This window comes from Ramlibacter paludis (assembly GCF_022012305.1).
Lineage (GTDB): Bacteria > Pseudomonadota > Gammaproteobacteria > Burkholderiales > Burkholderiaceae_C > Ramlibacter > Ramlibacter paludis.
The window spans coordinates 56,053-167,043 of record NZ_JAKLTM010000001.1; the positions used below are offsets into that span (position 1 = coordinate 56,053).

111 protein-coding genes and 1 tRNA gene (2 of these 112 cut by a window edge) are annotated in these 110,991 nt (G+C 67.2%); 23 read left to right on the plus strand and 89 right to left on the minus strand.

Going from position 1 to position 110,991, the window contains the following annotated elements:
• The 7 genes from LZ009_RS00280 to LZ009_RS00310 form a co-directional block, all read right to left on the minus strand.
• Positions 1-1,692, minus strand: the 5' portion of a protein-coding gene (locus tag LZ009_RS00280; RefSeq protein WP_275695879.1) for a 3-hydroxyacyl-CoA dehydrogenase/enoyl-CoA hydratase family protein. 708 nt of this gene lie to the left of the window's left edge; the window shows 1,692 of its 2,400 coding nt (coding positions 1-1,692); its start codon is at positions 1,690-1,692; its stop codon lies beyond the left edge, outside the window.
• A gap of 24 nt (positions 1,693-1,716) precedes the next feature.
• Positions 1,717-2,148, minus strand: coding sequence for a DUF2147 domain-containing protein (locus LZ009_RS00285; RefSeq protein WP_275695880.1), 432 nt, complete (start codon positions 2,146-2,148; stop codon positions 1,717-1,719).
• The gene (locus LZ009_RS00290) at positions 2,145-3,941 is read right to left on the minus strand and encodes an acyl-CoA dehydrogenase C-terminal domain-containing protein (protein WP_275695881.1); all 1,797 of its coding nucleotides are present in this window, start codon (positions 3,939-3,941) and stop codon (positions 2,145-2,147) included. Before LZ009_RS00290 ends, LZ009_RS00285 begins: the two co-directional genes overlap by 4 nt.
• A 2-nt stretch (positions 3,942-3,943) precedes the next feature.
• Positions 3,944-4,636 carry a TetR/AcrR family transcriptional regulator gene (locus LZ009_RS00295; protein WP_275695882.1) on the minus strand — a complete coding sequence of 231 codons (693 nt, stop codon included), beginning with the start codon at positions 4,634-4,636 and terminating at the stop codon, positions 3,944-3,946.
• Between the two features lie 186 nt (positions 4,637-4,822).
• On the minus strand, positions 4,823-5,671 hold the full coding sequence (locus tag LZ009_RS00300; RefSeq protein ID WP_275695883.1) for a fumarylacetoacetate hydrolase family protein: 849 nt from the start codon (positions 5,669-5,671) through the stop codon (positions 4,823-4,825).
• A gap of 22 nt (positions 5,672-5,693) precedes the next feature.
• On the minus strand, positions 5,694-6,440 hold the full coding sequence (locus tag LZ009_RS00305) for an SDR family NAD(P)-dependent oxidoreductase (protein WP_275695884.1): 747 nt from the start codon (positions 6,438-6,440) through the stop codon (positions 5,694-5,696).
• Positions 6,437-7,183: an SDR family oxidoreductase gene (locus LZ009_RS00310; RefSeq protein WP_275695885.1), complete on the minus strand. Its 747-nt coding sequence runs from the start codon at positions 7,181-7,183 to the stop codon at positions 6,437-6,439. Before LZ009_RS00310 ends, LZ009_RS00305 begins: the two co-directional genes overlap by 4 nt.
• Before the next feature lie 157 nt (positions 7,184-7,340).
• Here LZ009_RS00310 and LZ009_RS00315 point away from each other — a divergent pair, with 157 nt between their 5' ends.
• The 3 genes from LZ009_RS00315 to LZ009_RS00325 all read left to right on the plus strand — a co-directional run bounded on the left by LZ009_RS00315 (position 7,341) and on the right by LZ009_RS00325 (position 10,791).
• Positions 7,341-8,069, plus strand: coding sequence for a FadR/GntR family transcriptional regulator (locus LZ009_RS00315; protein ID WP_275695886.1), 729 nt, complete (start codon positions 7,341-7,343; stop codon positions 8,067-8,069).
• Between the two features lie 17 nt (positions 8,070-8,086).
• Entirely contained in the window at positions 8,087-9,613 is a 1,527-nt protein-coding gene (locus tag LZ009_RS00320; protein ID WP_275695887.1) for a UxaA family hydrolase, read from the plus strand.
• 119 nt (positions 9,614-9,732) lie between these two features.
• Positions 9,733-10,791 (plus strand): malate/lactate/ureidoglycolate dehydrogenase, encoded by a 1,059-nt coding sequence (locus tag LZ009_RS00325; protein ID WP_275695888.1) that lies wholly within the window; start codon positions 9,733-9,735, stop codon positions 10,789-10,791.
• Position 10,792: 1 nt separating this feature from the next.
• On the opposite strand, the gene LZ009_RS00330 is transcribed toward LZ009_RS00325, so the two are convergent.
• The 12 genes from LZ009_RS00330 to LZ009_RS00385 all read right to left on the minus strand — a co-directional run bounded on the left by LZ009_RS00330 (position 10,793) and on the right by LZ009_RS00385 (position 22,202).
• Positions 10,793-11,110, minus strand: a complete 318-nt coding sequence (locus LZ009_RS00330; RefSeq protein ID WP_275695889.1) for a hypothetical protein — start codon at positions 11,108-11,110, stop codon at positions 10,793-10,795.
• A 106-nt stretch (positions 11,111-11,216) separates the two neighbouring features.
• Positions 11,217-11,879: a ligase-associated DNA damage response endonuclease PdeM gene (gene pdeM / locus LZ009_RS00335; RefSeq protein ID WP_275695890.1), complete on the minus strand. Its 663-nt coding sequence runs from the start codon at positions 11,877-11,879 to the stop codon at positions 11,217-11,219.
• A gap of 1 nt (position 11,880) precedes the next feature.
• A complete protein-coding gene (slmA, locus tag LZ009_RS00340) occupies positions 11,881-12,522 on the minus strand; it encodes a nucleoid occlusion factor SlmA (protein WP_275695891.1) in 642 nt (213 codons plus the stop codon).
• Positions 12,523-12,636: 114 nt separating this feature from the next.
• Complete coding sequence (locus LZ009_RS00345; RefSeq protein ID WP_275697084.1) at positions 12,637-13,992, minus strand: sensor histidine kinase; 1,356 nt, start codon at positions 13,990-13,992, stop codon at positions 12,637-12,639.
• 35 nt (positions 13,993-14,027) lie between these two features.
• Positions 14,028-14,729 (minus strand): response regulator, encoded by a 702-nt coding sequence (locus LZ009_RS00350; protein WP_275695892.1) that lies wholly within the window; start codon positions 14,727-14,729, stop codon positions 14,028-14,030.
• 2 nt (positions 14,730-14,731) lie between these two features.
• A complete protein-coding gene (argB, locus tag LZ009_RS00355) occupies positions 14,732-15,622 on the minus strand; it encodes an acetylglutamate kinase (protein WP_275695893.1) in 891 nt (296 codons plus the stop codon).
• A 52-nt stretch (positions 15,623-15,674) separates the two neighbouring features.
• Positions 15,675-16,895 (minus strand): glycosyltransferase family 4 protein, encoded by a 1,221-nt coding sequence (locus LZ009_RS00360; RefSeq protein WP_275695894.1) that lies wholly within the window; start codon positions 16,893-16,895, stop codon positions 15,675-15,677.
• Positions 16,892-18,019, minus strand: coding sequence for a non-hydrolyzing UDP-N-acetylglucosamine 2-epimerase (wecB, locus tag LZ009_RS00365; RefSeq protein ID WP_275695895.1), 1,128 nt, complete (start codon positions 18,017-18,019; stop codon positions 16,892-16,894). The genes LZ009_RS00360 and wecB overlap by 4 nt, the downstream gene beginning before the upstream one ends.
• Entirely contained in the window at positions 18,012-19,025 is a 1,014-nt protein-coding gene (locus tag LZ009_RS00370; protein ID WP_275695896.1) for a polysaccharide biosynthesis protein, read from the minus strand. The genes wecB and LZ009_RS00370 overlap by 8 nt, the downstream gene beginning before the upstream one ends.
• Before the next feature lie 16 nt (positions 19,026-19,041).
• Positions 19,042-19,914 (minus strand): dTDP-4-dehydrorhamnose reductase family protein, encoded by an 873-nt coding sequence (locus tag LZ009_RS00375; RefSeq protein ID WP_275695897.1) that lies wholly within the window; start codon positions 19,912-19,914, stop codon positions 19,042-19,044.
• A gap of 33 nt (positions 19,915-19,947) precedes the next feature.
• Positions 19,948-21,159 carry a glycosyltransferase family 4 protein gene (locus LZ009_RS00380; RefSeq protein ID WP_275695898.1) on the minus strand — a complete coding sequence of 404 codons (1,212 nt, stop codon included), beginning with the start codon at positions 21,157-21,159 and terminating at the stop codon, positions 19,948-19,950.
• On the minus strand, positions 21,156-22,202 hold the full coding sequence (locus LZ009_RS00385) for a glycosyltransferase (RefSeq protein ID WP_275695899.1): 1,047 nt from the start codon (positions 22,200-22,202) through the stop codon (positions 21,156-21,158). Before LZ009_RS00385 ends, LZ009_RS00380 begins: the two co-directional genes overlap by 4 nt.
• A 254-nt stretch (positions 22,203-22,456) precedes the next feature.
• Here LZ009_RS00385 and LZ009_RS00390 point away from each other — a divergent pair, with 254 nt between their 5' ends.
• Positions 22,457-23,632, plus strand: coding sequence for a glycosyltransferase family protein (locus tag LZ009_RS00390; protein ID WP_275695900.1), 1,176 nt, complete (start codon positions 22,457-22,459; stop codon positions 23,630-23,632).
• 4 nt (positions 23,633-23,636) lie between these two features.
• On the plus strand, positions 23,637-24,989 hold the full coding sequence (locus tag LZ009_RS00395; protein ID WP_275695901.1) for a glycosyltransferase: 1,353 nt from the start codon (positions 23,637-23,639) through the stop codon (positions 24,987-24,989).
• Here the strand turns inward: LZ009_RS00395 and LZ009_RS00400 are convergent.
• The 8 genes from LZ009_RS00400 to LZ009_RS00435 all read right to left on the minus strand — a co-directional run bounded on the left by LZ009_RS00400 (position 24,932) and on the right by LZ009_RS00435 (position 35,527).
• Positions 24,932-26,377, minus strand: coding sequence for an ABC transporter ATP-binding protein (locus tag LZ009_RS00400; protein WP_275695902.1), 1,446 nt, complete (start codon positions 26,375-26,377; stop codon positions 24,932-24,934). The genes LZ009_RS00395 and LZ009_RS00400 overlap by 58 nt on opposite strands.
• Positions 26,355-27,125 carry an ABC transporter permease gene (locus LZ009_RS00405; RefSeq protein ID WP_275695903.1) on the minus strand — a complete coding sequence of 257 codons (771 nt, stop codon included), beginning with the start codon at positions 27,123-27,125 and terminating at the stop codon, positions 26,355-26,357. Before LZ009_RS00405 ends, LZ009_RS00400 begins: the two co-directional genes overlap by 23 nt.
• Positions 27,126-27,143: 18 nt before the next feature.
• Positions 27,144-29,798 carry an FkbM family methyltransferase gene (locus LZ009_RS00410; RefSeq protein ID WP_275695904.1) on the minus strand — a complete coding sequence of 885 codons (2,655 nt, stop codon included), beginning with the start codon at positions 29,796-29,798 and terminating at the stop codon, positions 27,144-27,146.
• A gap of 249 nt (positions 29,799-30,047) precedes the next feature.
• Positions 30,048-30,596: a dTDP-4-dehydrorhamnose 3,5-epimerase gene (gene rfbC, locus LZ009_RS00415; RefSeq protein WP_275695905.1), complete on the minus strand. Its 549-nt coding sequence runs from the start codon at positions 30,594-30,596 to the stop codon at positions 30,048-30,050.
• A gap of 1 nt (position 30,597) precedes the next feature.
• A complete protein-coding gene (gene rfbA, locus LZ009_RS00420) occupies positions 30,598-31,482 on the minus strand; it encodes a glucose-1-phosphate thymidylyltransferase RfbA (RefSeq protein WP_275695906.1) in 885 nt (294 codons plus the stop codon).
• A 5-nt stretch (positions 31,483-31,487) separates the two neighbouring features.
• Complete coding sequence (gene rfbD, locus LZ009_RS00425) at positions 31,488-32,381, minus strand: dTDP-4-dehydrorhamnose reductase (protein WP_275695907.1); 894 nt, start codon at positions 32,379-32,381, stop codon at positions 31,488-31,490.
• A gap of 7 nt (positions 32,382-32,388) precedes the next feature.
• A complete protein-coding gene (rfbB, locus tag LZ009_RS00430; RefSeq protein ID WP_275695908.1) occupies positions 32,389-33,453 on the minus strand; it encodes a dTDP-glucose 4,6-dehydratase in 1,065 nt (354 codons plus the stop codon).
• Between the two features lie 88 nt (positions 33,454-33,541).
• Positions 33,542-35,527 carry an SDR family oxidoreductase gene (locus LZ009_RS00435; protein ID WP_275695909.1) on the minus strand — a complete coding sequence of 662 codons (1,986 nt, stop codon included), beginning with the start codon at positions 35,525-35,527 and terminating at the stop codon, positions 33,542-33,544.
• A 94-nt stretch (positions 35,528-35,621) separates the two neighbouring features.
• Between LZ009_RS00435 and LZ009_RS00440 the strand changes: the two genes are divergently transcribed.
• The 5 genes from LZ009_RS00440 to LZ009_RS00460 all read left to right on the plus strand — a co-directional run bounded on the left by LZ009_RS00440 (position 35,622) and on the right by LZ009_RS00460 (position 39,362).
• Complete coding sequence (locus tag LZ009_RS00440; RefSeq protein ID WP_275695910.1) at positions 35,622-36,146, plus strand: phasin family protein; 525 nt, start codon at positions 35,622-35,624, stop codon at positions 36,144-36,146.
• Between the two features lie 51 nt (positions 36,147-36,197).
• Entirely contained in the window at positions 36,198-37,358 is a 1,161-nt protein-coding gene (locus LZ009_RS00445; RefSeq protein WP_275695911.1) for a patatin-like phospholipase family protein, read from the plus strand.
• Positions 37,359-37,360: 2 nt separating this feature from the next.
• Positions 37,361-38,020, plus strand: a complete 660-nt coding sequence (locus LZ009_RS00450) for a TetR/AcrR family transcriptional regulator (protein ID WP_275695912.1) — start codon at positions 37,361-37,363, stop codon at positions 38,018-38,020.
• Positions 38,021-38,057: 37 nt separating this feature from the next.
• Positions 38,058-38,831 (plus strand): tetratricopeptide repeat protein, encoded by a 774-nt coding sequence (locus tag LZ009_RS00455; RefSeq protein ID WP_275695913.1) that lies wholly within the window; start codon positions 38,058-38,060, stop codon positions 38,829-38,831.
• Between the two features lie 63 nt (positions 38,832-38,894).
• Positions 38,895-39,362 carry a hemerythrin domain-containing protein gene (locus tag LZ009_RS00460; protein WP_275695914.1) on the plus strand — a complete coding sequence of 156 codons (468 nt, stop codon included), beginning with the start codon at positions 38,895-38,897 and terminating at the stop codon, positions 39,360-39,362.
• Between the two features lies 1 nt (position 39,363).
• Here LZ009_RS00460 and LZ009_RS00465 read toward each other — a convergent pair whose 3' ends face one another.
• Positions 39,364-40,797, minus strand: coding sequence for a wax ester/triacylglycerol synthase family O-acyltransferase (locus tag LZ009_RS00465; protein WP_275695915.1), 1,434 nt, complete (start codon positions 40,795-40,797; stop codon positions 39,364-39,366).
• A 75-nt stretch (positions 40,798-40,872) separates the two neighbouring features.
• Here LZ009_RS00465 and LZ009_RS00470 point away from each other — a divergent pair, with 75 nt between their 5' ends.
• Positions 40,873-41,127: an acyl-CoA-binding protein gene (locus LZ009_RS00470; protein WP_275695916.1), complete on the plus strand. Its 255-nt coding sequence runs from the start codon at positions 40,873-40,875 to the stop codon at positions 41,125-41,127.
• Here the strand turns inward: LZ009_RS00470 and LZ009_RS00475 are convergent, their stop codons facing one another.
• From LZ009_RS00475 to argE, 4 genes are read right to left on the minus strand one after another with little or no spacing between them, the layout of a single operon-like run.
• Positions 41,128-41,475, minus strand: a complete 348-nt coding sequence (locus LZ009_RS00475; protein WP_275695917.1) for a polyhydroxyalkanoic acid system family protein — start codon at positions 41,473-41,475, stop codon at positions 41,128-41,130.
• Positions 41,468-42,544: an aminopeptidase gene (locus tag LZ009_RS00480; RefSeq protein ID WP_275695918.1), complete on the minus strand. Its 1,077-nt coding sequence runs from the start codon at positions 42,542-42,544 to the stop codon at positions 41,468-41,470. Before LZ009_RS00480 ends, LZ009_RS00475 begins: the two co-directional genes overlap by 8 nt.
• Positions 42,545-42,561: 17 nt before the next feature.
• A complete protein-coding gene (locus LZ009_RS00485; protein WP_275695919.1) occupies positions 42,562-44,607 on the minus strand; it encodes a molybdopterin-containing oxidoreductase family protein in 2,046 nt (681 codons plus the stop codon).
• Positions 44,600-45,781, minus strand: coding sequence for an acetylornithine deacetylase (gene argE / locus LZ009_RS00490; protein WP_275695920.1), 1,182 nt, complete (start codon positions 45,779-45,781; stop codon positions 44,600-44,602). Before argE ends, LZ009_RS00485 begins: the two co-directional genes overlap by 8 nt.
• Positions 45,782-45,869: 88 nt before the next feature.
• Here argE and LZ009_RS00495 point away from each other — a divergent pair, with 88 nt between their 5' ends.
• Both LZ009_RS00495 and LZ009_RS00500 read left to right on the plus strand, forming a co-directional pair.
• Positions 45,870-47,066 carry a M20 aminoacylase family protein gene (locus LZ009_RS00495; protein ID WP_275695921.1) on the plus strand — a complete coding sequence of 399 codons (1,197 nt, stop codon included), beginning with the start codon at positions 45,870-45,872 and terminating at the stop codon, positions 47,064-47,066.
• On the plus strand, positions 47,063-48,160 hold the full coding sequence (locus LZ009_RS00500) for a M14 family metallopeptidase (RefSeq protein ID WP_275695922.1): 1,098 nt from the start codon (positions 47,063-47,065) through the stop codon (positions 48,158-48,160). The genes LZ009_RS00495 and LZ009_RS00500 overlap by 4 nt, the downstream gene beginning before the upstream one ends.
• A 100-nt stretch (positions 48,161-48,260) precedes the next feature.
• Here LZ009_RS00500 and LZ009_RS00505 read toward each other — a convergent pair whose 3' ends face one another.
• Genes LZ009_RS00505 through LZ009_RS00515 form a run of 3 tightly spaced genes read right to left on the minus strand, consistent with a single transcriptional unit; the run spans position 48,261 to position 50,682 of the window.
• Positions 48,261-49,031 carry a type III pantothenate kinase gene (locus tag LZ009_RS00505; RefSeq protein WP_275695923.1) on the minus strand — a complete coding sequence of 257 codons (771 nt, stop codon included), beginning with the start codon at positions 49,029-49,031 and terminating at the stop codon, positions 48,261-48,263.
• Between the two features lie 13 nt (positions 49,032-49,044).
• Positions 49,045-49,980, minus strand: a complete 936-nt coding sequence (locus LZ009_RS00510) for a hypothetical protein (protein WP_275695924.1) — start codon at positions 49,978-49,980, stop codon at positions 49,045-49,047.
• A gap of 33 nt (positions 49,981-50,013) precedes the next feature.
• On the minus strand, positions 50,014-50,682 hold the full coding sequence (locus LZ009_RS00515; RefSeq protein WP_275695925.1) for a helix-turn-helix transcriptional regulator: 669 nt from the start codon (positions 50,680-50,682) through the stop codon (positions 50,014-50,016).
• 53 nt (positions 50,683-50,735) lie between these two features.
• On the opposite strand from LZ009_RS00515, the gene LZ009_RS00520 reads away from it, so the two are divergent.
• Entirely contained in the window at positions 50,736-52,064 is a 1,329-nt protein-coding gene (locus LZ009_RS00520; RefSeq protein WP_275695926.1) for a sensor histidine kinase, read from the plus strand.
• Positions 52,065-52,094: 30 nt separating this feature from the next.
• Positions 52,095-53,075, plus strand: coding sequence for a response regulator (locus tag LZ009_RS00525; RefSeq protein ID WP_275695927.1), 981 nt, complete (start codon positions 52,095-52,097; stop codon positions 53,073-53,075).
• 2 nt (positions 53,076-53,077) lie between these two features.
• Here LZ009_RS00525 and cqsA read toward each other — a convergent pair whose 3' ends face one another.
• The 3 genes from cqsA to LZ009_RS00540 form a co-directional block, all read right to left on the minus strand.
• Positions 53,078-54,298, minus strand: a complete 1,221-nt coding sequence (cqsA, locus tag LZ009_RS00530) for an alpha-hydroxyketone-type quorum-sensing autoinducer synthase (protein ID WP_275695928.1) — start codon at positions 54,296-54,298, stop codon at positions 53,078-53,080.
• A 141-nt stretch (positions 54,299-54,439) separates the two neighbouring features.
• Positions 54,440-57,193, minus strand: coding sequence for a preprotein translocase subunit SecA (secA, locus tag LZ009_RS00535; RefSeq protein ID WP_275695929.1), 2,754 nt, complete (start codon positions 57,191-57,193; stop codon positions 54,440-54,442).
• A gap of 155 nt (positions 57,194-57,348) precedes the next feature.
• On the minus strand, positions 57,349-58,311 hold the full coding sequence (locus tag LZ009_RS00540) for a M23 family metallopeptidase (protein ID WP_275695930.1): 963 nt from the start codon (positions 58,309-58,311) through the stop codon (positions 57,349-57,351).
• Positions 58,312-58,338: 27 nt separating this feature from the next.
• Here LZ009_RS00540 and LZ009_RS00545 point away from each other — a divergent pair, with 27 nt between their 5' ends.
• A complete protein-coding gene (locus tag LZ009_RS00545) occupies positions 58,339-58,647 on the plus strand; it encodes a DciA family protein (protein WP_275697085.1) in 309 nt (102 codons plus the stop codon).
• 25 nt (positions 58,648-58,672) lie between these two features.
• Here the strand turns inward: LZ009_RS00545 and LZ009_RS00550 are convergent.
• The 6 genes from LZ009_RS00550 to petA form a co-directional block, all read right to left on the minus strand.
• Positions 58,673-58,748, minus strand: a tRNA-Thr gene (locus LZ009_RS00550).
• 67 nt (positions 58,749-58,815) lie between these two features.
• Positions 58,816-59,328 (minus strand): ClpXP protease specificity-enhancing factor, encoded by a 513-nt coding sequence (locus LZ009_RS00555; protein ID WP_275695931.1) that lies wholly within the window; start codon positions 59,326-59,328, stop codon positions 58,816-58,818.
• Between the two features lie 21 nt (positions 59,329-59,349).
• Positions 59,350-59,961 (minus strand): glutathione S-transferase N-terminal domain-containing protein, encoded by a 612-nt coding sequence (locus tag LZ009_RS00560; protein WP_061500777.1) that lies wholly within the window; start codon positions 59,959-59,961, stop codon positions 59,350-59,352.
• 91 nt (positions 59,962-60,052) lie between these two features.
• The gene (locus LZ009_RS00565) at positions 60,053-60,811 is read right to left on the minus strand and encodes a cytochrome c1 (protein ID WP_275695932.1); all 759 of its coding nucleotides are present in this window, start codon (positions 60,809-60,811) and stop codon (positions 60,053-60,055) included.
• A 20-nt stretch (positions 60,812-60,831) separates the two neighbouring features.
• The gene (locus tag LZ009_RS00570) at positions 60,832-62,244 is read right to left on the minus strand and encodes a cytochrome b (protein WP_275695933.1); all 1,413 of its coding nucleotides are present in this window, start codon (positions 62,242-62,244) and stop codon (positions 60,832-60,834) included.
• Between the two features lie 6 nt (positions 62,245-62,250).
• Positions 62,251-62,847 (minus strand): ubiquinol-cytochrome c reductase iron-sulfur subunit, encoded by a 597-nt coding sequence (petA, locus tag LZ009_RS00575; protein ID WP_275695934.1) that lies wholly within the window; start codon positions 62,845-62,847, stop codon positions 62,251-62,253.
• A 140-nt stretch (positions 62,848-62,987) separates the two neighbouring features.
• On the opposite strand from petA, the gene mscL reads away from it, so the two are divergent.
• Entirely contained in the window at positions 62,988-63,416 is a 429-nt protein-coding gene (gene mscL / locus LZ009_RS00580) for a large conductance mechanosensitive channel protein MscL (protein ID WP_275697086.1), read from the plus strand.
• On the opposite strand, the gene pdxA is transcribed toward mscL, so the two are convergent.
• Both pdxA and LZ009_RS00590 read right to left on the minus strand, forming a co-directional pair.
• Positions 63,413-64,408 (minus strand): 4-hydroxythreonine-4-phosphate dehydrogenase PdxA, encoded by a 996-nt coding sequence (pdxA, locus tag LZ009_RS00585; RefSeq protein ID WP_275695935.1) that lies wholly within the window; start codon positions 64,406-64,408, stop codon positions 63,413-63,415. The genes mscL and pdxA overlap by 4 nt on opposite strands.
• On the minus strand, positions 64,405-65,151 hold the full coding sequence (locus LZ009_RS00590) for a Nif3-like dinuclear metal center hexameric protein (RefSeq protein WP_275695936.1): 747 nt from the start codon (positions 65,149-65,151) through the stop codon (positions 64,405-64,407). Before LZ009_RS00590 ends, pdxA begins: the two co-directional genes overlap by 4 nt.
• A gap of 88 nt (positions 65,152-65,239) precedes the next feature.
• Here LZ009_RS00590 and LZ009_RS00595 point away from each other — a divergent pair, with 88 nt between their 5' ends.
• Both LZ009_RS00595 and LZ009_RS00600 read left to right on the plus strand, forming a co-directional pair.
• Entirely contained in the window at positions 65,240-66,484 is a 1,245-nt protein-coding gene (locus tag LZ009_RS00595; RefSeq protein WP_275695937.1) for a hypothetical protein, read from the plus strand.
• A gap of 59 nt (positions 66,485-66,543) precedes the next feature.
• Positions 66,544-67,710 (plus strand): S1C family serine protease, encoded by a 1,167-nt coding sequence (locus tag LZ009_RS00600; RefSeq protein ID WP_275695938.1) that lies wholly within the window; start codon positions 66,544-66,546, stop codon positions 67,708-67,710.
• 9 nt (positions 67,711-67,719) lie between these two features.
• On the opposite strand, the gene tatC is transcribed toward LZ009_RS00600, so the two are convergent.
• From tatC to LZ009_RS00800, 40 genes are all read right to left on the minus strand, one after another.
• The gene (tatC, locus tag LZ009_RS00605; protein ID WP_275695939.1) at positions 67,720-68,514 is read right to left on the minus strand and encodes a twin-arginine translocase subunit TatC; all 795 of its coding nucleotides are present in this window, start codon (positions 68,512-68,514) and stop codon (positions 67,720-67,722) included.
• 37 nt (positions 68,515-68,551) lie between these two features.
• On the minus strand, positions 68,552-69,013 hold the full coding sequence (gene tatB / locus LZ009_RS00610) for a Sec-independent protein translocase protein TatB (RefSeq protein WP_275695940.1): 462 nt from the start codon (positions 69,011-69,013) through the stop codon (positions 68,552-68,554).
• A 14-nt stretch (positions 69,014-69,027) separates the two neighbouring features.
• Positions 69,028-69,270: a Sec-independent protein translocase subunit TatA gene (gene tatA, locus LZ009_RS00615; protein ID WP_275695941.1), complete on the minus strand. Its 243-nt coding sequence runs from the start codon at positions 69,268-69,270 to the stop codon at positions 69,028-69,030.
• A gap of 44 nt (positions 69,271-69,314) precedes the next feature.
• Positions 69,315-69,680, minus strand: coding sequence for a histidine triad nucleotide-binding protein (locus tag LZ009_RS00620; RefSeq protein ID WP_275695942.1), 366 nt, complete (start codon positions 69,678-69,680; stop codon positions 69,315-69,317).
• Positions 69,677-70,030 carry a DUF4870 family protein gene (locus tag LZ009_RS00625; protein ID WP_275695943.1) on the minus strand — a complete coding sequence of 118 codons (354 nt, stop codon included), beginning with the start codon at positions 70,028-70,030 and terminating at the stop codon, positions 69,677-69,679. Before LZ009_RS00625 ends, LZ009_RS00620 begins: the two co-directional genes overlap by 4 nt.
• 16 nt (positions 70,031-70,046) lie before the next feature.
• The gene (locus tag LZ009_RS00630; RefSeq protein WP_275695944.1) at positions 70,047-70,415 is read right to left on the minus strand and encodes a phosphoribosyl-ATP diphosphatase; all 369 of its coding nucleotides are present in this window, start codon (positions 70,413-70,415) and stop codon (positions 70,047-70,049) included.
• A gap of 5 nt (positions 70,416-70,420) precedes the next feature.
• A complete protein-coding gene (gene hisI, locus LZ009_RS00635; RefSeq protein WP_275695945.1) occupies positions 70,421-70,810 on the minus strand; it encodes a phosphoribosyl-AMP cyclohydrolase in 390 nt (129 codons plus the stop codon).
• Between the two features lie 68 nt (positions 70,811-70,878).
• Entirely contained in the window at positions 70,879-71,658 is a 780-nt protein-coding gene (gene hisF / locus LZ009_RS00640; protein ID WP_275695946.1) for an imidazole glycerol phosphate synthase subunit HisF, read from the minus strand.
• Positions 71,659-72,405, minus strand: coding sequence for a 1-(5-phosphoribosyl)-5-[(5-phosphoribosylamino)methylideneamino]imidazole-4-carboxamide isomerase (hisA, locus tag LZ009_RS00645; RefSeq protein WP_275695947.1), 747 nt, complete (start codon positions 72,403-72,405; stop codon positions 71,659-71,661).
• A 48-nt stretch (positions 72,406-72,453) separates the two neighbouring features.
• Positions 72,454-73,104 carry an imidazole glycerol phosphate synthase subunit HisH gene (gene hisH, locus LZ009_RS00650; protein WP_275695948.1) on the minus strand — a complete coding sequence of 217 codons (651 nt, stop codon included), beginning with the start codon at positions 73,102-73,104 and terminating at the stop codon, positions 72,454-72,456.
• Entirely contained in the window at positions 73,101-73,697 is a 597-nt protein-coding gene (gene hisB / locus LZ009_RS00655; RefSeq protein WP_275695949.1) for an imidazoleglycerol-phosphate dehydratase HisB, read from the minus strand. The genes hisH and hisB overlap by 4 nt, the downstream gene beginning before the upstream one ends.
• Complete coding sequence (hisC, locus tag LZ009_RS00660; RefSeq protein WP_275695950.1) at positions 73,694-74,773, minus strand: histidinol-phosphate transaminase; 1,080 nt, start codon at positions 74,771-74,773, stop codon at positions 73,694-73,696. The genes hisB and hisC overlap by 4 nt, the downstream gene beginning before the upstream one ends.
• Before the next feature lie 61 nt (positions 74,774-74,834).
• On the minus strand, positions 74,835-76,154 hold the full coding sequence (gene hisD / locus LZ009_RS00665) for a histidinol dehydrogenase (RefSeq protein ID WP_275695951.1): 1,320 nt from the start codon (positions 76,152-76,154) through the stop codon (positions 74,835-74,837).
• A gap of 1 nt (position 76,155) precedes the next feature.
• On the minus strand, positions 76,156-76,806 hold the full coding sequence (hisG, locus tag LZ009_RS00670; RefSeq protein WP_275695952.1) for an ATP phosphoribosyltransferase: 651 nt from the start codon (positions 76,804-76,806) through the stop codon (positions 76,156-76,158).
• 7 nt (positions 76,807-76,813) lie between these two features.
• Positions 76,814-78,079, minus strand: coding sequence for a UDP-N-acetylglucosamine 1-carboxyvinyltransferase (gene murA, locus LZ009_RS00675; protein WP_275695953.1), 1,266 nt, complete (start codon positions 78,077-78,079; stop codon positions 76,814-76,816).
• A gap of 7 nt (positions 78,080-78,086) precedes the next feature.
• Positions 78,087-78,329, minus strand: a complete 243-nt coding sequence (locus tag LZ009_RS00680) for a BolA family protein (RefSeq protein ID WP_275695954.1) — start codon at positions 78,327-78,329, stop codon at positions 78,087-78,089.
• A 2-nt stretch (positions 78,330-78,331) separates the two neighbouring features.
• Entirely contained in the window at positions 78,332-79,087 is a 756-nt protein-coding gene (locus LZ009_RS00685; protein WP_275697087.1) for an ABC transporter permease, read from the minus strand.
• An 8-nt stretch (positions 79,088-79,095) separates the two neighbouring features.
• Positions 79,096-80,013, minus strand: a complete 918-nt coding sequence (locus LZ009_RS00690) for an ABC transporter ATP-binding protein (protein ID WP_275695955.1) — start codon at positions 80,011-80,013, stop codon at positions 79,096-79,098.
• An 84-nt stretch (positions 80,014-80,097) separates the two neighbouring features.
• Entirely contained in the window at positions 80,098-80,370 is a 273-nt protein-coding gene (locus LZ009_RS00695) for an STAS domain-containing protein (protein ID WP_275695956.1), read from the minus strand.
• Between the two features lie 4 nt (positions 80,371-80,374).
• Positions 80,375-81,016: an MlaC/ttg2D family ABC transporter substrate-binding protein gene (locus tag LZ009_RS00700; protein ID WP_275695957.1), complete on the minus strand. Its 642-nt coding sequence runs from the start codon at positions 81,014-81,016 to the stop codon at positions 80,375-80,377.
• Between the two features lie 106 nt (positions 81,017-81,122).
• Positions 81,123-81,938: an MlaA family lipoprotein gene (locus LZ009_RS00705; RefSeq protein ID WP_275695958.1), complete on the minus strand. Its 816-nt coding sequence runs from the start codon at positions 81,936-81,938 to the stop codon at positions 81,123-81,125.
• Complete coding sequence (gene mlaD / locus LZ009_RS00710) at positions 81,935-82,417, minus strand: outer membrane lipid asymmetry maintenance protein MlaD (RefSeq protein WP_275695959.1); 483 nt, start codon at positions 82,415-82,417, stop codon at positions 81,935-81,937. The genes LZ009_RS00705 and mlaD overlap by 4 nt, the downstream gene beginning before the upstream one ends.
• A gap of 10 nt (positions 82,418-82,427) precedes the next feature.
• Positions 82,428-83,210, minus strand: a complete 783-nt coding sequence (gene mlaE / locus LZ009_RS00715) for a lipid asymmetry maintenance ABC transporter permease subunit MlaE (RefSeq protein WP_275695960.1) — start codon at positions 83,208-83,210, stop codon at positions 82,428-82,430.
• Entirely contained in the window at positions 83,207-84,025 is an 819-nt protein-coding gene (locus tag LZ009_RS00720) for an ABC transporter ATP-binding protein (protein WP_275695961.1), read from the minus strand. The genes mlaE and LZ009_RS00720 overlap by 4 nt, the downstream gene beginning before the upstream one ends.
• A 112-nt stretch (positions 84,026-84,137) precedes the next feature.
• The gene (locus tag LZ009_RS00725) at positions 84,138-85,604 is read right to left on the minus strand and encodes a glutamate synthase subunit beta (protein ID WP_275695962.1); all 1,467 of its coding nucleotides are present in this window, start codon (positions 85,602-85,604) and stop codon (positions 84,138-84,140) included.
• A 14-nt stretch (positions 85,605-85,618) separates the two neighbouring features.
• On the minus strand, positions 85,619-90,349 hold the full coding sequence (locus tag LZ009_RS00730; protein WP_275695963.1) for a glutamate synthase-related protein: 4,731 nt from the start codon (positions 90,347-90,349) through the stop codon (positions 85,619-85,621).
• Between the two features lie 113 nt (positions 90,350-90,462).
• A complete protein-coding gene (locus tag LZ009_RS00735; protein ID WP_275695964.1) occupies positions 90,463-91,170 on the minus strand; it encodes an REP-associated tyrosine transposase in 708 nt (235 codons plus the stop codon).
• 33 nt (positions 91,171-91,203) lie between these two features.
• A complete protein-coding gene (locus LZ009_RS00740; protein WP_275695965.1) occupies positions 91,204-92,031 on the minus strand; it encodes a class I SAM-dependent methyltransferase in 828 nt (275 codons plus the stop codon).
• Positions 92,028-92,579 carry a DUF1415 domain-containing protein gene (locus LZ009_RS00745; RefSeq protein WP_275695966.1) on the minus strand — a complete coding sequence of 184 codons (552 nt, stop codon included), beginning with the start codon at positions 92,577-92,579 and terminating at the stop codon, positions 92,028-92,030. The genes LZ009_RS00740 and LZ009_RS00745 overlap by 4 nt, the downstream gene beginning before the upstream one ends.
• Before the next feature lie 5 nt (positions 92,580-92,584).
• The gene (locus tag LZ009_RS00750; RefSeq protein ID WP_275695967.1) at positions 92,585-93,232 is read right to left on the minus strand and encodes a hypothetical protein; all 648 of its coding nucleotides are present in this window, start codon (positions 93,230-93,232) and stop codon (positions 92,585-92,587) included.
• 27 nt (positions 93,233-93,259) lie between these two features.
• The gene (locus LZ009_RS00755; protein ID WP_275695968.1) at positions 93,260-94,474 is read right to left on the minus strand and encodes an MFS transporter; all 1,215 of its coding nucleotides are present in this window, start codon (positions 94,472-94,474) and stop codon (positions 93,260-93,262) included.
• Entirely contained in the window at positions 94,471-95,610 is a 1,140-nt protein-coding gene (locus LZ009_RS00760; protein WP_275695969.1) for a deoxyguanosinetriphosphate triphosphohydrolase, read from the minus strand. Before LZ009_RS00760 ends, LZ009_RS00755 begins: the two co-directional genes overlap by 4 nt.
• Before the next feature lie 5 nt (positions 95,611-95,615).
• On the minus strand, positions 95,616-96,704 hold the full coding sequence (gene aroB, locus LZ009_RS00765) for a 3-dehydroquinate synthase (RefSeq protein WP_275695970.1): 1,089 nt from the start codon (positions 96,702-96,704) through the stop codon (positions 95,616-95,618).
• A gap of 9 nt (positions 96,705-96,713) precedes the next feature.
• The gene (locus LZ009_RS00770; protein WP_275697088.1) at positions 96,714-97,241 is read right to left on the minus strand and encodes a shikimate kinase; all 528 of its coding nucleotides are present in this window, start codon (positions 97,239-97,241) and stop codon (positions 96,714-96,716) included.
• Between the two features lie 16 nt (positions 97,242-97,257).
• Positions 97,258-99,222 carry a hypothetical protein gene (locus LZ009_RS00775; RefSeq protein WP_275695971.1) on the minus strand — a complete coding sequence of 655 codons (1,965 nt, stop codon included), beginning with the start codon at positions 99,220-99,222 and terminating at the stop codon, positions 97,258-97,260.
• 60 nt (positions 99,223-99,282) lie between these two features.
• Positions 99,283-101,403 (minus strand): type IV pilus secretin PilQ, encoded by a 2,121-nt coding sequence (locus tag LZ009_RS00780; protein ID WP_275695972.1) that lies wholly within the window; start codon positions 101,401-101,403, stop codon positions 99,283-99,285.
• Complete coding sequence (locus LZ009_RS00785; protein ID WP_275695973.1) at positions 101,400-101,942, minus strand: pilus assembly protein PilP; 543 nt, start codon at positions 101,940-101,942, stop codon at positions 101,400-101,402. The genes LZ009_RS00780 and LZ009_RS00785 overlap by 4 nt, the downstream gene beginning before the upstream one ends.
• Positions 101,939-102,604 carry a type IV pilus inner membrane component PilO gene (locus LZ009_RS00790; RefSeq protein WP_275695974.1) on the minus strand — a complete coding sequence of 222 codons (666 nt, stop codon included), beginning with the start codon at positions 102,602-102,604 and terminating at the stop codon, positions 101,939-101,941. The genes LZ009_RS00785 and LZ009_RS00790 overlap by 4 nt, the downstream gene beginning before the upstream one ends.
• Positions 102,605-102,617: 13 nt before the next feature.
• Positions 102,618-103,358 carry a PilN domain-containing protein gene (locus LZ009_RS00795; RefSeq protein WP_275695975.1) on the minus strand — a complete coding sequence of 247 codons (741 nt, stop codon included), beginning with the start codon at positions 103,356-103,358 and terminating at the stop codon, positions 102,618-102,620.
• Positions 103,355-104,434: a pilus assembly protein PilM gene (locus LZ009_RS00800; RefSeq protein WP_275695976.1), complete on the minus strand. Its 1,080-nt coding sequence runs from the start codon at positions 104,432-104,434 to the stop codon at positions 103,355-103,357. Before LZ009_RS00800 ends, LZ009_RS00795 begins: the two co-directional genes overlap by 4 nt.
• Positions 104,435-104,684: 250 nt before the next feature.
• Here LZ009_RS00800 and LZ009_RS00805 point away from each other — a divergent pair, with 250 nt between their 5' ends.
• Positions 104,685-107,174, plus strand: a complete 2,490-nt coding sequence (locus tag LZ009_RS00805) for a penicillin-binding protein 1A (protein WP_275695977.1) — start codon at positions 104,685-104,687, stop codon at positions 107,172-107,174.
• On the opposite strand, the gene cyaY is transcribed toward LZ009_RS00805, so the two are convergent.
• On the minus strand, positions 107,171-107,497 hold the full coding sequence (gene cyaY, locus LZ009_RS00810) for an iron donor protein CyaY (RefSeq protein WP_275695978.1): 327 nt from the start codon (positions 107,495-107,497) through the stop codon (positions 107,171-107,173). The two genes, LZ009_RS00805 and cyaY, sit on opposite strands and share 4 nt — an antisense overlap.
• Before the next feature lie 107 nt (positions 107,498-107,604).
• On the opposite strand from cyaY, the gene LZ009_RS00815 reads away from it, so the two are divergent.
• From LZ009_RS00815 to lysA, 3 genes are read left to right on the plus strand one after another with little or no spacing between them, the layout of a single operon-like run.
• A complete protein-coding gene (locus LZ009_RS00815; RefSeq protein ID WP_275695979.1) occupies positions 107,605-108,576 on the plus strand; it encodes a glycosyltransferase family 9 protein in 972 nt (323 codons plus the stop codon).
• Between the two features lie 37 nt (positions 108,577-108,613).
• Positions 108,614-108,859: an LPS translocon maturation chaperone LptM gene (gene lptM / locus LZ009_RS00820; protein ID WP_275695980.1), complete on the plus strand. Its 246-nt coding sequence runs from the start codon at positions 108,614-108,616 to the stop codon at positions 108,857-108,859.
• The gene (gene lysA / locus LZ009_RS00825; protein WP_275695981.1) at positions 108,856-110,133 is read left to right on the plus strand and encodes a diaminopimelate decarboxylase; all 1,278 of its coding nucleotides are present in this window, start codon (positions 108,856-108,858) and stop codon (positions 110,131-110,133) included. The genes lptM and lysA overlap by 4 nt, the downstream gene beginning before the upstream one ends.
• Here the strand turns inward: lysA and LZ009_RS00830 are convergent.
• Entirely contained in the window at positions 110,125-110,796 is a 672-nt protein-coding gene (locus LZ009_RS00830; RefSeq protein WP_275695982.1) for a protein-methionine-sulfoxide reductase heme-binding subunit MsrQ, read from the minus strand. The two genes, lysA and LZ009_RS00830, sit on opposite strands and share 9 nt — an antisense overlap.
• Before the next feature lies 1 nt (position 110,797).
• Positions 110,798-110,991 carry the 3' portion of a protein-methionine-sulfoxide reductase catalytic subunit MsrP gene (gene msrP, locus LZ009_RS00835; RefSeq protein WP_275695983.1) on the minus strand. 802 nt of this gene lie beyond the right edge of the window, so the window shows 194 of its 996 coding nt (coding positions 803-996); the start codon falls outside the window, past its right edge; it ends in the stop codon at positions 110,798-110,800.

The following is a 110,991-nucleotide window of genomic DNA, read 5'->3' on the forward strand; positions in this document are numbered from 1 at the left end:
GCCTTCGGCATCCTCGATCGCCGCCACGCCGACGGCGATGAAGGCGGGCAGCATGGACTCGAGGTCGGCGCCGGCGCTGAAAGGCTCGTCGCCCGACCAGATCACCAGGCCACGGAAGTCCTGCTCCGCCATCTCCACGGCCTGCTGCAGCCCTTCGCACACCTCGGGGCTGATGACGTGCATCTTGGTCTTCAGGCTGGCGATGAGCACCTCATCGTCCAGCGTCCACAGGCGGATGTTCTTGTCCTCGTGCAGCGTCTTGCCCGCGGTTTCGAAGCGCGCACCGGCCTCGCCGCGCAGCAGTTCGGGGAACAGCTGGCGCGAGTACACCGGCAGCACGCGGCGCGGCTCGAACTTGCCCGAGGTCGGGTTCCAGGACCCCTGCTCGGTGTGCACGCCGCCCGCATCGGCGACCGGACCCTTGAAGACCCAGGCCGGCAGCGGCGCCTTCGACAGGGCCTTGCCCGCATCGATGTCTTCCTGCACCCACTGCGCGACCTGCGCCCAACCGGCTTCCTGCCACAGCTCGAAGGGGCCTTGCTTCATGCCGAAGCCCCAGCGCATGGCCTGGTCGACGTCGCGCGCGGTCTGGGCGATGTCGCCCAGGTGCACGGCGGCGTAGTGGAAGCCGTTTCTGAGGATGGACCACAGGAACTGGCCCTGCGGTCCGGTGCTGTGGCGCAGCAGCTTCAGCCGTTCGCCCGCCGGTTTCTTCAGCATGCGGCCATAGACCTCGTCGGCCTTCTGCCCGCCCGGCACGTATTCCCTGCTCTCCGCATCGAAGCGCAGCACGTCGCGGCCGACCTTCTTGTAGAAGCCGGCCTTGCTCTTTTGCCCCAGGTTGCCCAGTTCCAGCAGCGTCTTGAGCACCTCGGGGGTGCCGAAGCTCGCGTAGAACGGGTCCGTGTCGGCGTTCAATGTGTCCTGCAGCGTCTTGATGACGTGCGCCATGGTGTCCAGGCCCACCACGTCCGCGGTGCGGAAGGTGCCGCTGGAGGCGCGGCCGAGCTTCTTGCCCGTGAGGTCGTCCACCACGTCGTAGCTCAGGCCGAACTTCTCCACCTCGCGCATCGTCGCCAGCATGCCGGCGATGCCGACGCGGTTGGCGATGAAGTTGGGCGTGTCCTTGGCGCGCACCACGCCCTTGCCGAGGCCCGAGGTCACGAAAGCCTCGAGGTCGTCCAGCACCTGCGGCTGCGTGGTCGGCGTCGCGATCAGCTCCACCAGGTACATGTACCGCGGCGGGTTGAAGAAGTGGATGCCGCAGAAGCGCGGCTTCAGGCTTTCCGGCAGCGCCTCGGACAGCTTGGTGATCGACAGGCCGGACGTGTTGGACGCGACGATCGCGTGCTTGGCCACGTGCGGCGCGATCTTCTTGTACAGGTCCAGCTTCCAGTCCATGCGCTCGGCGATCGCCTCGATCACCAGGTCGCATTCGGCCAGCAGCCCCATGTGCTCTTCGTAGTTCGCCTGCTGGATCAGCGCGGCGTCTTCGGCCACGCCCAGCGGCGACGGCTTGAGCTTCTTCAGCCCTTCGACCGCCTTGGTCACGACGCCGTTCTTCGGGCCTTCCTTTGCCGGAAGGTCGAACAGCACGACGGGCACCTGCACGTTGACGAGGTGGGCCGCGATCTGCGCGCCCATCACGCCGGCGCCGAGCACGGCCACCTTCTTCACCTGGAATCGGCTCATCGTTTCTTGTTTCTTCAAAAGGGTTTACTGCACGCGGACCCAGGTCTGGGTGCGCCAGAACGGCCCGAAGGAGCCGCGCACGTCCAGCTTCTGGCCGCCGTCCACCGGCGTCAGGCGCAGGCCGTATTCGCGGCCGTTCTCGGGATCGAGGATCTTGCCGCCTTCCCACTGTTCCTTGCCTTCGGCCTTGCGCGCGCCGCGGATGATCTCCAGGCCCACGATCGGCTTGCCCTTGCGCTCGTCCTTGCATTCCTCGCAGACGGCATCGGGCTTGGCGTCCTTGATCAGGCGCTTCTCGATGCGGCCGCTCAGGGCGCCGCCGTTGTCGACGATGCGGATCTCCGCCTTGGCTTCGCCGGTCTTGTCGTCGATGTTGCGCCACAGGCCCACGGGCGTGGACTGGGCGAAGGCGGCGCCGGCCGCCAGCGTCGCGAGGGCGAGGACGAGGCGCTTCATGCCAGCGCCGCGTCCGTGTCGAGCAGGTTGGAAACGCCGGCGCGCGCCGTGCGCATCAGCGTGGCCGTCTCGGGGAACAGGCGCGCGAAGTAGAAGCGCGCCGTCTGCAGCTTGGCCTGGTAGAAGGGGTCGGTGTTGCCGGCCTCGACTTCGCGCAGCGCCACCTGCGCCATGCGGGCCCAGAAGTAGCCGAACACCAGGTGGCCCAGCACGCGCAGGTAGTCGACGGCGGCGGCGCCCACTTCATCGGGGTTCTGGAAGCCCTTGAAGCCCAGCTCGGTGGTGAACTTGGTCATCTGGTCGCCCAGGAAGGCGATCGGGTTGATGAACTCGGCCATCTTCTCGTTGACGCCCTCCTCCTCCACCAGCTGCGCCACCAGCTTGCCGAACTTCTTCAGGGTCGCGCCATTGTTGCCCAGGATCTTGCGGCCCAGCAGGTCCAGCGACTGCACGGTGTTCGTGCCTTCGTAGATCATGTTGATGCGGTTGTCCCGCACGTACTGCTCCATGCCCCATTCCTTGATGTAGCCGTGGCCGCCGAAGACCTGCATGCAGGCGTTGGTGGCGACGTGGCCGTTGTCGGTGAGGAAGGCCTTGACGATGGGCGTGAGCAGCGCGACCAGTTCGGCGCTTTCGGCCTTGACCTTCTCGTCGGTGTGGAAGAGCTCGCGGTCGATCAGGTGCGCGCAGAACAGCGTGAGCGCGCGGCCGCCTTCGGCGTAGGCCTTGGCGGTCAGCAGCATCTTGCGCACGTCGGGGTGCACGATGATGGGGTCGGCCGGCTTGTCCTTGGCCTTCACGCCGGACAGCGAGCGCATCTGGATGCGGTCCTTGGCGTAAACCAGCGCGTTCTGGAAGGCCACTTCGGTCAGGCCCAGCGACTGGGTGCCGACGCCGAGGCGCGCCGCGTTCATCATCACGAACATCGCCTGCAGGCCCTTGTTGGGCTCGCCCACCAGCGTGCCGACGGCGCCGTCGAGCACGATCTGCGCGGTGGCGTTGCCGTGGATGCCCATCTTGTGCTCCAGGCCGGCGCAGAAGATCGGGTTGCGCTTGCCCAGGGACCCGTCGGCGTTGACCAGGAACTTGGGCACGATGAACAGGCTGATGCCCTTGCTGCCCTGCGGCGCGTCCGGCAGGCGCGCCAGCACCAGGTGCACGATGTTCTCGGTCATGTCGTGCTCGCCGGCCGAGATGAAGATCTTGTTGCCGGTGAGCTTGTAGGTGCCGTCGGCCTGCGGTTCGGCCTTGGTGCGCAGCAGGCCCAGGTCGGTGCCGCAGTGCGGTTCGGTCAGGCACATGGTGCCGGTCCACTCGCCGCTGGTCAGCTTGGGGAGGAAGGTCTTCTGCTGCTCGGGCGTGCCGTGCGCATGCAACGCTTCATAGGCGCCGTGCGACAGGCCGGGGTACATGGTCCAGGCCTGGTTGGCGCTGTTCAGCATCTCGTACAGGCACTGGTTCAGCGTGAACGGCAGGCCCTGGCCGCCGAACTCCGGGTCGCACGAGAGCGCCGTCCAGCCGCCCGCGATGAACTTGGCGTAGGCATCCTTGAAGCCGGGCGGCGTGGTGACCTCGTGGGTCTCCTTGTTCAACTTGCAGCCGACCGTGTCGCCTTCGATGTTGAGCGGGAAGGTCACCTCGGCGGCGAACTTGCCGGCTTCCTCGATCACCGCGTTCATGGTGTCGGCATCCGTTTCCGCGTGGCGCGGGATGGCGGCGTAGTCGTCGGTGACCTTCAGCACTTCGTGCAGCACGAACTGCATGTCGCGCACGGGCGGGTTGTACGTGGGCATCTCTACTCCTTGGTGTTCTTGGCGGTCTTCATCAACCGGGCTGGCTTGGGGGCGGCGGCGCCGTAGCGCGCCAGGATGTGCTCGAAGCCGGTGTTGGCGCGGGCAATGGAACCGGGATTCTTGAGGAAGCGCGCTTCGTAGTGCAGCGCGAGGATCAGGCCGTGGATCTCGAACAGCATCTGCTCCTCGTCGACGTCGGCGCGCAGGTGGCCCTCTTCCTTGGCCATCACGATGGTGCGCTTCATGGCGGCATGCCAGGTCTGCACCGACGAGGCCAGGGCATCGCGCACCGGGCCGGGCCGGTCGTCGAATTCGACCGCGCCGCTGATGTAGATGCAGCCCGAGTCGATCTCGACCGAGGTGCGCTTCATCCAGTTGGCGAACATGGCCTGCAGGCGCGGCAGGCCGCGCGGCGCGGCCAGCGAGGGATAGAACACGTCCTGCTCGAAGCGGTCGTGGTATTCGCGGATCACCGAGATCTGCAGTTCCTCGCGCGAGCCGAAGTGCGCGAAGACGCCCGACTTGCTCATCTGCGTGACCTCGGCCAGCGCGCCGATGGACAGGCCTTCCAGGCCGATCTGCGTCGCCAGGCCGAGTGCGGCCTCGACGATGGCGGCCTTGGTCTGCTGGCCCTTCTGCAGGGCCCGGCCGTCGCGGCTGCGGGCGGGTTTCAGCGGCAGGTCTGTGACCGACATGGCGGGAAGATGCTTGGGCGGAATAAAAACGAACGGTCGTTCTATTCTGCAGCATTTTCGCGGCATGTGGGAAGGACGCCGGGATTTAGAGCGGCGGACCTAGGAAGAAAGCCGGGGTTCCCACCCCGGCCTACGAGCGATGCGTAGGCCGGGGTGGAAACCCCGGCTTCATGCCACCGCAGCGCGTCAGGCCTTGAACGGAACCACCAGCTGCCGCTGCTCGCCGAGACCCTGGATGCCCAGCGTCATCACGTCGCCCTTTTTCAGGTACGTCGGCGGCTTCATGCCCAGGCCCACGCCGGGCGGGGTGCCCGTGGTGATGACGTCGCCGGGCATCAGCGTCATGAAGTGGCTCACGTAGCTCACCAGCTTGGCCACGTTGAAGATCATGGTGCGGGTGTTGCCGGTCTGCATGCGCTTGCCGTTCACGTCCAGCCACATGTCCAGCTTCTGCACGTTCTCGATCTCGTCGGTGGTCACCAGCCAGGGACCGAGCGGGCCGAAGGTGTCGCAGCCCTTGCCCTTGTCCCACTGCGGGCCGCGCTCCAGCTGGAACTCGCGCTCGCTCACGTCGTTGCAGATCGCATAGCCGGCCACGTGGGTGAGCGCCTTGTTCATGGGGACGTAGCGCGCCAGCGTGCCGATCACCACGGCCAGCTCCACTTCCCAGTCGGTCTTGACCGAGCCGCGCGGCAGCATCACGTCGTCGTTGGGGCCCTGGATGCAGGTGGTGGCCTTCATGAACACCACCGGCTCCTTCGGGATCGGCACGCCCGATTCGGCGGCGTGGTCGGCGTAGTTCAGGCCGATGGCGACGAACTTGCCGACGTTGTTCACCGGCGAGCCGAAGCGCGGCGTGCCGCGCACCAGCGGCAGCTTGGCCGGGTTGGCCTTGCGGATGCGGGTCAGGCCCACTTGCCCGAGTTGCGCGGGGCCGATGTCCGGCACCACGCTGCTCAGGTCGCGCACGCGACCCTCGTCGTCGATGAGGCCGGGCTTTTCCTTGCCGGGATTGCCGTAGCGAACCAGTTTCATTTCTTCTTTCCTCGTTGTTGGTCTAGTACGTGGCGCGGCCGCCCGAAAGGTCGAAGGTCGCGCCGGTGGAAAAGGAGCAATCCTCGGTGCACAGCCAGCCGACCATGGCCGCGATTTCCTCCGGCAGGCCGAAGCGCCCCATGGGAATCTTCGACAGCATGAAGTCGATGTGCTGCTGCGACATCTGGTCGAAGATCGCCGTCTTCACCGCCGCCGGCGTCACGCAGTTCACGCGCACGCCGGTGTCGGCGAGTTCCTTGCCGAGCGACTTGGTCAGCGCGATCACGGCGGCCTTGCTGGCGCTGTAGGCACTGGCATTGGGGTTGCCGTCCTTGCCGGCCACCGAGGCGATGTTGACGATGCGGCCATAGTTGGCGGCGCGCATCACGCCCACCACTTCGCGGCAGCAGAGGAACAGACCATTCAGGTTGACGGCCATGACTTCCTGCCAGGCGTCCAGCGGGTAGTCCCACAGCTTGACGTTGGGGCCGGTGATGCCGGCGCTGTTGACCAGCGCATCGATGCGCTGCGCGCGCCGCACCGTGGATTGCACCGCCTCGCGCACCGAGCTCTCGCTGGCCACGTCGACCTGCACGAAGGCATTGCCGCTGCCCAGGCGCTCGGCGGCCGCGCGGCCGGCGGCCAGGTCGCGGTCCCAGAGCGAGACCGTGCCGCCCGAAGCGACCAGCCGCTGCGCGATGGCGAAGCCGAGTCCGGTGGCGCCGCCGGTCACGACCGCGTGGCGGCCGTCGAAGTCGAGGCGGTTCATATCGTGATGCCGCCGTCGGCGGCGTAGGCCTGGCCGGTCACGAACTGCGCCTCGTCGCTGGCCAGGAACACGACCAGCGGCGCGATTTCCTCGGCGCGCGCCAGCCGGCCCATGGGCTGGCGGGCGATGAAGGCCGCGCGCGCGGCCACCGGATCGGCATTGGCGTTGATGCGGTCCTGCAGCGAAGGCGTGTCGACGGTGCCGGGACAGATCGCATTGCAGCGGATGCCGTTGGCCACGTAGTCGGCCGCGACGCTCTTGGTCAGGCCGATCACGGCCGCCTTGGTGGTGCCGTAGATGAAGCGATTCGGCAGGCCCTTGATGCTGCTGCAGACGCTGGCCATGTTGATGATGCTGCCGCGGCCCTTGCCCTCGTCGTTCTGCAGCATGCGCGGCAGCGCCGCCTGGATCGCCCAGAACTGCGCCCGCACGTTCAGGTTGAGCGCGAAGTTCCACTCCTCGTCGGTCGCCTGCAGCACCGTGCCGTTGTGGACGAAGCCGGCGCAGTTGAACAGCACGTCGAGCGCCGGCATGCCCTGGATGACGCGCTCGATCGACGGCTTGTCCAGCACGTCGAGCTGCACGCTGCGGATGCCATCGACGCCTTCGAAGGCGTCCAGCAGGCGCGGATTGAGGTCGGTCGCCCAGACCTGCGCGCCCTCCGCCGCCAGCGCCAGCGCGCTCGCGCGGCCTATGCCTTGCCCGGCCGCGGTGACCAGGGCTGTCTTGTTCTTCAGTCGCACGGTGTGCTCCTTCGTAGGGGCTAGGGGCTGGAGGCTAGGGGCTAGGGAAAACCGTGTTGGCACCCAGTGGTTTTCCGGATCATAATTGGTCTGACCACTTGGCCACTTAGTGCCAACCCGCCCCTCCCTAGTCCCCAGCCTCCAGCCTCTAACCCCTGTGCCTTTGCAAGCCGTCGAATCCAGCCGCCTGTACCGCCAGATCGCGGAACAGCTGCGCGGGCTGATCACCGGCGGCGAGTTCGACGCCGGCACGCGGCTGCCGGCGGAGCGCGATCTCGCGCGCCAGCTCGGCGTGAGCCGGCCCTCGGTGCGCGAGGCGCTGATCGCGCTGGAGGTGGAAGGCTGGGTCGAGGTGCGCACCGGCTCCGGCATCTACGTGCAGCCGCAGGCGCAGCGGGCGTCGGTGGCGCGCGCGCCCGCCGCCAACGGCAGCGCCGAATGGGGCCCCTTGCAGGTGATGCAGGCGCGCGAACTGGTCGAAGGCGAAGTGGCGGCGCTGGCCGCGCGGCACGCGAAGAAACCGCAGTTGGCCGCGATGGCCTCGGCCCTGGCGCGCATGCGCGAGGAAGCCGAGTCCGGCGACGGCCCGCAAGGCGGCGACGAAGCCTTCCACCAGGCCATTGCCCAGGCTTGCGGCAACGAGGTGCTGGTCGACACCGTGCGCGGCTACTGGAACGCGCGCCAGGAGCCGATCTTCTCGCGCCTGGGCGACCACTTTGAGAACGCCGCGTCCTGGCAGGCCGCGCTCACCGAACATGCCGCCGTGCTGGCGGCGATCCGCGCGCGCGACGCCGAAGGCGCGCGCGCGGCCATGCAGCAACACCTGAAGAAGGCCACCGGCCGCTACAGCGCCAGCTGGAAGCGCGCCAACAAGCCTGGAACCTGAATCTCCACGAGGACCCCATGACCCCCTTCATCCGCCTGCATCCGAACGACGACGTGCTCATCGCCCGCTCCCAGCTGGTGGGCGGCAGCAGCGTCGAAGGCATTGCCGTCCGCGGCCTGATTCCCGCCGGCCACAAGGTCGCCGTGCGCGACCTGCCGGCCGGCGCGCCGGTGCGGCGCTACAACCAGATCATCGGCTTCACCAGCAAGCCCGTGGCCGCCGGCGAGCACGTGCACACGCACAACCTGGGCATGGGTGCGGAGGGCGGCGCCTTCGCCCGCGACTACGCCTTCGGCGCCGACGTCAAGCCGGCCGCGCCCCTGCGCGAAGCGACCTTCATGGGCATCCAGCGCGCCGACGGCCGGGTCGCCACCCGCAACTACATCGGCATCCTTTCCAGCGTGAACTGCTCGGCGACCGCCGCCCGGGCGATCGCCGACCACTTCTCGCGCCAGACCAACCCGCGCGCCCTGGCGGACTACCCCAACGTCGACGGCGTGGTGGCGCTCACCCACGGCACCGGCTGCGGCATGGACACCGAAGGCGCGGGCATGCAGATCCTGGAGCGCACGCTGGCCGGCTACGCAACGCACGCCAACTTCGCGGCCGTGATCGTCGTCGGCCTCGGCTGCGAGGCCAACCAGATCAACGCCTGGCTCGCGCACAGCAGCCTGCGCGAAGGCGAAACGCTGCAGGTGTTCAACATCCAGGACACCGGCGGCACGCGCAAGACGGTGGAGAAAGGCATCTCGCTGATCAAGCAGATGCTGCCGGCGGCCAACCGCGTGAAGCGCGAGCCTTGCAGCGCCGCGCACATCACCATCGGCCTGCAGTGCGGCGGCTCCGACGGCTATTCGGGTATCAGCGCCAACCCGGCGCTCGGCGCGGCGGTCGACCTGCTGGTGGCGCACGGCGGCACCGCCATCCTGTCGGAGACGCCGGAGATCTACGGCGCCGAACACCTGCTGACGCGGCGCGCGGTGAAGCGCGAAGTGGGCGAGAAGCTGATCGAGCGCATCCACTGGTGGGAGAACTACACGCGCGTCAACGAAGGCGAGATGAACAACAATCCCTCGCCCGGCAACAAGGCGGGCGGCCTCACCACCATCCTGGAAAAGTCGCTCGGCGCGGTGGCCAAGGGCGGCACCTCGAACCTGCAGGCCGTGTACGAATACGCGCAGCCGGTCGACGCGCACGGCTTCGTCTACATGGACACGCCCGGCTACGACCCCGTCAGCGCCACGGGCCAGGTGGCCGGCGGCGCCAACATGATCTGCTTCACCACCGGCCGCGGCTCCGCCTACGGCTGCGCGCCCTCCCCTTCGCTGAAGATCGCCACCAACACGGCGCTGTGGCAGCGGCAGGAGGAGGACATGGACATCAACTGCGGCGAGATCATCGACGGCCAGGCCTCGATCCAGGAGATGGGCGAGCGGATCTTCCGCCTCGTCCTCGCCACCGCGTCCGGCGAAGCGAGCAAGAGCGAGCAGCACGGCTACGGCCAGAACGAATTCGTGCCGTGGCAAGTCGGCGCGGTGATGTGATCCCTCCCCCGTCATCCCGGGCTTGACCCGGGATCCAGTCCCGCGTTCGGATCGGGCGCAGTTGCTGGATTGCGGGTCGAGCCCGCAATGACAAGGCACAAGAATCAAAGGAGACCCGAGTGAGCAAGACCCTCCCCGCCGCGCAACTGCGCAAGACCGTCGCCGACATCATCGTCGCCGGTGGCAGTTCGAAGGAAGAAGCGCAGACCGTCGCCGACAACCTGGTGCTGGCCAACCTGAGCGGCCACGACTCGCATGGCGTGGGCATGGTTCCGCGCTACATCGACGCCGTCCTGGAAGGCGGCCTCAAGCCCAACACCGACATCGCCGTGAAGCTCGATGGCGGCAGCCTGCTGGCGCTGGACGGCCAGCGCGGCTACGGCCAGGTCGTCGGCGCGCAGGCGATGGCGCTCGCGATGGAGCGCGCGCAAGCCACCGGCAGCTGCGTGATGGCGCTGGCCAACGCGCACCACCTGGGCCGCATCGGCCACTTCGCCGAGATGGCGGTGGCGCGCGGACTGGTCAGCATTCATTTCGTCAACGTGCAGTCGCGCCCCGTGGTGGCGCCTTTCGGCGGCGGGGACGGCCGCTACGGCACCAATCCCTTCTGCGTCGGCGTGCCGATGGAAGGCCGCGAACCCTTCGTGCTGGACTTCGCGACCAGCCGTGTGGCGCAGGGCAAGATGCGCGTCGCGCACAACGAAGGCCGCCAGGTCGAACCGGGCTACCTGATCGACGAGAAAGGCCAACCCACCACCAATCCGGGCGTGGTGGTCGTGCCGCAAGCGGGTGGCATGTTCGGCGCGCTGATGGCTTTCGGCGAGCACAAGGGCTACGGCATGGCCGTTGCCTGCGAGCTGCTGGGAGGCGCGCTCACGGGCAGCGGCACCTGGCACCGCCCGGCGGACACCAAGCGGGCCGTCATCAACGGCATGTTCACGGTGCTGGTCGACCCGCGCAAGCTGGGCACGCAAAGCGAGTTCGCCCGCGAGGCGCTGGCCTTTGCCGACTGGCTGAAGCAAAGCCCGCCCGCGCCGGGCAGCGAAGGCGTGCTGCTGGCGGGCGAGCCGGAACGCGCCGCGCGTGTTCAGCGCGAGCGCGAAGGCATCGTCGTCGACGACACCACCTGGCAGGAAATCGTCGCCGCGGGCGCCAAGGTCGGCGCCCGCATCGACTGATTTACTTAAGGGACTGCCAGCGCTGGAAGCTCGGATCGCGCGTTACGTCCTGCGGCACGTTGACCCAGTAGCCGGTCGTCGTGGTGCGGGTGTTGCCGGCCACCACGGTGTTGGAGCCGATCTCCGACACGACGGCACCGGGGATGGTCACGGTGCGGGCGGCGATGGCGGGAGCGGGCACCGCGGGCGTCACGGCGATATTGGTGCTCGTGGTGACGGTGGCGCCGGTGCCGGTCGTGACGACGGAGGTCTGCGCAAAGGCGGGGGCGGCGGCGGCCGCGGCGAGGGCGATGGCCCAGCCGGCATGTTTCAGTTTCATGGGGACTCCTTGGTCGGTTGGTCTGCCCCTATTGCAGGGCCGCCCGCGCGACGGCGGCGACAGCCTTTTCCATCAGCGCTTGTAGTGCGCTGTCCGACCCCGGCCCCTAAGGCAGAGGCAGCGGCGGCAGCGCGCGCACCACGTCGTCGGCAATCGGGAAGATCCGGTCGCCCGCACGCGGATCGATCCGGTGCATCCCCGTGAAGCTGCCGAAAGCCGGCAGCACGCCGACCTCTTCCCCCAGCCAGAAGCAAGGCAGCCTCAGCCTTTCGAAGGCGCGGCCGGCGACGCTGATGCACGGATGCCAGTGGCCCGCCAGCACATAGGCATCGGCGCGCGGACGTGGATGGTGGCACAGCGCGAACGGTCCGAGCGCCAGCGGTTCGTCGACCACCGTGAAGCCGAGGCTGGCCGGCGGATCGCCGGCGCGATCGTCGTGGTTGCCGCGCACCAGCGTCAGCGCGAGATCCGACCGGGCGGCGCGCCACTCGTGCAGCACGCCCAGCGTGCCGGCGGCGTGCGAGCGGCGCGAATGCAGGAAGTCGCCGAGGAACACCACCTGCTGCGCGCCCGTTGCCGCGATGGCTTCGTCGAGCTTGGCGAGGTTGCCGCTGGTGGTGCCGCTGGGCACCGGCACGCCCAGCTTGCGGAAACTTACCGCCTTGCCGAAGTGCGCGTCGGCGACCAGCAGCGTGTGCCAGCGGGAGAGATAGAGGGTTCCGGTGGGATGCAGCAGGGCATCCTCACCCGCAAGGCGGATGCGCAGCAAGTCAGAGCATGCGGGCCAGGCTGGCTTCCAGGTGCTCCGAAGGCGCGCGCTTGAAGCCGGAGCGGGCAAAGCGCTGCAGCCGCCCGACGATGAAGGCGGTGAGCACCGAGGCGCGCACCTGGGCATCGACCGTGGGCGTCGCCGCGTCGGCGGTGGCGCCGCGCAGGCATTGCCGCAGCGAGGCTTCGACCTTGTCGAAGAACTGGTTCATGCGCTGCTGCAGGCGGTCGTTCTCGAACACCAGCGCATCGCCGACCATCACGCGGGTCATGCCCGGGTTCTTCTCGGCAAACTGGATCAGCATGCCGACGATGCGCGCGGCCTGGGCCTGGCCCTCGGCTTCGCGTTCGCCGATCTGGTTGATCAGGCTGAAGACGCTCTGCTCGATGAACTCGATCAGGCCTTCGAACATCTGCGCCTTGCTGGCGAAATGGCGGTACAGCGCGGCTTCGCTCACGTCCAGCTTCGCGGCCAGGGCCGCGGTGGTGATGCGCTCCGCGCCCGGCTGCTCCAGCATGGTCGCCAGCGCCTGCAGGATCTGCACGCGCCGCTCCCCCGGCTTGGGACGCTTGCGTCCCACGGCTGCAGTGGCCGCTTCACCGCCAGGGGTGGGTTCGGGGGAATCGAGCTCGGCGTGGGACATTGGGGCAGGCGGAAACAGCTGTGTCGAAAATCATTCTCGCATACCCGACAGTAAGGGTTATCCGGGCTGTTGCGCTTTTGCAAGTGCCCACTTGCCAACCGGGAAAAGCAGGCGTCAGGCGGGAAGCGGCAGGGTGACCCGCAGTCCGCGGCCGCCGGCGCCGGGCTGCAGCTGCAGGTGGCTGTGGTGGGCGCGCGCGATTTCCTCGGCGATCGCCAGGCCCAGGCCGTTGCCCTCGCCCTGCGTGCCTTGCACCCGGTAGAAGCGCTCCAGGATCCGGGGCAGCTCCGGCGTCGCCACGCCCGGCCCGTCGTCTTCCACCTCCAGGAAAGGAACGCCGGTGCGGACGCCGCAGCGGATCGTCACCGCGCCGCGTTCGTGGCCGTACTTCACGGCGTTGTCGACCAGGTTGGACAGCAGCTCGCGCAGCAGCCAGGCGTGCCCCATGGCCTCGGCCGGCTCCGCGTCCAGGCCCAGGTCGATGTGGCGGGCGGTGGCGGCGTCCAGGTGCTGCTGCAGGATGTCCTCGCACAGCGCCTTCAGGTCAACCGCCTGCACCGGCTGCGAATGCATGCCGCGGGCATCGGCGCGCGACAGCGCCAGCAGCTGGTTGGCCAGCTGCGAGGTGCGGCGGGTGGCGCTGCGCAGCTTGTAGACCTGGTCGGCGGGCAGCTCCAGGGTGTCTTGCGCGCCGGCCTGCTGCGCCCAGGCTTCCACCTGCGCCTGCAAACCGGCCAGCGGCGTGCGCAGCTGGTGCGCCGCGTCGGCGACGAAGCGTTGCTGGCCCTCGGCCTGCGCGTTGACGAGGCCGAACAAGCGATTGAGCGAATCGACCAGGGGCCGCACCTCCGCCGGCGAGGCCGATTCGTCGATCGCGCTCAGGTCGCGCGGCGAGCGCCGCTCCACCGCGTCCTTCAGTTCGAGCAAGGGCTTGAGGGCCCGCTCCACCGCCCAGCCCACCGCGAAGGCCGCCGCGGCGATCAGCACCAGGTTCGGCAGCAGCACCTTGAAGACGACCGAGCGCAGCCACTGCTGGCGCGGATCGGCGCCATCGGCCACGACGATGCCGGTGTCGCCCAGCACCGTGGGCTGGCGCTGGCGCACGATGCGCCAGGTGGCGCCGCCGTGCTCCTCGCTGTGCAGCTCCGGCTCGGCGCCGGAAGGCGGCAGGCCGCCCAGCCAGGGCTGGCCGAACAGCAGCTTGCCGTCGGCGTCGACCAGCGCGAAGGCGGTGAAGCCGCCGCCCTCCTTGAGGAATTCCTCCACGGCGGGGGCCAGCAGCACCAGCGGCGGCTCGCCCTCGCCGATCACCGAATCGGCCACCAGCGGCACCAGCGCGAGCAGGCGCTGGTCCTGCTGCGTGGCCACGTTGCCGGCGGAGCGGTAGTCGAACCAGGCATTGAGCACCGCCAGCAGGATCAGCGGCGCGATCAGCATCACCAGCAGCCGGCGCCGCAGGCCGGAGGTCATCGCCGCCGCCCGGGCGACGGGGCGGAAGGACAGCTTCACTCGCCCTCGGAGGGCCGCAGTTCCAGCCGGTAGCCGAAGCCGCGGATGGAGCGCAGCGCCACCCCGTGCGGCTCCAGCTTGCCGCGCAGGCGCGAGATGTAGACCTCCACCGCGTTGGGCGTGATCTCCTTGTCCCAGCCGGTCAGGGCCTGCAGCAGCTTTTCCTTGCTGGCGGGCTTGGGGGCGTTGATCAGGAGGTACTCCATCACCGTCCACTCGCGCGGGCCCAGCTCGATCGGCACCGCATGGCCGTTCTTCTGCGCGCTGGCGCGCCGGTTGGCGGTATCGAGCTCGATCGGGCCGAAGGACAGCACCGCGGAGGTGGCGGCCTGCGAGCGCCGCAGCAGCGCGCGCAGGCGCGCCAGCAGCTCGGGCAGCTCGAAGGGCTTGATCATGTAGTCGTCGGCGCCGAGGTCGAGGCCCTGCACGCGGTCGTGCAAGGCGTCGCGCGCGGTGAGGATCAGCACCGGCATGTGCTGGCTGGCCATCTCGGGGCGGCGCAGGCGCCGCGTCAGCTCCAGGCCGTCCATGTTGGGCAGGCCGATGTCGATGATGGCGGCGTCGAAGACCTCGGTGCGCAGCACCTCCTCGGCGCGTTCGCCGCTGCCGACCCAGTCGACGGCATAGCCCGCGTTGGCCAGGCCCAGCTTGATGCCGCTGGCCACCATCACGTCGTCTTCGACCAGCAGCAGTCTCATGCTCAGTGCGACCGGATCATGGTCCCGTAGGCCTGGTCGGTCAGGATCTCCAGCAGCATCGCGTGCGGCACGCGGCCGTCGATGATGTGCACCGCGTTGACGCCGGCCTTGGCCGCGTCGAGCGCGCCGCTGATCTTGGGCAGCATGCCGCCGGAGATGGTGCCGTCGGCGAACAGCGCATCGATCTCCTTGGACGTCAGGTCGGTCAGCAGCTTGCCGGACTTGTCCAGCACGCCGGGCGTGTTGGTGAGCAGCACGAGCTTCTCGGCCTGCAGCACTTCCGCCAGCTTCGACGCGACGACGTCGGCATTGATGTTGTAGCTCTCGTTCTCGTCGCCGAAGCCGATCGGGCTGACGACGGGAATGAAGTTGTCTTCCAGCAGCGCGCGCACGACGCCGGGGCTGATCTCCACGATGTCGCCGACCTGGCCGACGTCGTGGTGCTTGTTCGGGTCCTTGTTGTCGACCATCTTCAGCTTCTTGGCGCGGATCAGGCCGCCGTCGCGCCCGGTCAGGCCCACGGCCTGGCCGCCGGCCTTGTGGATGAAGCCCACGATGTCCTGCTGCACCTCGCCGGCCAGCACCCATTCGACCACTTCCATGGTCTCGGCGTCGGTGACGCGCATGCCCTGGATGAACTCGCCCTTCTTGCCCAGGCGGTTGAGGGCCTGCTCGATCTGCGGCCCGCCGCCGTGCACCACCACGGGGTTGATGCCAACGAGCTTGAGCAGCACGACGTCTTCGGCGAAGTCGGCCTGCAGCTCGGGGTCGGTCATGGCGTTGCCGCCGTACTTGATCACCATGGTCTTGCCATGGAACCTGCGGATGTACGGCAGCGCCTGGGCCAGGATTTCGGCCTTGTCGCGCGGGGCGATGTGGTTGACGTCGTTCATTGGCGCTCGGGAGTGGGAAGCCCGATTTTGCAACACCGGGCGCCCCGGATGCTCAAGTGCGCTCTTTATCGGCGGGCGCGCCGGGACTCCAGCGCGTGGGCGGCGGCGTCGCTGCTTTGCCCTTGCGCCGCCCCGCGGCTGGCCGATGTGGCCGGCGCCTTCCCGGGAGCGCGCGTATCCACCGGGGCACCTTAAACCGCACAATCATCAGGTACGCAGAAACATACGAAAACGCAAAGAGTAGGCAGAAGAAAACGAGCGCCGGCGTGTAGGACCAGAAAAGAACGGCGGGTCCAACTGACAAAATCGTGAACCCCCACAAGTAGGGCGATGTGCGGTTGTTACGGCGCAAGATGCGGCGCGCCCTGTCTTCGTCAAGCACGTTGCGCACGATGCGCCGATAGATGAGCTGATGAAAGTGCAGCGCATCGGCGACGCCGGGAGCCGTCCCCTTCACCATCTTTCTGTAGATGGAAAAGAAAGTTTCCCATACTGGATAAATGACGAGCAGCAAGGGGAACCAAGGCGAAACCTCGGGGTGCCGCTGCACAAGCTGCAACGAGGCAACCGAAATCACCAGCCCCCACAAGTAAGCTCCGCCGTCGCCGGCGAAAATCGAACCTCGAGGGTAATTCCACACCAGGAACCCAGCCGTCGCGCCCGCTACACAGATGATGTATCCGGCCAACTCTCGATCCTTGTTCTGGAGTGCGACATGGGCCAGCGCCAGGCAGATTAGCAACGCGACAGTACCTGCCAAACCGTTGTATCCGTCTATGAGGTTGAACGCGTGCTGTAGACCGAGCACGGCGGTGAACCCGAGCAGCACTGTAAGGGCCGGAAAAGCGCTGAGTGCCGCGTCAGCTATCGGCAATCCCGTGCGGACCAGGGCCACGTCCAGCAGCCAACAGGATAGAGCGGCGCTGAGTCCGGTCATCCCGAAGCGAAGTTCAATCGAAAGGTCCTGCGTCACGTCTTCCCACGTTCCGCCGAGTGCTGTGGGGAGCAGAATAACCAGCCAAGTCACGGCCATCGGCAGTCCTATGCCGGTGTTCAACTGGTCATGACCTAGGCTGTTGGAGAAAACAGCTGTTAGCCACCCGGCGCTTACGCCCAGAAGTACCGCAACTCCACCAATCCGCGGGACGTCGCCCACATGGAAGCGCTGGGGCTTTTTCGCGGCATAACGCCGCGCATGTCCGCTGGCCGCTCGTATGAATACGAGGCACAGTGCGAATGCCACAGCAGCACTTACCAGCGTGAGGAAAATCATCGACCCCACACCCTGCGGTTGACGAACCCCGTGTAGCTCAGCACGATCCGAAGAATCTTGTCGGAAACGTTTCGTGGTGAATAGTCTTCGACCAAGCGCAGCAGCCGCTGCTCTCCGCGCGGCTGATCCTGAAGAACCTCCAGTCCCTGGAGGACGCGATCGATCTCGAGGCCTACGAACATCACGCTGGCCTCCTCGAAGCCCTCTGGACGCTCATGGACGTCGCGCAGGTTCAGAGCCGGGAAGTTGAGGATCGAGGATTCTTCTGTAATGGTCCCACTGTCCGACAGAACACAACGTGCCTTAGTCTGCAATGCGACGTAGTCGAGAAATCCGAAAGGCTTGTTGAACTGAACGTTACCATGCGCCTCGAGGCCGAGCGCCTCCATACGTTTGCGCGTACGGGGGTGCGTGGACACGATCACCGGAAGTTCGAAGCGGGTCGCCAATTGGTTCAGGACTTGGAACAGCTTGCGCAGCCGCTCAGGCGCATCAACATTCTCCTCGCGATGGGCGCTGACCAAGAAATAACCGTCCTCGCGCAACCCGAGCCGCTCCAGCACCTGCGATGATTCGATCCCCTCCCGATAGTGTTCGATGACCTCGCGCATGGGACTGCCGGTCTTGATCACTTGATCCGGCGGCAGGCCCTCGCGCAGGAGGTAACTGCGGGCAATTTCGCTGTATGTCAGGTTGATGTCCGCCGTGTGGTCCACGATGCGCCGGTTAATCTCCTCGGGCACTCGAAAGTCGAAGCAGCGGTTGCCGGCTTCCATGTGGAAGATCGGCACCTTCCGTCGCTTGGCGGCAATGGCAGCAAGGCAGCTGTTCGTATCGCCCAGGATCAGCAGAGCCTCTGGCGCGTGGCGCTCCAGTGCTTCATCCGCGGCCGTGATGACCTTGCCGATGGTTTCCGCGGCGTTCTTGCCAGCAGCTTCCAGAAAAACATCGGGGCGGCGGATTCCCAGGTCGCTGAAAAATACCTCGTTCAGTTCGTAGTCGTAATTCTGTCCGGTGTGAACCAGCGTATGTTCACAGTGACGGTCGAAGCGGTCGATCACGCGCGACAACCGGATGATTTCCGGACGCGTGCCGACCATGGTCATTACCTTAAGCTTAGTCACGGATCGCGTCCCTCACGATTTTCAGCGACATGAGGGTTTCCTTGACCTCGCGAACGTTCAGCCTGCGCGTGTTGTGCGACGTATAGTCGTCGATCTGCGAGATTTCCGGTTCGCCTTCGACGAAATATTTGTTGTAATTGAGGTCGCGGGAGTCAGCGGGAACCCGATAGTAGCCTCCAAGGTCCTCGGACCGCGCCATTTCCTCACGCGACACCAGAGATTCGTAAAGTTTCTCGCCATGGCGCGTGCCGATGACATTGATCGCGGCGTTGTTGCGTCGCAGTAACTCCTTCAGGGCCTGTGCCAAGTCCCCTACCGTGGAGGCGGGAGCCTTCTGGACGAAAATGTCGCCCGGGCGGGCATGCTGGAATGCATACAGTACCAAGTCGACCGATTCCTCGAGGGACATCAGGAAGCGGGTCATCGTGGGGTCGGTGATCGTCAACGGCTTTCCGGCCAGTAGCTGTTCCAGGAAAAGCGGAATGACGGACCCGCGAGACGCCATGACGTTGCCGTAGCGCGTTGCGCACAGGACAGTGCCATCGGGCCCAGATAGCCGCGACTTGGCAACCATCACCTTCTCCATCATCGCCTTGGACATGCCCATGGCGTTGATCGGGTAGACGGCCTTGTCGGTGCTCAGGACCACGCAGCGCTTGACCTTGTTTTCGATGGCCGCGCGCATCACGTTCTCGGCGCCAATCACGTTCGTGCGAACCGCTTCCATCGGATAGAACTCGCAGGAAGGCACCTGTTTCAGGGCCGCGGCGTGGAACACATAGTCCACGCCCCGCATCGCATCGGTGACGCTGTCGGGGTTGCGGACGTCTCCGATGTAGAACTTCACCTTGTCGCTATTGAGCGCAATGCGCATGTCTTCCTGCTTCTTTTCGTCGCGGCTGAACACACGGATTTCGGCGAAATCGGAATCGATGAATCGTTGCAGCACTGCGTTACCGAAAGAGCCGGTGCCGCCAGTGATAAGAAGGGTCTTGTTCTTGAACATGTGAGTGAATCGTTGGTTAACCAAAGTCGCGCATGCGGCGAACCAGCTCAGGCCACGCCGAGGGGGTGTAGCCGGTTAGTTGGCGAAAGCGCCGGGAATCAAGCGAGCGGTCGATCACCAGCCGCTCGTCGGGCTCGATCCGGATCTCCTTGCCGTAGCTTTCAGCCACCAGCTTCAGCAAGTCATACTTGTTGATCGGCGCGGACGAGACATGCCAGGTTCCATGGAGATCGCCACGAGGCAGCACGTGGTCCCGAATCACGCGCGCCAGTTCCACCGTCGGAAGTCCGGAGAATACGGCTCGCCGGAAGCCCTTGACTTTGCCTTGCTGCGCTAGGAACCAGCCCACTAGCCCATGCGCGCTGGCCAACTCGTGCCCGATGATGGAAGTGCGCAACGTTACGGCATTTGGATAGTCGACTTCGCCCAAATACTTGCTGCGACCGTAAAGATCATTCGCGTCCGGGAAATCAGCTTCCGTATACCCCCCCTTCGAACCGGAGAATACGCAATCTGTGCTCACGTGCACCAATCGGGCACCGGCGACGGCACATAGGCGCGCCAGGCGATGGGGAAGCAAGGCGTTGATAGGAATGGCGGTCAACGCCTCGTCGGCCTCAGCGAGTTGTTTGACGACGCCGACGCAGTTGATGACCACGTCGGGGCGAGCAGTCGCAAATGCCCCTGCCAGACTGTCCTGGTTCTCCACGTCCACGCCCACGGCGATTCGCTCTCGCACGGCTTCCGGCAACAGGCGCAGCGACGAAGCACTGCGAACCGTGCCGCGCACGTCAAAATCGCGAGTATCGGCAAATAGGCGCAGTACTGCATTCCCCAGCATTCCCGAGGCGCCTAGTACCAAGACCCGGGTGGCTGTCGGCCCAGTCATGAATTACTCCCTTTGGTGATCAAGGCGAGATTATTACAAGCGCCGGAACCGTTCCGCGAGACGACTACCCAGCTTGGTCGGCTCGAAGTGTTCCAGATAATAGTTGCGTCCAGCGCGCCCCATCGCCTCGCGCTCCGAAATATCCAGTTTGTAAAGCCGCAAAACGGCTGCTACTAGTGCGGCGGCATCGTCAGCAGGGCAGGCGAACCCCGCCCCAGCCTCCTGGACGACGCGGGCACCTTCCCCGTCCAGTGCTCCGATGACGGGTCGTCCGGCCGCCAGGTAAGCTTGCAGCTTGCTCGGCACGGTAAGGCTCATGACAGGGTTGCGCGCCAGTGTCAGCACCAGCGCCGATGCTTGCGCGAAGATGGCCGGCATCGCCTCCGACGGGTAGCGGCCGAGCAGCACCACGTTGTTCAACTTTCGGAGTGCGATCTGCTCATGCAACCAGGCGCTGCGACGGCCACTTCCAACCAGCACAAGACGGATGTCAGGATAGGCCCTCAGCCTTTCCGCGGCGCCCAGCAGGCTGTCGAGACCTTGCACGATGCCCAGATTGCCCGCGAACACGAGATTGAATCCGGGCTCGAGTTGCAGTGGGGTCGGTCCGGTATCCACCTCATCCGTTCCCGCAAATGCGCTCTCGCCCGGATTGGGAAAGTACTCGACTGGAGTCTGGCCGGCAAGCGGCGTCACTGCTGGGCCGAACGCTCGCGATTGCACCAACAAGAGGTCGGAGCAGCGATAGATCAGCCGCACCACCTGAGCAACTGCCCCCAGAATGTAACGGTTGTGGATGAAGCCCGCGGCCTGGAGGCTTTCCGGCCACAAGTCCTGAACCCACACCACGAGCCGCGCCCGCTTAATCCATCGCAACACCACGCCCGGGATCGCCTGGAGGATGGGAGAGGTGCCGTAGACGAAGATCACGTCGAACTGCTGGCTACGCAGCACCCAGGGGCCGATCAGAGCGCCGGTGAGCACGAATGAAAGGTAGTTGAGCCCTAAGGAAGTGATGCCACCCCTTCCGCGCGGAACAAGCGGCACGCGGAACACTGGGATCCCTTGATACGACTCCTGTGCGATGCCGCCCGCACGATAGCCCGGATACACCGTTCCATGCGGGTAGTTCGGCTTGCCCGTGAGCACTGTGACTTCGCAGCCCGCGTCGCGTAACTGCAACGCCACCTCATTAATGCGGAAGGACTCCGGCCAGAAATGCTGGCTGATGATCAGAACTTTCATTCCAACAAGACGCGTACAAATTCCCGGGCCGAGACCACCGACGGCGCCGGCGCGAGGCCCGGCGCCAGAAAGCGCAATACCGCTGCCTCGATCGAGCGCGCCGATGCCGGGTCAAAGGTCTCGCGGGGAATGCAGACGTCCCGCACAAAGTCGCGTTCCGCCGCGAGGATCGGCATGCCCAAGGAGCGCGCCTCCAGCAGAGGAAGACCGAAACTCTCTAGCGATGATGCAAAGAGCAGCGCCGAACTCTGCGCCATGCGGTGCAGCACGGCAGAGCGCGTCAGCTCTCCAAGATTGATGATCCGCGGCCCCGTAGCCTCTTCCAGACCGGCGCTCCTTGCGAGCCGAGCAAAGGCGGCCTTGTCGAGAGTCAGGTAGAGAAGCGGCCGGCAGCCTTTCACGGCGAGCCTCTGCCAAGCGGCCAGGAGGATCACATGATTCTTGTGCGCCGCCGCGTCCGCCGGATAGAAAAACGTGGCGTTTTCCGCCGGAGGAATAAGCGCTCTTGTCGGTGCCTCATTTGCCAGAAGACCTTCGGCAACGGCCGCGTCGCAGAAGGGCCTTACGTGAACCGCAAGACCGGGAAAGATTTGTCGCGCCAGTTCGGCCATGGTGGGCGTTTGAACCCACATTTCGTCACAGTTCCTGATGCCAAGGCGGAGCCACCAGCGCTCGATCGCGACACGGAGCGCAGTCCGCGTCGGATACCGGATGCCCGGATCGGGTGCAAGCAGGTGTCGGCCTTGCATGTAAACGATCACCCGACCGCCCGCCGGCCCGCGCAATGGCGGCAGGTTGTTGAAGCAGAACAACACATCGCCTTGGCAAGCGCGCCCGGCGAGGCGCTGGAGGCTGCGAAGGCGGGCTGCCATGGAGGGGCGAACAAACTCGCAAGCCACGCCTTCGGTATCGACGTGCCCGCGCATGCGCGCATCGAGCGCAACGGCCTTCAATTCCGGCTTCAATTCGCGCAGGATGGCATCGAGCAGAACTCGGCCGCCGCCTGAATGAATGCCGAAAGCGCTCAAAAGCACTTTAGCCATGCACGCGCCGACGAAAAGGGAGTACTCCCGCAGTGGCAAAATGGAGGTCTGCCACTCGACCCCGCCGTTCGAAGCAGGCAGCCGATTTCCCAGTTACCCAAGCGAACCGCCCTTGCCTCAGGCAAGCGGCGGTATGCCGATCCAGGTTGAAGATGTTCATTTCGACAGAGACAGAAACACGCGCAGGAACACGAAGGACGCATTCTCCCTCACCGCCTGGGCGCGTCCTCCTGTTTGCCTATGCATTTCCGCCCATGCAGGTCCAGATGACCCCGGCAGTCTTCAAGCCGATGGCGGCACTGGCACGGCTTGGCTATTCCGTTGACGTTGTTTGCGCCGGTTCCTTCTGCCGGGAGTTGCCTCTGGACCACGGCTTGGTTCCCTTCGCCGAGCGAACCTTCGGAGACATCAAGCGGCTCGAGCCGCCGCTGGGCTGGCGGGGCTGGGCGCAGGCGCGATTCAAGGGCCTGGCGCGCGTCCCGGACCTCATGACCGTGCTGCACCAGCCGGCTTACGAGGAGTTGATGGGGCGCGACCTGACCCGATACGAGGCGGTTATGACTTGGTCACCGTTCCACTCCGTGAACTCCGTCATGGCCAAGGTGAAGGCGCAACGTAAAGGAGTGCGCTGGATCGCGCAGTTCAGCGACCCTTGGGCTGGAAACCCCTTGGAGATCGATATTCGGACCAAGCTATGGAACACCTGGCACGAGCCTTGGTCGATCCGGCGGGCGGACCATATCATCCATAGCTCCCCACATTCGCTGGATCTGATGTTCCGGGGCATGAGGGCGCCTTTGCGCAGCAAGACCGGCGTCCTGCCGCACGTGTACAACCGCGATTTGTACCCTGCGCGTCCCAAGGCGAACAACGAGCACATCGTCTTGCGGTATGTCGGCGTCTTGTACGGACGCCGCTCGCCCGAGCCCGTTTTTGAGGCGCTGGGGCGCCTGTTCCAGCGTCGACCGGCGCTGCGCGGTCAAGTAGTCGTTGAACTGGTGGGCCTCGTCCCGCCCGAAATGCTGCAGACGCCTGCGGCTTTGGCCTTGCCCGCCGGCACGATTCGGACCGTGGCGCAGGTCGGATACTTGGAGTCGCTGCAGCTAATGTATGACGCCGACGTCCTGCTGCTCATCGAAGCCGATGTGCGCCGCAACCTGTTCTTGGCCAGCAAGGTAGCCGACTACGTCGGCGCCGGGCGGCCTATTGTCGGCATCGTGCCACCCGGCGCGTCGCAAGAGGCGATGCAGTCGCTCGGCGCCTGGCATGCCCGCCCGAGCGATATCACGGGAATCGAAAGCGCGCTCGAAGGCGCCATCGACCATGTGCGGACGGGCTACAGCGGCAGCAATTGCAATGAATCCTTTCGGTCGATGCTGAGCGGCGAACATGTCGCGCGCCAGTTCGCCGATATCATCCGGAAAGGTTAGTCAGTTGAAGAAGATTCTCTTCGTGGCGATGCAGATGAGCACGCACACAGTCCGCTGGATCAACCAGCTCTCGGATGCCGGCTATGACATCCACCTCTTCCCCGTCAACCACCTGCCGGCGCATCCTGACCTGCGTGGGGTAACCATCCATCAGCCTTTCCCCATCGCCAGGCCGCGACACGCGCTCAAGCAATGGGCCAAGAACGTCGTCCTGCGCCTGATGGGCCGGCACCCGGCGACGCCTCCGGTTGTTCCCTGCCCGGTTGGCCATGTGTACGGCGTTCCGGTCCTCACTCGATGGATGCCCTACCTGAATGCGCGCCGAATGCGGCTGGGCGAGTCCGACCAGACGGCCCCCGTTATCTACGGCCCGCGCGTACTTGGTGCACTAATCCGCAAGCTGCGCCCTGACCTGATCCATTCGCTCGAGTTCCAACATTGCGGCTATTTGGTGCTCGCTGCTCGCGACCTGCTGGGGGCGGACGGGTTTCCCAAGTGGTTGGCGACCAATTGGGGCAGCGACATCTATTACTACCGGCAGCTGGAGGGGCACCGACAGCAGATCTCACGTCTGCTACGCAGCGTGGATTATTACTCGTGCGAATGCGAACGCGATGTTGGAATGGCTCGCGAACTGGGGCTAACAGCGCCTGTGATGCCGGTCATGCCAAATACTGGAGGCTTCAACGTCGAAGTGGCCGCGCGCGTGCGCTTCACCCACCAGCCTTCCAAGCGCAAGCTGATCATGGTGAAGGGTTACCAGCATTTCGCCGGTCGAGCCATGGTCGCGCTGGAGGCAATCGAACGTTGCGCGGACCTGCTGAAAGGATATCAAGTCATCGTGTATACGGCATCGCCGGAGATCCATGGCCGCGTGGATGAGCTGCGCGAGTGGCTCAAGATCGACATACGCCTTCTTCACCACGTTCCGCACGATTACATGCTGAGGATGTTCAGCCGGGCACGCATCTATCTCGGGGTGAGCGCCAGCGATGCGATCAGCACTTCGCTGCTGGAAGCGATGGCGATGGGCGCATTCCCCATCCAGACGAACACTTCATGCTGCAACGAATGGATTCAGCAAGGCGTGACCGGCATGGAGATACCCCAGGACAACCCTCACGTGATTGCCGACTGCCTGCGGCAGGCGCTTCAGAATGACGCGCTGGTCGACGATGCGGCCACGTTGAACTGGACCACCGTTGTACAGCGCCTCGACGAGCGAATCCTGCGCGAGAAGGCCAAGGCCTACTACGCGACTATCCTGCAGGGATTGCCGGCGCAACCTGCCCTCGAGGGTCAGGCCGGCACTACCGACGATTCGACCGGCATTGCCGCTTTGAGCGTGATGTCGTAGTCCAAGCGCATCTGGCCCATCACCTGCCGCGACGTGTCGCAGAGCAGGTGAACCAGATTCGTGTATTCCATGACGGGGTGAAGGTGATCAATGACGCCGATAGCCAAGCCCGGCGTCAGGAAATAATTTCCTGCGGCGAGCTGCAGCGGGGCAACCCGACACTGGATGCGGCATTCGTCAGCCTCACTCGCTGCAATGTCGAATCCCTTTCCTTCAAGCAGGCCATTGGTGAAATTCGTGATGACGAACCCCTTGCTGTTCTCGAGCCGGAATCCAACTAGCAGATTCGGCTGCAAGTGGTATTCGGCGCAAAGTTGCATGACTGCCTCGCGGTCCCAGCGCACGACGACGTCGAAAATGATTTCGTCATTCCAATCAAAAAGATTTGGGTCCCGTACTCCGGCGACCCGTAAGCGAGCGACCCAGGCCGCCCCGCTGCCCCATTGGAGCTGCTTGTCGCTCATGTCCGGTTCGAACCAGTAACGGTCCTTGTCGTCCTGGTCGGGCACATCAATCGCCGCCGAAGCGTCCGCCTCGATCTCAACTTCCGTTTCACCCGCAGCGCCCGCTTCGACTTCGGATTGGAGGGCCACCATTTCATCCCCCGCAACAGTGACGCTACTGGAAGCGTTCGGAAACATGATCTGGTAATAGCGACTCGCCACAGTGTCCGGATCGCCCATCGCCTCTACAACACCGTTGTTGATTAGGATGAGGCGATTGCAGAAAGCCTTGACCGTGTAGATGTCGTGACTCACGAAAAGTACCGTACCACCCCGCTGCTGGAACCGTCTCATCCAGTCAACGCACTTCTTTTGAAATCGCACATCCCCCACGGCCAGGGCCTCATCCACGATCAGCACCTCGGGATCGACATGGATGGAAACCGAAAATGCAAGGCGCACGAACATCCCGCTGGAATAGGTCTTGACGGGCTGGTCGATGAACTCGCCGATGTCGGCGAATGTAAGGATTTCCGCCACGCGCATTTCCATTTCGGCACTTGACAGGCCCATCAACGCGCCTTGGAAGTACACGTTCTCGCGGCCGGTAAGTTCGGGGTTGAAGCCTGCGCCAAGTTCCAGTAGCGACGCCAACCGCCCCTGCAGAGAAACTTCCCCAGCGGTCGCTGTCAGCACGCCCGAAATGATCTTCAGCAGCGTCGACTTGCCGGAGCCATTGCGTCCAATGATGCCGATGCTTTCGCCCTTCGCCACGTCGAAGTCGACATCGCGTACGGCGTAATGCAGGTGGTGGCGTTTCCTGCCGAACGGCAGGAACAGTTCAGCGGCGCGGTCGGCCTTGCTGTTGTACAGGCGATAAGCCTTGGTGACGCCGCGCACACGGATGACGACAGGGGAAATTTCAGAGGACATCGGCAAATTCATGTTTCATCCGGCCAAACAGCGTATGGGCGCCGGCGATGAGCACCACTGTGCCAAGCCAGAACCACAGAGTTTCCTGGGGCCGCTCGAAGAACCAAATGCCGTTTAGAAAGGTATCGCGGTATCCCTGAACCACATAATGGACCGGGTTCATCAGCAGCATCAGGTCGAACTCCTTGGGAAGGATCTTCGCTTCCCACACGACAGGCGTCGCCCAGAAAAGTATCTGCATCAGCATGATGATGATCTGCTGGAAATCCTTGACGAACACCTGCACGACCGAACACAACACCCCCGCGCCCAGTACAAGCAGAAATAGGCAGGCCAGGTAATAGGGCAGTTGCAGCCAGTACAGCGTAAGCGGATGCCCCTGAACCATCAGCAGCAGGAACATGAAGACCAGCAGGGCGAGGTGGATGCACAGGGAGGAGCAAATTCTGGCGAGCGGAAGCATCTCGGTGGAGAAGTTCATCTTGCGCACGAGGAAGCTGTATTCCGCGATTGCATTCGCGCCGGCTATCAGCCCGTCGTTGACGAAAAACCAGGGGATCAACCCGACCACCAGCCAGACGGTGAAGTCGACGCCGCCGACCGGGCCTGCCCGGAACCCGTAGCGAAAGACAAAAAGCAGGACCGCTATCGTCACCAGAGGGGCGGCGAGGGCCCAAGCCATTCCCAGGTAGGTTCCCGTATACCGCCGCTTCAGGTCAGCGACGACTAAGCTATAAAAAATTCGCAGTTTGATGACCATGACAACCCGAAGACCGGTCTACTTCTTTGACAAAAAGGCCCGGCGCACCGTTCGTCCAGCCCGGATCAGCGGGTAATTGCGAATGCGTTCGAGATCTGCCGCCAGTCCAGCGGCGCTTGAACGTTCCTGCTCGAGTTGGCGGGCCACTGCGGTAGCTTCGGCACGTTCCTTCTCGAGTTGCTGCTCAAGGTTGGCGCGAGCGCTTCGTTCATCTTTGAGTTGCCCAGCCAGCTTGGAGGCGGCCGCGCGTTCCTCCTTCAACTGCCCAGCCAGCCTCGCTCCGGCCGAGCGTTCTTCCTGCAGTTGTCCCGCTAACTGAACAGCAGTCGCTCGTTCCTCCTCGAGCTGACCAGCCAACCGAACACCTGTCGCCCGTTCTTCCTCAAGTTGCGTGGCCAGCTTGGCACGCACGCTACGCTCCTCCTCCAATTTGCGGCCGAGGGTCACGCCTGAGGCCCGCTCCTGCTCGAGCTGGGCAGACGCAGCCGCTCTCTCCTGCTCGAGTTGCCGTGCGAGTTCTGCACCAGCCGATCTTTCGAGCTGCAATTGTTGCTCCAACGCGGCACGAATCGCCTTCTCCACCTGCAATTCGCCATTCACCGCGACCGTTGCGGCCTGCTCTTCGAGCAATCGAGTAGTCAATCCGGATTTCTCCTGCGCCAGTTGGTCGCGCTCGGTGCTCACGGCCGTCAACATTGCCTGCAGATGGGAGGCTTCGGCCTGCAGGCGAAGGCGCTCAACCTGCTGCTCTTCGTCCAGCCGCACGCGTTCGCTTTCGAGTCGAGCCCGTTCGCCCTCGAGCCGCGCCCGTTCTCCCTCCAACCGGGCGCGCTCGGCCTCCAGACGGGAGGCCTCTGCACTCAGTTGTGCGGCTTCACCTCCAAGGCGGGCGACCTCGGCGTCCAACCGCACCTTCTCCTGCTGCTGCAGGTCCGCCTCGGCCTTCAGTCTCTCAATTTCATCGCTCAACGAAGCAAACTTCGCCGTCGTCTCCTGATCCCGCAGCGCAGCTTGGCGCGCCTGGACGTCCTGCTGCATCCGCACTCGGTCGAGCTCATGGCGAAACACGTTGGCCTGCAGCGCCACGCCTTCCAATTCGCGCCGCCGAGAATCCTCCAGCTTGCCGGTGCTGCGGCTCGCGCCGATGTAGCAGCGCCCGTCTTCCTCGATGTGCAGCAACTCACTCGAGTACCCGAGCGTGTCCAGCGTATTGAGGACCATCACGGCGCAATAGGTCGAATGCAGTTCCACCATGAGTGCCGGCGCGGCTTCCTTCATCGTGGCCATTGCGCCGAGCAACGCCAAATGCTCGGAGCCTTCGATGTCGATCTTCAAGAGAGCCGGTTTGATTCCCGTCCGCCGAACGAATTCATCCAGCGTGCAGGTCATGACATCCATTTCCTGGAAGCCGAGTTCGACGAGTGTCTCCTCGGACAGCGTGGTGCGCGCGCCCTGGAGATACGAGGCGCTGCTGACGCCCGCATCCACGTTCCGGTGCAGATTGAAACGCACCGTGCCCTGCTCGTTCGAGAGCGCCAGCGGGAACACGCGCACACGCGCTTCCAGATCGGGGTTTTCGGACAGGTTCATCCGCAGACGGTCTGCGTTGAAGGGGTTGGGCTCGAAGGCGCAGACGCGCCCCGTAGGACCCACTAGGCGCGCAAGCTGCAGGCTGTTTACGCCGACGAAGGAGCCCAGATCGAAAACCGCCTTGCCGGCGAGCTCCTGCCTCGCAATGAAGCCGGACAGGAAGGAATCGTAATTGCCGCCCCCGTAATACTCGAGGTAGCTCTTGGTGACGTAGATCGACAGGCCGGCAAGGTTTCCGTCCGCAAAGGTGTGCAACTCCGCCTTTTCCTTGACCTGGTGCGTGATCTCGAAGGTCTCACGCGGAAAAGCACCCTGGAGTCGGCACCCGCGCGCCTGCGCCGCGGCCCAGGCGCCTGCGTAGCTGCGCTGACCCTGCCAGAAATCCATGTCTTCCGCAACTGCGGGCACGAAATAGTGTCCGCGGCTAACTGCTGCATAGCCGAGAGCGAGAAAGAACCTGCGCAGGCTGTCAAGCGTGTACCGGTTGCAGTGCATGCCACGCGTTTCGTCGATGAAATCGGACGAGTCGCGGCCAAGCTCATTCAAACCTTCCGAAATCACGTCATTGTCGAAGAGGAAGTCTGGCGTGTTCACGACCACTACGGACGTGTCATGCAGGCATCCGCGCAACAGGCGCAGGAGTTCGGCCAATTCGCTGCGGGGCACGTGCTCAACGAAATCGAGCATCATCACCACGTCGAACTTCTTGCCAGCAGTTTCCGGATTCGTCGTGTAGTCGCGCAGAAATTCAAGTGCATCGGAGCAGACGATGCGGGGGCCTTCGATTGCATATTTGCTCAGGAATTCGCCGGCAATGCGGCAGGCGGGCTCCGAGAAGTCGACACCAACGTAGCCGCCAGCGCCATGCTCCCATGCATACTTGATCGACTCCCCACGTCCGAAGCCGAATTCCAGAACGCTGGCGTCACGGAAGTTCACGTGCTCCAGGATCTCGCTGTCGTGTCCACGCAGCTGGCCTTGCTGGAAGGCTTCAATTCCCTCGACTCCGTAAGGAACGGCAGCCCCGTTTTCATCCTTCTTCAAGAAATAGGCTGCGGTGTACTTTTCGACAAGGTATCCCAATTCGATTCCTGCAATCTGGAAGGCGCATTCGCGCTGGTGACCGCCTGGTCCGGTGGACCATGGGGCAAAGCCGGACCGGTCGGACCGCTTCGAGCCGCCGACCGGGATGCAAGCACCTACGCAGGGAGCTTGCCTTGGATCATTCTCTCACATCCACATGGGATCGCCCGCGCGTACATTGGGGAAAATCCCAAGACAGATGGTGCACCGGCGTATGCGTCGAAATGAAACAGCTCCTGTCCGCGTCCCTCATGGATAGGTTTGAGCATCGCGCAACCATCCGCCCTGAGCGTCCTTGGCCGAAACCGATGGGCTCGCCAGCCCCAACGGCCATGTGATTCCGACCTCAGGGTCGTTCCAGGCGAGGCAGTGTTCGTATTGCGGGGCGTAGAAATCTGTCGTCTTGTACAGGAATTCGGCAGTGTCGCTCAGCACCAGGAAGCCATGCGCGAATCCGGGAGGTATCCACATTTGGCGGTGATTCTCCGCGCTGAGTTCTTCGCCGACCCATCGCCCGAAAGTCGCCGAAGAGCGGCGCAGATCCACCGCAACGTCGAATACCTTGCCGCGGGACACCCTAACAAGCTTGCCCTGCGGCTGTTCGAGCTGATAGTGCAGGCCTCGCAACACCCCCTGCGCAGAACAGGAGTGGTTGTCCTGCACAAAGCGCACATGCAGGCCAGTTTGTCCGTGAAAAACAGCTTCGTTGTAGCTTTCAAAAAAAAACCCGCGCTCGTCTCCAAACACTTTCGGTTCGAGCACTAGCACATCGGGAATGGCCGTTGGCAATACCTTCATGTCACTTTCCCCCGTCCCGGACCAACTGCAGCAGATACTGGCCATACCCGTTCTTCTTCATCGGCTCCGCCAGCCGCTCCAATTGGGCGGTATCGATCAAACCCGAGCGCCATGCGATCTCTTCCGGACAAGCGATCTTCAGACCTTGGCGATGCTCCAGCGTGGCAATGAACTGGCTGGCTTCCAGCAGGCTGTCATGTGTGCCGGTGTCCAGCCACGCATAGCCCCGCTTCATGATCTGAACGGACAGGTGCCCCTGCTCCAGGTAGGCTTGGTTGACCGCGGTGATCTCGAGCTCGCCGCGTGCGCTTGGCGTGACGGCCTTGGCGATCTCGACTACTTGCCGGTCATAGAAATAGAGACCGGTCACGGCGTAGTTGCTCTTCGGCTCCTTCGGCTTTTCTTCGATGCTGCTCGCCTTGCCATCAGCGTCGAAAGCCACGACGCCGTAACGCTCCGGATCATTGACGTGGTACGCGAACACGGTGGCGCCATGCGCCTGCCCATCGGCGGCCGCCAGCATCGGCGCGAGATCGTGGCCATAGAAAATGTTGTCTCCCAGCACGAGCGCACTCGGGTCGTTGCCGATGAACTTGTCCCCGATGATGAAAGCCTGCGCCAGCCCGTCGGGGCTGGGCTGCACTGCGTACTGCAGGTTCAGGCCCCATTGCGCGCCGTCACCGAGCAACTGCTGGAAGCGCGGCGTGTCCTGGGGAGTGCTGATCACCAGGATGTCGCGCATGCCCGCAAGCATCAGTGTCGACAGCGGGTAATACACCATGGGTTTGTCGTACACCGGCAGCAGTTGCTTGCTCAATGCCAGGGTCGCTGGATGCAAGCGGGTGCCGGAGCCGCCGGCGAGAATGATGCCTTTGCGTCGCGTCATGGGGGTCAAAGGATTTCCTGGAGCATGCGAGCCACGCCGTTTTGCCACGGGGGCAGCGTGAGGCCGAAAGCGGCTCGCAGGCGCGCCGTGTCCAGCCGGGAATTATGGGGGCGGCGCGCCGGGGTCGGAAAGGCGGAGGTCGGCACGGCGCGCACATGGGCCGCGCCCGCCTTCAGGTCCTGTCCCGCCTGACGTGCGTGCTCCAGCACGAAGCGGGCGTATCCGTGCCAAGTGGTGGCCCCCTCTGCAGCCAAGTGATACGTTCCAGCCTTGCGCGGATCGGCCAGCAGCGCGCGCAATGCATGGGCCGTGACGTCCGCCAGCAATTCGGCGCCGGTCGGGGCGCCATGCTGGTCGTCGATCACCATCAGCTCGGAGCGTTCACGCGCCAGCCGCAGCATGGTCTTGGCGAAATTGCCTCCGCGCGCCGCGTAGACCCAGCTGGTGCGAAACACCAGGTGGCGGGGCAGGGCGCGGACAACGCATTGTTCGCCTTCGAGCTTCGTGCTGCCGTAGACATTGAGGGGGCCGGTGGCGTCATCTTCGCGCCAGGCGCGGCTGCCGCTGCCGTCGAACACGTAATCGGTGGAGTAGTGGATCAGGGCAGCGCCTACCTCGTTGGCCGCCTCCGCCAGGACGCCGGGTGCCAGTGCATTGACAGTGCGAGCCAATTCCGGCTCGCTCTCCGCCTTGTCGACCGCCGTATAGGCGGCGGCGTTGACGATGACATCGGGTCTCACCTTGACGACGGTACTCGCCAGTCCCTTCAGGTCGGTGAAGGCCCCGACGAGCTCCTCCTCGCCTTGGGAGTCGAGCGCAACGACTTCACCCAGCGGCGCGAGGCTGCGCTGCAGCTCCCAGCCCACTTGGCCGTTGCGACCGAACAACAGGATTTTCACACCGGTCCTAGGCCGCTCGCTCGTACTGGGCCGCGATCCACTCGCGGTAGACACCGCTTTGCACGCGTTGCACCCAATCACCGTGATCCAGATACCACTGCACCGTCTTGCGGATGCCCGTTTCGAAGGTTTCGGCCGGCTTCCAGCCCAGTTCGCGCTTGATCTTGCGGGCGTCAATGGCATAGCGGCGATCATGGCCGGGACGGTCCTTGACGTAGGTGATCTGCTGCGCGTAACTGCCCCCGGCCACACGCGGGCGCAACTCGTCGAGCAGCGCGCAGATCGTCTGGACTATCTCGATGTTCGGCTTCTCGTTCCACCCGCCCACGTTGTAGGTCTCGCCCACACGGCCTGCTTCCAGCACCCTTCGAATCGCGCTGCAATGGTCGCCTACATACAGCCAATCTCGGATCTGCATGCCGTCGCCGTACACGGGCAGCGGCTTGTCGGCCAGCGCGTTGACGATCACCAACGGGATCAGCTTCTCGGGGAAGTGATAAGGGCCGTAGTTGTTCGAGCAGTTGGTTGTCAGCACCGGCAGACCGTACGTGTGGTGGTAGGCACGCACCAAGTGGTCGCTCGCGGCCTTGCTGGCCGAATAAGGACTGTTCGGTTCGTAGCGGTTGTCCTCGCGGAAGGCAGCATCGCCGGGGGTGAGCGAACCGTAGACTTCGTCGGTCGAAACGTGCAGGAAGCGAAACCCGTCCTTCTGCGCGCCCTGCAAAGCATCCCAATAACCACGCGCCGCTTCCAGCAGGCGGAAGCTGCCGACGACATTCGTTTCGATGAAACTGCCAGGACTGTGGATGGAGCGGTCAACGTGGGACTCTGCGGCGAAATTCACGATCGCGCGCGGCCGATGGCGCGTCAGCAACTCGGCCACCAGCTTCGGGTCGCCGATGTCGCCATGCACGAAGACGTGCCCCGGGTTGTTTTTCAGCGACGCGAGGTTCTCAAGGTTGCCGGCGTAGGTCAACTTGTCGAGGTTCACCACGGCTTCGCCGTTGGCCCGCAGCCAGTCGAGCACGAAATTGGAGCCAATGAAGCCGGCGCCGCCGGTGACGAGGATCATGCAGATACCCTTGTGATGCGGTGAATTATCTCATCCGCCAAAAAGCGACCCGCGGCAGCTTCTCCTTCGATCGGAGCGGCGCGACCCTTCAAAAATGGATGCCCCGCATCATCTGCTGCAAAGCCACCGCTTCCGCCGACAACTGCGGCTTCGCGCCCTTGTCTCCCTTGGCTGCCGACGAGTCCGGGAACATGCGGAAGCTGGTGTTCATCGCCACCTGCGCGACACGCGGAACCAAGGCGTGCAACAGCTGGCCGGTGATGCCCAGGCGGGTGGCGATGCGCACCGGTTTGGCGATGCAGGCCTCGGCGATCATGTCGGCCGCTTCTTCCGGCGCCAGGGTGGGCACGTTGTTGTAGATCTTGGTGGGCGCGATCATGGGCGTGCGCACCAGCGGCATGTTGATCGTCGTGAAGGTGATGCCCTGGTCCTGGAATTCGCTGGCGGCGCAGCGCGTCCAGGCATCCAGCGCCGCCTTGGAGGCGACGTAGGCGGAGAAGCGCGGCGCATTGGTCAGCACGCCGATCGAGCTGATGTTGACCACGTGGCCCCGCCGCCTGGCCACCATGCCGGGCAGCAGCCCCATGGTCACGCGCAGGCAGCCGAAGTAATTCAGCTGCATCGTGCGCTCGTAGTCGTGGAAGCGGTCGTAGCTCGCCTCGATGGCGCGGCGGATCGAGCGGCCGGCGTTGTTGATCAGGAAGTCGACGCCGCCATGCTGCTCCACCAGCAGCTGCACGAAACGGTCGCAGTCCGCCATGTCGGCGAGGTCGGCCGGGTAGGCGACGAACTCGTAGCCTTTGGCCTTCGCTTCCGCGCAGGCCTCGTCGAGCTTGTCCTGGTCGCGCCCGCAGATGATGGTGGTGGCGCCGGCCTCGGCGAACTTGTGCGCGGCGGCCAGCCCGATGCCCGAAGAACCGCCGGTCACCAGCACCACCTTGCCGCCCACCGTGCCGCGCAGGGTGCGGTCGATGTGCAGGTCGGGGTCCAGGTGGCGCTCCCAGTAGTCCCACAGGCGCCAGGCGTAGTCCTTCAGGTTGGGGCAGGCGATGCCGGACCCCTTGAGGCGGGCCTCGGCCTCGCGGCTGTCGAAGCGGGTCGGGTAGTTGACGAAGGTGAGGATGTCCTCGGGCAGGCCCAGGTCGTTCATCACCGCGGCGCGGATGCGCCGCACCGGCGCCACCGCCATCAGCCCCTTCTTCACGCTCTTCGGGATGAATCCCAGCAGCGCCGCGTTGATGAACAGGTTCATGCGCGGCGCGTGGGCCGCGCGGCTGAAGATGTCCAGCACGTCGCCCACGCGGTAGCCCATCGGGTCGACCAGGTGGAAGGCCTTGCCGGCGATCCCATCCTGGTGCGCGATGTGGTCCAGCGCGTCGACCACGTAGTCGACCGGCACGATGTTGATGCGCCCGCCCTCCAGCCCGATGGCCGGCATCCAGGGCGGCAGCAGCTGGCGCATGCGCTGGATCAGCTTGAAGAAGTAGTACGGCCCGTCGACCTTGTCCATCTCGCCAGTGCGGCTGTCGCCCACCACCATCGCCGGGCGGTAGACCGTCCAGGGCAGCTTCGCCTCCTGCCGCACGATCTTCTCGCTCTCGTGCTTGGTCATGAAGTACGGGTGGTCGACGTTCTCGGCCTCCTCGAACATGTCCTCGCGGAACACGCCTTCGTACAGCCCGGCCGCGGCGATCGACGACACGTGGTGGAAATGCCCCGCGTCGATGGCCCGGGCGAAGTCGACCGTGTTGCGCGTGCCGGCCACGTTCACCTCGACCTGGCTTTCCTCGTCGGCCGCCAGGTCGTAGACCGCGGCGAGGTGGAAGAAGTGGCCGACCTGGCCCTTGAGCTTCTTCACTTCGTCGGCGGCCACGCCCAGCTTCTTCGCCGTGAGGTCGCCGAACACGGGAATGGCGCGCGCCGCGCCCACGCCCCAGAAGGCGCGCAGTTCCGCCACCTTGTCCTCGCTTTGCGGCCGCAGCAGGAAGTGGACGACGGCGCCCTTGCGTTCCAGCAGCTTGCGGACCAAGCGCTTGCCGATGAACCCGGTCGCGCCGGTGACGAAGTAGTGCATGGCAGCCTCCTTGGCCGGCCATTCTAGGAGGAGGCACCTAAACGGCCACGCCGCCGCCGCGTTAAATTCAAGCCAGACTGACCAGGAGACCGCCATGGTGAAGAAGATCCACAAGACGTCCGGCGACGAGGCCGCCGCTGCCGGCCCCTCGTCCGCCCAGCTCGCCAGCACCGTGCGCGAGTCGGCGCAGCAGATCTGGCTGGCCGGCCTGGGCGCCTTTTCCAAGGCGCAGGAGGAAGGCGGCAAGGTGTTCGAGGCGCTGGTGAAGGAAGGCGTGGGCCTGCAGCGCAAGACGCAGGCGGCCGCCGAAGGCAAATTGAGCGAGGCCACCACCCGGATGTCGGCGATGGCCACCGATCTCTCCTCCAAGGCCACCGGCCAGTGGGACAAGCTGGAGAACATCTTCGAGGACCGCGTGGCGCGCGCGCTCAAGAGCCTGGGCGTGCCCACGGCCAAGGACGTCGCCGCGCTGGCCGCCCGGGTCGAGGAGCTCAATCGCAATGTCGCCCGGATGAACGGCGGGGCGGCCAGTCCGGCGCGCCGCGTGGCGAAGAAGGCGCCGGCCGGCAAGGCCGCGGCCAAGGCGCCGCGCAAGACCGCGCGCAAGGCCGCGGAATAGACGGAGCCAGCGAGGTGACGGGCGCCGGCCGGCGCCCTACACTCGCAACGCATGAGGAAGACCCGCGCGGCTCCCCGCATCGCCCTGGCCCTGGCCGGCGGCGGCCCGCTCGCCGCCGTCTACGAGATCGGCGCGCTGTGCGCGCTGGAAGAGGCCGTCGACGGCCTCGACTGCACCCGGCTGCAGCACTACGTGGGCGTCTCCGCCGGCGGCTTCATCGCGGCATCGCTCGCCAACGGCCTGTCGCCGCGCGCCCTGTGCGCCGCCTTCGTCGAGGACGGCGGCGGCGAGGCGGCGGAAGCCTTCGATCCGGCCTGGCTGATGGTGCCCGCGTACGCCGAGTTCGCGCGGCGCGCCCTGCGGCTGCCCCTGCTGGCCGCCTCCGCGCTGGCCGGCCCATGGCGCTGGGCCGCGCTGCTGGCCGAATTCGGTCCGGCCATCCCCACCGGCCTGTTTGCCAACGAGGAAATCCACCGCCGGCTCGCCCGCGTCTTCAGCCAGGGCGGCCGCAGCAACGACTTCCGCCAGCTGCGCGCGCGCCTGAGCCTGGTCGCCACCGACCTGGATAGCGGCGACGCCGTCGCCCTGGGCGGCAAGGGCTGGGACCACGTCCCCATTTCGCGGGCCGTGCAGGCGACGGCCGCCCTGCCCGGCCTGTTCCCCCCGGTCGACATCGACGGCCATTCCTTCGTCGACGGCGCCCTGAAGAAGACGCTGCACGCCTCGGTGGCGCTCGAGGAAGGCACCGACCTGCTGCTTTGCCTGAACCCGCTGGCGCCCTACCGCGGCACGGCGCGCATCGCCGAGGGCGGCCTGCCCGCGGTGCTGGGACAGACCTTGCGCGCCCTGATCCACTCGCGGCTCGAGGCCGCGATGCGGAACTACGCGCGGGCCTATCCGGGCACCGACATCGTCCTGCTGGAACCCGAGCCCGACGACGCCCGCGTGCACCTCGCCAGCGCCTTCAGCTACCGGCGGCGGCGCGAGCTGGCCGAGCACGCGTACCGGCAGACCCGTGCGCAGCTGCTGGCGCGCCACGGCCAGCTGGCGCCGATGTTCGCGCGCCATGGGCTGGTGCTGCGGGCGGACCTGCTGGCGGACACAAGCCGCAGCCTGATCGCGCAGGCGCCCCCACGCCACCGCCTCGGGCGCACGCTGGCCGACCTGGGGCAGGCCCTGGACAGCATCGACCGCCGCCTGCGCCCGGCCTGAGCATGGCCAAGAAAGCCCCGCGCCGCACGGCCGAACGCATCCTCGAGGTCACGCTGGACCTGTTCAACCGCTTCGGCGAACCCAACGTTTCCACCACCTTGATCTCGGCCGAGCTGAACATCAGCCCCGGCAACCTCTACTACCACTACCCGGCCAAGGACGAGCTGATCAACTCCCTGTTCGACCGCTACGAGCGTGCGCTGGGGGAGTTGCTGGCGGCCGCGGGCGACGTCCGCGACGTCGAGGACGCCTGGTTCTTCCTGCACACGCTGTTCGAGCTGATCTGGCAGTACCGCTTCCTCTACCGCGACCTGAACGACCTGCTGTCCAAGAACCGGCTGCTCGAAACGCATTTCCAGCACGTGCTGAAGAACAAGACCAAGGCCGTGCGTGCGCTGCTCGATGGCATGAGCCGTTCGGGCGCGGTGCGCATCGACACGCGTGAAGCCGAACCGATGGCCACCAGCATGGTGGTCGTGCTGACCTACTGGCTGAGTTACGAGTACGTGCGCGACCCGCGCCATGCCCTGGAGCCGGGCAGCGCGCAGCAGGCCTTGCTGCGCGGCGCACACCACGTGCTTCATCTGCTGGTACCCTATCTGGAACCGGCGCAGCGCCAGCACTTGCTGCAACTGGCGGGCGCGTACAGCGGGAGCCCCTAGCGCCGGGACCATCGGTCCGCAACCGGAGACAAGCCGAATGGCCAAGTGGACGGCCTTCCCGCACCTGGGCGAATTCCAGTACGACGCCGCCGCGCTGCGCCGGAACTGGAGCCGCCTGCACGCGGGCGACGCCGAGCCGCTGCCCACGGACCCGGCCGCCCTCGACGCCTGGGTTTTCTTCCACAACGGCGAGTTCTTCCAGGCGATGGAAGCCGGGCTGAAGGCCGGGCCGAGCGGACTGACGGCGGCCAACAAGGCGGCCTGCATCTACGCCAACTACCTCGAGAAGAAGGAAAAGACGCGGCTCGACCTCTTCCTCGAAGCCGCGCAGCGGGCCGAGGCGCAGGCCGCCGCCGAGCCTTCCAACCCCAATGCCTGGTACTGGCAGGCCTATGCGCTGGGCCGCTACAGCCAGGGCATCAGCGTCGCCAAGGCGCTGGCGCAAGGCCTGGGCAGCAAGGTCAAGGATGCGCTGGAGCACGCCATCGCCCTGCAGCCGCGCCACGCCGATGCGCACATCGCGCTGGGCGCCTTCCATGCGGAGGTGATCGACAAGGTGGGCACGCTGATCGGCGGCATGACCTACGGCGCCAAGAAGGAAGCGGGGCTGAAGATGTTCCAGCAGGCCCTGGCGATTCATCCCAACTCCCCGATCGCGCTGATCGAATATGCCAACGGCCTGGTGATGCTCGAGGGCGACAAGCGCATGAAGGAGGCCACGCGGCTCTACGAGCAGGCGGCGGCGCTGGCACCCGCCGACGCCATGGAGCGGCTGGACGTGGAGCTCGCGCGCGCCGAACTCGCGGAGTGAGGACGCGCGGATGAGCCTGGGGCCTACAGGCTCCCCGCCTGGGGCCGGGAAGAATCGCGTCCCATGAACATCTTCGAAGCCCTTCGCCTGAGCCACGACACCCAGCGCGCGCTGGCCACCCAGCTGCTGCAGACGCAGGGCGATTCGCCGGACCGCAATCGCCTGTTCCGCGAACTCAAGCACGAGCTGGCGGCCCACGCAGCGGCCGAGGAGCGCTGCTTCTACACGCCGCTGATCGGCTTCGACTCCACCATGGCGCAGGCCCGCCACGGCATGGCCGAACACCACGAGATGGATGAACTGGTGGACGAGCTGAACAAGATGGAGATGAGCTCGCCGGGCTGGCTGCCGCACTTCCACAAGCTGCGCGACAAGGTCTTCCACCACCTGGAAGACGAGGAGCATGCGATTTTCCAGCTGGCCGGCAAGGTCCTGGGCGAACGCGAGAAGACGCAGCTGGCGAAGGATTACGAAGCGGAGTTCGCGACCTTCCGCCTCGGCGAGATGCCGATCAACTCCGCCGAGAGCTGATTCACTCGCCCCAGGGCAGCATCAGGGTCAGCCAGGCGAGCCGGTCGAACTCCGGCGCGAATTGGTCGATGATGTCCTGCGGCTGCGGGCACAGCGCGGTATCGGTGATGACGCCGAACTGCACGCCGCCCCCGTAGCTCAGGATCGACACGCCCAGGCCGATGTCGCCCGACGCCGGCACCCAGAACATCGTCTGCTCCAGCGTGGAACCCAGGAAGCGCAGCTTCTCGCGCGGCCCCGGCACGTTGGTCATCACCGCCGTGGTCTTGCGGCCGAACAGCTGCAGCAGCGCGTCCTGCGCCGGCTTGACCAGCAGGCCGGCGACCGCGAGCAGGGCAAAGGCCAGCAAGGGCTGCGTGCTGCCCTTGAGCGCCTGCATGCGCCGGCGCACTTCGTAGAGGCGCTCCACCGGATTGGCGATCCCCACCGGCAGCACCAGCGGCACCAGCCCGAAGCGGTTGCCCAGCTTGTGCGCCTGTTCCAGCGGCCGCAGGTTCACCGGGATCATGGCGCGGATCTCGACACCTTCAGCGGCATCGCCCTGGGCCCGCAGGTACTGCCCGATGGCGCCGGCAACGCAGGACAGCAGCACGTCGTTGATCGAGCATTGCAATGCCTTGCCGACCGCCCGCACTTCGTCCAGCGGCAGCGGCGGGCACCAGGCCACGCGCTTGGCGTTGCCCGGCCTGCCTTTCAATCGCGTCGGCGAGTCGTCCGGCATCAGCGCCATGGCCGCGGCGTCGCCCAGCACCTGGTAGGCGAGCCGCGCCACCTCCAGCGAACCGGCCATGCCTTGCTTCGGATCGAGCAGCAGGTGCAGCGAGCGCGCCGCGCCCTCGCCGGCGGAGTCCAGCGCCTTCAGGGCGACCTCGGTGAACGGCTTGACCAGCGTCTCGGCGAACCAGCCTTGCGCGCCTTCCGGCGCTTCCTGGCGCACGCGGCGGGACGGCGCGGCGCCGCCATCGACCAGCGACATGGTCACGGCGATCAAGGCAATGCCGTCGGCGATGCAATGGTGGATGCGCACCACCAGCGCGCTGCCGCCTTCGTAGTCCTCGACCAGGTGCATCTGCCACAGCGGCCGGCTGCGATCCAGCGGCTGCATCGCCAGCTCGCCGATGCGCCGCTGCAGCGCCGCCTGCGCGCCGCCGGCGCGTACCTTGGGCAGCCGCTCGCGCACCACGTGCTCGGTGATGTCGACGTCGTGGTCGACCCAGCGCGCGCCGGTGGCGTCTTCCTCGACACGCTGGCGAAAGCGCGCGTAGGGCAGCAGCCGCTCCTGCATCCGCGCGCAGAGGTCGGCGTAGCGGATGGCGGGACGCAGCGTCCAGACGCCGATGATCATCATCAGGTTCGCGGCCGAGTCCATGCGCAGCCAGGCGGTGTCCACCCGGGACATGCGCTCGCTGCGGCCGGCGCGCTGGCGCTGCTTCATGCGTGCTCCTCGTCGTTGTTTTTGGGGGGCGTCCCTATAAGATACGGCCAATCACTCCCAGGAGCACGCATTCCCATGGCCGATCTGCAAGCCGACTTCGACGCCGCCGTCGCCAATTCCAAGAAACTGGCCACGCGCCCGGACAACACCACCCTGCTGAAGATCTACGGCCTGTACAAACAGGCCACCAGCGGCGACGTCACCGAGAAGAAGCCCGGCTTCGGCGACATGGTCGGCCGCGCCAAGTGGGATGCCTGGAACGGCCTGAAAGGCACCAGCAGCGACGACGCCAAGCGGCAGTACGTCGAGCTGATCCAGTCGCTCAGCTGATCACTTCTTCCCGGCCTTGTGCTTCTTGAGGCCGTGCTCGAAGGCCTTGAGCGGCTCCTTTTCCGCCAGCAGCCGGTCCAGGTTCTTGACGATCTCGTCCTCGATGCGGCTGCGGAACATGCCGAGCAGCAGGCCCAGCTGGGCGTCCAGGGTGAAGTGGTCCTTGGTCACCTTCAGCGTGCCGCTGGCGCCGGGGCGTTCGAAGCGCACCACGTCCGAAGTCTTGCCCTCCTCGTAGGTGCACTCCATCTCGGCCTGCTCCTCGGCCACCTCGGCCCAGCGGAAGGCCAGCTTGCGCGCCTGCGCCAGGCCCAGGGTGTGGGTCCGCACGATATGGATGTCAGCCACCGGCGGCCTCCTTGAGCTTGGCGTGTCGTTGGTCCTTGGGCAGCTTCGAGAGTTCGCGCACCGCCTGGTAGAAGCGCGGGAAGTCGTCGCCTTCGCGATGGAACAGGGCCTCGAAGCCGGGCACCAGTTCGTCGTAGGCCGCCTGCGCGCCGAAGAAGGCATTGTTCGCCTCGTTCACCCAGCGGTCGTAGCCGCGAAAGCGCGCCGGGTCGCCGGGCCAGGCGGCGCGCATCTGCGCGTATTCGTCGCGGAACTGCTGCAGCACGCGCCGCTTGGCTTCTTCCTTCGCCTGCGGCGACTGGCCGGGCGCGTCGTAGACGGCCTTCAGGCGTTCGCGCGTGGCCCGGCTCAGGTCGCGGAACTGGTGGCGCCGGCTGTCGAAGGCGACGTACTCGTCGCGCGCGGCCTGCGTGGACTGGGTCTGCAGCCAGCGCGTGCCGCCCAGGCGCTCCACCGCCACCGCGAAGGACTCGTTGAACATGGTGTCGTTCTGGATGTAGATCACCTGGTGCGCGAGCTCGTGGAAGATCACCCGCGCCAGCTCGCCCTCGGGGTAGCCGAGGAAGGTGTTCAGCAGCGGGTCGCCGCCCGCCCAGTTCATCCAGCCCAGCGTCGAATAGGCCGTGACCGGATAGACGTTGACCTCGTAGCCTTCGCCGGCGAGCGTGGCGGACAAGGCGCGCGCGTCGGCCTCGTCGTAGTAGCCGCGATAGCCCACGCAGCCGGTCACCGGGAAGCACCAGGTCTTGAGCTCCAGCGAGTAGGCGGGCGCGGCCGTGACGTTCCACACCGCGGCGCTGCGGTGCAGGTCGGCATAGCGGCGGTAGCTGGGGTTGTCCGGCAGCTTGAGTTCGGCGCTGGCGTAGTCGCGGATGCGCTGCGACAGCTCCAGCCTCTCGCGCAGCCGCGGCGCCATCTTCGGGTCCTGGACGATGTCCTTCACCGGATGCGCGGCGGCCATGATCTTCAGGTGGCCGCTGGCCGACTGCAGGTAGTAACCGAGGTTGCTGCACCCCGTGAGGCAGGCCGTCGCCAGGATTGCCGCGCCTGCCACTGCCGCGAGGGTCATGTAGAGAGCTTTCTTCCTCACGCGGGTTGGACTTCGACCAGGCAATCGTAGAACACCGGCGCCCGCCCGAGGTCGGTGAGCTTCTGGCTGGTGAGCTGGTTGACGTTGGTGCCGCCCAGGCCCAGCTTGCGCCACCAGATGCCCAGGCCGTTGACGACGCCGGGCCGCGCGCGCCGCGACACCCGGGCGCGCACCAGGTAGTCGCCGCGGTCGTTGAAGACGCGGACGATGGCGCCGTCGGCGATGCCGCGCGCCGCGGCGTCGCTCGCATGCAGCTCCAGCAGGGGCTCGCCCTCGATGTCGCGCAGGCTCTGCACGTTGACGAAGCTGGAGTTGAGGAAGTTGCGCGCCGGCGGCGAGATCATCGCCAGCGGGTAGCGCTCCGACGTGCCGGCCGCTTCGTAATTGGGCAGGTGGTCCGGCAGGCCGTCCAGGCCTTGCCGCGCCAGCCGTTCGCTGAAGAACTCGCAGCGCCCGGAAGCCGTCGGGAAGCGGCCTTCGGCAAAGGGCGCGTCGGCCACCTGCAGCGAAGCGAAGCCTTCCTCCAGCAGCACGTTGAAGTCCACGCGGTCGCCGAAAGCGGTGCGGCACAGGGCCTCGTCGCTGTCGGAGAAGCAGGGATCTGCGAAGCCCATGCGCCGCGCGAGCGCGCGGAACACGTCGGTGTTGGTGCGCGCCTGGCCCATGGGGGCGATCGCCGGGCGGTTCAACAGCACGTCGGTGTGGCCGTAGGAACTGTGGATGTCCCAGTGTTCGAGCTGCGTCGTGGCCGGCAGCACGTAGTCGGCATAGTCCACGGTGTCGGTCGCGAACTGCTCCAGCACCACGGTGAACAGGTCCTCGCGGCCGAAGCCGCGCGCCACCAGCCCCGACTCGGGCGCCACGGCCAGCGGGTTGCTGTTGTAGACGACCACCGCTTCGATCGCGGGACCGAACGCGGGCGAGGCCGGCCGCAGCAGGTCGTCGCCGATCTGCACCATGTTGATGGTGCGCGGCGTGCGTCCGGCCAGCAGGTCGGGCCGCTGCAACGCCGCCTTGTCGGTGGGGAAGTAGCCGGAAGTCGACAGCAGCATGCCGCCGGCGCGATGGCGCCAGGCGCCCGTGAGCGCCGGCAGGCAGGCGATCGCCCGCACGGCGTTGCCGCCGCCGCGCACCCGCTGCATGCCGTAGTTCAGGCGGATCGCCGCAGGCTTCGTCGTGCCGTAGTCGCGCGCCAGCGCGCGGATCTGCTCCGCCGGCACGCCGCACACTTGCGCCGCGCGCTCGGGCGTCCAGCGCATGGCCCGCTCGCGCAGGCCTTCCCACCCCAGCGTGTGCTGCGCGATGTAGTCGTGGTCCAGCCAGTCGTTGACGACCAGTTCGTGCATCAGCGCCAGCGCCAGGGCGGCGTCCGTGCCGGGCAGCAGCTGGATGTGCTCGTGGCACTTCTCCGCCGTTTCGCTTCGCCGCGGGTCGATGCACACGAGCTTCGCACCCTGCCGCTTGGCCTCGTTGGCGAGCCGCCAGAAGTGCAGGTTGCTGGCGATCGAGTTGCTGCCCCAGATGACGATCAGCCGGGCTTCGGCGAAGAACTCCACCTTCATGCCCACGCGGTTGCCATAGGTCTGGTTCAGCGCCTCGGCGCCGGCCGATGCACAGATGGTGCGATCGAGCAGCGACGCGCCGAGCTTGTGGAAGAAGCGCATGGCCATGCTCTCGCCCTGCACCAGGCCCATGGTGCCGCAGTAGCTGTAGGGCAGGATGGCTTGCGGGTCGCGCGCGGCGATGGCCTGCAGGCGCGCCGCGATCGCATCCAGCGCCTCGTCCCAGCCGACCGGCTCGAAGCGGCCTTCGCCCTTGCGGCCCACGCGCTTGAGCGGCGTGAGCAAGCGCTCGGGATGGTTGGTGCGCTCCGCGTAGTGCGAAACCTTGGTGCACAGCACGCCCGCGGTGGCGGGGTGCGCCGGATTGCCCTGGACCTTGATGGCGCGCCCGTCCTGCACGGTGGTGACCAGCGCGCAGGTGTCGGGGCAGTCGTGCGGGCAGGCCCCGCGCACTTGCCGGGTAGTCGTCGTCTCAACCATTCTTTTCATCGAGCGTGCGGATTTCCGAGAGCCCCTGCATGAAGGCCTGGCAACGCGCCAGCTGTTCGAGGCTGACGTATTCGTCGGGCTGGTGCGCCTGCGTGATGCTGCCCGGGCCGCAGACCACGGTGCGGATGCCGGCCTGCTTGAAGATGCCGGCTTCGGTGCCGAAAGCCACGTTGGTCGTCTCCTTCTCGCCCGACAGGCGCTGGGCCAGCCGGGTCACGTCGTCCTGCGCCGAGCCGAGGAAGCTGGGGATCTCGCAGATCGTCTCGAAGCGGAAGCCGGTGCCGGGCGCGACCTTCTGCATCGCCGGCTCCAGCGACTTCGCATAGGCCACTACCTGCTGCTGCATCTCGCGCGCGTCGGCGGTCGGCAGGTCGCGGAACTCGTAGCGGAACTCGGCGTCGCGCGGCACCACGTTGTCGGCGATGCCGCCGTGGAACTGTCCCACGCTCGCGGTGGAGAACGGCACGTCGAAGCCTGCGTAGCGCGGCTCTTCGCGCTCGAAGCGGTCGGCCATGTCGCGCACCCGGCCCACAACCCGCGCCGCCATCTCGATCGCGTTGACCGACTGCGGCGTCAGCGAGGAATGCGCCTCCTTGCCGCGCACGCAGCAGCGGTAGCGGTAGACGCCCTTGTGCGCGATGGCCGGCACCATGTTGGTGGGCTCGCCCACGATGCAGGCCAGCGGCTGGATGCTGGCGTCGCGCATGTCGGCGATCAGCTCCTTCACGCCGAAGCAGCCGATTTCTTCCTCGTAGCTGAAGGCGTAGTGGATGGCGAACGGCGCCGGACTGTTCAGGAAGGCCTCGGCGTGGGCCACCGCGATCGCGATGAAGCTCTTCATGTCGGCCGAGCCACGGCCGTAGAGGCGGCTGTCCTTCACCACGGCGCCCAGCGGATCAACGGTCCAGGCCTGGCCGTCCCAGGGCACCGTGTCGGTGTGCCCGGACAGGATCAGGCCGGCCGGCTTGCCCTCGCCCAGCGTGGCGAACAGGTTGGCCTTGGTCTTCTCGGCGTTGTAGCTCAGGCGGCTCTTCACGCCGAGCTTCGCGAGCTCGTCGCGGATGAAATGGATCAGGTCGAGATTCGAATTGGCGCTGACGGTGTTGAAGCGCACCAGGGTCTGCGCCAGTTCCAGCGCACGGGGAGACAAGGAGGTGACAGCCATGCCCCATTGTCGCGGATTCCCCTCATGGCACGGTGCTTGCTGCCCGGCTAGACTGATCGGCTCCAAGAAGCATTACCCCGGACTGCCCATGCAACTCCTCGACTCCATCGTCACCCAGGCCGCGTCCATCGCGGCCGTGCGGCGCGACATCCACGCCCATCCCGAACTTTGCTTCCAGGAGCAGCGCACCGCGGACCTGGTGGCCGCCAAGCTCACCGAGTGGGGCATCCCCATCCACCGCGGCATGGGGACGACCGGCGTGGTGGGAATCGTCAAGAACGGCACCTCCACGCGCGCGCTCGGCCTGCGCGCCGACATGGACGCCCTGCCGATGCAGGAGTTCAACACCTTCGCCCACGCCAGCAAGAACGCCGGCAAGATGCACGCCTGCGGCCACGACGGCCACGTCGCCATGCTGCTGGCCGCGGCGCAGCACTTCGCCAGGAACCGCAACTTCGACGGCACGGTCTATCTGATCTTCCAGCCCGCCGAGGAAGGCGGCGGCGGCGCGCGCGAGATGATCAACGACGGCCTGTTCGAGAAGTTCCCGATGGAGGCCGTGTTCGGCATGCACAACTGGCCGGGCAGCCAGGTCGGCAAGTTCGCCGTCAGCCCCGGCCCGGTCATGGCTTCCACCTCGGAGTTCAAGATCACGATCCGCGGCAAGGGCGGCCACGGCGCCATGCCGCACCTGGGCATCGACCCGGTGCCGGCGGCCTGCCAGATGGTGCAGGCCTTCCAGACCATCGTCAGCCGCAACACCAAGCCGATCGACGCCGCCGTGATTTCGGTGACCATGATCCACGCCGGCGAAGCCACCAACGTCATCCCCGACAGCTGCGAGCTGCAGGGCACGGTGCGCACCTTCACCACCGAAGTGCTCGACATGATCGAGCAGCGCATGCGCAAGGTCGCCGAGCACACCAGCGCCGCCGCCGGCGCCACCTGCGAGTTCGAGTTCCAGCGCAACTACCCGCCCACCGTGAACTCGAAGGACGAGGCGGAGTTCGCCCGCGGCGTGATGGCCAGCATCGTCGGCGAGCAGAACGTGCTGGTACAGGAGCCCACCATGGGCGCCGAGGACTTCGCGTACATGCTGCAGGCCAAGCCGGGCGCCTACTGCTTCATCGCCAACGGCGACGGCAGCCACCGCGAGATGGGCCACGGCGGCGGGCCCTGCATGCTGCACAACCCCAGCTACGACTTCAACGACGACCTGATCCCCCTGGGCGCCACCTACTGGGTGCGGCTGGCCGAAGCCTGGCTCGCCAGGGACCGCGCATGAGCGGGGCGAGCGACGCATTCGCTCCCACCTACGCCCAGGCCCGCGAGAAGTTCCTGCAAGCCGCCGCCGCTGGCGGCGTGGCGGTGGAGTCCAGGACGCATCCGCTGCCCGGCCTGCAGGGCGAAGCGCTCGCCATGGACGTGGCGCGCGACGGCGACCCCAACGCGTCGAAGCTGCTGGTCCTGAGCAGCGCCTGCCACGGCGTCGAAGGCTTCTGCGGCAGCGGCGTGCAGGTCGCCACGCTGCGCGACGCGGCCTTCCGCGAGCGCGCACGCGCCGCCGGCGTGGCGCTGCTGTACGTCCACGGGCTCAACCCCTACGGCTTCTCGCACGGCTTCCGCGCGACGCACGAGAACGTCGACCTGAACCGCAACTTCAACGATTTCGACAAGCCGCTGCCGGTGAATGCGGCCTATCGCGAGCTGCACGCGCTGCTGGTGCCGCCCGAATGGCCGCCCACCGCCGCCAACAACAAGGCGCTGCAGGACTGGGTGTCCGCGCACGGCGAGCGGGCCTACCAGAGCGCCGTCAGCGGCGGGCAGTACGAATATGCCGACGGCCTCTTCTTCGGCGGCCGCTCCGCCACCTGGAGCAACCAGTCCCTGCGCGAGGTGCTGCGCGCGCATGGCCGCCGCGCGGCGCGGCTGGCGTGGATCGACATCCACACCGGCCTCGGGCCGAACGGCGTCGGCGAGCGCATCTATGCGGGGCGTGACGACAAGGACAGCTTGGCGCGCTGCCGCGCCTGGTGGGACGGCGGCGGCCGCACGCCGATCACCTCGATCTACGACGGCTCGTCCACCTCGGCCTTCCTCACCGGCATGATGTTCAACGCCGCCTACGAGGAATGCCCGCAGGCGGAGTACACCGGGATCGCGCTGGAATACGGAACCGTGCCGGTGCTGCAGTCACTGCATGCGCTGCGAGGCGAGCAGTGGCTGCGGCGGCATCCCGAGGCCGCGCCGGCGGTGGCCGATGCGATCCGGCAGGGGATGAAGCAGGCGTTCTATACCGACAGCGATGCGTGGCGGGAGCAGATCGTCGTGCAGGCGAAGGAAGCGTTGACGCAGGCAGTGGACGGCCTGGCTTCCTGAAGGTCATCCCCGCGAAGGCGGGGACCCAGGGCGTTCGAGGCTGCGCGCGTGCGCGCAGGCAATGCGGAAGCGCTGGGTTCCCGCCTTCGCGGGAATGACGTCAACTGCGCGCCCGCTCCTGCGCAATCACCAGCAGTCCGTCGAAGATCAGGCTTTCCACCAGCTCGAACTGCACCGCCATGTGGGGCGCGACCTTCCAGCCGGCGCCGCCGGTCATGACGCAGAAGGGCTCGGCGCCGCAATGCCGGCGCACGTGCTGCACCATCCGCTCGATCGCGCCGGAGATGGCGAAGGTGCCGCCGCTCGTGAGCGCGTCGCTGGTGTTGGTGGGGAATTCACGCACCTCGCCGGTGGGCACGTGCAGGCCGGCGGTGCCGCTTTCCAGCGCGCGCAGCATGATGCCGTGGCCCGGCAGGATGAAGCCGCCCAGGAAGCGGCCCTCGGCGTCCAGCGCCTCCACCGTCACCGCGGTGCCCACCATCACCACCACCATCGGCCGCGCGGCGCCCTCGGCCAGCATGCGCGCCCGCGCCCCGATCATCGCCACCCAGCGGTCGGCGCCCAGGCGGGTCGGGTGGTCGTAGCCGTTGGAGACGCCGGCCTCGGCCGAACTCGCGACCACCCACTGGGCGGGCACGTCCCACAGCTCCTCCATCTGCTCCTCGGCGCGCCGCTTGATGGCATCGGCGGCGACGCAGCAGCCGATCATGCGCGCGGGCGCCTGCAGGCCGGACCAAGGGCCGTCGGCCAGCTTGTCGATGTTTTCCAGGAATTCCGCGCCATGCGCGAGCGGCTGTTCGCCGGCAGCGGCGCGTTCGTACAACGCCCACTTCAGCCGGGTGTTGCCGATGTCGAGGGCGAGCAGGGTCATGGGCGACGCGGCCTCAGGCGGCGGCCCGCAAGGGCTCCTGCAGCGCCACCAGTTCGGCCACCAGCGCCTGCTCCTGCGCCTGCAGCGCGCCGCAGTCCTCGGCCGCCTGCAATGCGCATTGCTTCAGCGCCTGGTCGGCGCTCCGCGCGACCTCGGTGCCTTCGGGGGCCGCCGAGCCGCCGGCCTTGGCTTCCCGCGCGACCGCGGTCAGGTGCCGTTGCCAGGTCTTCCACTCGGTCTCCAGGGCTTGCTGCAACCGCTCCAGCAGCGCGGAGCGGCGCCCGGCCTGCTGGCGGCATTGCTCCAGCGCCTGCTGCGCCGCCGAACTGGCGCCGCGCAGCTGCTTCAGCCGCGCCACCAGCAATTCGCAACGCGCTTCGTCTTCCTGCATGGACTGCCTGGCCGCCTCGTCGCCGCCCGCGGCTTCGCGCGCCTTCAGCTGGTTGCGCATGTCCTGCAGCCAGCGGGCGCCCTGGTCGATGATCTTCTCGATGGCCTTGAGCTCGACCTCGACCTCGAGCAGCGAGCGCTCGACGGCGGTGCCCTGCGTGACCAGCGCGCGTTGCAGCGCCTTCACGTCGTCCTGCAGGTCCTCGCCGCACTTGCGCGTGCGGTCGTACTGCGCCAGGAACTCCGCGGCCTGTTCCTTGCCCTTGCCGGTCGCGCGCGCCAGCCAGCCCTTGGGCTGCAGCTGCGCGAAATCGAGCTGGCCGGCCTGGGCCGCCAGCGCGTCCAGCGCGCCGCGCACCGCATCGAACCGGGCCTCGGCGACCTGGCCCTCGAGCTGCTTGCGCAGGTCGACCAGGCGCCGGACGTGGCCGCTGCCCGCGTCCGCCGCCAGCTGGTCCAGCCAGGCAGCGGGACTCGCCGCCGGCTTGGGACGGACCTTCAGCTGCGCCAGCTTGGCCGGCGTCATCAGCGAGGCGGTGCGGTCGTCGTCGTCTTGCATGGGCGCAATGGTAGCGGTGCGGCCGAGCAGGTGCTAGATAGCGCCCAACCAACAGGCCCGCTGGATCGCCGCCATCTTGTTGTCCACCTTCAGCTTGCTCATGGCGTTGGCCAGGTGGTAGTTCACGGTGCGCTCGCTGCACAGCAGGCGCTGCGAACTCTCGCGCGCGGTCAGGCCCTGGAAGGCCAGCTCCAGGCATTCCCGCTCGCGCGGGCTGAGCGTCGATCGGGCTACCGCGATCGAACGGCGCACCTGCGGCCAGATGTTCAGCGCCGACCAGGCCAGCGCCGCGGCTTCGGCGCGGTCGGTCAGCTCGCGCGGGCTGAACATGAAGCACTCGAAGGCGCGGCCCGCCGGCAGCGAGAACTCCACCCGCACCACGGTCTGGTAGCCATGCGCGAGCCACAGCATGCGCCAGCGGCTCGAATGTTCGGGGTCGGTGCGGGAAATGGTCTGCCAGGCCACCAGCGGCGCGTCGGAGTCGCGCCAGCGCGCGCCGAAGTCGCGGCTTTCCGCCAACGCCTTCGCGGCCTCGGCGACCACCGGGGGGTGGACGGCGACCACCTGGCGGTCTTCGCTGCCGCCGAAGGGGTCGGGGCCGAGGATGACTACCGCCTCCACGGAAAATTCGCGCAGGGCGGCCACCCAGTCACTGAGGATGCCGTCCAGGCTGACACTGTCAAAGTTAACAGGGATCCCCATCACTTCTCGTTCTTGCGCGCACGCTGGGCTGTGACAATATCACCATCGCCCTTATGAACGAGGATTTGCGCCGCCCCACCTACCCGTCCGCCCTGCCCCGCGCCCGATTCGAGGCCATGGCCCGGCGGGTGCGGCAATGGACGGCCGCCGAGGTGCGGCAGACGCTGGTGGAGCCGATCCTCCACCCGTCGACGTGGCGGATCCGCGCGCTGGGCATGTCCACCTTCGTCGGCCATCCCCTCTTCTATTTCATCTGGACCTTGTGGCTGCCGCAGCCCTACGAGGACCTGGTCCTGCGCCTGATGATGTCGCTGTTCGGCCTGAGCCTGCTGGTCGTTCCCGGCCTCACGGCCAGCCCGCCCAGCCGCGTGGCGGCCACCACCTTCACGCTGATCTTCTGGATCACGCTGCCCTGGTTCTTCTCGTGGATGTACTTTTGCAACAGCGGCAACCCGGTCTGGCTCGCCAGCCTGGGCGCGATGTTCCTGATCTATTACCACCTCACCGACTGGCGCCTGGCCACCGTGGGCAGCATCAGCGGCCTGGTCGTTGCCTGGGCGATGTTCCACGCGGTGGGCCCGGACGCGCAGCCGATCACCTTCGCGCTGGGCGCCACCAACGCCGTGGTGCTGGCCTTCTGCTGGTTCATGGCCATCACGCTGGGCCTGTCGTCGTCCAACCTGCGCCGCGAGCAACTGAATTACACGCTGGGCACCATGGGCATCATGGCGCACGAACTGCGCACGCCGCTGGCCACCATGCAGCTGATCGGCGAGGCCCTGCGCAACGAGGCGCGCCAGGAAGGCGAGGACGGCGAGCGCGTCCAGATGCTGGCGCAGCGCCTCACCAACCTGGTGCGCAACATGAACCACCAGATCGACATGCAGATCACCAACGCGCGGCTGATGCGGCTGCCGCGCCACACCGAGGCCATGTCGGCGGCCGCCCTGGTGGACCTGGCGATCGCCGACTATCCCTTTCGCAGCAGCCGCGAACGCGACTGCGTCGTGATCCGGGTGCACGGCGACTTCCGCTTCCTCGGCTCGCGCGCGCTCTTCCTGCAGGTAATGGACAACCTGACCAAGAACGCCCTGCGCTCGCTGGCCGCGGCGTCCACCGCGAGCCGGCCCGGCGACCTGCTGATCGAGGTCGGCGCCCAGGGCAACCGGGGCCGCATCGTGTTCACCGACAAGGGCGTGGGCATGGACGACGACCTGCAGGCCCGCATCTTCCAGCCCTTCTTCTCCACCGACCGCGGCACCGGCCACGGCCTGGGGTTGGCCTTCTGCCAGCGCGTCGTCCAGGGCGCGCAAGGCACCATCCGCGTGAAATCCGCCCCGCTGAAGGGCGCGATCTTCACGATCGAACTGCCGCTCGCGTAGCACAATGCACCCCGTGCGACCGCACCGCCCATGACCTTTCCCCTGTTCCACCGCCCCGGCACCGTCGTCTTCCTGGACGACGACCCCGACTACCTGGAGATGCTGGCCCTGGTGCTGCCGCGCCAGTGGCACCTGCGCCTGTTCCTGCGGCCGCCCGAGGCCATTGCCCACCTGCTGCAGGAGCCGCCCTTCTGGGAGGCCGACGCCTGGAACCAGCAGCAGCTGATCGAGAACTGGCGCGACGGCAAGCCGCTGATCCCGCAGATCCTGGGCTACTGGTCGAAGTACACCGAACGCTATGCACTCTCGCGCGTGTGCGTGGTCGACTATTCGATGCCCGGCATGGACGGCCTGCAGGCGCTGGCCGAGCTCGGCGACTGGCCCGGGTCGCGCGTTCTCCTGACCGGCCAGGCCGATGAACAAGTCGCCGTGCGCGCCTTCAACCACGGCCTGATCGACCAGTTCATCCCCAAGCAGACGCCCGACATCTCGCGCCGCCTGATCGAGGCGGTGGACCGCCTGCTGTTCACCTCGCATGCGCGCCATGCGCAGACCTGGCGCGTGACGCTCAAGCCCGAACAGAACGCGCTGCTGCGCGCGCCGGGCGTGGCCAACTGGCTATCGGCCTTCTGCGCCAAGCACTGGGTGGAGCACGTCGCCATCGGCGACCCCTTCGGCGTGCTCGGCATGGATGCCGCTGGCAAGATCGGCTGGCTGCAACTGGAGACACGCGAGGGCCTGCCCGCGCTGGCGGAGCTGGCCGACGTGGCCGGCGTGCCGGGCGAGGCGGTGGCCGAGATCCGCAGCGGCGCCAGGCTCGCAGACGTGGAACTGCGCCAGGCGCTGTCGTCGTCACAGCCGGTGGCGCTCGTGCCGGCGTTCGAGGTCGGCGAAGGATCGAGCACCTTGCTGGGGGCCCTGTTCCCGGTCGAAGCGGCGCAAGGGCCGGACCCCAACAACAGCTATGCCGCCTGGCTGAAGCGCCAGCCCAAGCGGCACGTGCAGGAGTAGGTCTACTCCGCGCGGCCGCGTTGCCGCCGCGCGATTGCCCACTCCCAGGGCTTCACCAGCGGCGCCACTTCGCGCGCCACGCCTTCGACGTGGCTCATTTCCGCGTCGGTCAGCGTGGCGTTGAGCGTGAGGCGCACCATCGCGCGATTGCGGCTGGTGGCCGGCGCGCAGAACACCGCCCCGAACACGCCGCGCTGCTCCAGCTTGTCGCGCAGCGCCAGCGTGTCGGCTTCGGCGCCGGCTTCCAGCGAGATGATCTGCTCGCTGCCATGGTGGATCGGGAAGCCGCAATCGCTGAAGGCCTGGCGCAGGCGCTGCGTGTTGCGGCGCAATTGCGCGCGGGCTTCGTCGCTGCGCTTCACCACTTCCAGCGTGGCGGCCAGGCCCGCGATCTCGTGCGGCAGCAGGCAGGAGCTGAAGATGCTCGGGTAGCTGTGGCACATGAGGTAGGGCCGCAGTTCGTCGGGCATGGTGAAGAAGCCGGCGCGTCCCGCGAAGGCCTTGGCGAGGCTGGCGGTGATGAAGTGGACGCGGTGCGTCAGGCCCAGCTCCGCGCACAGGCCGCGGCCCTCGGGGCCGTGGGTGCCCAGCGAGTGGGACTCGTCGACCAGGATCATGCAGTCGTGCGCTTCCGCGACTTCCACGACCTGCTCCAGCGGGCATAGCGCGCCGGTGGTGCTGTAGACCGAGTCGACGATCACCAAGCCGGGCCCGTGGCGCTGGATCATGCGTTCGAGGTGCGCCGGGTCGTTGTGGCGGAAGGCATGCGCCGGCGCGTTGGCGGCGCGCACGCCCTCCCACAGCGACATGTGGGCCAGGCTGTCCAGGTAGACCGGCGTCTCGGCGTCGGCGATGACCTGGATCAGGCCCAGGTTGGCGGTGTAGCCGGATTGGCAGAGCAGCGCGCCCTGCTTGCCCACGTGGTCGGCCAGCGCCGCTTCGAAGCGTGAGGTCGGGCTGCCGTCCAGCTGGAACACGCCGGACTGCACGATGTACTCCCGGTTGGCACGCAGCGCGTCCAGCTGCGCTTGCACGATGTCGGCGTGGCCGGTGACCGACAAGTAATCATTGCCGTCGAGCCGGACCGCGTTCGGCCCGGGCGCGACGCCGTGCGTCACGAACTTGCGGCCCCATTCCTTTTCCCAGCGCTCCTTGAACTGGGTCTCGATGCGCTGCCTCAGCCGGGACGACAGCCCCGGTTCCACGACTCCAACGACTTCCATGAACTGCTCCAACTGCTTTTTGAGCTGTTCATTGGACGAAATGTCTTGTCAGCGCGTTCCTACACCCCTGTCAGGTCTGACAGGGGGGTTACAGAGTCTTACGGATTGTGTCGGTGGCAGGTCGCCAGCCCGACAAAGGGCTCAGCTCAGCTTGCCGTGGCAGAACTTGAACTTCTTGCCGCTGCCGCAGGGGCAGGGATCGTTGCGGCCCACGCGCGGCAGGTCGGCGGCGGCCACCGCGGCCGTGCTTTCGTCGACCATGCTCTCCACCTCGCCGGTTTCGGTCGGCGCGGTGTAGGTGACGTTGGCGATGTGCTCGGCGCGCTCTTCCAGGTCCTCGGCGGCCTGCTCGAGCTGTTCGCTCGACTGGACCTTCACCGTCATCAGGACCTTGGTCACCTCGTTCTTCACCGCGTCCAGCATCTGGCCGAACAGCTCGAAGGCTTCGCGCTTGTATTCCTGCTTGGGCTGCTTCTGCGCATAGCCGCGCAGGTGGATGCCCTGGCGCAGGTAGTCCAGCGCGGCCAGGTGCTCGCGCCAGTGCGAGTCGATGCTCTGCAGCAGCACCATGCGCTCGAACTGGGTGAAGTTCTCCTCGCCGACCTGGTCCACCTTGGCCTGGAAGGCGGCATGCGCCGCGGCGACCACCTTCTCGACGATGTCCTCGTCGGTCATGGAGGCGGCGGCTTCGACCTGCTTGGCCAGGCCCAGCTCGATGCCCCAGTCGTCCGCCAGCGCCTTCTCCAGGCCCTTCAGGTCCCATTGCTCTTCCACCGACTCCGGCGGCACGTACTGGTGCACCAGGTCCTCGAAGCAGCCTTCGCGCAGCGCGGCGATCTGCGCGCCCAGCGCCTGCGCATCGAGGATGTCGTTGCGCTGCTGGTAGATCACCTTGCGCTGGTCGTTCGACACGTCGTCGTATTCGAGCAGCTGCTTGCGGATGTCGAAGTTGCGGCCTTCCACCTTGCGCTGCGCGCTCTCGATCGAGCGCGTGACGATGCCGGCCTCGATGGCCTCGCCGTCGGGCATCTTCAGGCGCTCCATGATGGCGCGCACGCGGTCGCCCGCGAAGATGCGCATCAGCGGATCGTCCAGCGACAGGTAGAAGCGCGAGGAGCCCGGGTCGCCCTGGCGGCCGGAGCGGCCGCGCAGCTGGTTGTCGATGCGCCGGCTCTCGTGCCGCTCGGTGGCGATGATGCGCAGGCCGCCATTGGCCTTGACCGCCTCGTGGTCCTTGGCCCATTGCGCGCGGAGTTCCGCCGCACGGGCCTGCTTGGACACCGCGTCCATCGTCTCGTCGGCTTCGAGCGCCTCGACCGCCTTCTCGACGTTGCCGCCCAGCACGATGTCGGTGCCGCGGCCCGCCATGTTGGTGGCGATGGTGATCATCTTCGGCCGGCCGGCCTGCGCCACGATGTCGGCTTCGCGCGCGTGCTGCTTGGCGTTGAGCACCTGGTGCTCCAGGCCCGCCTTGTTCAGCAGGTCGGAGATCAGTTCCGAGTTCTCGATGGAGGTCGTGCCCACCAGCACCGGCTGGCCGCGGCCGTGGCATTCGCGGATGTCCTGGATGGCCGCGTCGTACTTCTCGCGCGCCGTCTTGTAGACGCGATCGAGCTGGTCGTCGCGGCTGCTGGGCCGGTTGGGCGGGATCACCACGGTTTCGAGGCCGTAGATCTCCTGGAACTCGTAGGCCTCGGTGTCGGCCGTGCCGGTCATGCCGGACAGCTTGCCGTACAGGCGGAAGTAGTTCTGGAAGGTGATCGAGGCCAGCGTCTGGTTCTCGGGCTGGATCTGCACGCCTTCCTTGGCTTCCACGGCCTGGTGCAGGCCGTCGCTCCAGCGCCGGCCGCTCATCAAACGGCCGGTGAACTCGTCGACGATGACGACCTCGCCCTCCTGCACCACGTAGTGCTGGTCGCGGTGGTACAGGTGGTTGGCCCGCAGCGCCGCGTTCAGGTGGTGCATCAGCGAGATGTTCGCCGGGTCGTACAGCGTGGCGCCTTCGGGGATCAGGCCCATGTTGAACAGGATGCGCTCGGCGTTCTCGTGGCCCTGCTCGGTCATGAAGACCTGGTGCGTCTTCTCGTCCACCGTGAAGTCGCCCGGCTTGGTCACGCCCTCGCCGGTGCGCGGGTCGGCTTCGCCTTCCTGCTTGGTCAGCTGCGGCACCACGCGGTTGATCGCGAGGTACAGGTCGGTGTGGTCCTCGGCCTGGCCGCTGATGATCAGCGGCGTGCGGGCCTCGTCGATCAGGATCGAGTCCACTTCGTCGACGATGGCGTAGTTCAGGCCCCGCTGCACGCGGTCGCCCGTCTCGTACACCATGTTGTCGCGCAGGTAGTCGAAGCCGTATTCGTTGTTGGTGCCGTAGGTGATGTCGGCGCGGTAGGCTTCCTGCTTCTGCTCGCGCGGCATCTGCGGCAGGTTGATGCCGACCGACAGGCCGAGGAAGTTGTACAGCCGGCCCATCCACTGCGCGTCGCGGTTGGCGAGGTAGTCGTTGACCGTGACCACGTGCACGCCCTTGCCGGACAGCGCGTTCAGGTACACCGGCAGCGTGGCGGTCAGCGTCTTGCCTTCGCCGGTGCGCATTTCGGCGATCTTGCCCTGGTGCAGCGCGAGGCCGCCCAGCATCTGCACGTCGAAATGGCGCATCTTCATGACGCGCTTGGAGGCCTCGCGCACGACGGCGAATGCCTCGGGCAGCACGTCGTCGAGGGCTTCGCCCTGGGCGATGCGGCCGCGGAACTCCTCGGTCTTGGCCTTGAGGGCTTCGTCGGAAAGCTGTTCGAGCTTGGCCTCGAAGGCGTTGATCTGCTCCACGGTCCGGCGGTACTGCTTGAGCAGCCGATCGTTGCGGGAGCCGAAGATTTTGGTCAGGAAGTTGGTGGCCATGAACGCGGTTCCGCCGCAGCCACGAGGGGCCGGGTCAGCGCAATCCCTTTGTTGTCAGCAGGATCAGATGGAGGCGCCGGGCGGGGCCACAAGGCTCAGCCGCACGGCAAAACCCCGGATTTTACCCGGGGCGGGCAGGCGGCTTGTAGGACGGCTCAGTGAATGGCGCGCGGGGCCGTCACGGACGGCGCCAGGGCGGCGACGGTCGCCGGCGCGTTGCGGCCGGCGTTCAGGAACTTCATCGGGTCCTGCGGCACGCCCTGCACCAGCACCTCGAAGTGCAGATGCGGGCCGGTGGAGCGGCCCGTGGTGCCGACTTCCGCGACCTTCTGGCCGCGCTTGACCAGGTCGCCCTTCTTCACCAGCAGCCGCGAGGCGTGGGCATAGCGGGTGACGAGGTTGTTGCCGTGGTCGACTTCGACCATGTTGCCGTACTGCGGGTGCACTTCGGCAGCGACCACCACGCCGCCGGCGGCGGACTGGATGGTCGTGCCGGGTGACGCCTGGAAATCCAGGCCGGTGTGCAGCGCCGAGTGGCCGGTGAAGGGATCGATGCGCCAGCCGAAGGAGGAGCCGAGCGGGCCGGCCACCGGATGCTGCGTCGGGATCATCATGGTCTTCAGGCGCTGGTCGATCAGGCGCGACTCCATGACGGTCAGCAGGTCGGTGCGCTCGCCGGTCAGCTGCTCCAGGTCGTTCAGCGTGGCCTGCAGTTCTTCCAGCGACAGCGGGCGGCCTTCCACCAGCGCGCCGCCGCGGCCGGCGACGATCTTCAGGTCGTGGGGATTGACGCCGGCCAGGCCGCCGACGCGCTCGCCGAGCGCCTCCAGCTGCAGCATGCGGGCCTGCATCTCGCCCAGCTTGCGCGCCATCGCGTCGAGGTTCTCGCGCATGTAGCGGTCGCGCTGCTCGAATTCGTCGGCCACCACCAGCCGCACCAGCGTGCCGACGATGGGCCAGCGCTCGCGCGCGCCCTTGAGGAAGACCCAGTGGTACAGGCCCGCCGCCACCAGCATCAGCACGAGCGACAGCGTGGCGAGCGCGGCAACCAGCTTGGTGCCGCTCAGGTGGATGGCTCGGCTCTTCGCCAACCAGGCATCCGTGATAATGAAATGCACTTCTTCTTCTCCTCTCCAACGACCTCCATGACCCGCCGCCACTACCCGGTGCCCCTGCACGAGGCTGCCGAGGAAGCGCCTACTTTGGCGCGTCTCGCGCAACTGGCGCGCGAGTCCGGCGAACGGCTCAAGGCAATCGAGCCCCTGATCCCTGCTCCCCTGCGGCCTGCGGTCCGGCCGGGTCCCATCGAGGGAACCGGCTGGTGCCTCCTGGTGGACGGCAGCGCGGCGGCGGCGAAGCTCCGGCAGTTGCTGCCCTTGTTCCAGGACAAGCTCAACAGCCGTGGGTGGCAGGTTACTTCAATCCGCCTGAAGGTTGGAAGCCACCAAAGGTAAGCGCCTGCTCCGCCGGTCGGTCGGATGGTGCCGATTATCCGAATCGAACGGATGACCTACTGTTTACAAGACAGTTGCTCTACCAACTGAGCTAAATCGGCGTACATCGCCCCGGGCAACGCCGGAGCGATTCTGAAGCGGTTTGGTCGCTGGGGGAAGTCGTGGAAACTACTTGACCCGCTTGAGCGCCGGGCGCGGGCCGCCGGGGCTGGGCGGCTTCGGCGGTTCGCTGTCGGGTGTCGATGCCGGCGCGCCGTCGGGCGTCACCAGCTGCACCACCTTGCTTTCCGCCTCATGCGGCGCGGCCGGCACGCTGGTCAGCGGTGACGGCTTGGAAGCCTCGGCCTCGCCGCCGCCGGACACCGGCACCGGGAAGGCCATGCCCTGGCCGTTCTCGCGGGCGTAGATGGCGATCACGCGATTCACCGGCACCATGATCTCGCGCGCGGTGCCGGCGAAGCGGGCCTTGAACTCGATGAAGTCGTTCCCGAGCTTCAGCGAGCTGGTGGCGTCGAAGCTGATGTTCAGCACGATCTCGCCGTTCTTCACGTACTCGCGCGGCACCTGCACCGAGTCGTCGACCAGCACAGCGACGTACGGCGTGAAGCCGTTGTCGGTGCACCATTCGTACAGCGCCCGGATCAGGTACGGGCGGGTGGAGGTCGATTCGAGGGCGTTCATCTCTACCCGCAAGAATAGCGCTTACTTGCGCATCACTTTCTCGGACGGGGTCAGCGCTTCGATGTAGGCCGGGCGCGAGAAGATGCGCTCGGCGTACTTCAGCAGCGGCGCGGCGTTCTTCGACAGCTCGATGCCGTAGTAGTCCAGGCGCCACAGCAGCGGCGCGATGGCCACGTCGAGCATCGAGAAGTTCTCGCCCAGCATGTACTTGTTCTTCAGGAACACCGGGGCCAGCTGCGTCAGGCGATCGCGGATGTGCGAGCGGGCCTTCTCCAGCGCCTTCTCGTTGCTCTTGGCGGCGCGCGACTCCAGCGTCGACACGTGCACGAACAGTTCCTTCTCGAAGTTGAGCAGGAACAGGCGGACACGGGCGCGATCCACCGGGTCTCCGGGCATCAGCTGCGGATGCGGGAAGCGCTCGTCGATGTACTCGTTGATGATGTTCGACTCGTACAGGATCAGGTCGCGCTCGACCAGGATGGGGACCTGGCCGTACGGGTTCATGACGTTGATGTCTTCCGGCTTGTTGTACAGGTCGACGTCGCGGATCTCGAAGTCCATGCCCTTTTCGAACAGCACGAAGCGGCAGCGATGGGAGAAGGGGCAGGTGGTTCCCGAGTAGAGCACCATCATGATGTTTGTCCTTTAAAAACCAAAAAGAGTGGGTGCAGGGGCACCCACTCCAAGTACGCGTGTCCAGCCCGGAGGCCGGACCGCGTTTTGTCTATTTAACGTCTTTCCAGAAGGCCGCGTTCAGGCGCCAGACCAGCACGAACAGCACCACCAGGAAGAGCATCACCCAGGCGCCGACGCGCACGCGGTGATTCTGCGCCGGCTCGGCCATCCACTGCAGGTAGCCCACCAGGTCGCCGACCGCCTGGTCGTATTGCAGCGGGGTCATGGCGCCGGGGCTCAGCTGCTTCCAGCCCTTGAAGATCCTGGCCTCGTGGCCGTGTTCCTTCAGCGTTTCCCACTCCGGCTCGCGCTCGCCCTGCAGCTGCCACAGCACGTGCGGCATGCCGACGTTCGGGAAAGCGAGGTTGTTCCAGCCGGTCGGCTTTTCGGCGTCGCGGTAGAAGGTGCGCATGTAGGTGTACAGGTAGTCCGCGCCGGTGCCGCCATGGCCCGAGCGCGAACGCGCGATCAGGGTCAGGTCGGGCGGGTTGGCGCCGAACCATTCCTTGGCGTCCTTCGGGTCGATCGCGGCCTTCATCACGTCGCCGACCTTGCCGTCGGTGAAGAGGAGGTTGTCCTTGATCTGCTGCTCGGTGATGCCGATGTCGCGCAGGCGGTTGTAGCGCATGTACGCGGCGGAGTGGCAGTTCAGGCAGTAGTTGACGAACAGCTTGGCGCCGTTCTGCAGGGCCGGCAGGTCGTTGGTGCGGCTGGGCGCCTTGTCCCAATGCACGCCCTCGCCTTCGGACGCCAGCGCGGCGCCCGCGAGGCCGAACGCGACCAGCACGAAGAAGATCAGTTTTTTCATTCTCTGTGGCTCCGGGCTTCTCAGTGCGCGGCGAAGGTGATGCGGTCGGGCACCGGCTTGAACTCGCCCAGGCGGCTCCACACCGGCATCAGCAGGAAGAAGCCGAAGTAGTAGATCGTGCCGATCTGCGCGATCAGCGTGCCGATGGGCGACGGCGGCTGGATGCCGAGGTAGCCCAGCACGAAGAAGAACACCACGAACACGCCGTAGACCCACTTGTGCCAGCTCGGGCGGTAGCGGATCGAGCGCACCGGGCTCGCGTCCAGCCAGGGCAGGAAGAACAGGATGATGACGGCGCCGCCCATGATCACCACGCCCCAGAACTTCGCGTCGAAGGTCTTGAGCAGGACGATCGCGACGGCCGCGACGACGATCAGCGCCACCTTGCCGACCAGGCCCAGGCGGCCCTTCCACAGGGCGAACACGGCGGCCAGCGCGACGATCACGCAGAACACGTCGACCATCACGTCGGTCGTGGCGCGCAGCATCGAGTAGAACGGCGTGAAGTACCAGACCGGCGCGATGTGCAGCGGGGTCTTCAGCGAGTCGGCCGGGATGAAGTTGTTGTACTCCAGGAAGTAGCCGCCCAGTTCCGGCGCGAAGAAGATGATCGCGCTGAACACCATCAGGAAGACGGCGACGCCGACCATGTCGTGCACGCTGTAGTACGGGTGGAAGGGGATGCCGTCCACCGGCTTGCCGCGGGCGTCCTTGGGGGCGTTCGGGCCCTTGATGTCGACGCCGTCCGGGTTGTTGGAGCCGACGTCGTGCAGCGCCAGGATGTGCGCGGCCACCAGGCCCAGCAGCACCAGCGGGATCGCGATCACGTGGAAGCTGAAGAAGCGGTTCAGGGTCGCGTCGGACACCACGTAGTCGCCGCGGATCAGCAGCGCCAGGTCGGGACCGATGAAGGGCACGGCGGCGAACAGGTTCACGATCACCTGGGCGCCCCAGTAGGACATCTGGCCCCAGGGCAGCAGGTAGCCGAAGAAGGCCTCGGCCATCAGCATCAGGAAGATGGTGCAGCCGAAGATCCAGACCAGCTCGCGCGGCTTGCGGTAGCTGCCGTAGATCAGCGCCTTGAACATGTGGAGGTAGACCACGATGAAGAAGGCCGAGGCGCCGGTGGAGTGCATGTAGCGCACCAGCCAGCCCCACGGCACGTCGCGCATGATGTATTCGACCGAGGCGAAGGCGAGGTTCGCGTCCGGCTTGTAGTGCATCACCAGGAAGATGCCGGTGACGATCTGGATCACCAGCACCAGCAGCGCCAGCGAGCCGAAGAAGTACCAGAAGTTGAAGTTCTTCGGTGCGTAGTAGTCCGCCATGTGTTCGTTGTAGAACGTGTAGGCGAACGGGAAGCGGTTGCGCATCCAGTTGTCCACCTTGGCGGGGACGCTGGCGTTCGGGGAGATTTCCTTGAATTCAGCCATGGTGCATCAGGCCTTCTTGTCTTCGCCGATCAGCAGGCGCGTGTCCGACAGGTACATGTGCGGGGGCACTTCCAGGTTGTCGGGCGCGGGCTTGTTCTTGTAGACGCGGCCGGCCAGGTCGAAGGTCGAACCGTGGCAGGGGCACAGGAAGCCGCCTTCCCAGTTGTCCGGCAGCGAGGGCTGCGGGCCGGGGGTGAACTTGTCGGAGGGCGAGCAGCCCAGGTGCGTGCAGATGCCGACGCAGACGAAGAATTCGGGCTTGATCGAACGGGCCTCGTTCTTGGCGTAGTCGGGGATCGGGTAGGCCTTGCGTTCCGAGTTCGGGTCGGCGACCTCGTTGTCGGTCTTCTTCAGGGCCGCGATCTGCTCCGGCGTGCGGCGCAGGATCCACACCGGCTTGCCACGCCATTCCACGGTCATTTTCTGTCCGGGCTGCAGGGCCGAGATGTCGACTTCGACCGGCGCGCCGGCGGCCTTCGCTCTTTCGGAGGGCTGGAAGCTGCTGACGAAGGGAACGGCTACAAAGCCTGCGCCCACCGCGCCGGCACAACTGGACGCGATCAGCCACGTCCGTTTGCTGGCGTCCACCGTGGAGTTGCTCATACGGGTCCTCGAGGATCTCTCGCTGTTTAGGGTCAACCCGCGATTGTAGCGGGTCGTTTCCGGCGTTTTCAACGGGCGGGTTGCAGCGCATACACTCCCGCTCGTTGCTCCAACCACGACGAGGGGTCGCCATGAGGAAGATGCTGCACGAGTTCCGGGAGTTCGCCATCAAGGGCAATGTCGTCGACCTCGCGGTCGGCGTCATCATCGGCGCCGCCTTCGGCAAGATCGTCGACTCCCTGGTGAACGACGTCGTGATGCCGGTGATCGGCGCGATCTTCGGCAAGATGGACTTCTCCAGCTACTTCCTGCTGCTGGGCCCGGCGCCTGCCGGCACCGCGATGAACCTGGACGCGCTGAAGAAGGCCGGCGTGCCGGTGTTGGCATGGGGCCAGTTCATCACGGTGGCCGTCAACTTCCTGATCCTGGCCTTCGTGATCTTCCTGCTGGTGCGGGCGATCAACCGGCTGCGCCGCAAGCACGAAGCGCAGCAGGCGGCGGAAGCGGCGCCGCCGGCGGAGGACATCCTGCTGCTGCGGGAGATCCGCGACAGCCTGAAGCGCTCCTAGGCGGCCAGCTCGCGGGCGACGCGGATCGCCTCGACCAGGCTGCCCGCGTCGGCCCGGCCCGTGCCGGCGATGTCGAAGGCCGTGCCGTGGTCCGGGCTGGTCCGCACCAGCGGCAGGCCCAGCGTCACGTTCACGCCCTTCTCCACGCCCAGGTACTTCACGGGAATCAGGCCCTGGTCGTGGTACATCGCGACCACCGCGTCGAACTCGCCGCGCCGCGCGCGCATGAACACCGTGTCGGGCGCGAACGGGCCTTGCGCCGCGATGCCGTCGGCCTGCGCGGCGGCGACCGCCGGCGCGATCACCTCGATTTCCTCGCGGCCGAACATGCCGCCTTCGCCGGCGTGCGGGTTCAGGCCGGCCACGGCGATGCGGGGGCGCCGGCCGAGCGACGCGCCCAGTGCCGCATCAGTGATGCGCAGCGTCTGCAGCACGCGTTCCAGCGTCACCGCTTCGATGGCCTCGCGCAGCGACAGGTGGATGCTCACCAGCACCGTGCGCAGTTCGTCGTTGGCCAGCATCATGCGCACCGGCATCCGGTCGATCGCGACGCCTGCGTGGGCCGCGGCTTCCGCCTGCAGCAGTTCCGTGTGGCCCGGATAAGGCAGGCCGGCCGCGTGCAGCGCCTCCTTGTTCAAGGGCGCCGTCACCAGGCCGGCGACTTCGCCGCGCAGCGCGGCGCGCACGGCCCACAGCACGGCGTCGGCGGCCATGCGGCCGGCGGCGGCGCTCAGTTGTCCGACGGCGGGCGGCGGCAAGGAGGGGCCGGCTTGCAGGACCGGAATGCAGTTCGGCGGCACCTGATGCACATCGGCGACCTGGTCGATCACGGCGACCGGCAGCTTGCCCGCCGCGCCGCGGCGCATGCAGGCGACGTCGCCCACGACGAAGCAGCCTTGCGTGAGCGCGGGCGATTCGCGGAAGGCCTTGGCCACGATCTCCGGCCCGATGCCCGCCGGATCGCCCATGGTGATTGCAAGCGGCCGGCTCATGCGGGATTCGGCACGTCGATGAATTCGTGCTCGATGTGCAGTTCCTGCGCCACGTGCGCGGCGACGGCCGGCGCCCCATAACGCTCGGTGGCGTGGTGCCCGCAGGCCAGGAAGGCCACGCCGCATTCGCGCGCGTAGTGCGCCTGCGGTTCGGAAATCTCGCCGGTGAGGAAGGCCTGCGCGCCGGCGGCGATGGCCGCCTCGAAATAGGACTGCGCGCCGCCGGTGCACCAGGCGATGCGGCGCAGCGGCCCGTCGGCGCCGGGCACGCAGGTCACTGCGCGGCCCAAGGCCCGTTCGACATGCGCTGAAAGCGCGCCCGCATCGGCGAAGTCCGCATTGCCGATGAAACCGAGGTCCTGCTCGCCGAAGCGCGCGTCGGCCTGCAGCCCCAGCCGCTCGCCCAGCTGCGCGTTGTTGCCCAGCGTCGGGTGCGCGTCCAGCGGAAGGTGGTAGGCGTACAGGTTGATGTCATGCGCCAGCAGCAGGGCCAGGCGCTGCTTCATCCAGCCGGTCACGCGGCCGTCCTGGCCGCGCCAGAACAGGCCGTGGTGCACGAAGATCGCATCGGCGCGCGCCGCGATGGCCTGTTCGATCAGCTCGCGGCTGGCCGTCACCCCCGAGACGATGCGCCGCACCTGCGCGCGGCCCTCCACCTGCAGGCCGTTGGGCCCGTAGTCCTTGAAGCGTTCGGGCGCCAGCAGGCGGTCGAAGGCCTGGAGCAGTTCGTGGCGGTGGGGCATGGCAAGAGGTCACAGGTTCCGGGCCTTATTGTCCTATGCCGGCGCGCGCGGCCCGGCCGAGAATCGTCGCCGCGAAAGGGGACGAGACATGGACGCGCTGGCGCTGATGGTGTGGAGCATGGCCCTGGGGGTGATCGCCGCGCTGGCGGTGGCCCGCCTGGCCGACCTGGTCGCCCGGCCCACGGTCTCGCGCCTGCGCGCCGTGGCCTATCACCTCAGCGTGTTCCTGCTGGTCCTGGTGCTGAGCGGCGTCCTCGCGCATGCACGTGCACCGGCCTCCGGCCTGCTGCTGGCATTGCAGGTGCTGGCCGGGCCGCTGTGCGTGGGCCTCTCGAACCACTGGATCCACGGCTGGCTGCGCGCGCGCCAGCGCGACCGGCTGATGGCCGTCCTGCTGCGGGCTTCCGCCTTCGTGCTGCCGGGGCTGGGCCTTCTCGCGCTGCTGCTGCCGCGGCCGCAGCAGTTGCCGGCGGCGGCGGCGATCTCGCTGCTGGGCGGGGTGCTGACGCTCTGGCTCACGGTGCGCGCCTGGCTGATGGGAGACCGCATGGCGCTGGCGATGGCCCTCGGCTGCTTCTGCACCCTGCCCGCCATCGCCGGCCTCTACGCGCTGGCGATGCACCTGGTGCCGCTGGGCACGCTGGCGCAGGCGTCCCTGGCCCTCCTGGCCGCGGTGAGCAATGCGCTGACGGGGCTGGTGCTGTGGCGGCGCGACCGCCTGGCCTGGCAGACCCGCAGCCGCGCCGGCCGGGTGCCCGCGCACGACCCCGTCACGCAGCTGGCAAGCGCCCGGACGCTGGTGCGGCGCCTGCTCGCGGCCCTGCGCCGGCGGCGCCGCACCGGGCGCGACGGCGCGCTCGTGGCCGTCATGGTGTTCGACGTCGAGCGCGTCGCCGCGCAGGTGGGCGCGGCCGGCGTCAACGAGATGTGGATCGCGCTCGCGGCGCGCATGCGGCGCCAGCTGGGGGTGGTCAATCCCGTGGGCCGCTACTGGGACCGCTGCTTCGTCGGCTTCGTGGAGACCATTCCTTCCCTGCCCTGGTTGCGGACTCTGGGGCTCAAGCTAGCGGTGAGCCTGCGGCACCCGATCGAAGTCCAGGGCCTGGGCGGCGACCGGGTCAAGGTGCACGCGGACATCGGCGTCGGCGTGGTGCACCTGCCGCCGGGGCCGGTGGAGATCGAGGACGTCCTGCATGCCGCCCAGCGCCTGGCCACCGAGGCGCGCGGAATGCGCTCGCGTGCCGCCATGCGCGACCCGGTGTCGGCAGCCGTCGTGCCGGTGGAACATGCCGCGCTTTCGCCGCGGCGCGGCTGGCTGCGGCCGGCCGCCTGAGGCCCCGGCCGCCCGCAGCGCGGTCTACACTCGGGCTTTCCCCCGGGTAAAACGAAAAGATGCGACGCTACTGGCTGGTGTTCTCCCAAGCCGTCACCGTGCTGCTGGCCGCGTGGTTCGTCGTGGCCACGCTGAAGCCCGAGTTGCTCAGCCGGCGCGCCGCCACGGTGTCGTCCAGTGCCGGCGTATCGCTGGTGGAAGCGCCCGCCTCGGTGACGGCGGCCCAGCCCCTGGGCAGCTTCCGGCTGGCGGCGCAGAAGGCCTCGCAGGCGGTGGTGAGCATCAACACCAGCAAGGCGGCCGACCGGCCTTCCTCCAACGACCCGTGGTTCCGCTTCTTCTTCGGCGACCAGGGCGCGCAGCCGCAGTCGGGCCTGGGCAGCGGCGTCATCATCAGTCCCGACGGCTTCATCCTCACCAACAACCACGTGGTCGAGGGCGCGACCGAGATCGAAGTGGCGCTGAACGACAGCCGCAAGACGCGCGCGAAAGTCATAGGCACCGATCCCGAAACCGACCTGGCCATCCTCAAGATCACGCTGGACCGGCTGCCGGTCATCACGCTGGGCAACTCCGACGCGCTGCAGGTGGGCGACCAGGTGCTGGCGATCGGCAATCCCTTCGGCGTCGGGCAGACCGTCACCAGCGGCATCGTCAGCGCCCTGGGGCGCAACCAGCTGGGGATCAACACCTTCGAGAACTTCATCCAGACCGATGCGGCCATCAACCCCGGCAACTCCGGCGGCGCGCTGGTGGACGTCAACGGCAACCTGATGGGGATCAACACCGCCATCTATTCGCGCTCGGGCGGCAGCATGGGCATCGGCTTCGCGATTCCCGTCTCCACCGCCAAGCTGGTGCTCGAAGGCATCGTGAAGGACGGCGTCGTCACGCGGGGCTGGATCGGCGTCGAGCCGGCCGACCTGTCGCCGGAGCTGATGGAGACCTTCGGCGTGAAGGCGAAGAAGGGCGTGCTGATCACCGGCGTGCTGCAGAACGGCCCCGCCGCCCAGGCCGGCGTGCGGCCCGGCGACGTGGTGGTGCAGGTGAGCGGCAAGGACGTGGCCAACGTGTCCGAACTGCTGTCGACCGTGGCCGCGCTCAAGCCCGGCACCGCCACCCAGTTCAAGCTGCAGCGGCGGGACGACAGCGTCGACGTGACCGTGACGCCCGGCAAGCGGCCCAAGGCGCGGCAGGCGCCGCCGCAGGCACCGCAACAGCGCTGACGCCGCGCGTCAGGACTTGGCCGCTTCGGCCCCGTCTTCCGGCGCCTTGGTGTGCTTGATGAAGATCTGCGCGGCCCAGATGCCCACCTCGTAGAGCAGGCACATGGGCACGGCCAGCGCCAGCTGCGACACCACGTCGGGCGGCGTGATGACGGCGGCGATGATGAAGGCCAGCACGATGAAGTAGCCGCGGAAGGCCTTCAGCTTGTCGACTGGCACGATGCCCATGCGCGCCAGCACCACCACCACGATCGGCACCTCGAAGGCGGCGCCGAAGGCGAGGAACATGGTGAGCACGAAACTCAGGTAGGCCTCGATGTCCGGCGCGGCGGTGATGCTCTTGGGCGCGAAGCTCTGGATGAACTTGAACACCTGCCCGAAGACGAAGAAGTAGCAGAAAGCCACGCCGGCGAAGAACAGGATCGTGCTGGACACCGCCAGCGGCAGCACCAGCTTCTTCTCGTGCGAGTACAGGCCCGGCGCGACGAAGGCCCAGGTCTGGTACAGCACGACCGGCAGCGCGATCAGGAACGACGCCATCAGCAGGATCTTCAGCGGCACCACGAAAGGCGAGATCACCGAGGTGGCGATGAGGGTCGCGCCCTTGGGCAGGTTGGCCACCAGCGGCGCGGCCAGGAGGTCGTAGAGCGCCGACGGCCCCGGGTAGATGGCGAGCACGGCCGCCACCACGGCGACGGCGATGATCGCCTTGACCAGGCGGTCGCGCAGCTCGACCAGGTGGGCCACGAACGGCTGTTCGGTGCCGGCCAGCTCGTCTTCCTGGTCGTTGGGAGATGTGGACATGGGGTGAACGGCGGCCGGCGCAGGGGCCGGCTCCGTCTTAGTTGAACTTCTGCGGACGGTACTTTGCCACACGCGCGGCCCCGGACAGGGCCTTGGTGCGCACGCCGCTGCGCGCCTTGTACCACTGCGGCACCGCGCCCTGCTTCACGCGCCACTTCTTCTTCGGGTGCTTGTACTCGGGGAAGGATGGCGTTGCGGACAGGCCGGCCTGGTTGGCCTCGGCGGTGGCTTCCTGCCACTGCTTCTCGAAATCCGAAGCGGCGGTGTGCACCGACGACTCGACGTCGCGGGCGGCGCTTTCCACCGTCTCCTTCATCTTCTTGAGCTCGTCGAGCTCCATCGAGCGGTTCACTTCCGCCTTGACGTCGTTGACGTAGCGCTGGGCCTTGCCCAGCAGCGTGCCGACCGTGCGGGCGACGCGCGGCATCTTCTCGGGCCCGATCACGATCAGGGCCACGACGCCGATCAGCGCCATCTTTTCCAGGCCGAGGTCAAGCACGGGCGGGCTTCAGGTCAGGACTTGTTGCGGGCTTCGACGTCGATGGTGGTCTTGTCGCCCACCGGGCCCTGCGAGGCCGTGACCTGGCTGGCCGGCGGCACCGGCACGTCCGGCTGCGAGCCGTCCTTCATGCCGTCCTTGAAACCCTTCACCGCGCCGCCCAGATCGCTGCCGATGTTCTTCAGCTTCTTGGTGCCGAACACCAGCACGACGATCACCAGAACGATCAGCCAGTGCCAAATGGAAAACGAACCCATATCTACTCCTTCACAACCTGTTGATTCTAGTCGGGTGGCTTAGTTCAGCCCTTCAACCACGGGCGCGGGCCACCGATGACGTGGAAATGGAGGTGGGGCACCTCCTGCCCGCCGTCGGCGCCGGTGTTGGTCACCACGCGGAAGCCGCCTTCCGGATAGGGCCGGCAGCCTTCCTGCTGGGCCAGCTTCGGAACCAGGGCCATGATCTTGCCCAGCAGCGGCGCGTCGCCGTCCTGCACATGCGCCATCGACACGATGTGCCGCTTGGGGATCAGCAGGAAGTGCACCGGCGCCCAGGGATGGATGTCGTGGAAGGCGAGGACTTCCTCGTCCTCGTAGACCTTCTTCGACGGGATCTTGCCTTCCGCGATCTTGCAGAAGATGCAGTTCGGGTCGTGGTTGCTGCTCATGGCGCGCGATTGTCGTTGAAGCGCAGCCAGCCGCGGATGCAGCGGTACAGGTACCAGGCGCCGACGACGAACCAGGCAAACACGCCCGGGAAGATGAACAGCAGGTACAGCGGCGAGCTCAGCACCAGCCACAGCGCCGCCCACCAGAAGGTGCGGATCATGTAGTCGTGGTGCGCGACGTACAGGGGGTCCTGCTCGTCGGACTTGCGGATGTAGTTGACGATCAGCGCGATCACCGACAGCGACCACAGCGTGAACGGCGCCACCGTGTGCATGCCGTACAGCACGTGCATCACGGTGCGGTCGCTCTCGGTCTTGCCGGCAAAAGTGGAAACCTGCGTGTCGGCCATCGTTGCCCTCCTGTGCTTATTCGCCGCTGCCTTCGCGCGCGCGGACCTTGCGCAAGGCCTTTTCCTCGATGCCGCTGGTGCCTTCGCGCCGCGCCAGTTCGGCCACCACGTCGGCCGGCTCCAGGCCGTAGTGGGAGAGCGCGATCATGCAGTGGAACCAGAGGTCGGCCACCTCGTTGACGATCTTCGCGGGGTCGCCGCCGTGGTCGGCGTCCTTGGCGGCCATCACCACCTCGGTCGCTTCCTCGCCGATCTTCTTCAGGAAGGCGTCAGGGCCCTTGTGCAGCAGGCGCGCGACGTAGCTCGCCTCGGGATCGCCCCCGTTGGCGGGCTTGCGGCTTTCGATCACGCTGTGCAGGCGCGCCAGGGAATCGACGGAGTTCATGGCCTTCACTTGTAGATGCTCTCGGGGTCTTTCAAGACCGGTTCGACGGCGTGCCAGGCGCCGTCGCGGTAAAGCTGGAAAAAGCAGCTGTGGCGGCCGGTGTGGCAGGCAATGGAGGGATCGTGGCCATGCTGCGTCACCTTCAGCAGCACGACGTCGTTGTCGCAGTCCAGGCGGATCTCGTGGACCTGCTGCACGTGCCCGGATTCCTCGCCCTTGAACCAGAGTTTCTGGCGCGAGCGGCTGAAATAGACGGCACGGCCGGTCTCGGCGGTCTTCTCGAGCGCCGCGCGGTCCATCCAGGCGAACATCAGCACGTCGCCCGACTTCGCTTCCTGCGCGATGACGGGAACGAGGCCTTGCGCGTCCCATTTGACTTCGGATAACCAGTCCATGGCGGTATTGTCCCCGAACCCCGTCATCCCCGCGAAGGCGGGGACCCGGGGCCTTCGCGGGATCGACGCTAGAGGCGGACCGGAATGCCCCGCTCCGCCATCCGCCGCTTGGCCTGGCCGACCGAGTACTCGCCGTAGTGGAAGATGCTGGCAGCCAGCACGGCATCCGCTCCACCTTGCTGGATGCCGTCCGCCAGGTGGTCCAGGTTGCCGACGCCGCCAGAGGCAATCACCGGCACGCTCACGGCATCGCTCACCGCGCGCGTCAGCGCCAGATCGAACCCGGACTTCGTGCCGTCCCGGTCCATGCTGGTGAGCAGGATCTCCCCCGCTCCACGCTTCGCCATCTCGGTAGCCCAGGCCACCGCATCGAGGCCGGTGTTCTTGCGCCCGCCGTGGCTGTAGACATCCCAGCCGGGACCGCGGGTGGCGGCATCTTCGGCGCTGCGCTTCTTGGCGTCGATCGCGACCACGATGCACTGCGCGCCGTACTTGGCCGAAGCAGCGTTGATCACGCCCGGATTGGCGATGGCGGCGGAATTGAAGCTGGTCTTGTCGGCGCCGGCATTGAGCAGCCGCCGCACGTCTTCCACCGTCCGCACGCCGCCGCCCACCGTGAGGGGAATGAACACCTGCGAAGCCACCGCTTCGATGATCGGCAGGATCAGGTCGCGCTCGTCGCTGGTGGCGGTGATGTCGAGAAAGGTGAGTTCGTCCGCGCCCTGCTCGTTGTAGCGCGCGGCGATTTCCACCGGGTCGCCGGCGTCACGCAGTTCGACGAAGTTGACGCCCTTGACGACCCGGCCGCCGGTGACGTCCAGGCAGGGAATGATGCGCTTGGCGAGCACTCAGCTCCGCCCGTTCAATTCGTCGGCGCGGGCCTGCGCCTTGGCGAAATCGAGGTCGCCGGAGTAGATCGCGCGGCCGCAGATCACGCCTTCGATGCCTTCGTCCTCCACCGCGCACAGCTTTTCGATGTCGGCGATGGAGCCCAGGCCGCCCGAGGCGATGACGGGGATGGACAGCGACTGCGCCAGCTTCACGGTGGCGTCGATGTTGATGCCCGAGAGCATGCCGTCGCGGCCGATGTCGGTGTAGACGATCGACTCGACGCCCCAGTCCTCGAACTTGCGCGCCAGGTCCACCACCTCGTGCCCGGTGAGCTTGCTCCAGCCGTCGGTGGCGACCTTGCCGTCCTTGGCGTCGAGGCCCACGATGATGTGGCCGCCGAAGGCCGTGCAGGCGTCCTTCAGGAAGCCCGGGTTCTTGACCGCGGCGGTGCCGATGATCACGTAGCGCAGGCCGCCGTCGATGTATTTCTCGATGGTGTCCAGGTCTCGGATGCCGCCCCCGAGCTGCACCGGGATGTCGTCGCCCACCGCCTTCAGGATGGAGCGGATGGCGCTGAAGTTCTGCGGTTTGCCGGCGAAGGCGCCGTTCAGGTCGACGAGGTGCAGGCGGCGCGCGCCCCGCTCCAGCCAGGTCTTCGCCATCGCGGCGGGGTCCTCGCTGAAGGTGGTGGCCTGGTCCATGTCGCCTTGTTTGAGGCGAACGCAGTGGCCGTCTTTCAGGTCAATCGCGGGAATCAGCAGCATGGCGGGAAGTGGCGGCGGAACCGGAAGCGCGGAACATGTGCGGATGCATCACGGCGTCCAGTGCAGGAAGTTTCGGTAGAGCGTGAGCCCCTGGTCTGCGCTTTTTTCAGGGTGGAACTGGGTCGCAAAAATATTATCGCGGGCGACGGCGGCGGTAAAGCGCGCGCCGTAATCGGATTCCCCGACGCTGTGGCGCCGGTCCGACGGCCGCGCGTGGTAACTGTGGACGAAATAGAAGTAGCTGCCATCGGGCACGCCCGCCCACATCGGGTGCGGCTGGCTCTGCCAGACCTGGTTCCAGCCCATTTGCGGCACCTTGTAACGGCTGCCATCCGGCTGCAACTGGCCCTCCAGCCGGAAGCGAGCCACGTCGCCGTGGATCAGCCCCAGGCCCTCCGTGGGCCCTTCCTCGCTGCGATCCAGCAGCAGCTGCATGCCCACGCAGACGCCGAAGAGGGGCTTGCTGGCGGCCGACTCCAGCACGGACTCCAGCAGGCCGGAATCGCGCAGCTCGCGCATGCAGTCGGGCATGGCGCCCTGCCCCGGCAGGACGACGCGTTCGGCCCGGCGCACGGCCTCCGGGTCGGAGGTGACGACCGCTTCCAGCCCGCTGCCCTGCGCGACGTGCATGACCGCCTGCGACACCGAACGCAGGTTGCCCATGCCGTAATCGACGACCGCGACGGTCCGAGTGCTCAAAGGCTGCCCTTGGTGGAAGGGATCGTGCCGGCCGCGCGCGGGTCGAGTTCCAGCGCCGAGCGCAGCGCCCGGGCGAAGGCCTTGAAGACCGTCTCGCACTGGTGGTGGGCGTTCTCGCCCTTCAGGTTGTCGATGTGCAGCGTGACGAAGGCGTGGTTGCAGAAGCCCTGGAAGAACTCGTGCGCCAGCTGGGTGTCGAAGGTGCCGATCATGCCGCTCTTGAAAGGCACGTTCATGACCAGGCCCGGCCGGCCGGAGAAGTCGATCACCACGCGCGACAGGGCCTCGTCCAGCGGCACATAGGCGTGGCCATAGCGGCGGATGCCCTTCTTGTCGCCCACGGCCTGGTACACCGCCTGGCCGAGCGTGATGCCCACGTCCTCCACCGTGTGGTGGCCGTCGATGTGGAGGTCGCCCTGGGCGACGATGTCCAGGTCGATCAGGCCGTGGCGGGCGATCTGGTCCAGCATGTGGTCGAAGAAGCCGATGCCGGTCTCCAGCCTGGCCTGGCCGGTGCCGTCCAGGTTCACGCGGACGGTGATCTTCGTTTCCGCGGTGTTGCGGGAGATTTCAGCGGTGCGGGCGGTGGTCATAGGGAAGCCTGGAGCGCGGACAGCATCTGCGTGTTCTCTTCCGCCGTTCCGACGGTGAGGCGCAGGCATCCGGCCAGCAATGGATGCATTCTAGAAACGTTCTTGACGAGCACCCCGCGCGCCTTCATGCCCTCGAAGGTGCGGGCCGGATCGGGCACCCGCACCAGGATCATGTTGGCGTCACTGGGCCAGGCTTTCACGCCGGGCAGCTCGCGCAGCGCCGCCTGGATGCGCTCGCGTTGCGCACGCAGGTCGGCGGCCTGCCCCGCGAACACGGCCTCGTGCTCCAGGGCGAAGAGCGCAGCCTCGGAATTCAGCACGCTGATGTTGTAGGGCGGCCGCACCTTGTCGACCTCGGCGATCAGCGCCTTCGGGCCCATCATGTAGCCGATGCGAACGCCCGCCAGGCCGAACTTGCTGAGGGTGCGCATCAGCAGCACGTGTTCGTGCCGCGCGAAGCGATCGAGGTAGGTCTTGCTGGAAAAAGGCTGGTAGGCCTCGTCGATCACCACCAGGCCGGGCGCCGCCTCCACGATCTTCTCGATGGTGGCATCGTTCCAGAGGTTGGCGGTCGGGTTGTTCGGGTAGGCGAGATAGACGATGGCGGGCTGGTGCAGCGCGATCGCGTCCAGCATCGCCTTCTCATCGAGCTCGAAGTCGGGCGTCAGGTCCACCGGCACGAACTTCAGGCCCTGCAGCTGCGCGCTCATGGCGTACATCACGAAGCCGGGCGCCGGCGCCACGATGGACGCGCCGGGCACGTCGCAGGCCATGGCCAGCAGCGAGATCAGTTCGTCCGAGCCGTTGCCCAGCATCAGGTCGAAGCCGGCGGGCAGCCGGGCATGCCGCGCCAGCGCCAGCTTCAGGTCGTTGACGCGGTCGCCCGGATAGCGGTTCAGCGCCACCTCGGCCAGCCGCTCGCCCAGCTGCCGGCGCAGCTCGGGCGGCAGGCGGTGCGGGTTCTCCATCGCATCGAGCTTCACCAGCCCGCGCGAATCCTGCACGGCATAGGCGTGCATGGACTGCACGTCCTGGCGGATGCGGGTGGCGATGATCTGGGCGAGGCGCGCGCTCATGGGCAAAGGGCCAGGCGTCCGCGGGGCGGACGCTTTCGGAAAGCTGGGGGAGACCCCGATGTTACCGCTTGAGCCGCAGCTCCGCCGCGCGGGCATGGGCTTGCAGGCCCTCGCCGTAGGCCAATTCGGCCGCGATGGCGCCCAGCTTCTGCGCGCCGGCCTCGCTCACCTCGATGATGCTGCTGCGTTTCTGGAAGTCGTAGACGCCCAGCGGGCTGGAGAAACGCGCCGTGGTGCTGGTGGGCAGCACGTGGTTGGGGCCCGCGCAGTAGTCGCCCAGCGACTCGCTGGTGAAGGCACCCAGGAAGATCGCGCCGGCATGCCGCAGCAAGGGCTCCCAGCGGTGCGGCTCGTGGCTGGCGATCTCCAGGTGCTCGGGGGCGATGCGGTTGCTGATCTCGCAAGCCTCTTCCATCGAGCGGGTCTGGATCAGCGCGCCGCGGCCGGTGAGCGACTTGGCGATGATCTCCGCGCGCGGCATCTCGTCGAGCATGCGGTCGATCGCGGACTGCACCTGCGCGATGTAGCCGGCGTCCGGGCACAGCAGGATGCTTTGCGCCAGCTCGTCGTGCTCCGCCTGGGAGAACAGGTCCATCGCCACCCAGTCGGGCGGCGTGCTGCCGTCGGCCAGCACCAGGATCTCGCTCGGGCCGGCGATCATGTCGATGCCGACCTGGCCGAAGACGCGGCGCTTGGCCGAGGCGACGTAGGCGTTGCCCGGGCCGGTGACCTTGTCGACGCGCGGTACGGTCTGCGTGCCGTAGGCGAGCGCGCCCACCGCCTGCGCGCCGCCGATCGTGAAGGCGCGCGTGACGCCGGCGACGTGGGCAGCGGCCAGCACCAGCGGGTTTTTCTCGCCGCGCGGCGTCGGCACCACCATGATGATCTCGGCGACGCCGGCCACCTGCGCCGGGATCGCGTTCATCAGCACGGACGACGGATAGGCCGCCTTGCCGCCGGGAACGTAGATGCCGACGCGATCGAGCGGCGTGACCTTCTGCCCCAGCAGCGTGCCGTCGGCGTCGCGGTAGCTCCAGCTCTCGCCGCTGGCCTTGCGCTGGGCCACGTGGTAGCTGCGCACGCGTTCGGCGGCGGCTTCCAGCGCATGGCGCTGCGCGGCCACGAGCGAATCGAAGGCGGACTTCAGTTCGGCCGGCTTCAGTTCCAGGTCGGGAATGGACGCCGCCTGCATCGCGTCGAAGCGGTTGGTGTACTCCAGCACCGCCGCGTCGCCGCGCTGCTGCACGTCGCGCAGGATGTCCGCCACGGCCTGCTCGATGCCCGCATCGGTGTCCGCCGACCAATGCAGCCGCTGCTGCAGGGCGGCGTCGAAACCGCTGTCGGCCGTGGACAGGCGCAAGGGACGGGCAGTGAATGGCATGTCAGGCGGGAACGGAAGCGGAGATGGTGCGGGCGAAGACGTCGATCAGGCGCCGGATCGGCTCCTGTTTCAGCTTGAGCGCGGCCTGGTTCACCACCAGCCGCGAGCTGATGTCCATGATGCGCTCGACTTCGACCAGGTTGTTGGCCTTGAGCGTGCCACCGGTGGACACCAGGTCGACGATGGCGTCGGCCAGGCCGGTCAGCGGCGCCAGCTCCATGGAACCATAGAGCTTGATCAGGTCGACGTGCACGCCCTTGGCGGCGAAGAAGTCGCGCGCGATGCTCACGTACTTGGTGGCCACGCGCAGGCGCGAGCCCTGGCGCACGGCGGAGGCGTAGTCGAAGTCGGACCGCACGGCGACGCTGACGCGGCACTTGGCAATCTGCAGGTCCAGCGGCTGGTAGAGCCCCTGGCCGCCGTGCTCGATCAGCGTGTCCTTGCCGGTCACTCCGAGGTCGGCGCCGCCGTACTGCACATAGGTCGGCACGTCGGTCGCGCGCACCAGCACCACCCGCAGCTCGGGATCGTTGGTGGCGAGGATCAGCTTGCGCGACTTCTCGGGATCGTCGGAAACGACGATGCCCGCCGCCTTCAGCAGCGGCAGCGTCTCGTCGAAGATGCGGCCCTTGGACAGGGCGAGGGTGATCAAGATCGGGTTACTTTGCTCGTTCGATGTCTGCGCCCAGGGCGCGCAGCTTGCCCTCCATGGACTCGTAGCCGCGGTCCAGGTGATAGATGCGGTCGACGATGGTCTCGCCATCGGCCACCAGGCCGGCGATCACCAGGCTGGCGGAAGCGCGCAGGTCGGTGGCCATCACGGTGGCGCCCGAGAGGCGCTCGACGCCGTGGGTGATGGCGACCTTGCCGTCCACGGTGATCTTCGCGCCCATGCGCATCAGCTCGCTGACGTGCATGAAGCGGTTCTCGAAGATGGTCTCGGTGACCTTGGCATCGCCTTCCGAGATGCAGTTCAGCGCCATGAATTGCGCCTGCATGTCGGTGGGGAAGCCCGGATATTCCGTGGTCTTGAAGCTCTGGGCGTGCAGGCGGCCCTGCGCCTTGACGCGCAGACCGCCATCGACGGCCTGCACCTCGGCGCCGGCGGCGCGCAGCAGGTCGATCACGGCTTCCAGGTGGTCCGCGCGGCCGTCCTTCAGCAGCACGTCGCCGCCGGTGGCGGCCACGGCGCACAGGAAGGTGCCGCATTCGATGCGGTCGGCCACCACCTTGTGCGTGGCGCCATGCAGTTTCTCCACGCCGACGATGCGGATGCGGTCGGTGCCGTGGCCTTCGCACTTGGCGCCCATCGCATTGAGCATGTCGCCGAGGTCGGTGATCTCGGGCTCCATCGCCGGGTTCTCGAGGATGGTCTCGCCCTCGGCCAGCGCCGCGGCCATCATGAAGTTCTCGGTGCCGGTCACCGTGATCATGTCGGTGCGGATCGACGCGCCCTTCAGCCGCGTCCAGCCCTTGGGCAGCTTGGCGATCATGTAGCCGTGCTCGATCACGATCTCGGCGCCCATCTTCTGCAGGCCCTTGATGTGCTGGTCGACCGGGCGCGCCCCGATGGCGCAGCCGCCGGGCAGCGACACCGTGGCCTCGCCGAAGCGCGCCAGCAGCGGCCCCAGGGCCAGCACCGCGGCACGCATGGTCTTCACCATCTCGTACGGCGCCTCCGGGAAGTGCAGCCTGCTCGAGTCGATGCTCACCGTGCCTTCCGGGCTGAACTCGGCGGTCGCGCCCATGTTGCGGATGAGCTTGAGCATGGTCGCCACGTCCTGCAGGCGTGGAATGTTCTGCAGGGTCATCGGCTCGGCGCTGAGCAGTGCGGCGCACAGCTCGGGCAGGGCCGCGTTCTTTGCACCGGAGATCCGGATCTCGCCGGAAAGCGGCCGGCCGCCGCGAATCAAGAGCTTGTCCATCGTGTCTTCAACTGGATTGGGAAGCCCACTCGGCGGGCGTGAATGTCTTCATCGACAAGGCATGTACCTCGTCGGTCTGCATTCTCGCACCGAGAGTCCGGTAGACGCGCTGGTGGCGCTGGATTGCACGCAAACCGGCGAACTCGGCTGACACGATCAGCGCCGACCAGTGGCGGCCGTCGCCGTCCACCTCGAGGTGTTCGCAGGGCAGGCCGGCGGCGATGATGGAACGGAGTTCGTCTGCGGTCATGGTCAGTTCCTGATCTTGTAGCCGATTCTGAGCAGATGAACGGCGATGGCGCCCACCACCACGAGGGCGGTGCCCACGACTCCCAGGCTCACCCAGGGCGAGACGTCGCTGACCCCGAAGAAGCCGTAGCGGAAGCCGTCGATCATGTAGAAGAACGGGTTGAGGTGGCTCACGCGCTGCCAGACCTCCGGCAGCGAATGGATCGAATAGAACACGCCGGACAGGAAGGTCATCGGCATGATGATGAAGTTCTGGAAAGCCGCCATCTGGTCGAACTTCTCGGCCCAGAGGCCGGCGATCACGCCCAGCGCGCCCATCATCCCGGCGCCCAGGCAGGCGAACACCAGGATCCACAGCGGCGCGGCGAAACTCAGGTGCGTGAAAAGCGCCGTCACCACGAACACGCCGAAGCCCACGCACAGGCCGCGTGCGATCGAGGAGCCGACATAGGCGACGAACCAGCTCCAGTGCGACAGCGGCGTGAGCAGCACGAAGACCAGGTTGCCCATGATCTTGCTCTGGATCAGCGACGAGGAGCTGTTGGCGAAGGCGTTCTGGAGCACGCTCATCATCACCAGGCCGGGCACCAGGAAGGAGGTGTAGCTGACGCTGTCGTAGACCTTCACGTGGTCGGACAGCACGTGGCCGAAGATCAGCAGGTACAGCAGCGCGGTGAGCACCGGCGCGGCGACGGTCTGGAAGCCGACCTTCCAGAAGCGCAGCGTCTCCTTGTACAGGAGGGCGCGCCAGCCGGTCATGGTGCCTATCATGCCGGGACTCCCTCGCGTTCCGCCATCACGTCGAGGAACACGTCTTCCAGGTCCGCCTTGCGGATCTCGACGTCCTCCACCCGCAGGCCGGCCTGGCGGATCACCGCCAGGTGCTGTTCGATCTCGTGGGCGTCGTGGGCGGGCAGCTGCACGATGCGGCCGGTGACCCGCGCCTTGCCTTCGAATTCGGCCGGCAGCGCGCCATCGAGCTTGAAGCGCAGCACGTTGGCCGAGGCGGCCTTGAGCAGTTCGCTGGTGCGCTCCAGCGCCACCACCTTGCCGGCCTTGAGCATCGCGATGCGGCTGCACAGCGCCTCGGCCTCTTCCAGGTAATGGGTCGTGAGCAGCACCGTGTGGCCTTCCTTGTTCAGGCGGGCGATGAACTGCCACAGCGTCTGGCGCAGTTCGACGTCGACGCCCGCCGTGGGCTCGTCCAGCACGATCACCGGCGGCCGGTGCACCAGCGCCTGCGCCACCAGCACGCGCCGCTTCATGCCGCCCGAGAGCTGCCGCATGTTGGAGCCGGCCTTGTCGGCCAGGCCCAGGCTGGAAAGCAGTTCGTCGATCCAGGCGTCGTTGTTCTTCACGCCGAAGTAGCCGGACTGGATGCGCAGGGCTTCGCGCACGGTGAAGAACGGGTCGAAGACCAGTTCCTGCGGCACCACGCCCAGCGCGCGACGGGCCGCGGCGTAATCGGACTGCACGTCGTGGCCGTGCACCAGCACCTTGCCGCCGCTGGCGCGCGCCAGCCCCGCGAGGATGCTGATCAAGGTGGTCTTGCCGGCGCCGTTGGGACCGAGCAGGCCGAAGAACTCGCCCTGCTCGATGTCGAAGGAGACGCCGTCCAGCGCCTGGAAGCTGCCGCGCGCGGTGCTGTAGGTCTTGGAGACGGACTGGAAGGAGATGGCGGGCATGGGCAACCCGCCATTTTAGCGAGCGGGGTTCACCCGCGTTGGCCGGGGGGAACGCCGCGGTTCGGCTTCGCGCTCACCAACGGCCTACACCGCCTCCGGCAGGAGCTCCGCGACGCCGTAGAGACCGGCCAGCTCGCGCAGCCGCGGATGCAGCTGGCTCACGGCAAAGGACTTGCCCTGGGCCAGCGCCTCGCGCCGGCATTCGAGCAGCACCGCCAGCGCGGACGAATCGAAGTGCTGCAGGGCCGAGGCATCGGCCACGGCCTGCTGGCCCGGCTGCGAGCGCAGGGCCTGCGCCAGCATGCGCGCGCAGGCGGGCGCCTGCGCATGCGTGAGTTCGGCCGGGAGCACGAGCAAGGTGTCAGCCCTTCCTGCCGTTGCTCTTGTTGCGCTCGGACAGCGAGGCGATCAGGCCGTCGATGCCCTTGGCGTTGACTTCCTGCGCGAACTGGCTGCGGTAGGTTTCCACCAGCCACACGCCCAGCACGTTCAGGTTGTAGATCTTCCAGCCGGCGCCCTGGCCCGGGGTCTTCTCCATCCGGTAATCCAGCTGGATCGGGTCGCCGCGGCCGCGGATCTCGCTGCGCACCACGACTTCGGTGTCGGTCGGTTGCGCGCGCATCGGCTTGACGGTGACGGTTTCCTCGGCCACCTGCGAGAGGGCGCCCGAATAGGTGCGCACCAGCAGCGTCTTGAATTCGTCCTGCAGGCGCTTCTGCTGCTCCGGCGTGGCCTGGCGCCAGGCCGGGCCCACCGCGGAAGCCGTCATGCGGGCGAAGTTCACGTGCGGCATCACCTTGGCGTCGACCAGCGCGATGAGCTTCGCGGGATCGCCGGACTGCAGGCTCTTGTCGGCCTTGATGGCGCCCAGCACTTCATCGGACAGGCGCTTGACCAGCGCTTCGGGCGCCTCGTCGGCGGCATGCGCCAGCGGGGCCAGGCCGAAGGCGAGGCCCGTGGCCAGCAAGGCGGCCGCGAAGCGGCCCAGGGTACGTCGGTTCATCTCTATCCTTCTGCGCCGGGCTCGCGCCCGGCAAATGCTTTTCGAATGCCCCAGCGTGACAGGGTTTCCCCCTCAGGTGGCGGCATTGCAACTTAATGCAAGCCCATTAACGCGCCGGCGCGGACGCCGGTTGTCCGGCGGGCGCCGGCGCGGGCGCGGCCGGCGCGGCCGGCTTTTCGGCGTCGTCGGGCAGCGGGGGCGGCACGTCGCGGCGCGGATCGTCCGCGTCGTAGATGAGGGCGCGCCGGCGCTGCAGGTGGGCGTCGCGGGTGAAGCTGTACTTGTCCAGCGCGGCTTCGTCCAGCACGTTGGTGGCGCGCAGCAGCGAGGCGCGCAGGTGCACGACGCGCAGCGCCTTCGTGGCGTTGCGGGCGCTGGTCGGGTCGATCAGGTTCACCAGGTCGCCCTTCCAGTCGACCGGCAGCGCCACGGTGTCGCGCAGCGTGGACGGCCCCAGCAGCGGCAGCACGAGGTAAGGACCGGAACCCACGCCCCAGCGGCCCAGCGTCTGGCCGAAGTCCTCGCGGTGCCGCTCGATGTTGAGGTCGCTCGCGACGTCGAAGAGGCCGAAGACGCCCCACACCGTGTTGGTCTGCACGCGGGCGAAGTTGTCCGCGGCATCCTGCAGGTGCAGCTGCAGCACGCTGTTGACGAACGACCAGGCGTCGCTCACGTTGCCGAAGAAGTTCGACACGCCGGTGCGCACGATCGGCGGCACGTGCCGCTGGTAGACCGTCGCCACCGGTTTGAGCAGCATGGCGTCGACACCCTCGTTGAACTGGGTGGTGCCGCGGTTCATGGGCTCCCAGGGGTCGAGGGGGTTCGGGTTGGGCACCGAGGCGCAACCGCCCATGGAAAGCAGGCCAGCGACCAGGGCCAGGACTGCGGCGGCGCGGGAAACGTTGGAGCTTGTGGTTTTCATTTCTTGGCTGGCGTTCCGGAGGGGCCATCGGCCGCCTTGTTGTACAGGAACTGCCCGATCAGGTTTTCCAGTACCACGGCCGATTGCGTCGTCGTGATGGTATCGCCGGCGGCAAGAAGCTTGTCGTCAGCGCCCGCCTCGATTCCCACATATTGCTCACCCAGCAGGCCGCTCGTCAGTATCTTGAGGGAGCTGTCCTTGGGGAACTGGTAGCGCTTGTCCATGGCCATGTCGACCCGGGCCTGGAAGGTCTTGTCGTCGAAGGAGATGCCCTCGACCCGGCCGACCACGACGCCGGCGCTCTTGATCGCCGCCTTGGGCTTCAGGCCGCCGATGTTGTCGAAGCGGGCGCTCACCCGGTAGGTCGGCGCGAAGCTCAGCGAGAGCAGGTTCGCCGACTGCAGGGCCAGGAAGACGAGCGCGGCCGCGCCGATCAGCACGAAAAGCCCCACCCATACGTCGTTCTTGGTACGTTCCATCGTCTTGCTCCTAGATGCTGAACATCATCGCGGTCAGCACGAAATCCAATGCGAGCACGGCCAGCGACCCCATCACCACGGTGCGGGTGGTGGCGCGGGCCACGCCTTCCGGCGTCGGCTGGGCCTCGTAGCCCTGCAGCACCGCAATGAAGCTCACGGCCACCCCGAACACCAGGCTCTTGATCACGCCGTTGCCGACGTCCTTGAAGACGTCGACGCCGCCTTGCATCTGGCTCCAGAAGGCGCCCGGGTCGACGCCGATCAGCAGCACGCCCACGGCCCAGCCGCCCAGGATGCCGACCGCGTTGAACACGGCGGCCAGCAGCGGCATCACGATCACGCCGCCCCAGAAGCGCGGCGCCAGGATGCGCTGCACGGGGTCGACCGCCATCATTTCCATGGCCGACAGCTGCTCGCCGGCCTTCATCAGGCCGATCTCCGCGGTCAGCGAGGTCCCGGCGCGTCCGGCGAACAGCAGTGCCGTGACCACGGGGCCGAGTTCGCGCACCAGGCTCAGCGCCACCATCACGCCCAGCGCCTCGGTCGAGCCGTAACGCTGCAGGATGTAGTAGCCCTGCAGCGCCAGCACGAAGCCGACGAACAGGCCGGACACGCCGATGATGGCCAGCGAATAGTTGCCCAGGAAATGGACCTGGTCGCGCACCAGCCCGCCGCGCCGCAGCGTGGGGCCCGCCATGGCGAGCAGGCGGCCGAGCAGGCGCGCGCCGTAGCCATAGTCGTCGAGCTTGCGGCGCACGGCGTAGCCGACGTCGGCGGGGTTGTACCAGCTCACTTGCCGAGGCCCTCGCTGAAGTCGTCCGCCACGCTGGGGCCGGGATAGTGGAAGCGCACCGGGCCGTCCGGCATCGCATTGACGAACTGGTGGACCAGCGGGTCGGTCGAGGCACGCACTTCCGCCGGCGTGCCTTGCGCCGCCACGCGGCCGTTGGCCAGCACGATCACCTGGTCGGCGATGTGGAAGGTTTCTTCCAGGTCGTGCGACACGACGATGCTGGTGATGCCCAGCGTGTCGTTCAGGCGGCGGATCAACTGCGCCGCGGTGCCGAGCGAGATCGGGTCGAGGCCGGCAAAGGGTTCGTCGTACATCACCAGGTCCGGGTCGAGCGCGATCGCGCGCGCCAGAGCGACGCGGCGCGCCATGCCGCCGGACACCTCGCTGGGCATCAGGTCGCGCGCGCCGCGCAGCCCCACCGCATTGAGCTTCATCAGCACGATGTCGCGCACCAGCGCTTCGGGCAGGCCCGCGTGTTCGCGCAAGGGGAAGGCCACGTTGTCGAACACGGACAGGTCGGTGAACAGGGCGCCGAACTGGAACAGCATGCCCATGCGGCGGCGGATGGCGAACAGGCCGGCGCGGTCCATGGTGGCGACATTTACGCCGTCGAACAGCAATTCACCCTGCTGCGGCCGCACCTGGCCGCCGATCAGGCGCAGCACCGTCGTCTTGCCGCCGCCGGACGCGCCCATCAGGGCGGTGACCTTGCCGCGCGGCACGCTGAAGCTCACGTCTTCCAGGATGCGGCGCGCGCCATAGCCGAAGCTCAAATGGCGGCATTCGACCAGCATGCTGGCATCGGGTGGATTCATCCGGGGATTGGGGCAGGCGGCAGCCGGCCGGGAGAACTGGGACCCCCGGATGATAGGGGATGCCCCTAATTGCCGGCTTCGGTGTAACTGACGGTGCCGCTCCGGTGTCGCTTTAACGCGGCAGGTCGCTGAATCCCATCAGGAACTCGTCGACCGCGCGCGCCGCCTGTCGGCCCTCGCGAATCGCCCATACCACCAGGGATTGACCGCGGCGCATATCGCCGGCAGCAAAAACCTTGGGCACGTTGGTCGCATAGCCGCCGTTGAAGTCGGTCGTGGCCTTGGCATTGCCGCGCGCGTCCTTCTCGACGCCGAAGCCCTCGAGGATGGAACCGACGGGAGCGGTGAAGCCCATCGCCAGCAGCACCAGGTCGGCCTTCAGGGTCTGCTCGGTCCCGGGCACTTCCTGCATCTTGCCGTCCTTCCACTCGACCCGCACGGTCTTCAGGCCGGTGACCTTGCCCTTCTCGCCGATGAACTCCTTGGTGGCGATGGCGAACTCGCGCTCGCAGCCTTCCTCGTGCGAGGACGAGGTGCGCATCTTGTACGGCCAGTAGGGCCAGGTCAGTTCCTTGTTTTCCTGCTCGGGCGGCTGCGGCATCAGCTCGAACTGCACGACGCTGGCGGCGCCATGGCGGTTGCTGGTGCCCACGCAGTCGCTGCCGGTGTCGCCGCCGCCGATCACGATGACGTGCTTGCCGTCGGCGCGGATCTGGCCCTTGACCTTGTCGCCGGCGTTGACCTTGTTCTGCTGCGGCAGGAACTCCATCGCGAAGTGGATGCCGTCGAGGTCGCGGCCGGGCACCGGCAGGTCGCGCGAGGCTTCGGCGCCGCCGGTGAGCACCACGGCGTCGAAGTCGGCCTGCAGCTGCTTGGGCGAAATGGTTTCCTTGGCCCAGTTGGTGACCTTGGAGCCCTTGGGCAGCTCGCCGATCATCACGCCGGTGCGGAAGACGACGCCCTCGCCTTTCATCTGCTCGACGCGGCGGTCGATGTGCGTCTTCTCCATCTTGAAGTCGGGGATGCCGTAGCGCAGGAGGCCGCCAATGCGGTCGTTTTTCTCGAACAACGTCACGTCGTGGCCGGCGCGGGCCAGCTGCTGCGCCGCGGCCATGCCGGCGGGGCCGGAGCCGACCACCGCGACCTTCTTGCCGGTCCTGATGCGCGCGGCGCGCGGCTGCACCCAGCCGTTCTCCCAGGCGCGGTCGATGATCGCGTGCTCCAGCGACTTGATGCCGACCGGGTCGTCGTTCACGTTCAGCGTGCAGGCGGCCTCGCAGGGCGCGGGGCAGATGCGGCCGGTGAACTCCGGGAAGTTGTTGGTGGAGTCCAGCACCGCCCAGGCGTTCTTCCAGTCCTGGCGGTACACCAGGTCGTTGAAGTCCGGGATGATGTTGTTGACCGGACAGCCCGAGTTGCAGAACGGCGTGCCGCAATCCATGCAGCGCGCGCCCTGCACCTTCGCTTCCGCGTCGGTCAGGCCGATGACGAATTCCTTGTAGTGCTTCACACGCTCCGGAACAGGCTTGTAGCCCTCTTCGACGCGCTCGAATTCCATGAAGCCGGTGACTTTGCCCATGTTTCTTCTTCCTCTTACTTGGCGGGGACGGGTTCGTGCTTCATGGCAACGTGTGCGTTGTTGCCCGTGCTCGCCAGTTCCACTTCGCGCTCGTACATCTCGGCCAGTGCGCGCTTGTACTCGTTGGGGAACACCTTGACGAACTTCTGGCGCGCGTTGGCCCAGTCGTCCAGCAGTTCGCGCGCGCGCCGGCTTCCCGTCCAGCGGTTGTGGTCCTCCAGCAGCTTCTTCAGCTGCGCTTCGTCGGTCTGGTCGCGGTGCAGCCGCGTGCGCGCGCCGGCGGCCTGCTGTTCGGCGGTGGCAACGATGCGCTCCAGCGACACCATGGCCGTGTTGCAGCGGCTCGCGAACTGGCCGTCGACGTCGTAGACGTAGGCGATACCGCCCGACATGCCGGCCGCGAAGTTGCGGCCCGTCTTGCCCAGCACCAGCACCGTGCCGCCCGTCATGTATTCGCAGCCGTGGTCGCCGGTGCCTTCCACCACCGCGGTGGCGCCCGACAGGCGCACCGCGAAACGCTCGCCGGCCACGCCGGAGAAGAACGCTTCACCGGTGGTCGCGCCGTAGAGCGCGGTGTTGCCGATGATGATGTTGCGCGTGGCTTCGCCGCGGAAGTCGATCGAGGGCCGCACGACGATCCGGCCGCCGGACAGGCCCTTGCCCGTGTAGTCGTTGGCGTCGCCGATCAGGTACAGCGTGATGCCGCGCGCCAGGAAGGCGCCGAAGCTCTGGCCGCCCGTGCCTTCCAGCTGGATGCGCAGGTGGTCGTCGGGCAGGCCTTCGGGGTGCACCTTGGTCAGCGCGCCGGAGAGCATCGCGCCCACCGAGCGGTTGACGTTGCGCGCCACCTCCATGAACTGCACCTTTTCGCCGCGGTCGATCGCCGCGCGCGACTTCTCGATCAGCACCACGTCCAGGCTCTTCTCCAGCTTGTGGTCCTGCTCCTCGCAGTGGAAGCGCGGCACGTCGGCCGGCACCTTGGGCTGGGCGAACAGGCGGCTGAAGTCCAGGCCGCGCGCCTTCCAGTGCGCGATGCCCTTGCGGGTGTCGAGCAGGTCGGCGCGGCCGATCAGGTCGTCGAACTTGCGGATGCCCAGCTGCGCCATGATCTGGCGCACTTCCTCGGCGATGAAGAAGAAGAAGTTGACGACGTGCTCGGGCTTGCCGGAGAACTTCTTGCGCAGCACCGGGTCTTGCGTGGCCACGCCCACCGGGCAGGTGTTCAGGTGGCACTTGCGCATCATGATGCAGCCCTCGACCACCAGCGGCGCGGTGGCGAAGCCGAATTCGTCGGCGCCCAGCAGCGCGCCGATGACGACGTCGCGGCCGGTCTTCATCTGGCCGTCGGCCTGCACGCGGATGCGGCCACGCAGGCGGTTCAGCACCAGGGTCTGCTGGGTTTCGGCCAGGCCGATTTCCCAGGGCGAGCCGGCGTGCTTGATCGACGACCAGGGCGAGGCGCCGGTGCCGCCGTCGTGGCCGGCGATCACCACGTGGTCGGCCTTGCACTTGGCGACGCCGGCGGCGATGGTGCCCACGCCCACTTCCGACACCAGCTTCACGCTGATCGAAGCTTGCGTCGCGACGTTCTTCAGGTCGTGGATCAGCTGCGCCAGGTCCTCGATCGAATAGATGTCGTGGTGCGGCGGCGGCGAGATCAGGCCCACGCCCGGCACCGAGTGGCGCAGCTTGCCGATGTACTTGGAGACCTTGCCGCCGGGCAGCTGGCCGCCTTCGCCGGGCTTGGCGCCCTGCGCCATCTTGATCTGGATCTGGTCGGACGACGCCAGGTATTCGGCGGTGACGCCGAAGCGGCCGCTGGCCACCTGCTTGATGCGCGAACGCAGCGAGTCGCCGGCCTGCAGCGGGATGTCGACCTCGACCTCCTGCTTGCCGATGATGTCGGCCATGGTCTGGCCCTGCGCGATCGGGATGCCCTTGAGCTCCTGGCGGTAACGCGCCGGGTCCTCGCCGCCTTCGCCGGTGTTGCTCTTGCCGCCGATGCGGTTCATGGCGATGGCCAGCGTGGCGTGCGCCTCGGTGGAGATCGAGCCGAGCGACATCGCACCGGTAGCGAAGCGCTTGACGATTTCCTTGGCGGGCTCGACCTCGTCGACGGGAATGGCCTTGGCCGGGTCGACCTTGAATTCGAACAGGCCGCGCAGCGTCATGTGGCGGCGGCTCTGGTCGTTGATGATCTGGGCGTACTCCTTGTACGTGTTCCAGTTGTTGGCGCGCGCGCTGTGCTGCAGCTTGGCGATCGCGTCGGGCGTCCACATGTGCTCTTCGCCGCGGGTGCGCCACGCATATTCGCCGCCGGCGTCCAGCATGCCGTCGAGGACCGGGTCGTCGCCGAAGGCCGCGCGGTGCGAGCGGATCGCTTCTTCCGCGATCTCGAACACGCCGATGCCTTCCACCCGGCTGGCGGTGCCGGTGAAGTACTTCTCGATGGTGTCGCCGTTCAGGCCGATGGCCTCGAACAGCTGGGCGCCGCAATAGGACATGTAGGTCGACACGCCCATCTTGGACATGATCTTCGACAGGCCCTTGCCGACCGCCTTGATGTAGTTGTAGATCGCCTTGTCGGGGTTCAGGTCGCCCGGCAGGTCCTTGTGGATGGAGACCAGCGTCTCCATCGCCAGGTAGGGATGCACGGCCTCCGCGCCGTAGCCGGCCAGCACGCCGAAGTGATGCACTTCGCGCGCCGAGCCCGTCTCCACCACCAGGCCGGTGGTGGTGCGCATGCCCTCGCGCACCAGGTGCTGGTGGATCGAGGACAAGGCCAGCAGCGCGGGGATGGCCACCTGGGTGGACGAGACCGCGCGGTCGCTGATGATCAGGATGTTCTTGCCGCTGTGGATGGCATCCACGGCCTCGGCGTTCAGCGAAGCCAGCTTGGCCTCGACGCCCTCGTGGCCCCACGACAGCGGGTAGGTGATGTCGAGGGTGTAGCTGCGGAACTTGCCGTGCGTGTGCTTCTCGATCTCGCGCAGCTTCTGCATGTCGGCGAAGTCGAGGATGGGCTGGCTCACCTCCAGCCGCATCGGCGGGTTGACCTGGTTGATATCAAGCAGGTTCGGCTTGGGGCCGATGAAGGACACCAGCGACATCACGATCGCCTCGCGGATCGGGTCGATCGGCGGATTGGTCACCTGCGCGAACAGCTGCTTGAAGTAGTTGTAGAGCGGCTTGTTCTTGTCGGACAGCACGGCCAGCGGGCTGTCATTGCCCATCGAGCCGATGCCTTCCTCGCCGGCCTGCGCCATCGGCGACATCAGGAACTTGATGTCTTCCTGCGTGTAGCCGAAGGCCTGCTGGCGGTCCAGCAGTTCGACGTTGCTCTGCGGGGCTTCACCGGAGGTCTCGGACAGGTCGTCGAGGCGGATGCGCAGGTTCTCGATCCACTGCTTGTAGGGCTTGGCATTCGCCAGAGAAGCCTTCAGCTCCTCGTCGTCGATCATGCGGCCCTGTTCCAGGTCGATCAGGAACATCTTGCCGGGCTGCAGGCGCCACTTGCGCACGATGCGGTTCTCCGGCACCGGCAGCACGCCGGACTCGGAGGCCATGATCACCAGGTCGTCGTCGGTCACGCAGTAGCGCGAAGGACGCAGGCCGTTGCGGTCCAGCGTGGCGCCGATCTGGCGGCCGTCGGTGAACACGATGGAGGCCGGGCCGTCCCAGGGCTCCAGCATCGACGCGTGGTACTCGTAGAAGGCCTTGCGGCGCTCGTCCATCAGCGTGTGCTGCTCCCACGGCTCGGGGATCATCATCATCACGGCCTGGGCCAGCGGGTAGCCGGCCATCGTCAGCAGCTCGAGGCAGTTGTCGAAGGTGGCGGTGTCGGACTGGTCGGGGAAGCTGATGGGATAGAGCTTCTTCAGGTCGGTGGAGAGCACCGGCGAAGTCATCACGCCCTCGCGCGCCTTCATCCAGTTGTAGTTGCCCTTGACCGTGTTGATCTCGCCGTTGTGCGCGACGTAGCGGTACGGGTGGGCCAGCGGCCACTCGGGGAAGGTGTTGGTGGAGAAGCGCTGGTGCACCAGGCCCAGGGCCGAGACGCAGCGCGGGTCCTGCAGGTCCTTGTAGTACACGCCGACCTGGTCGGCCAGCAGCAGGCCCTTGTAGATCACCGTGCGGCTGGACACGCTGGGGACGTAGTACTCCTTGGAGTGCTTCAGGCGCAGGCGCTGGATGGCGGCGCTGGCCGTCTTGCGGATCACGTAGAGCTTGCGCTCCAGGGCATCCTGCACGATCACGTCGTTGCCGCGGCCGATGAAGACCTGGCGGATCACCGGCTCCTTCTTGCGCACGGCGGGCGACATCGGCATCTCGCTGTCGACCGGCACATCGCGCCAGCCCAGGAGCACCTGGCCCTCGGCCTTGATCGCGCGCTCCAGCTCCTGCTCGCAGGCCAGCCGGGACGCGTGTTCCTTCGGCAGGAAGATCATGCCGACACCGTATTCGCCGGGCGGCGGCAGTTCCACTCCCTGCTTGGCCATCTCCTCGCGGTACAGCGCGTCGGGCAGCTGCAGCAGGATGCCGGCGCCGTCGCCCATCAACTTGTCCGCGCCCACGGCGCCGCGGTGATCCAGGTTCTTCAGGATCTGCAGCGCCTGCTGGATGATGTTGTGGCTCTTCTCGCCCTTGATGTGCGCCACGAAGCCCACGCCGCAGGCGTCGTGCTCGTTCGCGCCCGCATACAGGCCTTGTTCTTGCAGATGGGCGATCTCGGCAGCCGTCGTCATGGCGCGCACCTCAAAGTTCGGGGAAACCCGGAGGTTACTGCACCGCAACACGTTCGCCAAGCAGAATAATTGGGGTCAGAACCCAATTAACTCGATCGCTTGACCGGTCTTCTTTAATTGGGGACAGGTCGATCCGGCTTCTTGACGGGCCGACCTGCCTGTCCCTTGGCGACCCGCCGCTCCGTGCGCCGCTGCAGTTCCGCGACATAGTCCGGCTCGCCCAGCGCCCATCCCCGCAGCACCGAGTCGGTCAGTGCCCGCTGCTGGTCCTGGCCAATGCCGGCGCGGACCATCTCCGCATACGCCTGGTCCCGGGCAAAAGGCGTGTTGCCCATTTCCCAGTACAGGCCGTGCGGGGTGACCAGGCGATCCGTCCGCCGGCCAATGTAGTGCTGGTGGCTGGACCAGGGATAGTCCGCCGGATCCGCCACCAGTCCCGCCCGCACCGGGTTCAGGTCGATATAGGCCATGCACGCCAGCAGGTAGCGCTCGGTCTGGATCAGGGTCGAGCGGTAGCGGCCCTCCCAGAGCGTGCCGGACCGCTGGTGCCGCAGGTTGTAGTTCTGGACGTAGCGCCGCCCCACCGCCTGCATCATCTGCGGGATGCCTTCCACGGTCTCCGGCGTGGCCAGCAGGTGGAAGTGGTTGGTCATCAGCACGTACGCGTGCACTGCGACCTTCTGCTTGGCCGCGTGCTCGTGCAGCAGGTCCAGCAGCAGCTCGTAATCGGCGTTGGAGCCGAAGATCGCCTGCCGGTTGTTGCCGCGCTGGATGATGTGGTGGGCGTAACCGGGAACGGTCAGCCGGGGTTGGCGCGCCATCGCCGCCTCCAGATAATTGGGTTCTGACCCCAATTATGTTTTGAAGCGGGTCTCCGACAGCGACTCCAGGCCGAACTCGGCCAGGATGGCGTGCAGGCGCTCGGCGGCGCTGCGCTTCTTCTGGCCGGTGCGGCGGGCCAGGATCAGTTCGTTCTTCATGCTGTGTTCCCAGCCGACCAGCTCGGTCACCGTGACCTGGTAGCCCATGGCCTCGAGGTACAGGCAGCGCAGCACGTTGGTGATCTGGCTGCCCATCTCGCGCGTGTGCAGCGGATGCCGCCACAGCTCCGACAGCGGCGTGCGCGACAGGGCCAGCGCCTTCTGTTCCCGCAGCACGCCGGCCACTTCGGCCTGGCAGCAAGGCACCAGCACCATGAAGCGCGCATCCTTGCGCAGCCCGAAGGCGATCGCGTCGTCGGTAGCCGTGTCACATGCGTGCAGCGCGGTCACCACGTCGATCTGCGCGGGCAGTTCCTTCGCCTCGGTGGCCTCGGCCACGCTGATGTCCAGGAAGGACATGCGATCGAAGCCGAGCCGTTGCGCCAGCGCCCGCGACTTCTCCACCAGTTCCGCGCGGGTCTCGATTCCGTAGATGTGGCCCTGTCCCAGCGGCTTGAAGAACAGGTCGTAGAGGATGAAGCCGAGATAGGACTTGCCGGCGCCATGGTCGGCCAGCGTCGGATGGCCCTCGCCCGCCGGCACCTCCTGCAGCAGCTTCTCGATGAACTGGTAGAGGTGGTAGACCTGCTTCAGCTTGCGCCGCGAGTCCTGGTTGATCTTCCCCTCGCGCGTGAGGATGTGCAGTTCCTTCAGCAGTTCGGTGGACTGGCCGGGACGCAGGTCGAGTTCGTCGCGCTTCATGCCGTCGGCCCCACGCCCAGCGCGTCCCAGCCCGCCTGCCCGAGGCGGCGCAATGTGTCCATGTTGGTCTCGTAGATCGCCGCCGCGTCCGGAAACGCCGCCACCGCGCGGTCCATGCTGGCCTCGCGCAGGAGATGAAGCGTGGGGTACGGCGCGCGGTTGGTGTTGTTGGTCACGTCGTTCTCGTCCTCGCCGGCAAAGACGAAGCGCGGGTGGAAGCTCGCGACCTGCACGACGCCCTCCAGTCCCTGCTTGCGCACCAGGCGCTCGGCGCGCGCCGTGAGATCGTGGAAGGCCAGGAAGTCCTCGAAGCCGCGCGGGATCACGAGCAGCGTGGTGTCGCGCGCCTGCGCGTCGCGCGCCAGCAGTTCGTCGAGTTCACGCGCCAGGTCGGCCAGCACGCCCGCCGCGTCTTCGGCCGCCGTCACCGCGACATGGACCTGCCGCTTCACCAGCACCGCCTTGGCGAACGGGCACAGGTTGAGGCCGACGACTGCGCGTTCCAGCCAGCGCCGGGTGTCGGCCTCCGCCGTCGCATGCAGGTCCATGGCGTTCAGACGAACAGGCTGGGCTGGCCGACGATGCGCTTGGCCAGCTCGTCCAGCGTGTCGTTGCCGATGCGCTGGGCCGGCCACGGCGCATCGACCGCCTCGAAGCCCTGCGTGTTGAGCAGGCGGAAATGGATCCGGCCGTTGTCGTGGTCGGACGTCGCCACCACCGAGCCGCGCGTCTCCGTCAGGTATTCGTAGCGCACTTCCAGCAGCACGCTCTTTTCCGGATGCCGGATCTCGCGCCGCTCGTGCTTCACCGGGCCCATGGCCAGGCGCTGCTCCACCTTCTGCATCTCGATCGGAAAGTTCACGCTGACCACGCCGACCACCGGCTCGCCCGACTGCGGCACCACGCGCCAGCCCATCCCGATGTAGTCGATGACTTCGACGTCGCGCAAGCGCTTGCGGCGCGCATCGACGCGGAAGTCGACCAGCTTCATCGGCGGCCAGGGCGTCTTGCCGTCGAGGGAGAAGGCCGGCGCCGGCGGCTCGATCACGTTCAGCTGGCGCGCCAGGTCCTGCAGGTAAGGCAGGATGAAGCGGCAGGCGTGATCGGTCTGCGCGCTGCGTTCTTCGAACAGCGAATCCTGTTCGGTGCGCTGCGTCTGCAGTTCCTTGGCCTGGGATTTCAGCTGTTGGAGGAAGCTCATCGGGTACTGCCGGGGTGGTGCTGGATTTTACGAGGCCGGCGCCGCCGCCGCGTGCGCCTGGCGCTGCAAAGCCCGCCCGATGCAGGCCGCGAGCACCATGCCCGCGCCGGCGAATGCGGCCGTGACCTGCCAGGTCGATTCCCAGCCGCCGCTGCGGGCGGCCAGCCAGGCGGCCAGCGGCGGGCCCGCGAACTGGCCGATGGCGGACCACTGCTGCATCCAGCCGACCGTGCTGGAGACGGTGCCCTCGTCCGGCGCCAGCCGCACGCCCACGGAGAACAAGGTGCCGGGCACCAGGCCGCCCACGGCGGAGAACAGCAGCACGCCGGCGTAGCGCACGGCCACGGCATCGATGCCAGTCGAAGTGGTCCAGGGCGCGAAGGCCAGCACCGCGCCGAGCGCCATCGCACCGAGCCCGCAATAAAGCAGGACCGTCGCGGGCACGCCGCGTTGCAGCAGCCGCCCCGCCATCAGGTTGCCGGTGAGGTTGATGGTGGCCGCCAGGGCGGTGGCCGCCGCGGCCCAGGCAGCAGGAAGGCCCGCCTGCGCGTAGATGGTGGGCAGGAAGCCGATCACCGCCAGCCACTGGGCGGAGTAGGTGGCGAAGGTCGTCGCCGCCAGCCAGGGGCCGGCTGACGTGAGGGTGCGCAGGATGCGATGGCGGCCGCCACCCGCCGCCTGCCGCGCGTCGCAATGCGCCGGCAGGGCGCGCCACAACCAGGCGGCCATCCCCAGCGAAGCGGCCGCGGTCAGCCACCACCAGCCCGGCCACCCGCCCAGCGCGATCACCGCGGGGCCGAGCAGCAGCGCGCTGCCGGTGCCGATCGGCATGTAGGTGCCCCAGGAACCGAGCCGGCCACTGAGACGCGCCGGCTCCACCAGCCGGCGGATCAGGCTGGGACCCGGCAGCGAAGCCAGCAGGAAGCCCAGGCCTTCGAAAGCGCGCAGCAGCAGCATCGCTTCGGCGCTCGTGGCGAAGCCGCCCAGCGCGCCGGCCACCGAGAGGATCACCAGCCCCAGCACCATGGTGCGGCGCGGCCCGATCGCATCGGCCGCGGCACCCATCGCCAGGCCCAGGGTCATGCCGGCCAGCTGCACCAGCGACAGCAGGAAGCCGGCCTGCACCAGGCTGATGCCCAGTGCCTCGCGCAAGGCCGGCAACGCCGGCGGCAGCTTGCCCACGTGGAGGGCGGCGCTGATGCCGGCCAGCACCACCAGCGTGGCCGGATGCGGCCCTTTCATGGCGCGGCGGCGAGCAGGCGGCGGCCGGTGAGCCGCTCGTGCTCGCGCAGCGCGTAGCGGTCGGTCATGCCGGCGATGTAGTCGGCCACCGCGCGCGGGGTGTCGCTGCGGGCGGCGAAGCCGGCCTGCATTTCCGCCGGCGCCGCGAGATAGCGCTGAAAGAGGTCGCGCACGACTTCCTGGGCCTGCGCGCTCGTCTCCATCACGCGCGGATGCCGGTACAGGTTCTGGAACAGGAACTGCTTGAGTTCGACCGATCGGGCGCGTGCCTCGGCGCTGAACGCCACCAGCGGAGGCGCGGCCCGCACCGCATCCGCGCTCGCCGGCTGCGCCTGCGCGAGCGCCGTGCCGGTGGCCGCGATGACGTCGTACACCAGCGCGCTCAGCATGCGCCTGATGCCTTCATAGAGGAGCCGGCGGCCCTGCAAGTCCGGATGGTCGCGCAAGGTCATGGCGATGTGCAGGCCGAACAGCGGTACCTCGCGCACCTGCTCCAGCGTGATCAGCCCGGAGCGCACACCATCGTCGATGTCGTGCGCGTTGTAGGCGATCTCGTCGGCCAGGTTGCACAGCTGCGCCTCCAGGCTGGGCTGGGTGCGATCGAGGAAACGGCGGCCGACGCCGCCCGGCTCGGCTTGCTCGATGCGTTCGGCGTTGGCGCGCGAGCAGTGCTTCAGCACGCCCTCGCGCGTCTCGAAGCAGAGGTTGAGGCCGTCGAACTGCGGATAACGTTCCTCCAGCGCGTCGACCACCCGCAGGCTCTGCAGGTTGTGCTCGAAGCCGCCATGGCCGGCCATGCACTCGTTCAACGCGTCCTGCCCCGCGTGGCCGAAGGGCGTGTGGCCCAGGTCGTGCGCGAGCGCGATCGCTTCCACCAGGTCCTCGTTCAGCAGCAGCGGCCTGGCGATCGAACGCGCCAGCTGCGCCACCTCGATCGAGTGCGTGAGGCGGGTGCGGAACAGGTCGCCCTCGTGGTTGATGAAGACCTGCGTCTTGTAGACCAGCCGGCGGAAGGCGGTGGAGTGGACGATGCGGTCGCGATCGCGCTGGAACTCGGTGCGCGTGGGCGCCGGCGCTTCCGCGTGGCGGCGGCCGCGGCTGCGCGCGGGATCGCAGGCGTAGGCGGCCAGGCGCATGGCCGTCAGCGGGTGCAGTCCGCGAGCACCTGGCGCACCACTTCGTCCGGCGCGCCGCGCACGCCGGCGCGGCCGGGCGCTTCGAGCACGACGAAGCGGATCTGGCCGCCCTCGGCCTTCTTGTCGACGCGCATCAGCTGCAGGTAGCGCTCGGCGCCGAGGTTCGGGCCCACCGTGGGCAGCCCGGCACGCGCGATCAGCGTGGTCACGCGGCGGGTGAACGCTTCATCGACCAGGCCGAGCCGGCGCGACAGCTGCAGCGCCATCACCATGCCGCAACCGACGGCCTCGCCATGCAGCCACTCGCCGTAACCGAGGCCGGCCTCGATCGCATGGCCGAAGGTGTGGCCGAAATTCAGGATGGCGCGCAGGCCGGCTTCGCGCTCGTCCTGCCCCACCACTTCGGCCTTGATCTCGCAGCTGCGCCGCACGGCGTGCGCCAAGGCTGCGCGATCGCGGGCCAGCAACGCGTCGAGGTTTGCTTCGATCCAGTCCAGGAAAGCGAGGTCGTGGATCGGTCCGTACTTGATCACCTCCGCCAGCCCCGCGCTCAGCTCGCGCGCGGGCAGCGTGGCCAGCGTGTCCAGGTCGCAGACCACGCGCGCCGGCTGGTAGAAGGCGCCGATCATGTTCTTGCCCTGCGGATGGTTGATCGCGGTCTTGCCGCCCACCGAGGAATCGACCTGCGCCAGCAGCGTGGTCGGCACCTGCACGAAAGGCACGCCGCGCATGTAGCTCGCCGCCGCAAAACCGGTCATGTCGCCCACCACGCCGCCGCCCAGGGCGAACAGCACCGTCTTGCGGTCGCAGCCGTGGGACAGCAGCGCATCGAAGATGCGATTGAGCGTCTGCCAGTCCTTGTGCTCCTCGCCATCGGGCAGGACCACTTCGTGCACCTGCGCATAGCGCGGGGCCAGGGCGGCGCGCAGCCGCGCGGCATAGAGCGGCGCGACGGTGGTGTTGCTCACGACGAGTGCGGCACTGGCGGGCGGCAGGCCGTCCCAGCTGGATGCGGCCTCCAGCAGGCCGGCGCCGATCGCGATGTCGTAGCTGCGCTCGCCGAGGGCGATGCGCACGTTGGAGGGGGCTGCCATGCCCCGAGTTTAAGTCCCGCCCGGAAGGTGCCCGGCGAGCTCGAGCTGCATCGCGATCATGTTGACCAGCGTCGGCACCGAAGGCCGGCCGGTCTCGACGGTGAAATGCGCGGCCTCGCGGTAGAGCGGGTCGCGCTCGGCGTACAGCGTGCGCAACTTGTCCAGCGGATCGGCCACCTGCAGCAGCGGCCGCTGCGTGTCGTGGCGCAGGCGCCGGTACAGGTCTTCGGGCGTGGATCGCAGGTACACGACCTGCCCGCGCGCGCGCAGCGCCTCGCGGTTGGCCGCCCTCAGCACGCTGCCGCCGCCGGTGGCCAGCACGCAGGCGGGCCCGGCCAGGAGTTGCGCCAGCGTTTCCTGTTCGACGTCGCGAAACGCGTCTTCGCCCTGCTGGGCGAAGTAGTCGCGGATGCTGCAGCCGAGGCGCTGCTCGATCGCGTGGTCGGAATCAAAAAAAGGCAGCCGCAGCCGCCTTCCCAGTTGGCGCCCGACAGTGGATTTGCCACTGCCGGGCATGCCGACAAGAACGATGAGCAGGTTCGCTCCTGCGCTCTCAGGGCAGGACCACGGAACCGAGGGCGGTCACGTTGCCCTTCGGCGTCGTCGTCTTCACGGTGACCGTGGCGCCGCTGCAGGTGTCGCCCGGGGCGCTGCCGCGGGTGGTGACCACGCGATGGAGCGAGGGGAGCGTCGTGCTCGGAACGGTCGGGCCGATGACTTCGACGATGGTGCAGTTGGTACCACCGCTGATGGTCGCCGACACGCTGGTGCCGAAGGGCAGCGGGTTGTTGTTGACGTCCCGGACGAACACGGTGGTGCCGACACCGCTGGTGTTGCTGAACACGCCCGTGGTCTGCGCGAAACTGCCCGAGAAGATGATCACGCCCTGGCCCCGCACGCGCGTCGCACCCCAGGTGCCGTCGCAGGTGTTGGGGACGTTGGCGATCAGGTTCGGGTGCGCCGCGCAGGCGACGGTGCCGATGCCGGAGCCGGGCACCGACGGGTCGCCCACCTTCTGCTCGGGCGCCGTGAAGATGCCGTCTTCGTTGTCGTCCAGGAAAGGCTGGCCCATGTCGTAGAAGGTTTCGCCGGCGTCGTAGCGGTTGTTGCCGTTGGCGTCGACGAAGATCTCGTCACCGTCCATGTACGCCAGCACCGTCACCCGGCCGTTGCTGGGCCGGAAAGCCTGGCTCTGCAGCGTCACGGAGCAGCCGGACTTGCCGTTGGCGTCGATCACCACGCTGCACGAAGCGGTCACCTGGCCACCTTCGGTGATGAAGGAGATCGGCGTGCCTGCGGGCACCGGTTGGCCCAGTCGATCGGCCGTGCGCACGGTCAGGGTCGTGATCTCGCCATCGTAGGTCCAGCCTTCGATGTTGAAGACGCTGGCTGCCAGGGAGAAGAAGTTCTGCACCGCGCGGCCGGAGTCGACGCTCAGCCCCGATGAGGCCGCGGTGATGGCCGGGTTCGACACGAGGACAGCGGTCAGGCTGAGCGGCGTCGGGAAGGCGCCCGACTTGACGATCACGGACACGACACCGGTCACATCCGTCGAGATGGTCTGGGCAGCCGTCGAATTGGTGTCGGCAAACACGACACCTGCAGCGATCGCCGAGGGCGAAAGCGACACCTGCACCTGGCTCGAAGGCACCGGGTTGCCTGCCGCGTCCACGACCTTGAATTTCACCGTGGACTGCTTCACGCCGGAAGAGGCGGAAGAGGTGTAGATCGTGGTCGGAGCGGCCGACTGGAACAGCAGGTTCGTCGCCTGGGCAGGCTGCACGGCCACCGCCGTCTGGACGGGCGCGGCCCCGGGCGCGGAGGCCGTCAGCGTGGCGTTGCCACCCGAGCAGCCGGCGGCCTGGAACGTGGAGGAGGCCTTGGCGCTGGAGGTCGAAACCGCCGTCGCCGGGCTGAAAGTGCCGCAACTGGCCGTGAACGCCACGGTCACCGGCGTCGACGTCGCAGGCGCGCCGTTGACCGCGACATCCACCGAGACGGTGGTGTTCTGGTAGGCCGTCAGCGTAGCTTGCGCCGGCGTGAGGTTGGAGAGGCTCACATTGGACGCCGAGGTCTGCACATCCAGCGACGCGGTCAGCGGTGTTCCGTTGACGGTGGTGCTGGCGGTCAGGCTGTCCGCGCCGGCGCTGTTGATGCTGGCCGGTGCGACCTGCACGGTTGCCACGCCGCTCGCGTCGGTCAGGACCTGGCCCGAGGCCGGCTGGAAAGCAATGACGCCACCCGAGGACGTGAACGAAACAAGCTTGCTCACCACCGCGGCTCCGGCCGCGTCTTTCACGGCGGCCTTCGCGAAGACGGTGCTGCCCGAGGTGACGGCATTGCCGTTCACGGCCGCACCGGAAGAATCGACCAGGCTCAGCGCCAGGGTCGGCGTACCGGTCGTGGTGCCGGACCCGCCGCTGCCGCCACTACCGCCGCTGCCGCCACTGCCACCGGTCGTAGTGCCCGGACTGCCGCCGCCGCCGCCGCAGGCGGCCAGGGTGGCCGCAAGCAGCACGCCTCCCAACATTTTGATGAATCGGACCATGAGTTTCTTTCCCTCTCCTACGGACTGCATTTAGCGGCCGGCGGTGGCGCGCTCGGCCACCATCTTCGGCGTGATGAAAACCAGCATTTCCTGCTTGGCGGTGCTGCGCGTCTTGGTCTTGAAGGCGTTGCCGACCACCGGCAGGTCACCCAGCAGCGGAACACGCGTCTCGCTGTCGGATTCGGTGAGTTCGAAGATGCCGCCGATGACCACGGTGCCGCCGTTTTCCACCAGCACCTGCGTCTTGATGTGCTTGGTGTTGATGGCGATGCCGGCCGCCGTCGTCTCGCCGCGGCTGTCCTTGGCGATGTCGAGGTCGAGGATGATGTTGCCTTCCGGCGTGATCTGCGGCGTCACTTCCAGCTTCAGCGTGGCCCGGCGGAACGACACCGAGGTCGCGCCGCTGGAGGTCGCCTGCTGGTACGGGAATTCCGTGCCCTGCTCGATCAGCGCCTTGGTCTTGTCGGCCGTCACCACCCGGGGGCTGGACACCAGCTTGCCCTTGCCGTCGGCTTCCAGCGCCTGCAGTTCCAGGTTCAGGAAGCGGTTGGCCGCGGAATTGAAGATCGACACGGCGAAGGTCGAGGGGCTGTAGCCGCCCACGCCGGCCGCCGGCAGGTTGACGAAGGTGGTGTTGGTCGTGGTGAGCTGCGTGTTGCTCTCACCGGTCGTGCCCGACACGGCGTCGTAAGTGCCGCCGAAGGCGACGCGGTTGCCGTTGCGCAGCGCATAGCCGGCGTCGCCGCCGTTGATGCCGCGCAGGTCGGAGCCGCCGAGGCGCACGCCGATCGACTTGCCGAAGCTGTCGGAGGCTTCCACGATGCGCGCTTCGATCAGCACCTGGCGCACGGCGATGTCCAGTTTGGTGATGAGGCCCTGCACCTGCTCCAGCTTGGACGGCACGTCCGTCACGAACAGCTGGTTGGTGCGCGGCTCGGCCATCGCGCTGCCGCGGGTGCTCAGGATGCGGGCGGCGCCGGTGCCGGTCAGCTGCACGGCGATGTCGGCGGCCTTCGTGTAGTTCAGCTGGAAGGACTGGGTGCGCAGCGGCTCCAGGCTCTGGATCGCGGCGTTGGCCTCGAGCTCGAGCTTCTCCTTCTGCGCGATTTCGTCCTTCGGCGCGATCCACAGCACGTTGCCGGAACGGCGCATGCCCAGGCCCTTGGCCTGCAGGATGATGTCCAGCGCCTGGTCCCAGGGCACGTCCTTCAGGCGCAGCGTCACGCCGCCGGTCACCGAGTCGGAAGTGACGATGTTGAAGTTGGTGAAGTCGGCGATCACCTGCAGCAGCGAGCGCACTTCGATGTTCTGGAAGTTCAGCGACAGCTTCTCGCCGCTGTAGCCCGGGCCCTGCGTCAGCTTGGTCGGGTCGATCTTCTGCGGCCGCACTTCGACCACGAACTGGTTGTCGCTCTGGTAGGCGCTGTGCTCCCAGGCGCCCTTGGGCTCGATCAGCACGCGCACGCGGTCGCCCGACTGGAAGGTGCTGACGGTCTGGATCGGGGTGCCGAAGTCGGTCACGTCCATCCGGCGGCGCAGGCCTTCGGGCAGCGAGGACTTCAGGAATTCGACCACCAGGTTCTGGCCCTGCTGGCGGATGTCGACGCCCACCTGGTTGCTCGGCAGGTCGACGACCACGCGGCCGGAGCCGTCGGGGCCGCGGCGGAAGTCGAGGTCACGCAGCGGCTGCGCGTCGCGGTTGCGGCTTTCGGCGAACACCGGCGCGGCGGTCGGCGCGGCAGCCGTGGCGCCCACGGGGTCCAGCGTCACCACGAGCGACTTGCCTTCGATCTGCGTGCGGTAGTTGGTCGGCTGGCGCAGGTTCAGCACGAGGCGCGAACGGTCAGCCGCCTGCACGACGTTCACCGAACGCAGGTTGCCGATGTTCACTTCCACCAGGTTCTTGCCCAGGCCGTTGGTCGCGCCCGGCACGTCCAGCGCGATGCGCGCCGGCGACTGGATGGCGAAGCCGTTGGGCACCGCCGACAGCGGCTCCGAGAAATCGATCCGCACCACTTCGGCGCCGCCCTGCTGGACGCCCGTCACGCTCTCCACCGCCGGCGCCGCCAGCAGCGGGCCCGACCACGCGGCCGCCAGCACCACGGCGGCGGCCACCAGGCTGCGCAAGCCCCATTGATTTGTTATCTTCATTTCGACTTCTCCTGCAGTTGCAGTGACGCGGTTCTTTCCACCCATTCGCCGGCGGCGTCCTGCACCAGTTCGCGCAGCACGACTTCCGTTTCTCCCACCTTGGTGATGCGGCCGTAGTTCTGGCCCAGGTAGTTGCCCGGACGCACCTGGTACAGCAGGTTGTCCACCTTCACCAGCGCCACCGGCTGGCCCTGCTTCACCAGGCTGCCCACCATCGCCATCGCGTCCAGCGGGAAGGCTTCCAGCGGCTCCTTGCGGCGGTTCAGTTCGGGCGCCAGCAGGGCGGCGCTGGCCGACGAGCTCTGTTGCGAGTCGCGCTTCAGGGCCTGCGTCAGCTTCTGCATGCTGAAGGGATCGATGGCCGCTTCCTGCGTGTAGTCCTGCGGAGTGAACTTCTTCGGCTCCGGGATCGGCTGCACGTTCGGCTTGGTCTGGGCGCGCTGTTCCCGCATCCACTTCTGGATCTCCTCCTGGTCGGAGGACCCGCAGGCGCTGAGCGCGCCGGCGGCGACGAGGGCGAGCAAGAGGTTCTGCCTCATTTCTTCCCCTTGGGCGCGGCCTTGCGCTGGCTCGCCACTTCGTCCGGATCCAGGTAGCGGTAGGTCTTGGCCGTCGCTTCCAGCGCCAGCTTGCCTTCGGGGGCCGGGATGACGTTGAGGTTGTTCAGGGTCACGATGCGCGAAAGGTGGGCGATGTCCGAGGCGAAGGAGCCGATGTCGTGGTAGCGGCCGGTCACGCGCACCTGGATGGGCAGTTCGGCGTAGTACTCGCGCACGCTCACGTTGCCGGGCCGGAACAGGTCGAAGTTCAGGCTGCGGCCCAGGCCGGCCTGGTTGATGTCGGACAGCAGGGCGTCCATTTCGGCCTTGCTGGGAAGCTGCTTTTCCAGCTGCGTCACGTACTGCTGCACCTGTTCGCGCTGCTTGCGCAGGGCGTCGAGGTTGACCGCCTGCACCAGCTTCTTCTTGTAGTCCTCGCGCAGGCCGATTTCCTTCTTCTGTTCGGCCTCGAGCTCCTCGGCGGAGTTGGTCAGCCAGAGGAACCAGAGCGCGACCACGATGGCGATCGTGACGAACAGGCACAGCGCGGCCTTCGGCACGATCGGCCAGGAGGCCGGGTCGTTGGGATTGAGGTTGCGGAACTGGGAGGCGATCTGCTCCTGGAGCGCCGCGGGGTCGAACTTCTTTGCTGCGGTGGCCATGGTCAGTCCTTCTTCACTTCTTGGCCGAGGCCGGGGCGGCGGGGACAGCCGGGGTGGCCGGTGCCGGGGCGGGCATCGGCGCGGGCGCAGCCGAGGCGGCGGCGACGGCGGCGCTGGCCGGCAGGGCCGCGGTGGGCACCAGGCCGGAGGCGGCCGCGGCGGCGGCGGCGGCCGATGCGGCCTTCTGCGCTTCGCTGGCCTTGTTCACCTTCACGCGCATGCTGAAGTTGGAGACCCGGCGCTGGTCACGCGGGCTCAGGCTGACGTTCGCCGCGACGATCTCCACCAGTTCCGGCTTCGAGATCCACGGGCTGCCGGAACCGAGGTTGCGCAGCAGCTCCGAGACGCGCTCGTTCGACTGCGCCACGCCGGTCAGGCCCACCACGTCGCCCTGCTGGCGCATGCTGGTGAGGTAGACGCCGTCGGGCAGCTGCCGCACCAGCTCGTTCAGCAGGTGCACGGGGATGTTGCGGTCGGCCTGCAGGTCTTCCACCGCCTGCTGGCGCGCGCGCAGCGCGGCGATCTCTTCCTGCAGCGAGGCGATGTCCTTGATCTGGGCTTCGAGCTTCTTGGTCTCGGAGACCAGCATCTGGTTGCGCGCCTGCTGGTCGGAGATCTGCGCCGCGAACCAGAGGTAGATGCCGCCGGCGACGACCGCGCCCGCGAAGGCCGCGGCCCCCAGGGCGGCGTAGAACATCTCGCGCCGGAGTTTGCGTGCCGCCTCCCGGTGCGGCAACAGGTTGATCAGGATCACTGCATGAACCTCCGCATGGCCAGCCCGCAGGACGTCAGGTACGACGTGGCCTCACGCCGCACCTTCTTCTCGCGCACGCCGTCGCCGATCGTCATTCCCTGGAAGGGATCGGCGAGGGCGCAGGGGAAGGAAGTCTGGGCGGTGATGGCTTCGGTCAGCCCCGCCAGTCCCGCGGAGCCGCCGGCCACCATGATGTGGTCGACGCGGTTGTGCGGCGTGCTGGTGAAGAAGAATTGCAGCGCGCGTGCGACTTCCTGCGCCATGCTGTCGACGAAAGGCCGCAGCACGCCGGACTCGTAGTCCTCGGGCAGCTCGCCGCTGCGCTTCTTGCTTTCCGCCTCTTCCGGCGAGAAGCCGTACTGGCGCACGATCAGCTGCGTGAGCTGGGCGCCGCCGAAGGCCTGGTCGCGGTCGTAGAGCACTTCGTCGTTGCGGATCACCTGCATGCTGGTGGCGGAGGCGCCCACCTCGAACAGCGCCACCATCTGGTCGCGCCCCTCGTTGGGCAGCGCCTCGATCAGCCGGCCGGCGGCCAGGCGCGAGGCGTAGCTCTCGACGTCGATGATCAGGGGCTTCAGGCCCGCGGCTTCGGCCAGGCCCTGGCGGTCCTGCACCTTTTCCTTGCGCGAGGCGGCGATCAGCACCTCGACGTCGCCGGCGGAAGTCGGGCTCGGGCCGACCACGCAAAAGTCGAGGCTCACTTCGTCCAGCGAGAAGGGGATGTACTGGTTGGCTTCCGTCTCGACCTGCACTTCCAGGTCCTGGTCGCTCATGCCGCCGGGGAGGATGATCTTCTTGGTGATCACCGCGGAGGCCGGCAGCGCCATGGCGACGTTGCGCGTGCGGGTGCCGCTTTTCTTGATGACCCGCCGCATGGCCTCGGCAACCTCGTCGAATTTCTCGACGTTGCCGTCGTTGATCCAGCCGCGCTCCAGTGGTTCGATGGCGCAGCGCTCGAGGATGAAATTACCGTCCTTGCCACGGCCGAGCTCCACGAGCTTCACGCTCGAAGAACTGATATCGAGGCCCAGCAGGGGGGCGGCCTGGCGGCTGAACATTGAGCCGATTGAGATCAAACGAGTCTCCCGGACACGCCTTATTTCAAGGCGTAACAAACTTAAGATTCCACTTGAATGCTAGCAGTAACATCCTTGTCCCACAAAGGAAAAATCCGATTTGGACCCCTTCGCACGTTGTCAAAAACCGACGCGCTGGGCTGCCATACTCCGGCTGCTTAGGCGTCGCTACGTGGCGTGGCGCAGCCCTTTCCGGCCCGCGATGGATGCATTTTTATAATGGGGGCCCGGGCCGCCCCGCTGGAGTTCCATGACTTCCGATTCCGAATACGACAAGCCCGGCCCCGCCGCCCGGCCCGCCTGGCAGCGCTTCCTGCTGCGCTTCCTGGCCTGGACCTTCGGCCTCCTGCTGGCGCTGCTGGCGGTGGGGGTCACCGTCGGTGGCGTCGCCCTGGCCGTCGCCTATCCCAACCTGCCGGACATCGGCGACCTGGCGGACTACCGGCCCAAGCTGCCGCTGCGCGTGTTCTCCACCGAGGGCGTGCTGCTGGGCGAGTTCGGCGAGGAGCGGCGCAACCTCACGCCGATCGGCGAGATCCCGAAGGTGATGAAGGAGGCCGTTCTGGCCATCGAGGACGCGCGCTTCTACGAGCACGGCGGCGTCGACTACAAGGGCATGCTGCGCGCGGCGCTGGCCAACCTGGGCCGGGCCAAGAGCCAGGGCGCCTCCACGATCACGATGCAGGTGGCGCGCAACGTCTACCTCTCGTCCGAGAAGACCTTCACGCGCAAGCTGTATGAAGTGCTGCTCACCTTCAAGCTGGAACACATGCTCTCGAAGGACCAGATCCTCGAGATCTACATGAACCAGATCTTCCTGGGCAACCGTGCCTACGGCTTCGCCGCCGCCTGCGAGATCTACTACGGCAAGCCGCTGAAGGACATCACCATCGCCGAGGCCGCGATGCTGGCCGGCCTGCCGAAGGGCCCGTCCACTTTCAACCCGATCGTCAACCCGGCCCGCGCCCGCGCCCGCCAGCTGTACATCATCGAGCGCATGGAGGAAGTGGGCTTCATCACCGAGGCCCAGGCCGACGCCGCCAAGAAGGAGGAGCTGCACATCCGCACCGGCCTGCAGACCACCGCGGTGCGCGCCGAGTACATCGCCGAGATGGTGCGCCAGCTGGTCTACGCGCAGTACGGCGACGAGACCTACACCCGCGGCCTGAACGTGTACACCACGGTCAAGGCCAACGAGCAGGAAGCGGCGTACAAGGCCCTGCGCAAGGGCATCATGGACTACGAGAAGCGCCAGATCTACCGCGGCCCGGAGCGCTTCGTCGACCTGCCCACCGACCCGAAGGAGCTGGACGAAGCCATCGACGACGCGCTCGCCGACCACCCGGACAACGGCGACGTCATGGCCGCCGTGGTGCTGGACGTGAACCCGAAGAAGATCACGGCCGTGCGGCAGAACGGCGAGCGCTTCGAGATCGTCGGCGCCGGCCTGGAAGCCGCGCGCTCGGGCCTGTCCGACAAGGCGACGCCCAAGATCAAGATCCGCCGCGGCGCCGTCATCCGCGTGATGAAGACGCCCAAGGACACCTGGGAGATCACCCAGCTGCCCGAGGTGGAAGGCGCCTTCGTGGCGCTCGACCCGCGCGACGGCTCCATCCACGCGCTGGTCGGCGGCTTCGACTTCAACAAGAACAAGTTCAACCACGTGACGCAGGCCTGGCGCCAGCCCGGCTCCGGCTTCAAGCCCTTCATCTACTCCGCGGCGCTGGAAAAGGGCTTCTCGCCCACCACCATCGTCAACGACGCGCCCCTCTTCTTCGACGCCGGCGTCACCGGCGGCCAGCCCTGGGAGCCGAAGAACTACGACGGCAAGTTCGAGGGCCCGATGCCGCTGCACAACGCGCTGGCCAAGTCCAAGAACATGGTGTCCATCCGCATCCTGCAGGCCGTGGGCACGCAGAACGCGCAGGACTGGATCGCCCGCTTCGGCTTCGAGGCGGAGAAGCACCCGCCCTACCTGACCATGGCGCTGGGCGCCGGCTCGGTCACGCCGATGCAGATGGCCACCGGCTACGCCGTGTTTGCCAACGGCGGCTACCGCGTCAATCCGTGGCTGATCACGCGCGTGACCGACCACAAGGGCAAGGTGCTGGTGGACAGCCAGCCGCCGCTGCTGAACGAATCGGTGCGCGCCATCGACGCGCGCAACGCCTTCATCATGGACCGCCTGCTGCAGGAAGTGGCGCGCTCCGGCACCGCAGCGCGCGCCCAGCGCGACCTGAAGCGGCCCGACCTGTACGGCAAGACCGGCACCACCAACGACTCGATCGACACCTGGTTCAACGGCTTCCATCCGACGCTGGCCGCCATCGTCTGGATGGGCTACGACACGCCGCGTTCGCTGGGTGACCGCGAAACCGGCGGCGGCCTGAGCCTGCCGGTGTGGATCTCGTTCATGGAAACCGCGCTCAAGGGCGTGCCGGTGATGGAGCCGGCCGCGCCCGAAGGCGTGGTCAACATCGGCGGCGAGTGGTACTACGAGGAATACGCCCGCGGCGGCGGTGTCGGCAGCCTGGGCATGGGCGGCTCCGATGCCAATGGCGGCGGTGGCGCCGGCGGGGACCCGTCCGCGCCGCGCCGCGCGCCCGGCCCGTCGGGCGAGCAATCGCCGGGCGTTCCCGGCGACCGCAGCCTCAGCAACTCGGACGGGCTGCCGCCGCCGCGCAACCCGGCTGCCGCGCCCGAAGAGAAGCGCAGCATCCTGGACCTGTTCCGCAACTAGTTGAAGGTGATGGGTTGCCCGGCCTGCTGGCTGGCATAGCGGGTGAGATCGGCGAAGAACTCGCCGCTTCCCTTGCTGTCGCGCCAGGCCTGGCCGTCGAACTTGTAGTGGAAGCCGCCCGCGCGGGCGGCGAGCCACACTTCCTGCAGCGGCTTCTGCAGGTTGACGATGATCTGGCTGCCGTCCTCGAAGCTGAGCGTGATCATGCCGCCGACCCGCTGGTTGTCGATGTCGGCTTCGGTTTCTTCGTTGATGCGGTCGCAGCAGGCCTCGACGCGGGACAGCAGGGCTTCGGCGCGGTCAAGGTACTCGAGGTCGGTCATTGGGAGGAATCCGTGCTCTGGGGGGCCGGGTAAGATCGCGGCGCGCCGGCCCTCGCATTCGAAAATCCCATCTTAACCGCGCGCAGTTGTCCAGAAGAAAAGTGGGAATGGAATCCTCGAACCCCGCGCGCAAGCGCCTCGGCCTCATCCTCGACTGCGAGGGCATGGGCGACTGCCTGTTCGCGCAGGCCGTCATCAAGGTCATGAAAGCGCGGTTCGACTGCGACTTCGACCTCTTCACGCGGCAGCCCGCCCTGTTCAGGGCCTGCCCCTACGTCGAGCGCGTCTTCCCCCTGGAAGAAGCGGCCCTCAAGGCCTACCCGCACAAGACGACGCCCGTGTTCGAGCTGCAGAAGCTGTCGCACTGGCTGATGGACACCTTCGACTTCATCAGCGTTCCGCTCGGCCTGGGCGGCCTGACTTTCAGGGAGAAGCAGCTCGAGTACTTCCCCACCGAGCCCGACACCGCCGAAGCCTTCGACGTGGTGCTGAACACTTCGATGACCTGGCCCACCCGCAGCTGGCCGCTGGACAACTGGCAGCGCCTGGCCAACGAGCTGGTCGCGCGCGGCCTGCGCGTCGCGGTGGTGGGCAAGGAAGTCACGAGCACGGCCGACGGCATGGTCAAGCGCTCGCCGCCCTTGCGGGGCGTGACCAACCTCGTGAACAAGCTCTCGCTCGACCAGACCTACTACACGCTGCGCAAGGCGCGCCTGTTCGTGTCCGGGCAAAACGGCCTCTCCGTGCTGGCCGGAGCCACCGACACGCGCATCGTGGTGCTGGGCATGTCGATCGAATGGAGCAAGCGGGCGATCTACCGGAACCAGGACCCGCACTACAAGGTGACCTACGTCGACGGCGCGTGCAGCGTGTACTGCGGGCGCGAGAGAGACTGCCCGGTCCCGGAGCACAAGGGCGAGCTGCGCTGCGTTCCCGGCTACGCGCCGGTGCGAGCGGCCGTCATGGCCGCGGTCGAAGCGCACGTCCGCCCGGGAGCCCCGCGGACCGGCCAGCTGCTCGCCGCGCTACCCCTGACGCACTATCCATTGCGATTGCCGGCGACCCGCGCGCCCGACTGACGGCGAGGGCGCGAGGGGCGGAACGTACAATTTCCGCATGTCCGGTGTCTTCCTCCTTCCAGCTTGCGTCCGTTTGCGCCGGCTTGCCCTGGCCGCGGCCGGGGTCGTGCTCCTGTCCGCCTGCGGCCAGAAGGGTCCCCTCTACATGCCCAAGGGCGAGGCCGCGAGCGGCCGCGCCACCCTGGCCGACATCCTCGCGCCTTCGACCGCGGTGACGGTGCCGGCCGGCCCCGCTTCGTCGGTGCCGGGCACGGGCAAGGCCTCGCCGGTGCGCGAACCATGAGCGCCGCCAGCCTTCCGGGCCAGCCGCAGGTCCACTACCGCGGCAACGAGCTGTTCGTCGAGGACGTGCGCCTGGCCGACGTGGCGCGCGAGCACGGCACGCCCCTGTTCGTCTATTCCAAGGCTTCGATGCTGGCGGCGCTGGGCGCGTACCAGCGCGGCTTCGCCGGCCGCAAGGCGAAGATCTGCTACGCGATGAAGGCCAATTCCTCGCTCGCCGTGCTGCAGGTGTTCGCCCGCGCGGGCTGCGGCTTCGACATCGTCTCCGGCGGCGAACTGGAACGCGTGCTGGCTGCCGGCGGCAAGGGCGAGGACATCATCTTCTCCGGGGTCGGCAAGACCCGCGCCGAGATGCGCCGGGCGCTCGAGATCGGCATCCGCTGCTTCAACGTGGAAAGCGAATCCGAGCTGGAGGTGCTGAGCGCGGTGGCGCAGGAACTGGGCAAGCGCGCGCCGGTCAGCCTGCGCGTCAACCCGGACGTCGACCCCAAGACGCACCCGTACATCTCCACCGGCCTGAAGGGCAACAAGTTCGGCATCGCGCACAAGGACGCCGTGCGCGCGTACCGGCGTGCCGCCGAACTGCCCGGGCTGAAGGTGGTGGGCATCGACTGCCACATCGGCTCGCAGATCACCTTCATGTCGCCCTACCTCGACGCCATGGACCGCGTGCTGGACCTGGTCGAGAGCGTGGAGAAGGCCGGCATCGCGCTGGAGCACATCGACTTCGGCGGCGGCCTGGGCATCAACTACAGCGGCGAGCAGCCGCCCGATGCCGGCGTGCTGTGGCAACAGCTGCTGACCAAGCTGGACGCGCGCGGCTACGGCCAGCGCCAGCTGATGATCGAGCCGGGCCGCTCGCTGGTGGGCAACGCCGGCCTGTGCCTGGCCGAGGTGCTGTACCTGAAGCCGGGCGAGCAGAAGAACTTCTGCATCATCGACGCCGCGATGAACGACCTGCCGCGGCCGGCGATGTACGAGGCCTTCCACGCCATCGTGCCGGTCACGCGCACCACGGTGGCGCCCGCCACCTTCGACGTGGTGGGCCCGGTGTGCGAAAGCGGCGACTGGATAGGCCGCGACCGCAAGCTGGCGGTGGAGCCGGGCGAGTACCTCGCCGTGCTGTCGGCAGGCGCTTATTGCATGAGCATGGCGAGCAACTACAACACCCGCGGGCGGGCCGCGGAGGTGCTGGTCGATGGAAGCCAGGTGCACCTGGTGCGCGAGCGCGAGGATGCGCAGGTGCAGATGCGGGGCGAGCGGCTGCTACCGTGATGGGGAAGCCGGAGTCGCTGGCGCGATCCCGGCACTCCGGCGCTTGATCGCCCACTGCCAGACCCGCCACCCCAGCAACAGCCCGAGGATCGCCGCATACACCGCGACCTCGGCGAAGTTGTTCTTCCCCGCCCGCATCCAGAAGAAGTGCAGGATGCCCAGTCCCGCCACCGCGTAGACCAGCTTGTGCAGGTTCTGCCAGCGCTTCACGCCCAGCGCCTTGATCGCGCGGTTGAAGGACGTGGCGGCCAGGGGCGTCAGCAGCACGAAGGCCGTGAAGCCCACCAGGATGAAGGGCCGCTTGGCGATGTCCTTGCCCATGTCGCCCAGGTCGAATCCCTGGTCGAACCAGGCCCAGGTCAAGAAGTGCAGCACCACGTAGAAATAGGTGAACAGGCCCAGCATGCGGCGAAAGCGCAGCAGTGCCGGCCAGCCTGCGATGGTGCGCACCGGCGTCACCGCCAGCGTGAGGCAGAGGAAGCGCAGCGTCCAGTCGCCGGTGGCCCGCGTGAGGTATTCGGCGGGGTTCGCGCCCAGCGTGTCCGCATTCCACAGCAAGGCGCCCGCCACGCCATAGGCCAGCCAGGCGAAGGGCAGCAGCGCCGCCACGAACAGCAAGGGCTTCGCTGCCGGATGCAGCAGCACCTTTGCGGCCGAAGCCATCTCAGTAGTTCTTCTTCAGGTCCATGCCGGCATAGAGCTGGCCGACCTGCGCCTCGTAGCCGTTGAACATGAGCGTCTTGCGCTTCTTGGCGAACAGGCCGTCCTCGCCGATGCGCCGCTCGGTCGCCTGCGACCAGCGCGGGTGGTCCACGTTCGGGTTGACGTTGGAATAGAAGCCGTACTCGTTGGCAGCCG

Bases quoted from the DNA above. Each gene is read 5' to 3' on its own strand.
- LZ009_RS00285 (WP_275695880.1), bottom strand. From the start codon at position 2,148: ATGAAGCGCCTCGTCCTCGCCCTCGCGACGCTGGCGGCCGGCGCCGCC.
- LZ009_RS00290 (WP_275695881.1), bottom strand. From the start codon at position 3,941: ATGCCCACGTACAACCCGCCCGTGCGCGACATGCAGTTCGTGCTGCAC.
- LZ009_RS00295 (WP_275695882.1), bottom strand. From the start codon at position 4,636: ATGTCGGTCACAGACCTGCCGCTGAAACCCGCCCGCAGCCGCGACGGC.
- LZ009_RS00300 (WP_275695883.1), bottom strand. From the start codon at position 5,671: ATGAAACTGGTTCGCTACGGCAATCCCGGCAAGGAAAAGCCCGGCCTC.
- LZ009_RS00305 (WP_275695884.1), bottom strand. From the start codon at position 6,440: ATGAACCGCCTCGACTTCGACGGCCGCCACGCGGTCGTGACCGGCGGC.
- LZ009_RS00320 (WP_275695887.1), top strand. From the start codon at position 8,087: ATGACCCCCTTCATCCGCCTGCATCCGAACGACGACGTGCTCATCGCC.
- LZ009_RS00330 (WP_275695889.1), bottom strand. From the start codon at position 11,110: ATGAAACTGAAACATGCCGGCTGGGCCATCGCCCTCGCCGCGGCCGCC.
- slmA (WP_275695891.1), bottom strand. From the start codon at position 12,522: ATGTCCCACGCCGAGCTCGATTCCCCCGAACCCACCCCTGGCGGTGAA.
- LZ009_RS00345 (WP_275697084.1), bottom strand. From the start codon at position 13,992: ATGACCTCCGGCCTGCGGCGCCGGCTGCTGGTGATGCTGATCGCGCCG.
- LZ009_RS00350 (WP_275695892.1), bottom strand. From the start codon at position 14,729: ATGAGACTGCTGCTGGTCGAAGACGACGTGATGGTGGCCAGCGGCATC.
- argB (WP_275695893.1), bottom strand. From the start codon at position 15,622: ATGAACGACGTCAACCACATCGCCCCGCGCGACAAGGCCGAAATCCTG.
- LZ009_RS00360 (WP_275695894.1), bottom strand. From the start codon at position 16,895: ATGATTTTCCTCACGCTGGTAAGTGCTGCTGTGGCATTCGCACTGTGC.
- LZ009_RS00370 (WP_275695896.1), bottom strand. From the start codon at position 19,025: ATGTTCAAGAACAAGACCCTTCTTATCACTGGCGGCACCGGCTCTTTC.
- LZ009_RS00375 (WP_275695897.1), bottom strand. From the start codon at position 19,914: ATGACTGGGCCGACAGCCACCCGGGTCTTGGTACTAGGCGCCTCGGGA.
- LZ009_RS00380 (WP_275695898.1), bottom strand. From the start codon at position 21,159: ATGAAAGTTCTGATCATCAGCCAGCATTTCTGGCCGGAGTCCTTCCGC.
- LZ009_RS00385 (WP_275695899.1), bottom strand. From the start codon at position 22,202: ATGGCTAAAGTGCTTTTGAGCGCTTTCGGCATTCATTCAGGCGGCGGC.
- LZ009_RS00390 (WP_275695900.1), top strand. From the start codon at position 22,457: ATGCAGGTCCAGATGACCCCGGCAGTCTTCAAGCCGATGGCGGCACTG.
- LZ009_RS00400 (WP_275695902.1), bottom strand. From the start codon at position 26,377: ATGAATTTGCCGATGTCCTCTGAAATTTCCCCTGTCGTCATCCGTGTG.
- LZ009_RS00405 (WP_275695903.1), bottom strand. From the start codon at position 27,125: ATGGTCATCAAACTGCGAATTTTTTATAGCTTAGTCGTCGCTGACCTG.
- rfbC (WP_275695905.1), bottom strand. From the start codon at position 30,596: ATGAAGGTATTGCCAACGGCCATTCCCGATGTGCTAGTGCTCGAACCG.
- rfbA (WP_275695906.1), bottom strand. From the start codon at position 31,482: ATGACGCGACGCAAAGGCATCATTCTCGCCGGCGGCTCCGGCACCCGC.
- rfbB (WP_275695908.1), bottom strand. From the start codon at position 33,453: ATGATCCTCGTCACCGGCGGCGCCGGCTTCATTGGCTCCAATTTCGTG.
- LZ009_RS00435 (WP_275695909.1), bottom strand. From the start codon at position 35,527: ATGCACTACTTCGTCACCGGCGCGACCGGGTTCATCGGCAAGCGCTTG.
- LZ009_RS00440 (WP_275695910.1), top strand. From the start codon at position 35,622: ATGGTGAAGAAGATCCACAAGACGTCCGGCGACGAGGCCGCCGCTGCC.
- LZ009_RS00445 (WP_275695911.1), top strand. From the start codon at position 36,198: ATGAGGAAGACCCGCGCGGCTCCCCGCATCGCCCTGGCCCTGGCCGGC.
- LZ009_RS00450 (WP_275695912.1), top strand. From the start codon at position 37,361: ATGGCCAAGAAAGCCCCGCGCCGCACGGCCGAACGCATCCTCGAGGTC.
- LZ009_RS00455 (WP_275695913.1), top strand. From the start codon at position 38,058: ATGGCCAAGTGGACGGCCTTCCCGCACCTGGGCGAATTCCAGTACGAC.
- LZ009_RS00460 (WP_275695914.1), top strand. From the start codon at position 38,895: ATGAACATCTTCGAAGCCCTTCGCCTGAGCCACGACACCCAGCGCGCG.
- LZ009_RS00465 (WP_275695915.1), bottom strand. From the start codon at position 40,797: ATGAAGCAGCGCCAGCGCGCCGGCCGCAGCGAGCGCATGTCCCGGGTG.
- LZ009_RS00470 (WP_275695916.1), top strand. From the start codon at position 40,873: ATGGCCGATCTGCAAGCCGACTTCGACGCCGCCGTCGCCAATTCCAAG.
- LZ009_RS00480 (WP_275695918.1), bottom strand. From the start codon at position 42,544: ATGACCCTCGCGGCAGTGGCAGGCGCGGCAATCCTGGCGACGGCCTGC.
- LZ009_RS00485 (WP_275695919.1), bottom strand. From the start codon at position 44,607: ATGGTTGAGACGACGACTACCCGGCAAGTGCGCGGGGCCTGCCCGCAC.
- argE (WP_275695920.1), bottom strand. From the start codon at position 45,781: ATGGCTGTCACCTCCTTGTCTCCCCGTGCGCTGGAACTGGCGCAGACC.
- LZ009_RS00495 (WP_275695921.1), top strand. From the start codon at position 45,870: ATGCAACTCCTCGACTCCATCGTCACCCAGGCCGCGTCCATCGCGGCC.
- LZ009_RS00500 (WP_275695922.1), top strand. From the start codon at position 47,063: ATGAGCGGGGCGAGCGACGCATTCGCTCCCACCTACGCCCAGGCCCGC.
- LZ009_RS00505 (WP_275695923.1), bottom strand. From the start codon at position 49,031: ATGACCCTGCTCGCCCTCGACATCGGCAACACCCGGCTGAAGTGGGCG.
- LZ009_RS00510 (WP_275695924.1), bottom strand. From the start codon at position 49,980: ATGCAAGACGACGACGACCGCACCGCCTCGCTGATGACGCCGGCCAAG.
- LZ009_RS00515 (WP_275695925.1), bottom strand. From the start codon at position 50,682: ATGGGGATCCCTGTTAACTTTGACAGTGTCAGCCTGGACGGCATCCTC.
- LZ009_RS00520 (WP_275695926.1), top strand. From the start codon at position 50,736: ATGAACGAGGATTTGCGCCGCCCCACCTACCCGTCCGCCCTGCCCCGC.
- LZ009_RS00525 (WP_275695927.1), top strand. From the start codon at position 52,095: ATGACCTTTCCCCTGTTCCACCGCCCCGGCACCGTCGTCTTCCTGGAC.
- cqsA (WP_275695928.1), bottom strand. From the start codon at position 54,298: ATGGAAGTCGTTGGAGTCGTGGAACCGGGGCTGTCGTCCCGGCTGAGG.
- secA (WP_275695929.1), bottom strand. From the start codon at position 57,193: ATGGCCACCAACTTCCTGACCAAAATCTTCGGCTCCCGCAACGATCGG.
- LZ009_RS00545 (WP_275697085.1), top strand. From the start codon at position 58,339: ATGACCCGCCGCCACTACCCGGTGCCCCTGCACGAGGCTGCCGAGGAA.
- LZ009_RS00555 (WP_275695931.1), bottom strand. From the start codon at position 59,328: ATGAACGCCCTCGAATCGACCTCCACCCGCCCGTACCTGATCCGGGCG.
- LZ009_RS00560 (WP_061500777.1), bottom strand. From the start codon at position 59,961: ATGATGGTGCTCTACTCGGGAACCACCTGCCCCTTCTCCCATCGCTGC.
- LZ009_RS00565 (WP_275695932.1), bottom strand. From the start codon at position 60,811: ATGAAAAAACTGATCTTCTTCGTGCTGGTCGCGTTCGGCCTCGCGGGC.
- LZ009_RS00570 (WP_275695933.1), bottom strand. From the start codon at position 62,244: ATGGCTGAATTCAAGGAAATCTCCCCGAACGCCAGCGTCCCCGCCAAG.
- petA (WP_275695934.1), bottom strand. From the start codon at position 62,847: ATGAGCAACTCCACGGTGGACGCCAGCAAACGGACGTGGCTGATCGCG.
- mscL (WP_275697086.1), top strand. From the start codon at position 62,988: ATGCTGCACGAGTTCCGGGAGTTCGCCATCAAGGGCAATGTCGTCGAC.
- pdxA (WP_275695935.1), bottom strand. From the start codon at position 64,408: ATGAGCCGGCCGCTTGCAATCACCATGGGCGATCCGGCGGGCATCGGG.
- LZ009_RS00590 (WP_275695936.1), bottom strand. From the start codon at position 65,151: ATGCCCCACCGCCACGAACTGCTCCAGGCCTTCGACCGCCTGCTGGCG.
- LZ009_RS00595 (WP_275695937.1), top strand. From the start codon at position 65,240: ATGGACGCGCTGGCGCTGATGGTGTGGAGCATGGCCCTGGGGGTGATC.
- LZ009_RS00600 (WP_275695938.1), top strand. From the start codon at position 66,544: ATGCGACGCTACTGGCTGGTGTTCTCCCAAGCCGTCACCGTGCTGCTG.
- tatC (WP_275695939.1), bottom strand. From the start codon at position 68,514: ATGTCCACATCTCCCAACGACCAGGAAGACGAGCTGGCCGGCACCGAA.
- tatA (WP_275695941.1), bottom strand. From the start codon at position 69,270: ATGGGTTCGTTTTCCATTTGGCACTGGCTGATCGTTCTGGTGATCGTC.
- LZ009_RS00620 (WP_275695942.1), bottom strand. From the start codon at position 69,680: ATGAGCAGCAACCACGACCCGAACTGCATCTTCTGCAAGATCGCGGAA.
- LZ009_RS00625 (WP_275695943.1), bottom strand. From the start codon at position 70,030: ATGGCCGACACGCAGGTTTCCACTTTTGCCGGCAAGACCGAGAGCGAC.
- LZ009_RS00630 (WP_275695944.1), bottom strand. From the start codon at position 70,415: ATGAACTCCGTCGATTCCCTGGCGCGCCTGCACAGCGTGATCGAAAGC.
- hisI (WP_275695945.1), bottom strand. From the start codon at position 70,810: ATGGACTGGTTATCCGAAGTCAAATGGGACGCGCAAGGCCTCGTTCCC.
- hisA (WP_275695947.1), bottom strand. From the start codon at position 72,405: ATGCTGCTGATTCCCGCGATTGACCTGAAAGACGGCCACTGCGTTCGC.
- hisB (WP_275695949.1), bottom strand. From the start codon at position 73,697: ATGACCACCGCCCGCACCGCTGAAATCTCCCGCAACACCGCGGAAACG.
- hisC (WP_275695950.1), bottom strand. From the start codon at position 74,773: ATGAGCGCGCGCCTCGCCCAGATCATCGCCACCCGCATCCGCCAGGAC.
- hisD (WP_275695951.1), bottom strand. From the start codon at position 76,154: ATGCCATTCACTGCCCGTCCCTTGCGCCTGTCCACGGCCGACAGCGGT.
- murA (WP_275695953.1), bottom strand. From the start codon at position 78,079: ATGGACAAGCTCTTGATTCGCGGCGGCCGGCCGCTTTCCGGCGAGATC.
- LZ009_RS00680 (WP_275695954.1), bottom strand. From the start codon at position 78,329: ATGACCGCAGACGAACTCCGTTCCATCATCGCCGCCGGCCTGCCCTGC.
- LZ009_RS00685 (WP_275697087.1), bottom strand. From the start codon at position 79,087: ATGACCGGCTGGCGCGCCCTCCTGTACAAGGAGACGCTGCGCTTCTGG.
- LZ009_RS00690 (WP_275695955.1), bottom strand. From the start codon at position 80,013: ATGCCCGCCATCTCCTTCCAGTCCGTCTCCAAGACCTACAGCACCGCG.
- LZ009_RS00700 (WP_275695957.1), bottom strand. From the start codon at position 81,016: ATGAACCGACGTACCCTGGGCCGCTTCGCGGCCGCCTTGCTGGCCACG.
- LZ009_RS00705 (WP_275695958.1), bottom strand. From the start codon at position 81,938: ATGAAAACCACAAGCTCCAACGTTTCCCGCGCCGCCGCAGTCCTGGCC.
- mlaD (WP_275695959.1), bottom strand. From the start codon at position 82,417: ATGGAACGTACCAAGAACGACGTATGGGTGGGGCTTTTCGTGCTGATC.
- LZ009_RS00720 (WP_275695961.1), bottom strand. From the start codon at position 84,025: ATGAATCCACCCGATGCCAGCATGCTGGTCGAATGCCGCCATTTGAGC.
- LZ009_RS00725 (WP_275695962.1), bottom strand. From the start codon at position 85,604: ATGGGCAAAGTCACCGGCTTCATGGAATTCGAGCGCGTCGAAGAGGGC.
- LZ009_RS00730 (WP_275695963.1), bottom strand. From the start codon at position 90,349: ATGACGACGGCTGCCGAGATCGCCCATCTGCAAGAACAAGGCCTGTAT.
- LZ009_RS00735 (WP_275695964.1), bottom strand. From the start codon at position 91,170: ATGGCGCGCCAACCCCGGCTGACCGTTCCCGGTTACGCCCACCACATC.
- LZ009_RS00740 (WP_275695965.1), bottom strand. From the start codon at position 92,031: ATGAAGCGCGACGAACTCGACCTGCGTCCCGGCCAGTCCACCGAACTG.
- LZ009_RS00745 (WP_275695966.1), bottom strand. From the start codon at position 92,579: ATGGACCTGCATGCGACGGCGGAGGCCGACACCCGGCGCTGGCTGGAA.
- LZ009_RS00750 (WP_275695967.1), bottom strand. From the start codon at position 93,232: ATGAGCTTCCTCCAACAGCTGAAATCCCAGGCCAAGGAACTGCAGACG.
- LZ009_RS00755 (WP_275695968.1), bottom strand. From the start codon at position 94,474: ATGAAAGGGCCGCATCCGGCCACGCTGGTGGTGCTGGCCGGCATCAGC.
- LZ009_RS00760 (WP_275695969.1), bottom strand. From the start codon at position 95,610: ATGCGCCTGGCCGCCTACGCCTGCGATCCCGCGCGCAGCCGCGGCCGC.
- aroB (WP_275695970.1), bottom strand. From the start codon at position 96,704: ATGGCAGCCCCCTCCAACGTGCGCATCGCCCTCGGCGAGCGCAGCTAC.
- LZ009_RS00780 (WP_275695972.1), bottom strand. From the start codon at position 101,403: ATGAAGATAACAAATCAATGGGGCTTGCGCAGCCTGGTGGCCGCCGCC.
- LZ009_RS00785 (WP_275695973.1), bottom strand. From the start codon at position 101,942: ATGAGGCAGAACCTCTTGCTCGCCCTCGTCGCCGCCGGCGCGCTCAGC.
- LZ009_RS00790 (WP_275695974.1), bottom strand. From the start codon at position 102,604: ATGGCCACCGCAGCAAAGAAGTTCGACCCCGCGGCGCTCCAGGAGCAG.
- LZ009_RS00805 (WP_275695977.1), top strand. From the start codon at position 104,685: ATGACTTCCGATTCCGAATACGACAAGCCCGGCCCCGCCGCCCGGCCC.
- cyaY (WP_275695978.1), bottom strand. From the start codon at position 107,497: ATGACCGACCTCGAGTACCTTGACCGCGCCGAAGCCCTGCTGTCCCGC.
- LZ009_RS00815 (WP_275695979.1), top strand. From the start codon at position 107,605: ATGGAATCCTCGAACCCCGCGCGCAAGCGCCTCGGCCTCATCCTCGAC.
- lptM (WP_275695980.1), top strand. From the start codon at position 108,614: ATGTCCGGTGTCTTCCTCCTTCCAGCTTGCGTCCGTTTGCGCCGGCTT.
- lysA (WP_275695981.1), top strand. From the start codon at position 108,856: ATGAGCGCCGCCAGCCTTCCGGGCCAGCCGCAGGTCCACTACCGCGGC.
- LZ009_RS00830 (WP_275695982.1), bottom strand. From the start codon at position 110,796: ATGGCTTCGGCCGCAAAGGTGCTGCTGCATCCGGCAGCGAAGCCCTTG.